Genomic DNA, 115,343 nt, shown 5'->3' with positions numbered 1-115,343 from the left:
CCTCGCGACGCCAGACGCCCCGCTTACCTTCGCGTCGGTGCCGTTCGCGCACCCGATCTGGGTCCTGTATTCGTCCGGCACCACGGGGTTGCCCAAAGCCATTACCCACAGCCACGGCGGGGTGCTGCTCGAACACCTGAAATACCTCGCCTTTCACAACGATTGTCGTCCTGGCGAGCGTTTTTTCTGGTACACCACTACGGGCTGGATGATGTGGAACTTTGTGCAGGCATCGCTGCTGGTGGGTGCCACGGCCGTGCTTTACGACGGCAGCCCCGCCTACCCTACCCTCGATACCCTCTGGCAACTGACCGAAGAGGCAGGCATCCACCATTTCGGCACAAGTGCGGGTTTTCTGATGGCTTGCCGCCAGGCCGGCCTGGCCCCCGGACAACAGTCCGATCTGGCAACGTTGCGCTCCATCGGCTCCACGGGTTCGCCCCTGCCGCCCGAAGGGTTCGACTGGGTGTACGAAGCGGTGAAGTCCGATGTCTGGCTCACGTCCATGAGCGGCGGGACCGACGTCTGCAGTGCCTTCGTGGGGGGATGCCCCCTGCGGCCCGTCTACGAAGGCGAAATCCAATGCCGGGCGTTGGGCTGCGCGCTGGACGCGTACGACGATCAGGGCCAACCGGTACGCGACATGATGGGCGAGATGGTTATCACCCAGCCCATGCCCTCGATGCCGATTTACTTCTGGAACGACCCGGAACGGGCGCGGTACCGCGACAGCTACTTCGAGATGTTTCCGGGCGTCTGGCGTCACGGCGACTGGATCGAAATCACCTCGCGCGATTCGCTGATCATTTACGGGCGCTCGGACGCGACCCTGAACCGAGGGGGTGTCCGCATCGGCACGAGCGAGGTGTATCGCGCGGTCGATCAGGTCCCGGCCGTAGCCGATAGCCTGGTGGTGTGCCTGGACCTGCCCGGCGGACAGCAGTACATGCCGCTGTTCGTAAAAATGCGGGCCGATCAGGCCCTGACCGACGACGTGATACAGCAACTCCGCCAGGCCCTCCGCCACAACTACTCGCCGCGCCACGTGCCCGATGCCGTCGTGGCGGTAGAAGACATTCCGTATACGCTGAGCGGAAAGAAGATGGAGGCGCCCGTAAAGCGCATTCTGATGGGGCAAGCGCCAGAACGGGCCGCCAATCGCGATTCCATGCGCAATCCCGAATCGCTCGCGTTTTTTGTGCGCTATGCTCAGGAAGCTCACCGGCGCTAAGGGCGAAGCCCCACAACGATGCCCCGACCATTCTCGTATGCCTGCCTGTACGCCACCCGTTACGGTCTATGAAAAAACGCGTAGAAATCGAGTATTGTACCCAATGCCGCTGGCTGTTGCGCGCGGCCTGGATCGCCCAGGAACTGCTCACCACCTTCGAGGCGGAGCTGGAAGAAGTCGCCCTCATTCCCGGTACGGGAGGGATTTTTGAAATCCGTTATCACGAACACGTCCTTTTTTCGCGGAAAGCCGCCGGGCGTTTTCCCGAAGCCAAAGAGGTAAAGCAACTGGTGCGCGATCAGATAGCGCCCGACAAGGACCTGGGCCACAGCGACCGACGGTAAGCCGCGTCTTTTCTTTGCCGCAGTGTATCCTTTCGCCGCACCGGGAAGTACAATAGGCTACACACCTGATTAGCTGCTTTTCCATGATCGAAGACCTCTGGTACAAAAACTCCATCATCTACAGCCTGGATTTAGAAACCTTCATGGACGCCAACGGCGACGGCGTGGGCGATTTTGAAGGCTTGATGCAACGGCTCGACTACCTGGATTCGCTCGGCGTGGACACCATCTGGCTGGCGCCGTTCCAACCGACTCCCAACCGTGACAACGGCTACGACATCTCCGACTATTACGGCGTCGACCCGCGGCACGGCTCCAGCGGTGCATTTGTGGAATTTATGCACCAGGCCCACAAACGGGGCATCAAGGTGATCATCGATCTGGTGGTAAACCACACGTCCGACCAACACCCCTGGTTTCAGGAAGCACGCAACCCGCAATCGCCCTACCACGACTGGTACGTCTGGCAGGAAAAACGCCCCTCCGACTGGAACGAAGGCATGGTGTTTCCGGGCGTTCAGGAGTCGACCTGGACCTACGACAAAAAAGCCAAACAGTACTACTTCCACCGCTTTTACGACTTCCAGCCCGACCTGAACATGGAGAATACGGACGTGCGCGCGGAAGTGCAACGGATCATGGGCTACTGGCTGCAACTGGGCGTGGCGGGGTTTCGTGTCGATGCCGTCCCGTTCATTCTGGAAACGCCGGCACCCGGCCAGAAAAAGCCACAACTTCGGTTCGAGTACCTTGCCGAATTGCGGCGCTTTTTGCAATGGCGACGGGGCGACGCCATTCTGCTGGGCGAAGCCAATGTGATGCCGGAAGAAACGAAAAACTATTTTGGTGAGCACGGTGAAGGCATCCACATGATGTTCAACTTTTACGTGAACCAGTACCTGTTCTACGCCCTGGCTACGGCCGATGTCGCTCCCCTGGCCGATGCCTTACGGGCTACCCAAGCCTTATTTCCGACGGCCCAATGGGCGCAGTTCCTGCGCAACCACGACGAACTGGACCTGGGCCGCCTGACCGAAGAGCAACGGCAGCGGGTGTTCGAACGGTTTGGCCCGGACCCGACCATGCAACTGTACGAACGGGGCATTCGCCGACGCCTTTCGCCCATGATCGGCAATCGCCCCCAGTCCGAACTGGCCTACAGTCTGCTGTTTTCCCTGCCCGGCACGCCCGTGATCCGCTACGGCGACGAAATTGGAATGGGCGACGACCTCAGTCTGAAAGAGCGCGACGCCGTGCGCACCCCCATGCAATGGTCCGACGACCGGCAGGCGGGTTTTTCGGTGGCCGACCACACCATCCATCCCCTGATCGACCAGGGCCCTTACCGCTATGCGCGCATCAACGTCGAAGCCCAACAGCGCGACAAAGATTCGTTGCTGGGCTGGATGACCCGCATGATCCGCCTCCGGAAACAGTGCCCCGAGATTGGCTGGGGCGAATGGCAACTGCTCGACACCAAGGTTCCCACTGTGCTGGCGATGCGCTACGAGTGGCGCGGCAACGCGCTGCTGCTGCTGCACAACTTCGACCAGCGCGCCCGTGAAGTGCGCCTTACGTTACCCGACGAAACCGGCGAAACGCTCGTCAACCTGCTGGAAGAAGAGACCTGTACGGCCGAAGCCGACGGCGCACACCTCATCATCCTGGAAGGATACGGCTACCGGTGGTTCCGCATCGGCGACCTGCGCCACGTGCTGCGGCGTTCTACCCACTAGTGCTCGAAAGTTTTTTAGAGAAGATTATTCGCAATCCGTCTTACGATAGGTGATATTTCACCTAACAGATTACGTATTTTATACTTGCATACACTTCTTTTTTTTGATTACTTGCCACTCCATCATCGGTTCATACATACATTTCTGTCTTAGTCCCGCTTTGCATGCCCAACTGCGCTCCGCCTGTGTTACGGTCTCACTCAGCCTGTTGTCCCTCATTTCCTGTTTTTAAAGTCGTAACCCTGCCGAACCCTTCGGGCGCTTGCCACGTACTTGCTCAGAAAGAAGCCATTTTTTATACTTCTGTCACCGAACAGTCTATTTTTATCGACAGCTATGCTGTCGCAGGCCCTGTCGTACTCTCGGACTTTCTTCTCAGCTCGCATGGATTTTAAATCCGCACCCCTCGACACCTTCTGCCAGATGTTCCGGGCGGTTTTTGACACGACACACCTCGGCATCCTGATCTACGAGTCCGTCGAAAAGCTTCTGTACGTCAACCCCGCCGGATGTGCGCTTCTGGAACAAGCGCACGAAACCTTAACCTCCCGCCCCCCGCGCGACGTGTTGTCCGCTTCGGCCTTTACGACCGTCGTAGCGTTTCTGGAGGCGGCCCAGGCCGGGCAGGAATACGTCAGCTCGTGGCGTAATTCTACGCTCACCCACACGCGCGATCTGCTGCTACGCGGCCGCAGGATTGCTGTGGGTGATCAGACGCTCTACTACGCTTCGCTTCAGGACGTTACCCGCGAAAAACGTACGCAACAGCAATGGCAGGACCTCCAGCGGCTGTTCGACATCTCGCCCGTTATGTTCTGCATCGCCGGCCCGGACGGTTACTTTAAAAAAATCAACCGTTCGTTTGTCCAGACGCTGGGCTATTCGGAGCAGGAACTGTGCAGCAAGCCTTTCGTTCGGTTTGTACACCCCGACGACGTCTACCCAACCCTGGCCGAATACCAGAAGCTGCTGGACGGCGGCCACACATCGGTCGAATTTGTCAACCGCTACCTGACCAAACGCGGCGATTACCTCTACCTGTCGTGGCACGCCGTGCCGTTCGGTGAGCAGTTTTACTGCTCCTGCCGCGACGTTACGGCCGAAAAACACGCTGAAGCCGAGCGGGCGCGCATTACACAGGCGTTGGAGATGCGGAACCGGGAGCTGGAACAGTTCAGCTACATCATCTCCCACAACCTCCGCTCGCCGGTCAATAACATCACGAGCCTGGGCTACCTGATTCAGGAGGCCGGTCCGAACGACCCCCAAATGCCCGTTTTTCTGGAAGGCATTACCAAGTCGACCGCCCGCCTGGCCTCGGTCATTCAGGATCTGAGCCTGATTCTGCAACTCAAGCAAAGCGCCTCCGACAAAAAAGAGCCGGTGCAGTTTTCCGAACTGTTCAATGCCGTGCAACTCAGCATTCAGTCGAGCATTGCCGAAGCCAAGGCCGACATCCAGACCGATTTTCGCGAAGTAGACGAGATGGTGACGCTTCGTGCGTACCTGTACAGCATCTTCTACAACCTGATTTCCAACGCCATCAAATACCGCCGGCCGGAGGTTCCCCTGCAACTTCTGATCAAAAGTCAGCGCATGGGCGAGCGGGTGGTGCGCCTTACGTTCAAGGACAACGGCAAAGGGATTGACCTGAAAAAAGCCGGTGAGCAGTTTTTTGGGTTGTACCAGCGCTTTCACAACCACGTCGACGGCAAAGGCATGGGCCTCTTTATGGTAAAGAATCAGGTAGAAGCGCTGGGCGGACGCATCTATGTGGAGAGCGAAGTGGACCAGGGCACCGAATTTACCATCGATTTTTTGAGCTGAGCTCCTCGTTCGCGCCCGTCGCCATGCGTCGGCTTTTTGCAAGGATTCGCCCGGCGACACCCCTAGTTTTGTAGCCACTTCCGTTTGTCCACGGAAGTTTCCCGCTATGGAACCCAAGAAAATCCTGTTCGCGACTTTCCCCGCCGATGGGCACTTCAACCCGCTTACCGGCCTGGCCATGTACCTGAAAAGCCAGGGGCACGACGTGCGCTGGTACACCGGGCAAGCCTACCGCCCCAAATTACAAACCCTGGGTATTCCTCATGTTCCGTTCCGCTACGCCCTGGACGTCAGCAGCGACACCCTGGACACCCTGTTTCCGGAGCGCGCCCGCCATACCCGCCAGCTCAGCAAGCTGAAGTTCGACCTGACGCACGTGTTTGTGAGTCGAACGGCCGAGTACTACGAAGATATTCTCGACCTCCGGCAGGAATTTCCCTTCGACGCCATGATCGCCGACATTGCCTTCACCGCCATTCCGCTCGTGCGGTTCCGGCTGAACGTGCCGGTACTGGCCATGGGCATCATGCCGCTGGGCGAAACTTCTCGCAACCTGCCGCCCAGCGGGTTGGGGCGCGTGCCCTCGTACACCCGCTGGGGGCAACAAAAACAGGCCGTGCTGCGCTGGCTTACCGACCGGTTTGTTTTCAAAGCGCCGACCGAACAATACCGTGACGTGCTCGATGCTTATGGAATCACGGTCCAGACCACCAACCTGTTCGACATGCTCTACCGCTCGGCCTCGTGGGTGCTTCAGAGTGGGGCGCCCGGTTTTGAATACAAGCGCAGCGACCTGGGCGCGAACATTCGCTTTGTGGGTGCTCTGTTGCCACACCGCCACCCTCGCCCGCAACGCTACTTTTTTCAGGATCGGGTCAAGGCGTTCGACAAGGTCATTCTGGTCACGCAGGGAACGGTAGAACAAGACGTCACCAAAATCATTGTGCCGACCCTGGAAGCCTTCAAGGAAACCCGCCACCTAGTGGTGGTCACCACGGGCGGCTCTCAAACCGAAGCGCTGCGCACCCAGTATCCTTACGCCAACGTGATCATCGAAGACTTTATTCCCTTCGAGGAGATTATGCCCTATACCGACGTATACGTCACGAACGGAGGGTACGGAGGCGTTATACTGGGCCTACAACACGGGCTGCCGCTGGTCGTAGCCGGCGTGCACGAAGGCAAAAATGAGATCAACGCCCGCATCGGGTACTTCAAGCTGGGCATCAACCTGCAAACGGAACGTCCTACGGCCGAGCAGGTGCAGGATGCCGTTCTGGAAGTGCTGCATGCTACCGTGTATCGCACAAATGTCAAAGCCCTGCAAGAAGAGCTGCGGCAGTACAACGCCCATCAGCTTTGCGAACAGTACCTCGCCGAGGCGCTGGCCGCACACGAACCTGCGTCCCAGGCGGGACTGGCCGCCTAAATGCAAACGCGTTTGATTCAGTAAAGAGGCCCGGGTAGACGCCCCTCGGACGTCGGCCTGGGTTTTATTCGTCTTTAACCCACGTTACACGGATGTACCGTAGTTGCATGCTCCTTGTGTTGGGCCTACTGATGGCCTGCGCCACGCCGCCCGACCCGCCCTTTCCCAGCACCGTAACGCTTCCGTCCGGCGAGCGCGTCACGATGGGCATGCCGCCGCCCGGTTCCGCCACCGGCCGCATTCGCACGTTCGAGTACCTGCACCTGCCCGACGGCGCAGAGCGCCTGGTGGTGGAAGTCGACTCGCTAAACCGTGCCGTTTTGTTCGAGTTCTACTACCCGGCCGGGACACAGTACCCTACGGTCGTGCACTACCACCTGGCGCGCCTGGGTTCCCCCGTACGGCGGTACGCACGACCCGCCGGCGAGTGTACTGTTTGGCAACACGGTGGCTACGATTTCGAAGTGTGCCGCAGCCGGGAGCCCACCGCACGGCCGGACGTCATCGCGCACGTGTGGCCCACACCCCGCTGAGGCGGTTGATTTCTACACGCCGCCTTCGCCTTTGTCGACCGGCGGAGTTTCGCGGTGGAAAACCCCATACGCCATCATACTGGTCAGCACCTGCCCGACAAAAAGGTGGAGTAATCGTGTGCCTCACCTGTGTGTCCCATGTACCTGCCGAACGAAAAAGGCTGCGCCCCCACTGGTCGGAAGGAAAACAGGCCATCTTTCTGGCGCCTTCGCACGTACCTACGCTATGACACCACGATTTTCCCGGCGCAAGGCACTGCAGCTGATGGGCGGTTTGAGCCTGGGGGCGTGGACTGCGCCGGTCGCGCTCCGGGCGTTCGCGGCTACACCGCCGGGGTCGTTTGAAGTAGAGGCAACCATGAACACACGTCTCATTCCCTCGTCCGGTGAACGCCTGCCCGTGGTCGGGTTAGGCTCCTGGATTCAGTTCGATGTCGGCACAGCCGAGGCCGAGCGCCAGCCCCTCCGCGAAGTACTGCAACGGATGGTCGACCAGGGCGGCACGGTCATCGACTCTTCGCCGATGTACGGAAAATCGGAAGCGGTGATCGGCGACCTGACAACGGAACTGGGGCGGGCGGACCGATTTTTCTACGCTACAAAAGTGTGGACGACGGGTCAACAGGCGGGCATCGCCCAGATGGAGGAATCGTTTCGGAAGATGCAGCGGCAGACAATGGACCTGATGCAGATCCACAACCTGGTCGACTGGCAGACGCACCTGAAAACGCTACGCGATTGGAAAGCGGCAGGAAAAATTCGCTACCTGGGCATTACGCACTACACCACGTCTGCCTTTCCGCAACTGGAACGCATCCTTACTTCGGAGTCCATCGACTTCGTGCAACTCCCCTACTCCATTCGGGTACGCGCGGCCGAACAGCGTCTGTTGTCTGCTGCAAAAGACCGGGGTGTGGCGGTGCTGGTCAACGAACCTTACGAAAGCGGCTCCCTGTTCCGCGCCGTGAAAGGCAAACCCCTACCCGACTGGGCGGGCGACTACGACATTGCCAGTTGGGGGCAGTTCTTCCTGAAATTTATCCTCTCTCACCCAGCCGTGACCTGCGTCATTCCGGGCACCTCCGATCCAGCGCACCTCGTCGACAACATGGGCGCGGGCTACGGCACCCTGCCCGACGAAGCGGGACACCACCGCATGGCGGCGTACGTCGCAAAGCTGTAATACAACTACACTGCTCTTCAGGCCACTTCGGAGGGCTTTCCCGACACGAAGCGGTAGAGGTACGGCGCCTTGTGGGCACCGCCGGTCCATTTTTTGGCGACCCGCTCCAGAATGCCCAGGCCGAGCATTTTCCGCTGAAAGCTGGGACGGTGCAACGACTGCCCCATCACGGTTTCGTAGAGGCGTTGCAGATCGCCCATCGTAAACGTATCGGGCAGGAGGTTGAAGCCTATCAGCTTGCGGTCCAGGTTCTCCCGCAGCGTTTCCAGCGCCTTCTCCACAATCTGCGTGTGGTCCTGCATCAGCGGCGGCAACTGCGCCAGGTCGTACCACTCGCACCGGTCCGAGAGGGCATCCGGGCGGGGCGTCACCTGCGTGAAGTCGACCAGCGCGTAGTAGCCCACCGAAACGAACCGCCGCAGCAGCCAATGGTTCTCTTCGGGCTCGGTGCCGTTGTTGCGCATGATGGTCCGCATGGCTTCGGCATCGTAGCGGTTTCGGTCCCCAAACGTATAGAACTGCTCCAGGTAAATGTCCTGCAGGCCGGTACGCTCCGAAAGCACACGCCGCGCGGCGTCGTTCAGGTTTTCGTCCTCCCGGACAAAGCCGCCCGGCAGTGCAAACAGGTTGGTGTTGCGGTATTCGAGCAGCAGGATCTTCAACTGGTCTTCGTGGAAACCCACAATTACGGTATCGATGGCCAGGCCCGGCAAAAAACCCGTCGCATCCGCATGAGCTTCAGGCGACACTGGATCAGACATAAGCGGTAATTTTTTAGCGCGTAGCGGTGCAAAACTAGGAGATCTAGCGTGAATCTAGTATTATTGTCTCACTTTGCGACAATAGTCCCGAAGTTTATTTCAACATCCTTTGTCATTCTGACTACTTGCTTTTCCCACTCTATCCTGTGTACTATGAAAACCCATCACGCACGCTGGCTGCCGTTCGTCCTCGCAGGCGGCCTTACGCTGGGCGGCCTGTCCCAACCGGCGCAGTCTCAATCGGCTATGAATCTCCAAGTTAAAACCGCCAACGGCATGCTCGAAGGCGTCGAAAACTCGGGCATCCGCGAGTTTAAAGGCGTACCCTTTGCCGCCCCGCCCGTCGGCGACCTGCGCTGGCGCGAACCCCAACCGGTCAAAAACTGGGAAGGCGTCCGCAAGGCCGATCACTTCGGGCCACGGGCCATGCAGCTGCCCATTTTCGGCGACATGAACTTCCGTTCCGATGGCGTCAGCGAAGACTGTCTCTACCTGAACATCTGGACACCCGCCCGCACCGGCAACGAAAAACTGCCCGTCCTGGTCTACTACTACGGCGGCGGCTTTATGGCGGGCGATGGCTCCGAACCGCGGTACGACGGCGAAAGCATGGCGCGCCACGGCATTGTGGCCGTGACGGTCAACTACCGCCTCGGCGTATTCGGGTTCATGGCGCATCCGGCCCTGACGAAAGAATCGCCCCACCAGGCATCGGGGAACTACGGCTACCTCGACCAGAGTGCCGCCCTGAACTGGGTGCACGAAAACATCGCGGCCTTCGGCGGTGATCCCGACAAAATCACCATCGCGGGCGAATCGGCCGGATCGGCGTCGGTCAGTGCGCAAATGGCGTCTCCCCTGTCGCGCGATCTGATCGCGGCAGCCATCGGCGAAAGCGGCTCCGTCTTAGGTACCTTGCCGGCCACTTCCCTGTCGGCCGGTGAAGAACAGGGCGTAGCCTTTGCGAAAACCCTCGGTGTGAAAAAGGCAAATGCCAAAGCCCTGGCCGAACTCCGCGCCATGCCGGCTCAGCAACTGCTGGAAGAATCGAGCAAGCCCGGGGTAGGTCGGTTCTCGTCGACCGTTGACGGCTACTTCTTCCCGAAAGCGCCCATCGACATTTACAAGGCGGGCGAACAGGCGCAGGTGCCGCTGCTGGTCGGCTGGAACTCGCAGGAAATGCCGTATCAGGTAGTACTCGGCCAGGAGGCCCCGACCCCCGCCAACTTCAAAGCCGCGGTCGAGAAACTTTATGCAGACAACGCTGCGGAAATTCTGAAGCGTTACGCAGCCAACGACGAAGAAAGCGTAAAATGGGCCGCCACCGACCTGGCCAGCGACCGTTTCATCGGGTTCAGCACCTGGAAGTGGAGCGACATGCAGGCGCAGGCCGGACAGCCCGTGTACCGCTACATGTACGCCCGCCCTCGCCCGGAAATGCGTCCCGAAATGGGCGATGCCGTAGCCGGACTGGCCGGGGGCGTGGTGCGTGGCGAAGAAGCGAAAAAGCAGAAGACGCCACCAGCCATGGGAGCTGTTCACTCGGCCGAGATCGAATACGCCATGGGCAACCTGCCGACCAACCGCGTGTACGACTGGCAACCGGAAGACTACAAAGTGTCGGAGATCATGCAGACGTTCTTCGTCAACTTCATCAAGACCGGCGACCCGAATGGCCTGGGCGTGCCGCAGTGGCCCGTTACGAAGAAAGGGGGCAACGCACAGGTGATGCACATCGACGTAGAAACCGGTGCCGCCGCAGAACAGCACCGCGACCGGTATCTGTTCCTCGACCAGTTCTACAACCAACCCGAGCCGGCAAAATAATTCTCTCTGTATGCTCAACTGTAAAAGCTCTTGCCTCCGGGCGAGGGCTTTTTTTGCATCAAGCCCAGCACGTAGTACGCTGACCGGCGTCGGCTTCTACGCGTATTCGGGATGATGCCGTATCTTCCCCCGAAAACCTGCGACGGAATGGACGAATTTATGCAAGCGGCTATCGAAGAAGCACAACAAGGGCTTCGCGAAGGCGGCATTCCTATCGGATCGGTGCTGGTGCACAAGGGAAAAATTTTAGGACGCGGCCACAACCGACGGGTGCAGGCGGGCAGTGTGGTGTTGCACGGCGAGATGGACGCGCTGGAACATGCCGGGCGGCAACCGGCGTCCGTCTACCGGGACTGCACCCTCTACACGACGCTTTCGCCCTGTCCGATGTGCTCGGGCGCCATTCTGCTCTACGGTATTCCGCGCGTGGTGATCGGCGAAAACCAGTCGTTTCTGGGAGAAGAAGCGTTACTGCGATTGCGGGGCGTGCAGGTAGAAGTTCTGCAAGACTCGACCTGCATCGCGTTGATGGCCCGCTTCATGGCCGACTCCCCCGAGCTGTGGAACGAGGACATCGGGGAGTAGTGAAACGCTTTTGTTTCTTTTGCTTTAATCCAGTAAAGTTGTTCTTCACTCGGTACCCATCGGCATGCCTTTTCGACTTACGTTCCGAAAAACAGGAAGAAAGATTAAAAACGCTATCACAAAGCGAATTGAAGAGCTGGGACACCGCCTAACAAATCGCAATTACGGCGTAGATGCTTTCATGGAAGATCGTAAAAAATTACGTTCGTACCTGCTTCGAAGTAGCGACCCTAGCTGGATGTCTCACCGTCGTAGCGATCACCCAACTCCTATATCCAGCGAAGAAAAAGAGCAGAGTGCTCAGCGATGTAAACGTCTTTTTGAAATTGAACAGGAGATAAACCGCTTAAAGCTCATTAAAACTCATCTTGACGATGACCAGCTCTTCGAACTCCCCTATGAGGATTTGACAGCTTATGGCTTTGACTCCACCCTTCAAAATTCCTGATAGGTAGCAAGTTCAGGCAATGCCCTTTCCCACCCGACGTCCCTCCCTGTTTGCGCTATTAGCCCCCGGCATTCTGGTGGCGGCGACCGGCGTCGGAGCGGGCGATCTGCTGACGGCCAGCCTCGGCGGGGCGCAGGTGGGTGTCGGGCTGTTGTGGGCGGCGGTGGTCGGGGCGGTGTTCAAGTGGGTGCTGAACGAAGGCATTGCCCGCTGGCAGATGGCGACCAACACCACGCTGCTCGAAGGCTGGTCGCGACGGTTGGGCGTGTGGGTGCGCTGGGTCTTTCTGGTCTATTTCCTGCTGTGGTCGTTCATGGTGGGCGGCGCGCTGATCTCGGCTTGTGGCGTAGCGGGCGACGGCCTCTGGCGACTGGGCGATCCCGGCACTTCGCGCCTCGTGTGGGGCGTTCTGCACTCGCTTGTGGGGGGCGTGATGGTCTGGTTCGGTGGCTTCCGGGTATTCGAGAAGGTAATGTCCGTTTGCATCGGGGCGATGTTTGTGTGCGTGCTGCTAACGGCCGTGCTGATGCAACCCGATTGGGGAGCGGTGTTGCAGGGCGTCGTTACGCCGCAACTTTCGCCGGAAAACTTGCCCTGGACGCTCGGCATCATGGGGGGCGTCGGCGGCACGGTGACGCTGCTGTCGTACGGCTACTGGATTCGGGAAGCGGGCCGCACCGGGCAGGAAGGGCTGCGCGCCAGTCGCCTCGACCTGGCGGTGGCCTACGCCGCGACGGCGCTGTTCGGCATGGCGATGATTCTGATCGGCTCGCGGCTGCAACTCGACCAACAGGGCGCGGCGGTGGCGCTCGAACTGGCCGCGCAACTCGGTGACGTCCTGGGACCGGCCGGCAAGTGGTTGTTTCTGGTGGGTTTCTGGGGAGCCGTGTTTTCCAGCCTGTTGGGCGTCTGGCAAAGCGCGCCGTACCTTTTCGCCGACTTCTATTACCTTGGCCCAGGTCGCACGAAACCGAAAGCGCTGGCCGACTCCGGCCCGTACCGGATTTTTCTGGTGGCCATTACCCTATTGCCCATGCTCCTGCTCTGGTTGTCGGTCCAGCAAATCCAACTGGCCTATGCCATGATGGGCGCGTTTTTCATGCCGCTGCTGGCGCTGACCCTGCTGCTGATGAACAACCGCACGGGCTGGGTAGGGCGCGACTTCCGGAACTCGTGGTGGCTCAACGTCCTGCTGCTCATTACCCTGCTGGCGTTCGTGTGGTTCGGCTGGCGCGGTGTGGGCGGCGGGTGATCCACTTCGGCTTTTCGTTCGCACCCACGCACCTGTTTCTTCTCTGCCTATCTTTCCAAGAAAATAGCACGCACGCCTTATGAGCACCGGCCGACTCGAAGCATTTAGCGATGGCGTCATCGCCATCATCATCACCATCATGGTGCTGGAAATGAAGGTACCTCACGAGGGCGCCGACCTGGCTTCGCTGCGCCCTCTGTTGCCGGTTTTTCTCAGTTACGTGCTCAGCTTCGTGTATCTGGGCATTTACTGGAACAACCACCACCACATGTTGCACGTCACCAAACGGGTGAGCGGTTCGGTACTGTGGGCAAACCTGCACCTGCTGTTCTGGCTATCGCTGGTGCCGTTTACGACCGCCTGGATGGGCGAAAACCACTTTGCCGCCGCGCCCATGGCCCTCTACGGCGTAGTGCTCCTGATGGCCGCCATTGCGTACTGGATTTTACAGCGGTCCATTTTGTGCAAGGAAGGGCCCGACTCGCTCCTGGCCGAAGCCGTGGGCAACGACCTGAAAGGAAAAATTTCGCCTGTGCTGTACCTGATCGCCATTCCCTGCGCCTTTGTCAGCCCGTGGATTTCCGGCGGCTTGTACATCCTGGTGGCACTGCTGTGGCTGATTCCGGACCAGCGCATTGAACGAACCATGCATGAGCACACTGAAACCACTCCTTAAAGTCCTTTTGGGGGCCGCATTGCTGACGACAGCCGCCTGCGCGAGCCGCCAACCGACCACCGCTCCGGACGGATGGCAGCTGGTCTGGTCCGATGAGTTCGACCAGGACGGACCGCCCGATCCGGCGAACTGGACCTTCGAAACGGGCTTCGTGCGCAACGAAGAGGCACAGTGGTACCAACCCCAAAACGCGCGTTGTGCGGACGGGCTGCTGCGCATTGAAGCCCGACGGGAAACGCTTCCCAATCCGCATTACGACCCCAAAGGCACCGACTGGCGCACGCGCCGCCCGCAAGCCGACTACACCTCGGCCTGTCTGACCACGCAGGGACTTCACCAGTGGCAGTACGGTCGGTTCGAGATGCGGGGACGGATCGATACCCGCGCCGGGCGCTGGCCCGCATTCTGGACGCTGGGCGTCGAGGGCGAGTGGCCGCGCAACGGCGAAATCGACATCATGGAATATTACCGGGGCATGCTGCTGGCCAACGTGGCCTGGGGCACGTCCGAACGCTGGCAGGCCCACTGGGACGATACCCACCTGCCGCTTGATTCGCTGGGCGACGCCGCCTGGTCCGACCGGTTTCACATATGGCGGATGGACTGGGACGCCGATCACATCCGACTTTATGTCGACGACCGACTGCTGAACGAAACCGATTTGCACACCACCCGCAACGAGGACGGCACCGGGAAAAACCCGTTTCACCAACCGCACTACCTGCTGCTGAACCTGGCCATCGGCGGCATGAACGGCGGTGACCCGACCCCAACGGAATTCCCCGCCCGCTTCGAAGTCGATTACGTGCGTGTGTACCAGCGTACAAACGGCCGACCGTGATGCGCCTTTGTGCCGAATTATTTTTTTGAGGTTCAGGAAGTTTTGTTTCTTGTAGCGTTCCGTTTCACAACCGATATGCGCAATTTCCTTTCCTCTCTGCTCCTGCCGACCGTGCTTGGACTCGGTACCGGCTGCACGTCTACCAACCCCACCTCCGAAGCCGCGTCTCCCCTGACCGGAACGCTGGTCGACCTGACCTATGCCTTCGACGACAGCACGATCTACTGGCCTACGGAAGAAGGGTTTGTGCTGGAACACGGGACGGCGGGCTACACTGACAAGGGCTATTACTACACCGCGAATAGCTTTCGCTCGGCCGAGCACGGCGGGACCCACCTCGACGCGCCGGTTCACTTTGCGGAAGGTAAACAGAGCATCGACGCCATTCCGCTGGAGCGCCTGATCGGTCCCGCCGTGGTGGTGGACGTCACCGAAAGCGCACTGGCTGATCCTGATTACCAGATTACAATCGCCGATTTTGAACGGTGGGAGGCGGCACACGGTCCCCTTCCGGACCAGACCATCGTCCTGCTGCGGACGGGCTACGGTCGCTACTGGCCCCAGCGGCAGCGTTACCTGGGCACCACCGCCACCGGACCGGAGGCCGTGGCGCACCTCCACTTTCCCGGCCTGCACCCGGAAGCGGCGCGCTGGCTCGTGACCGAGCGGCACGTCAAGGCCGTGGGACTCGATACCCCCAGCATCGATTACGGCCAGTCGACCCTATTTGAAACGCACCAGACCCTGTTTCAGGAAAACGTGCCCGCCTTCGAAAACGTGGCGCACCTCGACCAGCTTCCCGACCGGGGGTTCACCGTCGTGGCCCTGCCCATGAAAATCCGGGGCGGCAGTGGCGGCCCGCTGCGCATCATCGCGATTGTGCCCTGAAGGGGAAAATCGCCTGCCCAATCCCCGGTGTAACACCGGGCGTGTCTTTTACGTTTTTATCAGAATGCCATCCCCACGAAGTGCCGGGTCGCGCATCGGTACAGGCATCTGCCGAAGACCACGACCGCACGGAAAGGGAGGCTACTTTGCCCGGGAAGGACGCCTTTTGCACCCACCTACGTCTTTTCGCTCCTACCCGAGCCGTTGTTGTTGTGACACGTAACGTTCCCACCACTTATGCTGCTGATCGAACAATTACAACGCACCCAGGCCGAAACCCTCTCTTATTTCGAGGCCAGCGAACCGGAACTCCGCCGCAGCTACGGCCCTGGCAAATGGAACGTGCGCTACCTGCTGCACCACCTGGCCGATGCCGAATCGATGCTGCTTGAGCGCATCAAGCGCATCATCAGCGAGCCGCACCAGATTCTCTGGTCGTTCGACCAGGACGCCTGGGCCGAGCACCTGCACTACGCCCGACGGCCGCTCATCCTCTCCCGGAACCTGTACACAGCCTGCCGCAACCAGATGATTTACTACGCCCGGCTGCACTACGAAGCGAACGGTCACCTCCAGTTTGTCCACAGCGAAATGGGCATGCGTACCCTCAAAGAAGAGTTTGAAAAGGTAGCCGGCCACAACCAACACCACCTCGAACAGATCCGCGAGGCGCTGCTCATCCAGCCCCGCTTCATCCCGCTGCGCTGACCGGGTTGCACCGCTCGCGGAGAATGGGCATCTTGAGGGCATTTACTCAACGCTTCTTTCTACCGATGCGCAAGATTTTGGTGTGGCCACGACCGGTCTTTTTAACGAGCCTGGGGATTGGGGTGACCTACGGACTGATGGCCCGCCTGATTTTCGGGTTACGCCTGGTGCAAGACTATTTTGAGGTGATGAGCACCACGTTCATCTTTCTGGTTCCCGTTGTGGTCGGTTTCCTGGCCGTCTACCTGGCGCCTCCCGAAGACACCTCCCGCTTCCGCAGCTGGGTAACCCTGCCCTGGACCGCCTGTTTTCTGACCGTGTTTACGACTCTGCTCCTGGCGTGGGAAGGCATTATCTGCATCATTGTTTGGCTACCCGTCCTCATGTTGATGTCATCGCTGGGCGGCGTTGGCGCCGGTATGCTCAAACGCAAAACGGACCACACTCACACCCCGGGACTCATCCTGCCGGCGGTAGCGCTACTGCCCTTCGTGCTGGCGCCCCTCGAACAGCAACTTGCACCGCCCCTGATGTACCGTACTGCCCACACGTCGATTCTGATTCGCAGCACTCCCGACAAGATTTGGCCCTACATCAAAGAAGTTGCGCCCATCACTTCCGCAGAACAGGGGTTTTCCTGGGCTCACCTGATCGGCTTTCCCAAGCCCATCGAAGCGCGCCTGGAGGGAAACGGCGTGGGCGCTATCCGGTACGCTACGTTTGAAGGCGGTGTGTTGTTCATCGAAAGCGTAACAGCGTGGGAACCCGACCACTTCCTTTCGTTTACGATTCAGCCCGACCCGTACATTCCCCCGACGACGTTCGACGAACACGTGGTGGTGGGCGGGCCGTATTTCGATGTGCTGAGCGGTACGTACCGCATCGAAGACCGGGGCGATGGCACCTGCCGGTTGCACCTCTCCAGCCGCCAGCGCCTGTCGACGCGCTTCAACCCCTACACGCAACTCTGGACACGTTTTTTCATGAACGATATTCAGGACCACATCCTCCAGGTGATTCAACGGCGCTGCGAAACGGCGACCCGCTGACCTGTCGGTCGGTTCGTGTGTTTACGTGCCGGGCCGCTAACTTGCCCGTCATTTCTGTTGCGTATGTCTGCTTCGCTCCGCCCTCTTCTTCTGACCACGCTCGCCATGTTGGCTTTTGCGGCTAACTCGGTTCTGTGCCGGCAGGCATTGAAACTAACGAGCCTCGATGCCGCCACGTTTACGTCCGTGCGTCTGCTGTCCGGGGCGCTGGCCCTGCTGGCGATCCTGACCATCCGCGGTCGGGTGCAGCGGCAACGGCAGGGCAACTGGGGGTCGGCCCTGATGCTGTTTGTGTACGCCGCCGCTTTTTCGTTTGCTTACCTCTCGCTCGCGACCGGCACGGGTGCCTTGCTGCTGTTTGGGGCGGTGCAGATGACGATGGTCTTCGCGGGGTTACGCGCGGGCGAACGGCTGCAAGCCGGGCAGTGGGCCGGACTGGCGGGGGCGCTGGGCGGGTTGGTCTACCTGGTGCTGCCCGGACTGGAGGCCCCTTCGCCGCAGGGTGCCGCAGGCATGCTGATGGCGGGGGTGGCGTGGGGCCTCTATTCGTTGCGAGGACGCGCCACGACTGATCCGGTCGGTGCAACGGCGGGTAACTTTCTGCGGGCGACACCGATGGCGCTTTTGCTATCACTGTTCACGCTGTTCTGGTTTCGACCCGATCCGCACGGGATGCTCTACGCGGTGCTGTCCGGCGCGGTCACCTCCGGCGTGGGGTACGTGATCTGGTATGCGGCCCTGCCCCACCTGCGCGCTACACAAGCCGCCACGGTACAACTCAGTGTGCCGGTACTGGCGGCCCTGGGAGGCATTCTGCTGCTCGGTGAACCCCTGACAACCCGGCTGGTGCTGGCTTCTGTCGCCATCCTGGGCGGCATTGCGGCGGTCTTGTGGTTCCGTTCCGGCCGCCCCATCCGCTAAGGCATCGCTTCTACCACGCTTCGGTTTCGTGAATGCCGATCAGGCCCTATATTGCCCCTGTTAGCCCCGTTTCTATGTCTCTTGTTACGCGTCTCTTCTTACTCAGCTCGCTACCTGTCGTCTTGTTCGCCTGTTCTTCCGCCCGCGAAACCCAACCCGCGCCGGCCGAACTGGTGCTGCGCGATGCGGCTATCTACACGGTCGATTCCGCGCGTAGCTGGGCCGAAGCCATCGCCGTTGACCAGGGACGCATTGTGTACGTGGGCACGAACGAAGGCGTCAACGCGTGGACTGGTCCTCAGACCGAGGTGCATTCCCTGCAAGGGCGGATGATTCTGCCGGGCTTCCACGACGCCCACGTCCACCCGCTGATGGGCGGCATCGAACTGGGCGAGTGCGACCTCAACGGCCTCGACACGCCGGAAGCGATTCTCGATTCGGTGCAAGCCTACGCCACGGCGCACCCTGCCCTGGACTGGATTCGGGGTGGCGGCTGGGATCTGCCCATTTTTCCGCAAGCCCATCCGCGCAAAGAAATGCTCGACCGCATCGTGGCCGATCGACCGGTGTTTCTCACCGCTGCCGACGGCCATTCGGCCTGGGTAAACAGCCTGGCCCTGCAACGTGTCGGCATCACCCGGACCACGCCAGACCCGCCCAACGGGCGCATCGAACGCGATCCTCGTACGGGCGAGCCGACCGGTACCCTCCGGGAAGCCGCGGTGGAACTGGTCGCAAACCAGCTTCCCCCTTACACCGCCGCCGACTACGAAGCGGGGTTGCGCCGGGGCCTTGCCCTTGCCAACCGCCTGGGCATCACCTCGCTGCTGGAAGCCAGCGCCAACCAACCCATGCTGGAGGCGTACCGTGCCCTCGACCAACGGGGCGAACTGACGGCGCGGATGGTCGTGTCGATGAAGGCCGACCTGGCGCAGGGCGAAGCCCAACTTCCTCAATTGCAGGCGTGGCGCGACACGTACCAGGGAAAACGCCTGCGGACGTCTACGGTGAAGATTTTTGCGGACGGGGTGATTGAGGCGCGCACCGCCGCAATGCTGGAGCCGTATCTCGATACCGGCGACCGGGGTGCTCTCAACCTGGCGGCCGACTCCCTCACGCAATTCATCACCGCACTGGACCGGGAAGGCTTTCAGGTACACGTCCATGCCATCGGCGACCGCGCGATTCGTACGGCTCTCGACGGGTTTGAACGGGCACGAAACGAAAACGGGGTCCGCGACAGCCGGCACCACATCGCCCACCTGGAACTGATCGACTCCGCCGACATCCCACGATTCCGGACGTTGGGCGTCGTTGCGAATTTCCAGCCGCTCTGGGCCTTTGCTGATACGTACATCACCGACCTGACCGAACCGGCGCTGGGCCCAGCCCGGTCGCGTTGGCTCTACCCGATTAACAGTGTGGTGGCGACCGGGGCTACGACCGCCTTCGGCAGCGACTGGTCGGTGTCGTCCATGAATCCCCTCGACGGCATTCAGGTCGGGGTGACGCACCTCGATCCGGACGACAGCACCGGTACGCCCTGGCTGCCGCAGGAACGCGTCGATCTGCCTACCATGCTGGCGGGCTACACCCTGCAGGGGGCCTACGTTAGCTTTCAGGAACAGGAAACCGGCTCGATCGAAGTAGGCAAAGCCGCCGATCTGGTGGTGCTGGACCGAAACCTGTTTCAGATTCCGCCGCACGAAATTCACCGGGCAAAGGTGCTGATGACCTTCCTGGAAGGAGCGTTGATGTATCAGGCGGATCAGCCCTGAGGCAACGAATGTACCATTGTTGGTTCAGGTAGTTCGCGGTACAACCCCCGCCAGTTGATCGCGCTTGATGCGTTCGAGCTGCCGCCCGTGCCGCAGGAGGTGCACGATGGCGTGTTCGGTCAGCTGTTCAATGTCGTAGGTTTGTTTCCAGCCGGTTCTGATCTTTTGTGCCTCTTCTACCTGGCGCAGGGCATGATCGGGCAGCCCCTCGAATACCCGGACTGTATAGGCAAACATGTCGGTCAACTCTTCCTGATACGCCCGCAAAGTGGTGTGGCACGTTTTCTCGGGACGGCTCACGTGGGCGCCCCGCTGGTTGTGGATGCTGGTGGCGTAGCCGTAACCGGCGTGCACCACGTGGGCTAAAATGCGCTGGACCGACCGGCAATTTTCGTCGGTGGTGTGCGGATCGACGACGATGGTCAGGGCCTCGTCCGGAATCTCCCCGATTACCGCTCTGAAATCTTCGAGTGTCTGTTCGTATACGTCCAGCAACGCCCCGACGGCCCCTTTTCGATTGAGTTTGGTCATGTCCGTATTGTGATTTTCAACTGATTTTCAAGTGGTTGTGTGGCGTCCTACTTTCAGAATGAGCGTCCAGGTTGCTTCCCACGGAGTTGCCGGATCGTGCCATACGGCCGCCAGTTCCTGTGCCAGCGACGCAACCGGATCGAAGCCGCGTTGCGCTTTGAACCGTTGTACCGCCGACCAACTGGCGACCAAGCCGACCAGATCGGGCAGGGTCATCGTCCGGTGCATGCGGAACGAAGGGGGAGTCAGCATCTCGAACGGAAATGGCAACGTCGTGTAACCCTGCACGACCCATTTGTTTTCCGGTTGCCAGAACGGCCCCACGGTCTGGTCGTGGAACTGTTGCACGAGACGGTCGACCTCCGGCGACACGGCAGGCAATCCGTAGGTCCACACGGCTAGCACGCCCCCGGGTTTCAGGACGCGCTTCACTCCCGCATAAAATCGATCGAACGCAAACCAATGCAACGCCTGCGCTACGGTCACCAGATCGGCCGAGGCGGCAGCCAGCGACGTGTGTTCCGCCTTTTCCTCCCGGTAGGTAATGCGTTCGTGTGGTGTAGCCTGCCGGAGCTGTTGTGCACTCGGGTCGGTGGCGTAGACGTGCGCATACTGCGCAACCAGTCCCCGTGCGGCCTGTCCGTTGCCGGTGCCGCAGTCCCACGCCAGCTCGTGCGCATCGGTCAGCGAAGCCAGGTAGACAAACAACGCTGCCGGGTAGGTCGGCCGGTACTTCTGGTAAGTCGCCGACTGCTGCGAGAAAAAGTCTTTGAACGTGGCCATCGTCCTGTAAGGTACACATGGGCAGATCGTAAAAAAGTCAGCGCTACTCATTCGGGAAATCTCCGCTTCCGAGGCGGCATTCGCGATACGGCCTGATGAAAGTCATTTTTGAGCGGGGAGAAAGATCATCTTTTTCGCGCCGCACGCCTTCTACTTTTGTTCCGTGAACGCGTGCCGTCGCCTGCACCCGCTCCGAAAAAGCCTGCCCCTCCCACCCGTTCTGGTTTCACAACAGTTCCGCTAGCTACCATGCGTTTCAACCTCTTCAAAGTTTGTCTTCTTCTGGCCCTGACGGGCGCCATCGCCTACGCCGCCACACGCCGGTCGGTCCAGGCCCGGTACGCACGCCTGGTGTTTCTGGCGAAAGACCGGATCGCGCAACTCGGCCAGCCCGCCATTGTGCCGCTGGAAGCGGCCATCCGGGAGGGAGTCGCCTTCGAAAAAGTGCCGCTACCCGACACCCGCGACCGTTACTCGGGCGTGTGCCTGGGGCCGGACGGCAAGCTGTACGCGACCACGCTCGACGGACGCATCCGGCGGTTCACCATCGGGGAAGACGGCACTCTGCAAGCCCCAGAGGAACTTTTCGCTCTGCAAGACGCCTACGAAACACGCACGAACCGACTGACTATCGGGCTGGCGTTCGATCCGGCCGCTACGGCCGACAGTCTCGTGGCCTGGGTCACCCACCAGACCTACACGTTTTACAACGGCCCCGACTGGGACGGGACGGTGTCGCGGTTGTCGGGTCCCCAGCTGGAGCATGTCCAGCACGTGGTGATCCACCTGCCCCGGTCGGCGGGCGATCACCTGACCAACAGTGTGGCGTTCGGCCCCGATGGGGCGTTGTACATTGCGCAGGGCAGCAACACCGCAATGGGCAGCCCCGACGAAAGCTGGGCTTTTCGGGAAGAGCACCTGCTGTCGGCCGCCATACTGCGCCTCGACCCCACCCGACTGACCAACGTTTCACTGCCACTGGATGTAAAAACGTCGGAAGGCGGGACGTACGATCCCTATGCCGCCACGGCTCCGCTGACGATTTATGCCTCGGGCCTGCGCAATGCCTACGACCTGGTGTGGCACAGCAACGGCCACCTTTACGTACCGGTGAACGGCGCGGCAGCCGACGGCCACACCCCCGCTTCCGAGGCGGGTGCGCTCCGCATGGACGGACGCACGTACGAAGGCCCCGCCGTACCGGCGCTGTCGCACGTCATGCAGGTCCAGAACGATTACCTGGTTCGGGTGGATTCGGGAGGCTACTACGGGCACCCCAACCCCCGCCGGGGCGAGTTTGTGATGAATGGCGGCAATCCGACGGACGATCCCGATCCGGCCCAGGTCGATCAGTACCCGGTCGGGACGCAGCCCGACCCCAACTGGCGCGGGTTTGCGTTTCAGTTTCCAATTCATAATTCCCCGAACGGTCTTGTCGAGTACCGGAGCGGAGCGTTCCACGGGGCGCTGCAAGGCAAACTTCTGGTCACGCGGTTTGTCAACCAGGATCTGATGATTCTGGAGCCGGGCGGCTCCACGCTAGACATCGTGCGTGCTTCGGAAGGCGCCACGGTACCCGGCCTGACCGACTTCTCCCTGCCCATCGACGTCGCCGAAGACGTTACAACCGGCAACCTCTACGTTGCGGAATTCGGTGGCGATGGACAAATCACCCTGCTGCGTCCGCGGCCGGATGGAAATCCTGAGGCGGTGGTGCAACGGCAACGGTAAAATCGGTTAATATTACGTACCGACTTTTCCCACCACCCCATGCCCACCTCTGTACAAACCCCGGCCACACAAGAACCACCCCGCTCGTTCGGCGGCACCCTCCGCCAACTGGGTCCCGGCATCATCATTGCCGGTTCCATCGTCGGCTCCGGCGAACTGATCGCTACCACCACCATGGGCGCGGTGGCGGGTTTCTGGCTGCTGTGGCTCGTCGTGATCGGCTGCGTCATCAAGGTCTTCACCCAAATCGAATTCGGGCGACACACCCTCACCTGGAACGAAACGGCCCTGGAAGCCCTCAACAGCGTTCCCGGTCCCCGCTGGAAGGTGAACTGGATTGTCTGGGCCTGGGCCGTGATGACGCTGCTGGTCGTTTCGCAACAGGGCGGCATCATCGGTGGCGTGGGGCAAGCCCTGGCCATTAGCCAGCCCCTGACGGAAGAAGGCGTGGCGTACAACGCCGCCAAGGACGCCTGGATCGAGGCGCAGGTCGACGCCGCTTTGCAGTCCGATGCACAGCCGGTTGCTGCGTCGGAGGCCGGGGCCGCCCTGCCAGAACCCATCGACGCCTACCTGTGGGCCATCGGGATTGCCCTCCTGACCTCGGTGCTCATGTACATCGGTCGTTACGGCTTCATCCAGACCCTTTCGACCGTGCTGGTCGCTTCGTTTACGCTCATCACGCTGATTACATTGGCGCTGTTGCAGGGCACCGACTGGGCCGTACAAAGCGGGGAAGTGGCGACCGGCCTCCGCTTTCAGCTGCCGCCCCTCGTGGAGGGCCTTACCGAGAACCCTGCCGCCACGGCGCTGGCGACTTTCGGGCTGATCGGCATCGGGTCGGGTGAGCTGATCATGTACCCCTACTGGTGTCTGGAAAAAGGATATGCCCGCCACACCGGACCTCGGGAGCATAGCACCTCTTGGACCACCCGGGCGCGTGGCTGGCTGCGCGTGTTGCGCATCGATGCGTGGGTATCGATGGTGGTGTACACCTTTGCGACGGTGGCGTTCTACCTGCTCGGCGCAGCCGTGCTGGGGCGAACCGGGCTGCATCCGGCCGGACCGGACATGATCCGCACGCTGGCGCAGATGTACGTCCCGGTGTTTGGCTCCTGGGCGCAGGGCCTGTTTTTGTTCGGCGCGTTTGCCGTGCTCTATTCCACCTTTTTTGTGGTCTCGGCGGGCTACAGCCGTCTTGTGGCCGATGGCCTGGGCCTGTTCGGCTGGACCGACGGATCGCCCGAAGCGCGGGAACGCTGGTCGCGACGACTGAGCGTGGTCTGGCCGCTGGCGGCGTTGAGCATCTTTCTGTTCGTTAAAGCGCCCGTCACGCTGGTGCTGGCCGGCGGAATGGCGCAGGCCGTGATGCTGCCGTTGCTCGGGGTGGCCGCCCTGTATTTCCGCTACCGCCGCAGCGAGCCCACGTTGCGGTCAGGACTTTGGTGGGACGTTATGCTGTGGCTTTCGTTTCTGGGCTTTGTGCTGGTGGGCGGCTGGTCGGTATACAACGCGCTGGCGGGATAGAGAAGTGAATGAGTAGATGGGTTCTTTATCGAGCTGATCTTCTGCCGTTCGGCAAGATTTACACCCAATTCGCCGCTACGCAATGTGGTTGTCACTGCGTTCTTTTGCGGCATCGGTCTATCTTGTATCTTGGGTGCCATGATCCACACCCTTGACCAGCTTCGCGCCCTCTATCCTCCGCCCGGCGAGCGGGCCGTTCGCAAAGAACTAACGCACTTGGATGCACACTGTCGGCATTTCATTACCCTGTCGCCGTTTCTGGTGGTGGCCAGCAGCAATGCGCAGGGACAGCACGACGCGTCGCCACGCGGAGGTGCGCCAGGATTTGTGCAGGTGAGCGACGCCCACACCCTCTATGTGCCGGATGCTTCGGGGAACAACCGGCTCGACACCCTGACCAACCTCCTGGAGACGGGTCGGGTCGCGCTGCTGTTTCTGATTCCCGGGGTGGACGAAACGCTGCGGGTGAACGGGCGCGCCTGTTTGCGCGACGAACCCGAGGTGCTGAGCCGGTTTCAGGATGCTGCCCGGCCCCCGAAGGTGGTGATCGAGGTGCAAGTAGAACAAGCCTATCTTCACTGTGCCAAGGCCCTGATGCGCGCCGAGCTCTGGAATCCGGAATTGCAGCGTGAGCGCTCAGAACTGCCCACGCTGGGACAAATGTTGAAAGACCAGTTGCAGTTGTCGGAAGAACCCGAAAGCCAGGAGGCGATGGTGGCGCGCTACCGGGAAACGCTTTGATCGTTTGATATGACTGAACGCGAAAAAATGCTGGCGGGCGCCCTGTACGACCCGCACGACCCCGAACTGGTGCAAGGACGCGAACGGGCCCGCGACCTGTGCCAGCAACTCAACGCGACACGCGAAAGCCAGCAGGAGGAGCGTCGCCAGCTGTTGCAGGCGCTGTTCGGCGACGGAGGCGACTCGGTGTGGATGCAGCCCCCCTTTTTCTGTGATTACGGCAGCAACATCTACCTCGGCCAGAAATGCTTTTTCAACTTCAACTGCATTGTGCTGGACGTCTGTGAAGTACACATCGGCGATTTTACGTTGTTCGGACCGGCGGTCCAGATTTACACGGCCACGCATCCGCTCAACGCCAAGCTACGTCGCGAACAGGAAGCGGGCAAACCCATCGTGATCGGGTCGGATGTATGGGTCGGCGGCGGGGCCATTCTGAATCCGGGCATTACGATCGGCGCGCGCACCGTAATCGGGGCCGGAAGTGTGGTCACCCGCGACATTCCCGAGGGCGTCTTTGCGGCCGGAAATCCGTGTCGGGTCATCCGGGAAATCACCGAATAACGTAGCTCCGCCCCTTGCCCGGTTAACTTCCGCGACGCTTGGCTCGTATAGTCTGCTATGTTCGCACTTACGTACATCAGTCAGGCCACGCACCCCTTCAGCGAGTCCGATTTGTATGCGCTGGAATCGCAGGCGTGCGACAAGAACGAGCGACTGGCCGTCACCGGTTACCTCAACTACAAAAAAGGCAAGTTTCTGCAATACCTGGAAGGTGAACAGAACGTCGTGCTCGACCTGATGCATACGATCGAACAGGACCCGCGCCACACGGTATTGCGCGTCATGCACCTGCCGGAAATCAAAGAGCGGCGCTTCCACGATTGTTCGATGCGCTACTGGACCTACAACGAATTGCTCGAAATCCGGATGGACGACATGGTCGAAAATGTGCTGCTGAAAATGAGTGCCAAGGTGTACGGCGAAGACATACTACAGCAGATGGTGACCCGGCTCGTGACACGCATGGCCGAAATGCACCGTTTGCACCCGCCACTGCCCCATTAAGGTTCCCTCCTACTTCCTTCTCGAAATTGCGTGTGTTGTTGGCAACGTGCGGTTAATTTCTACCCGAAATCTTTATTTTACGGCTTTCCTTCTTATGCCCGTATGCAAGCGTTACGCTCTCCTGAACCCGCCCAAGCCGCGGACCGCGCCGGTCTGATTTCCTTACTGCAAACCGTTCAACTGCCGACCGAAGACCTGCCGCCGTCGCTCGAACACTTTCTGGTTGCCAAAGAAGGTGAATCGGTGGTAGGGTCCGTGGGATTGGAACGGTACGAACACATCGGCTTACTCCGCTCGCTGGCCGTGCATCCCGACCAGCAAGGTTCCGGCCTGGGTCAGGCACTCTACGAAGCGGCCTTGCGACACGCATCGGCACACGGCATCACCGACCTCTACCTGATTACCACCACCGCCGCGCCCTACTTCGCCCGACGGGGTTTTCGGGAAATCGCTCGCGATCAGGTCCCGATGGCCATTCGCCACACCGCACAGTTCACCGGCGTCTGCCCTTCTACCGCCACTGTGATGAGAAAAGAGTCTTAATGCACCAATTATGTATAACTTAACAGATAATCAGAAAGATGTCCTCAAATGGCTTATTTCACAGGTGCGCGAGGGAAATCTTGAGGAAGAGTTTTCTTTAGTATCCTTATATGGAGGCCTTGATTTTATCGGTCAGGTCAGATTCGATAGAGACAAAGCCCCTGTGATTACTAAAGGCACAATAGATGCCTTACATAATGACAAGCTGCTCCATTGCCAAATAAGCTACTCTAATAAAACAGGGGTAGAGAGTAGTAGACGCTGCACTCTCACCGGTAAAGCTTACGAAGCGATTGATTCAAACTTTGATGCGCCAGATAATTCCTTTGTAAAACATATTACCCCTTTAGCTGATATAACCCATTTCGATGCTGAATTAAAGTCACGCTGTCTACCAATTTTAGGAACCGGAGCTGCCAATGAGAAAGCATGGGACAATGCTGTTCGGAATGCTGGAGTTGTACTTGAAGAGCGTTTACGAGAGATAGGTGGTATTAGCGATAGTACCCTAGTTGGCCGTGATCTTGTAAACAAAGTATTTGGGCAGCATGGCACATTAGCTAACAAAATACCCCATAGCTCAGAACAAGTTGGCCATCGAGATTTATATGCAGGAATTGTTGGCGTTTTTCGCAATCCAAGTGCACACCGATTCATAGATTTCTCTCCCGAGGAAGGAGGTGCAATTCTAGTGTTTATGAATCTACTCTTAAAAAAACTTGAACAACTGAGGTAGTTACAGCGTGGTCGCTTATCAGACCTTCTAACTACAATTTTCGAATGCGCCAGCCCAGGACGCCGGTCACGAGTATGGCCACGGCGCCCACGTAAGGCAACGTCCCTTCCAGCGAAGTAATGCCCACGGCAGAAGCCACGGCTTTGGTCAGATTGTTCACTCCCAGAAGTGTGGAAACGCCCACCAGCAGTAGCATCAAGGCATTGAGAAGTGGACCATTTCGTGCGGAACGGGGCATCGCGGCGGGATGGTTCACGATCAGGAGAAGGAGGATCGTCATCAGCGGCAGGAGGATGCCGTTCAGGCCCTGCGCCAGGATGATGGCCGGGATGGGTTTCACATCGAGGAATCCGAACAACAGCCCGAAGCCCAGGACACCGCCCCACGTCAGCCGGTACGCCCACGATTGATTTGTCCAGTGGGGTCCGACCACACTTTGCAGGGTCAGCGCTGAGGCTAGCGGGGCCGTCACCGACGAGGTAAATCCCGCTGCGAACAGCCCGATGCCCAACCCCACACGCGCCCACGCACCAGTGCGTTCCTGCAAGGCCGTCGCCAGCGCCTCGAAACTAAACGCCCCCCGAATCTGCGTTCCGATCAGAAGGATGGCCGCGGAAATCAGTCCGCCGATCAATACCGCCGCAATGAGCCCACCGCGCATCTGCCGCAGGGTTTGCCCGTGGCTAATGCCGGACCCCAGAAAGAGATTGTAGGGCACCACCGTCGTGCCCAACAGCCCCAGGATCAGCAACCCGGCCCCGTCGGGAAAGCGCGGCACGACCGACGCCGCAGCAACCTCGCCCCACGCCAGCGGCAACGTGAAGACGATCAGCAGAAAGCCCAGTCCCATTATCCCCACCAGCGCGCCGAGGAAACGCGCGATGGCCTGGTCGCGCCCGAACCACAACACCGCTCCGCAAACCAACCCCACCCCCAGCGTCAGCACCGGAGCCGGCCACCCTACGATTAGTCGCAGGCCCGCCACCGCACCCAACAAGTTTCCTGCCTGATAGGCTGCACAACCGAACAGAATCGCCCCCGCCACGCCCCAGCGCGCCGCAGGATAGTGGTGTGCAAGGGCTTCGCCCAGCGTACGCCCCGAAGCGATGGTGATGCGTGCCGCCGCTTCCTGCAACAGGATGCACGCCCCGGTTGCGAAGGTCAACGCCCACAGCAGCGACACGTGGAACGAGGCCCCAGCGGCCGCGGCGGTCGTCACCGTACCTGGCCCGATAAACGCAGCGGAAATCACGAGCCAGAACAGGACCGGCAGAAAGCGGGAACGGAAAGAAGGCAGCATAGAGGTTAAAGGTAAATAGCAGGGGTCGTTAATTCGTAGCGACGAATTTAAATCCTTGGATTTCCGCTAAGCAACCGGCAATTTGTCGGCCAATTCAACCGATACACATCCTTACTCTCCGTATGTCCGACGAAAAATCCACCACCCGCCCCCTCCGCAGTCACGAATGGTTCGGCCGCCACGACAAAATGGGCTTCATCTACCGCAGCTGGATGCGTAACCAGGGCCTGCCCGATCACCTGTTCGACGGACGGCCCGTCATCGGCATCTGCAACACGTGGTCGGAGCTTACTCCGTGTAATTCTCACTTTCGTGAGCTGGCCGAGTACGTGAAACGCGGCGTCTACGAGGCGGGCGGCTTTCCGGTCGAATTTCCGGTGATGTCGCTGGGCGAAACGCTGCTCAAGCCGACGGCGATGCTCTTCCGCAACCTGGCGAGCATGGACACAGAAGAGTCGATCCGGGGGAATCCGATCGATGGCGTCGTGCTGCTGTGCGGCTGCGACAAAACCACGCCGTCGACGATGATGGGCGCGGCCAGCGTGGGTCTGCCGACGCTCGTGGTGTCGGGTGGACCGATGTTGAACGGGAAGTTCTGCGGACGCGACATCGGGTCGGGCACGGACGTCTGGCGCTTTACGGACGATCTGAAAACGGGGAAAATCACCGATACAGATTATTACTTCGCGGAAAGCTGCATGTCGCGCAGTCGGGGCCATTGCATGACGATGGGCACCGCCTCCACAATGGCCTGCATGGTCGAAGCCCTGGGCATGGGTCTGCCCGGCAACGCCGCCATTCCGGCCGTCGACGCCCGCCGCCGTTCCTTGTCGCACCACGCCGGACGCCGCATCGTCGAGATGGTGAAGGAAGACCTGACGATGGACAAAATCCTGACCCGCGAGGCCTTCGAAAACGCGATTCGCATCAACGCAGCCATCGGCGGCTCGACCAACGCCATTATCCACCTGTTAGCCCTGGCCGGGCGCATCGGTGTGAAACTGGACCTGGAAGATTTCGACAAAATCGGCAGCGAGATGCCGCTCCTCGTCAACCTGATGCCGTCGGGGCAGTTCCTGATGGAAGATTTTTACTACGCCGGAGGACTGCCCGCCGTGATCCGCGAGATGGGTGATTACCTCCACAAAGACGCCATCACGGTCAATGGCAAAACGATCTGGGAAAACAACCAGTCGGCTCCGTGTTACAACCGCGACGTGATCTCGCCGCAGGCCGAACCGCTCAAACCCCACGCAGGCATCGCCGTCCTCTACGGCAACCTTTGCGAAAACGGGGCGGTGATCAAACCTTCGGCAGCCACGAAAGAACTGATGCAGCACCGGGGCCGCGCCGTAGTGTTCGAAAACATTGAGGATTACCACGCCCGCGTGGACGATCCCGACCTCGACGTAGACGAGACCTGCGTACTGGTCTTGAAACTGGTCGGGCCGCGCGGCTATCCCGGCATGCCCGAAGTGGGCAACATGACCCTCCCGAAAAAGGTCCTCGACAAAGGGATTACTGACATGGTACGCATTTCGGACGGGCGAATGAGCGGCACGGCCTACGGCACGGTGGTCCTCCACGTCTCCCCCGAATCGGCCATCGGCGGAACACTGGCGCTGGTCGAAAACGGTGACATGATCGAACTGGACGTGCCCAACCGCCGCCTCCACCTCGACGTCTCCGACGAAGAACTGGCCCGCCGCCGCGCCGCCTGGCAACCGCCCGCCCCCCTCACGGAACGGGGCTACGTCTCGCTTTACGTCAACCACGTCCAACAGTCGCACCTCGGCGCTGACATGGACTTTCTGCGGGGCAGTTCCGGCAGCCAGGTCGCGCGCGATTCGCACTAGGGCGCGCTTCGCGTGCGGGATGTCCGGAAGGCTGGACACCGGAGTCCGGAGAATCAGTTCTGGGTTATGTCATCCTGCCAAGGATCTTCCGCCAAGCCAAGAAGCAACGCACTTCAATGCGTAGAAGATCCTTGACAGGATGACACTTGTCTATTTCTCTGTCATTTCGAACGTAGCGCAGCAAAGAGAGAAATCTAGTTGCAGAAGGGAGAAGTAGGATGATGAAGCGCGAGGCGGCGTTCCCGTGTTACTTTTTCCGTTGCTCAGAGTATAAGGCCCCGATGCCGGGTACTATAGGAATGATGCGAGGCCCGCGGAATGGCCGCGCTTTTTGCTGAACCTATGATGCCCCTTTCGATTCCCAACCTTTCCATTTCCTTTCCCGCCAAAGTTGTTTTTGGCAACGGTACGTTTGCGCAGTTGCCCGACGAGTTGCAACGCTTTTTGTGCCGCCGGGTGCTGTTCGTCACCATCGAGCCGCTGCTATCGCAAGTAGAGCCGTTGGTGCAGAAACTGGAACAACAAGGCATCGGCGCGGCGATAGATACCAGCATTGTGCAGGAGCCAACCTTTGCCGATTACGAAACAGTCTTGCAGGCGGCGCAGACGTTCGATCCGGACGTTGTGGTCGGCATCGGAGGCGGCAGTGTGCTGGACGTGGCCAAGCTGGTCGCGGCGCAACTCGATGGGGAACAGACCCTGCCCGAGATCGTGGGCATCGGTAATTTGGCGGGGCGACGGCGGAAATTGATCTGTCTACCCGCCACGGCGGGAACGGGCAGTGAAGTATCGCCCAACGCCATTCTGGTCGACGGCAGCGATCATCAGAAAAAAGGCATCATCAGTCCTTACCTCGTGCCGGATGTGGTCCTGGTCGATCCGCTACTCACCCGCAGTGTGCCGCCCGCGGTTACGGCGGCCACGGGGCTGGATGCGCTGACGCACTGCCTGGAAGCGTACACGAATAAATTCGCTCACCCCTTTGTGGACCTCTGGGCGCTGGACGGCGTTCGTCGGATCGCCGGACACCTGGTGCGGGCGGTGCAACGGGGCGACGACGAACAGGCCCGGTCGGAAGTAGCGATGGGCAGCATGCTCGGCGGCTTTTGCCTGGGACCGGTCAACACGGCCGGAGTACACGCCCTCTCCTACCCGCTGGGCAGTACCTTCCACATCGCACACGGGCTTTCCAACGCGCTGCTGTTGCCCCACGTGATGCACTTCAACCTCTCCGCTTCGCCGGAACGACACGCGGAAATCGCGGTGGCACTGGGCTGTGCGCGCGAAGCCGATCTGACCGCTACGGCCAAAAAGGGCATCGCCAAAGTATACGAACTGATGGCCGCCTGCGGGGTGCCGTCGCGGTTGCGTGATCTGGACATTCCAGAAGACGCGCTGCCCCAGATGGCGACCGACGCGATGAAAATCACCCGTTTGCTGAAAAACAATCCGCGGCACATCGGGTACGAAGATGCCGTAGCGATTTACGAAGCGGCGTATTGAGGAGAAAAGATAGTTGCAAGGACACCGAGCGGACACGAAGAGACACAGAGCAGTTGATTTCTAACAAAAGCGTATGAAGAAAACCAAGAAATACCAGGGCGTGGTGGTGCCGGTGGTGACCCCACTTACGGCCGACCTGGCGCTCGACGCCGAAGCGGTCGGGAAGATCTTCGAGCACCTGCGTCGCCACGCGTGTCTGCCCTTCATTCTGGGGACGACGGGCGAAGCGGCCTCGCTGCCCGCCTCTGTCAAACTTAATTATGTGAAACGGGCCGCCGCACTGAAACAATCGGGCGAAATGCTCTACGCCGGTATCGCCTCGAACAGCCCCGCCGAATCGGTCGAACTGGCGAAGGCCTATTTTGATGCCGGTATCGACGTGGCAGTGGCGCACCTGCCCTCTTACTACGCCCTGTCGGCGGACGGCATGCGCGCGTATTTCGAGTACCTGGCCGATCGCGTGCCGGGGCCGTTGATCATCTACAACATCACCGCCACCACGCACATGTCAATTCCGCTGGCGGTGCTTGACCAACTCAGCCAGCACGACACCATCGTCGGGGTAAAAGATTCAGAGCGCAGCGAAGAGCGGCTGCAAACCTCCCTCCGCTTGTGGGCGAACCGCGACGACTTCAGCTACTTTCTAGGGTGGGCGGCACAGTCGGCGCAGTCCCTGTTGTGGGGAAGCGACGGCATCGTGCCGAGTACGGGCAACCTCCATCCCGGTCTGTACCAGGCGATGGTGGAAGCGGTCGACGCGGACGATGCCGACCGTGCCTTCCAGCTGCAGAAGCTGTCCGACACGCTGGGCGCACTCTACCAGCAAGGGCGTCTGCTAGGCGAGTCGCTGGCGTCGCTCAAAGCCCTGATGGCGCAATGGGGTCTCTGCCAGCCGCACATGATGCCGCCCCTGCGGCCGGTGGCATCCTCAGAAGCCCTTTCGTTGCACCAACGCCTGCAAAGCCTGATTGCAGAAGAAGGCATTCAACTTAACCTGAACACGTCTCATGTCTGAAAAACCCCTTATCGCCGTCACCATGGGCGACCCGGCGAGCATCGGGCCGGAAATTGGCATCAAAGCCCTTCTGAACGAGAACATCCACGCGATCTGTCGGCCGCTGCTGGTGGGCGACGCGGGCGTCTTTCGCCACATCATCGAACGCCTCGGCCTTCCGGCAGAGGTACACGCGGTCAACCGCGTCGAAGAAGCTCAGTTTCAACTTGGGAAACCTGACGTGCTCGACCTCGCCAACGCCAACGTAGCCGAACTGCAATTCGGCGAGATTTCGGCAATGGCCGGAAACGCCGCGTTCGAGTCCATCAAAAAAGTGATTGATCTGGCCCTGGCCGGCGACGTGGATGCCACCGTGACCGGGCCGATCCACAAGAAGGCGATCAACGAAGCCGGGCACCACTTTGCGGGACATACCGAGATCTACGCCCATTACACCAACACGCGCAAGTACGCGATGCTGCTGGCGGAAGATAACCTGAAGGTGATCCATGTTTCGACGCACGTGTCGCTGCGGCAGGCGTGCGATCTGGTGAAGAAAGACCGGATTCTGGAAGTGACCGACCTGTTGCACCAGGGGTTGATCAGCCTGGGCGAGAAGAACCTGAAAATCGGCATCGCGGGGTTGAATCCGCACGCGGGTGATTCGGGGCTGTTCGGGACAGAAGACGACCAGGAGATCGTCCCGGCGGTGGAAGAAGCGCGCCGCCGCGGCTACGACGTGGAAGGCCCCGTTCCGCCCGACACGCTGTTTTCCAAAGCGGCCACGGGTTACTACGGCGGTGTGGTGGCGATGTACCACGACCAGGGACACATCCCGTTCAAAATTGCCGGGTTCCACTGGAACGCCGAAAAGCAGCAGATGGATAGCGTCAAGGGCGTCAACATCACGATGGGCCTGCCGATCATCCGTACGTCGGTCGACCACGGCACGGCCTTCGAAATTGCCGGAAAGGGCGTCGCCAGTCCGGATGCGCTGGTGCTGGCCATCGAATACGCCGTGCAACTCACGAAGCACCGCCAGCAGGAAGCAACCACAACTGCGAAGCGTGAGGGGTAGTCTTCCCTTGCCGTCACATTACATATGTCCTCTCGACCGAAGCCGCCGCGGCGCGGGGAGCCGGGTGGCCGGTGCCAGATCTTCTACCTTTTAGAACAAGATCTCTCCCGTTGGTCGAGATGACAATGAATAGAAACAGCCTTTAACACGTCTCCATGATCGCTGTCATTGCGGATGATTTTACCGGAGCCGCCGAACTGGGCGGATTGGGCCTGCGGCACGGTTTGCGGGTGGAAGTCAGTACCGAAGTGCCGACGGCAACGGAGGCGGAGCTGCTGGTCGTCGCGACGGATACGCGGTCGACGCATCAGGCGGCGGCGGTGCAGCGGATGCGGGACGTGACTGCGGCGCTGCAGGCCTTGCAACCGCACTGGATGTACAAGAAGGTCGATTCGGTGTTGCGGGGGCATGTGCTAGCCGAGCTGGCTGCGCACCTGGATGTACTGGGGCTGCAACGCGCCTTGCTGGTGCCTGCCAATCCGCACCTGGGGCGGACCATCCGGGACGGGCACTACTTCCTACACGGCACGCCCCTTCACCAGACTTCGTTTGCCCACGATCCGGAATTTGCCATTACGTCGTCGCGGGTGCTGGACCGGATCGGAACGCACGAAACACACCCGGTCCAGGTTGGTCGACCGACGGAACCGTTGCCCGCTTCCAGCATTACCCTCGGCGAGGCCGAACATCTTCAGGACCTGACCACCTGGGCACAACGGGCCGATCCTCATACCCTGACCGCCGGGGCGTCCGGTTTCTTTGCGGCGTTACTGAAACACCGTTCGCCATCCGTCTCTCTTTCCCTCCCCGAACCCCCGCCGTTTCAGCGCCCCGCGTTGTACGTCTGCGGCAGCACATTTCACCAGAGCCGCGAGCGGGTACGGCAGGAACGGGCACACGGCGGTCCGGTCAGCTACATGCCCGCCGCCGTAGTACGGCAGGAAGCGGATGCCCCCGAAGCGCTCCAAAGCTGGGCCGACGAGATTGTACGCCTGTTGCGCACGCACGACTACGCACTCGTAGCTATTGATCCACAGACGACTGAGGGCGTGACCGTCAAGGCCGCCGACCTGCGGGATCGGATGGCCCGCTCCCTGGCACACGTCGTGCAGCAGGTTCCGGTCCCGGAGCTTTTTCTGGAAGGCGGCTCGACCGCCTCAGCGCTGTTGCAGCGGCTGGGGCTCCGCCGTTTTCACCCCGTGCACGAACTGGCTCCCGGTGTCATCCGCATGCGCGCCGACGGGCCGCTCGCCCGCTACCTGACGCTAAAACCGGGCAGCTACGCGTGGCCCGACGCCGTCTGGCACGTTCCGAAACCGATTCACTAATTCACCTCTACCCTACCTACCACCATGCATTACGCCACCCTTCACTGGCTCGACTACGTCATCATCTTTCTTTCGCTGGTCGTTTCGCTCTGGATCGGCGCCCGGTTCGCGAAGAAGCAACAGTCCACCAAAGACTACTTCGCGGCCAGTGGGTCGCTGCCGTCGTGGGCCATCGGGATGTCGCTGCTGGCGACGCTGATCAGTAGCGTGACGTTTCTAGCCTATCCCGGCGAAGGGTTTTCCGACAACTGGATTCTGTTGGTGCAGGGGCTGATGGTACCGCTGATATTGGTCGGGATGATCTGGTTCATCGTGCCGCTGTTCCGGCGGGTCATCGGACTGAGCGCCTACGAATACTTCGAAAAACGCTTCGGCTTGTTCCCGCGCCTGTACGCCTCGCTGGCGTTTGTGCTCGCCCACTTCTCCAAGATGGGCACCGTCTTTTTCCTGCTGGCGCTGGCACTGGCCAACATGACCGGCGCCAACACGTTTGCCACCATCTGGGTGCTGGGCATCATCATCATCGTGCTGACGCTGATGGGCGGCATCGAGGCGGTGATCTGGCTGGACGTGATCCAAGGGTTTATGCTGATTGGCGGCGGGTTGATCTGCCTCGGGATCATCCTCTTTTCGGTGGAGGGCGGTCCGGCAGCCGTCTGGGAAATCGCCTCGGAAAGCGGCAAGACGGGCTTCGGACCGTACGACTGGGACTTCAAGCAACTGACGTTCTGGGTGATGGCGCTCAACGGCGTGTTCTACGCGATCCAGAAATACGGCACCGACCAGACCGTAGTGCAACGGTACCTCACCGCCCGCTCCGATAAGTCGGCCATTCGGGCTTCGCTGATGGGCGTGTTGTTGACCGTGCCGCTGTGGGCGCTGTTCATGTTTATCGGTACGGCGCTGTTTGTGTTTTACCAACAGCAACCGCTCCCCGAAGGGATGCGCCCGGACGCCGTGTTCCCGTACTTCATCACCACCCAACTGCCCCCCGGCGTCACCGGCCTCATTCTGGCGGCGCTCATCGCCGCGGCGGTGTCCAGCCTCGACTCCGACCTCAACTGCCTCGCGGCGGTGGGCGTGGAAGATTACTACAAGCGGCTGCGGCCGCACCAACAGGACCAGAACTACCTGAAAGTCGGGCGGTGGATCGTCGTGTTGTCCGGGCTGGGAGCCATCGGCGTGGCGTCGCTCTACCTGCAGGCGGGCGACGAGGGCGTGCTGGGCATCGTGTTTACGCTGTACGCCATCTTTTCGGGTGGCATCGCGGGTATTTTCCTGCTCGGCCTGTTCAGCCGACGCGCCAACCTGCCGGGCGTCACGATCGGCATCATCGCCTGCATTCTGTTCACGGCCTACTCCTTCCTCACCTCGACGCGCATCGGGATCGGTGCCAACAAACACCTGCTGCTCGATTTCGGGGCGTACAACTTCACCCAGCACAAGTACATGCTCGGCGTCTACAGCCACCTGATCGTGATCGGCGTGGGGTACGTCGCCAGCCTCTTCTATCCCAAACCCGACCTCGATCCCAAGCTGTTCTTTCACTGGCCGCAACGCCAGGCGCAACGGCCGCAGGTGGTCGAGTCGTAACGGGTCCGAGTGCCGTTTGGCGAAAGGCAGTCCGGACAGCCGCATCCGCCAGGCGTTCCGGGACAACGAGGGGTAGCCGAAAGGTCTGCGGGTAACTGGTCAACAAATTGTATTTTGCAGCACAACCACCTCGACTACCACCCGTGCTACTCCTCCTGCTTCTGCTCTGCGTCGCGTTCATCGTCGTCACCACCACCCGTCTGCAACTTCATCCGTTTCTGGCCCTGATCGGCGCTTCGCTGCTGTTCGGCCTGCTGTCGGGCATGCCCCCCGACCAGGTAGTGGCTGCCATCAACCAAGGCTTCGGCGACACGCTGGGCAAGATCGGCCTGATCATCATCGCCGGAACCATCATCGGGGTGTTCCTGGAGCGCTCGGGCGGGGCGTTCCGGCTGGCTGAGAAAATCCTGAACGGCATCGGGCACCGCCACGTGGCAACGGCCATGGCCCTGATCGGGTACGTGGTGGCCATTCCGGTTTTCTCCGATTCCGGCTTCGTGATCCTGGCCCCCCTCAACAAGGCCCTCTCGGCCCGGGCAAAAGTATCGCTGGCCGGCACGGCGGTCGCGCTGGGGCTCGGCCTTTCGACGGCCCACGCACTCATTCCCCCGACGCCCGGCCCGATTGCCGCCGCCGGCATTCTGGAAGCCGACCTGGGGCTCGTCATCCTGCTCTCGCTGCCGGTGAGTCTGGTGGCCCTTTGCTGCGGCTGGCTGTTCGCCACGCGCGTAGCGGCCCGGACCTACATCGACCCGAATCCTGACATGACCGAAGCGGAAATCGGAGAACGCCTGCAACACGCGCCCTCTTCCCTGAAGTCTCTCCTGCCGATTCTGGTGCCGCTGGTGCTCATCGTGGGCCGTTCCGTGGCGGCGCTGCCGTCCCAGCCGCTGGGCGCTTCTTCGTTCGTGGACGTCCTTCTGTTCGTCGGCGATCCGGTCGTGGCGCTGCTGATCGGGATGGCGCTGGCCTTTCTGCTTCCCCGGCGGCTGGAGAAAGCAATGCTCTCGCCCCAAGGGTGGGTCGGCCGGGGCCTGCTGGACGCGGCCCTGATTCTGCTCATCACCGGCGCGGGCGGAGCCTTCGGGCGGGTGCTGCAAAACTCCGGCATTGCCGACGTAATCGGCGGGGCGCTGTCGGGCATGAGCCTCGGCATCTGGCTGCCGTTTATCCTGGCGGCGGGCATCAAGTCCGCACAAGGGTCTTCTACGGTGTCCATCATCACGACGGCCTCCATCGTCGCGCCTCTGCTCGCCACGCTGGGCTACGATTCCGACGTGGCACGGGCGCTGGTGGTGCTGGCCATCGGGGCCGGGGCGCTGGTCGTTTCTCACGCCAACGACAGTTTCTTCTGGATCTTCACGCAGATGTCGAACATGACCGTGCGGCACGGCTTCCGCTTTCAGACCGTCGGCACCTTGATTCTGGGAGTCTCCGCCGCCCTGATCGTCTGGGTCCTGGCCGCGGTGATGGTGTGAGGAAGACCGATACCGTTCATAAAGACATCGATAAGACGCTGCTATCAGTTGATCGCTTCTGGTTTACCCGGCTATGCACGAGCTTCTCCATCGCTACTTTCAGGAAAAAACGGACGTGGACCCGGCGACATTCGAGACCATACGTGCTTACTTCGAACCGAAGAAAGTCCGCAGAAACGAGGTTTTGCTTTCGGCAGGTGACGTATGCCGGCACCATTATTTTGTGACCAAGGGATGTATCCGCATCTATACCCTGACGCCGGAAGGCCAGGAACTGACTCGCTACTTCACTTTTGAGGGAAAATTCGGGACAGCGCTAACCAGCCTGATCGAGCAACAGCCTTCGTTCGAGTTTTTGCAGGCTATCGAAAAGTCTGAAGTTTTAGTTATCGGCAGAGATGACTTTTTTCAGCTGGTCGACACCGTCCCGCAATTCAACCTGATCTACCGTGATATGCTGGAAATGGCCTACATCACCTCTCAGAAGCGGATCTATGGCTTGCAAGGCGAAAGCGCGCTGGAGCGGTTGCGGTGGCTCATGCGCTACCAGCCCAAAATCGTATCGCGCCTCTCCAACAAAGTCATTGCTTCTTATCTGGGCGTGACCCCCTATACGCTGAGTCGCCTGAAAACGGAGTTATAACGTCTGGGGATTGCGGCAAACATTGCGGTAGCGCAACGTTTGCCGCCGTGCCGGTCGCGAACTTTAGGAACAAAGTTTTCCATAAAGTTCACCGGCAACCTACCCCCTGTGCATTCAACCAAGACGCTTCTCCTGCTTGTATTGCTTCTCCTCGGTTTCGTTCCGCAGACGCTTCGGGCGCAAGCGCCGGAACCGCCCCTGCCCGTCGAGATGATGTTCAGCCCCCAACAGCTTTACTTTCAGATGGTGGTCAAGAAATCCTTTGCACCCCACAGCCGATTCGGCTTTTTCAGCGTAGCGACCTATACGACCGGCTACACTTCTGACTCCCCGGACCTGCGCATCATCATTCCTGTGCAGTTCAGCTATGCTTTCGGCAAAGGATTTGGCCTCATGGCGGGTACCGACATCAATACCCATGCGGGGTTTGCGCCGATTGTGGGGCCTCAGCACAGCTACGCTTCCCGCAAGATCTTAGCGGTCACCGTAGTTTCGTATACCCTCAACGCGAGCCACGACCTGAAGCTGTTCGGTCTGTACGAATACAAACCTGCGCTCGCCCCACAGTGGTCACTCTACACGCGGCTGCAGTTTTTCTACAACCACACCCTACAGGAAAACGCACATAACCGTAGCTACCTTTACCTCCGGGCGGGACTCAAACGAGGGCCCTGCATCGTTGGTATCGGCGCAAACCTGGACCGGTTCGGTCCCCACAAGGCGTTTCAGGATCATTATGGGCCTTTTCTCCGCTGGGAATTCTGACAACACGTGAGGAGAGCGTTTCCGGCTTTTTGTTCCACCTGAGTTTCTTTCTCCCGACAAAGGGCCAAAGTGACTTTTGAGCGTATGGCTGTCGGTGTCTCTATTTCGAAGCTCATAGGGCTAATGCCTTCTACCATTTGCTGAGTTTGTTGCGCTTCGTCTGCAACCTGAACGCTTTTTGTAATTTGCCTGCTGCAACCTATCTTTTTTGCTATGCAGCAACTCGACTTGTGGGACCGGCGCGGCTTTCTGAAAAAAAGTATGCTGGCGACGCTGGCCACCGCCCTGGGCACCGAATTGGCCTTTGCAGAATCGCTTCCGAAGTTTCACCTGCCGCTGGCCCTGGCGGCCTCCGATCCGTTTGACCTGAAAAGCAAGGTGCCGGAGATGAGGGTGCTGAGCGACCGGCCCTGGAACGTGGAGACGCCGGCACATCTGCTCGACGACGCCGTGACGCCCGCCGACCGGATGTTTGTGCGCAACAACGGCCTGACGCCGCAGATCGCCAACGTCGACGCGTGGACGCTGACCATCGACGGCGAATCGGTCCCGAACCCCAAAACGTTTTCGCTGGAAGACCTGAAAAAACGGTTTGCCCACCATACCTACCGCCTCACGATCGAATGCGGCGGCAACGGACGCTACGAATACAATCCGCCGGGGCACGGCAACCAGTGGCAGGTGGGCGCGGTGAGTTGCGCGGCATGGACGGGCGTGCGGCTGAAGGACGTGCTCCGCGAGGTCGGCTTCGGGCAGGATGCGGTCTACATCGGCTACTACGGGCGCGACGTCCACCTGAGCGGCGATCCGAACAAGGAGGTGATTTCGCGGGGCGTGCCGATGCACAAGGCGCTGGAAGACGAGACGCTGCTGGCCTGGCAGATGAACGGGCAGGACATTCCGCTGGTGCACGGCTACCCGCTGCGGCTGGTGATCGGCGGCTGGCCCGGCTCGGTGTCGGGCAAATGGCTCTACCGCATTGCGGTGCGCAACCAAGTACACGACGGACAGAAGATGACCGGCACCTCGTACCGTGTACCGGCCCATCCGGTCGCGCCGGGCACCGACGTTCCGGACGAAGACCTGAAGATTATCGAATCGATGCCGGTGAAATCACTCATCACCTATCCGAAAACGGGTGCGATGCTCTCAGAAAACCAGACACTGGCGGTTCGCGGGCATGCGTGGGCGGGCGACCACCGCGTACAAGCGATGCACACTTCGATCGACTACGGGGCCACCTGGCAGCCCTGCACGCTGCAATCCCCACCGAACCGGCTGGCGTGGCAGCAGTGGAACACCACGATTCGCTTCCCGCAACCGGGCTATTACGAAGTGTGGGCCCGCGCCACCGACGACCAGGGCGTGATGCAACCGATGGTGGTGCCGGCCTGGAATCCCGGCGGCTACGTCAACAACGCCTGTCACCGCATCGCCGTTAAAAAAGTATGATTCGTCCGCGCCCCCGCCGTCCGTTTCCGTTTTTGCTACTGGTGCTGCTGGTCCTCGTGGTGGGCATCGCCCTACTTTACCTGCCGGACTACGGCTCGCCCGATTCCACCACGCCCCCGGCCGATTCGCTCGCCACCGACACACCCGTGACTTCTGCCCTCGATTCCACGGCCGCCCTGCCCATCGACACGGCGACGGGCCTGGTCGTCGCCGAGCATTATCCGCTGGTCAAGGCGACCTGTACTGCCTGCCACGGGGGGCAGTTGGTGGCGCAAAACCGGGCGTCGCGGGAAGGCTGGTTGCAGATGATCCGCTGGATGCAGCGGACGCAGGGGCTGTGGGACCTCGGCCCGAACGAAGACGCCATCCTCGACTATCTGGCGACGCACTACGCACCACAGGAGGGCGGACGCCGCGCGCCCCTCACCGACATCGAATGGTACGAACTGAACGAGTAACACCATTAACCCTAACGCTACGGCCGTTGGCAGAGCGCCGTGATCGGCCACCGTTGAGCGATCCGGCGTCTGCGGGTGAGCCTATACCCCTCGGGGTGCGCCCCTCCATCCGAAACCATGGTTACAGATCTTCCCGCTTTCTGGCAAATGAGGTGATAATTGTTTAGAAAAGATCATTTGAATTATCGGCGGTTTGCGTTTCCTTTACGGCTTGGTAAAATCCCAATCGCATGTCGCATCGCTCCGTTGGTCTTTTCTACGCCACCCTCATGCTCACTTCTGCCTGTTCTGATTCTCCTGACAAAGGCACCGCGCAGACCCTGACGCCCCCCCGGGCCGAGAAGGTCGATACGGCGCTCACCATTCATGGCCATACGCGCCACGATCCCTACTACTGGCTCAACCAGCGCGAAAACCCGAAGGTGGTGCAGTACCTGGAGGCGGAAAACGCCTACACGAAAGAGATGCTGAAGGATACGGAGGAAATGCAGGAAGAACTGTACGAGGAGATGGTCGGGCGTATCAAACAGAACGATGCCTCGGTGCCTTATCCCGATCACGGCTACCTTTACTATTCGCGGTACGAAGAGGGCCGCGAGTACCCGATTTTCTGCCGGAAGAAAAGCGAAGACGCCGAAGAAGAAATTCTGCTGAACGTCAACGACCTGGCCCAGGGACACGATTATTATCAGGTGGTCGGCCTGCGGGTCAGTCCCGATAACCTGACGCTGGCGTATGGCGTCGATACGGTCAGCCGCCGCCGCTACACGATCCACTTCAAAAACCTGAATACGGGCGAAACGCTGCCCTACGCGCTGCCCAACACCACAGGGAGCATCGCCTGGGCCAACGACAGCCAGACGGTGTTCTGCACCGGCAAAGACAGCACGACCCTGCGCGCCGATCGCGTCATCCGCTACCGGCTGGGCGAACCGAGCGAGTCGGCAGAAGAAATTTACCGGGAAGACGACGAGACGTTTTCGTGCTACGCCGTTAAAACCAAGTCGGACAAATTCCTGCTGATCGGCTCGCACAGTACTCTGACGACCGAATTTCGCTACCTCGATGCCGACACGCCGCAGGAATCGTTCAAGGTGATGCAACCCCGCGAACGCGGCCTGGAGTATTATCCCGACCATTACCAGAACCATTTCTACATCCGCACGAACCTGGAGGCGCAGAACTTCCGGCTCATGGAAACGCCGCTCCACGCGACGGCGAAAGAAAACTGGAAAGAAGTGATTCCCCACCGGCCCGACGTGCTGCTCGAAGAGATCGACGTGTTTCGCAACTGGCTGGTGTTGCAGGAGAAAAAAGAGGGCCTGACGCAACTGCGTGTCCGCAACCAGCGCACCAGCGCGGAACATTACCTCGATTTCGGGGAAGAGACCTACGCGGCGAGCATCGGCACCAACCGCGAATTTGACACCGACTGGCTGCGCTACGAATACTCGTCGCTCACCACGCCCAACTCCACCTACGACTACCACATGCAGACGAAAGAAAGGCTGCTGCGCAAGCAGGAGGAAGTGCTGGGCAATTTCGATCCGAACAACTACCAGGCCGAGCGCCGCTTCGCCATCGCGCGCGACGGCACGCGCATCCCCGTCTCGATTGTTTACCGCAAAGGCACACCGCTCGACGGCTCGTCGCCGCTGCTGCTCTACGGCTACGGTTCCTACGGCTACGGCCTGTCTGACTCGTTCAGTTCCTCGCGCCTCAGCCTGCTGGACCGCGGCTTTGTCTACGCCATCGCCCACATCCGGGGCGGCGATGAGATGGGCCGCGCCTGGTACGAGAACGGCAAGCTGCTGCATAAGAAAAACACGTTTACCGACTTCATCGACTGCGGGGAGTTTCTGGTGCAGGAAAACTACGCGGACTCGACCCGCCTCTTTGCCGCGGGTGGCAGCGCCGGGGGCCTGCTGATGGGCGCGGTGGTCAACATGCGTCCCGATCTGTTCAAAGGCGTGATTGCTGACGTGCCGTTTGTCGACGTGGTGACGACCATGCTGGACGAGAGCATTCCGCTCACCACCAGCGAATACGACGAATGGGGCAACCCCAACGACAAGGCCTATTACGACTACATCCTCTCCTACTCGCCGTACGACAACGTAGCCGCGAAGGACTACCCCGCCCTGCTGGTGCTGACCGGCCTCCACGACTCGCAGGTGCAGTACTGGGAGCCGGCCAAGTGGGTCGCCAAATTGCGTGACCTGAAGACGGACCAGAACCCGCTGCTGCTCCACACCAACATGAGTGCGGGCCACGGCGGCGCGTCCGGACGCTTCGAGCGTTACCGGGAAACGGCGATGGAATACGCCTTCCTGATTTCTCTGGCCGACGCCGAGAAACGCAAGGACATTAAATTACAGTAGTCGGAGGACGGGAGGGCCGGTGACGGGAAGCCGGAAGAGGAAAGGTCGCAGAATCGACACCCACTGGACGATATAGACGTTTCTGCTGGCTGTCTCAAACTGACCTTCAGTTTGCCTCCGGCATCCATTCCAAGCAAGCTGTCCTCCAGAACTGGCTATTTCACTCCATCATTCATCCACGCAATCGTTCAATCACCTTATGAAATTACGGATCAAAGGAAACAGCATTCGGCTCCGGCTGACGCAATCGGAAGTAGATCAGGTGGCGAACGGCGCGACGGTGCGCGAGACGGTGCAGTTCGGACCTACGCGTTTGACCTACGCCCTTGTGCCGGGCACCGTGGCGGAACCGACCGCGGCGTTTGAGGATCATGAACTACGGGTGGAACTGCCGCAGGCTGACGCGACTACCTGGGCCTACTCCGACGAAGTAGGGATTCAGCACCGGCAGGACAACGGGACGGACGAGGCACTTTTTCTTTTGATCGAGAAGGATTTTCAGTGCCTGCACAAGCGACCGCTGGAAGACGAAACCGACCATTTTCCGAATCCGCAGGCTACACCCAAACGCCCGTAGGTTACGCCAGCGCCTTCTGCACCACACGACCCGCTTCTGCGGAGAGGGGCAATTTGAGGGCAGCCTGATGGCCCTTTTCCGACATTTTCTTCCAGGTTTTGGCGATGATCTCGACGACCTTTTCTTCGGGATGCTGCCGCATGAACTCGTCCAGGTAGTAGCGCAGAAACACCAGACAGGCCACATCTTCCAGTGTTTGCGCTTCGGGATCGACCTTGAACTTCCGCTTGTGCAGCAGATCGGTCACCCGCCCGATCTCCTCGGCCGAATAGCCTTCTGCCTCCAGAATGGCTGTAGCCTGTTCGCTGTGAAAATCTTGTAAATCTTTCCGCCAACGCAGGTAACCGGGGCGGTCCATCGGGTACGAGTCGCGGGGCACTTCCCACCGCCGGATGTGCTGACTCCGCACGGCCAGCTGCAGGGCCTCCGACGCCGAGGGCTCCAGCAACGCCAGTGTTTCGCTCATTCGGCGTCCGTACAACCACTCTTTCGGGGCAGATTTTCCTTCGAACGATTCCTGATGCGGATCGGCGGCGTTGGCGGCGTCGATGGCCTCCAGGGTGCGGGCAAGTCGGGTAGTGTCGGTCATGTCACTAACTTAATGCAGAAGCCGCAAAAAAATGCTTCTTCTTCAAAAAAGCCGGTAAAGTCTCATGCCCACCAGCGTACGGCACCATATATCAACAGGCCGAAGCCCAGTAGGAGGAGAACCAACAGAACCACATCTTTCCGGGGAATCGGGCCCCACTCAACGCGAGCCTCCTCTTCAAGCTGCATCATTTGCTCATACCGTCGTCGCTCCGTGTTGTAGTGTTCGTTCAGCGCTTGGGCTCGTCGTTGTAGCCAGAAGTAATGGAGCGGGGTCTGGAACAGAAAAAACAGGATACTCGACCACCCAAATCCGATCAGGAACATCAGTAGCCCTGTCTGCCAGGCTCCAGACAAAAGACTACTTGCTGCGCCGAAGGCAGCGATCGCATAATAGGCTTCGTTGTTTTTACTAACCAGCCGCAAGTACCGCCGTCCCTTCTTGCGCTGCACCGTTACTGTAAGGCGCAAGGTAGGCAGCGCAAACAAGGTGTTCGCCCGGTAACGACGTCCCCATTTTCTTTTTCCTTCCAATCGGTGTTCGGTCTGAGCCAGTCGATACCCTTCGAGTACGAGCCGCATTCGCATCAAATCCAATACCTCTGCATCGGTTAAGGTTTCTGCGCTGAGAGGGCGGCGTACTTTGATGACGAAAGGATAGACCATAGCCACCTCAAGGTACATGAATGCGCCGGTAAAATCCTGATTCCGCGCTCGGCTTGGTACCTCTGCCTCCCGGGAGTTGGTCTCTCCTGACTCCGAACGAAAACTTAGTGTTGGGGCTGGCGAACGATGGTGGGCAACTGCCGGATGATTTCTTCCACTGCCTGTTGAGTAGGCTGTTGCGTGTTGCGCACGACCGGGCCGACGATGATGATGGCCGGTGAGTCCAGTCCCTCCCGCGTCACAATGCCTTCGATGGTGCTGACGTTGCCCACCCCCATTTTCATATCGGGGCGGCTGCCGTTCTGGATGATGGCGACGGGTTCGTGCGGCCCGCGGTGGCGCTTGAATTCGCGGGTGATGAGCGGCAGTTGCTTCATGCCCATCAGGATGACGACCGTTGCCGACGAACGCGCGGCGTGAACCAGATCGTCGGCGAGGGAACCCTGGCGCGTGGTGCCGGTAACCACCCAGAAACTCCGCGCGAGGCCGCGTTCGGTCAGCGGAATGCCGTGCAGTGCGGGAACGGCCAGCGCGCTGCTGATGCCGGGTACGACTTCCACCGTCAGGCCGTGCAGTTCGGCGTAGTCTTTTTCTTCCTGCCCCCGCCCGAACACGAACGGATCGCCCCCTTTCAGGCGCACGACGTGTCCGTACCGACGGGCGTAGTCGACGATCATCTCGTTGATTTCCCGCTGCTGGGCCGAGTGCATTCCCGCCCGTTTGCCGACGAAAATACGTAGTGCCTCCGCCGGCGCGTAGTCGAGGAGCGCTTCCGCAGCCAAGGCGTCGTACAGCACCACATTCGCCGCCCGGAGCGCGCGAATGCCTTTCAGGGTAATCAGTTCGGGATCGCCGGGACCGGCACCTACCAGCGTGAGTTTCATCGGAGGGATCATTTACTTACGTAACAAACCAAAGGTAGAAAAATTTGCTTAATTTTTAAGTATTAATACGTAGTTATCATTTTTATTTCTTTACTTTGCATTCGTTATCACGCTAAACTCTTGCTGTATGAAACGAGTCGTTGTCGTCGGAAATGGAATGGTCGGTTACAAATTCTGCGAAAAATTGCGCAAAAAAGCCAGCCACGAAGCGTTTTCTGTTACCGTATTCGGCGAAGAGTGCCGTCCGGCCTACGACCGTGTACGATTAAGCGCTTGGTTTTCAGGCACTAGTGTTGATGAACTGACACTAGCGCCCGCCCAATGGTATGCCGAAAACCAAGTGGACCTGCGCTGCGGCGAACTGGTGACGCACATCGATCGGGAGCAACGCGTGCTACGTACGCACCGGGGAACCGAAGTTTCGTACGACTACTTAGTACTGGCGACCGGCTCGGCGGCCTTCGTCCCGCCGGTGCCCGGTGTCGAGAAGCGAGGGGTGTTTGTGTACCGCACTATCGAAGACCTGGAAGCCATCAGCGCTTTCGGGAAAGATTGCCGGCGCGCGGCCGTGATGGGCGGTGGCCTCCTCGGCCTCGAAGCCGCCAAAGCCGTGCTCGACATGGGACTGGAGCCGCACGTAGTGGAACTGGCCCCTCGCCTGATGCCCCGGCAACTGGACCAGGCCGGTTCCGATGCGTTGCAATCGCGGCTGGAGGCGCTGGGCATCCACATTCACCTCGGCAAGCAAACCAAAGAAATTACGGGCAACGGCCACCTCGACGCCCTGGTATTCGGCGACGGTACGCAACTGGACGTGGACATGCTGGTGATTTCGGCGGGCATCAAACCGCGCGACGAGCTGGCCCGTCAGTTCGGGTTGGCAGTCGGCCCGCGCGGCGGTGTGGTGGTCGACGACCACATGCGCACCTCCGATTCCCACATCTACGCCATCGGCGAAGTGGCCCTGCACGAAGGCATGATCTACGGTTTGGTGGCCCCCGGCTACGCCATGGCCGAAACGGTGGTAGATCATCTGCTGGGCGAATCGAAACCGTTCCAAAGCACCGACCTGTCGACCAAGCTGAAGCTAATCGGCGTGGACGTCGCCTCGTTCGGCGATGCGTTTGCCGAAACCGAACCCAGCACGCCCATCATCTTCCAGAACGCCCGCGAAGGACTGTACCAGCGCCTGAACCTGTCGGCCGACGGCAAGCGCCTGTTGGGTGGCATTCTGGTCGGCGACGCCGGGGCCTACGGACAATTATCGGCCCTGGCCAAATCGGGGGCGACGCTCCCCCCCCACCCCGAAGATCTGCTGCTCGGCCCCCGCGGCGGCGGCGAAGGTTCGGCCAGCCAAGGCGTGGAAAACCTACCCGATGACGTGACGGTCTGCTCGTGCGAAAACGTGACGAAGGGCATGCTCTGCAGCGCGGTGAAAGACGGCACCGCCCAAAGTGTGGGCGACCTGAAAAAATGCACGAAAGCGGGCACCGGCTGCGGCGGCTGCATGCCGATGGTGACCGACCTCTACCACACCACCCTCGCCTCGATGGGCAAGCGGGTCCGCAAAGTGATCTGCGAACACCTCGACTACACCCGCCAGGAACTGTTCGACCTCATCCATATTAAAGAAATTCGTTCGTACGACGACCTGCTGACACAGTACGGCAAAGGCGACGGCTGCGAGGTGTGCAAACCCGCCGTAGCTTCGATCCTGGCCAGCCTCTGGAACGATCCGATCCTGTTGCAGGACACGATTCAGGACTCGAACGATCGCTACCTGGCCAACATTCAGCGCGGCGGTACGTACTCGGTGGTGCCCCGGATTGCCGGCGGGGAGATTACGCCCGACAAACTGATCGTGATCGGGCAGGTGGCCAAAAAATACGGCCTCTATACCAAAATCACGGGGGGCCAGCGCATCGACCTGTTTGGCGCGCGCCTCGATCAGTTGCCCGACATCTGGGAAGAGTTGATTCACGCCGGATTCGAGAGCGGCCATGCCTACGGCAAATCCCTGCGGACGGTCAAAAGCTGCGTCGGCTCGACGTGGTGCCGCTACGGCCTGCACGATTCCGTGTCGTTCGCCATCGAAATCGAAAATCGTTACAAAGGGCTGCGCTCGCCCCACAAGCTGAAAAGTGCCGTTTCGGGCTGCATCCGCGAGTGCGCCGAAGCGCAGAGCAAAGACTTCGGCATCATCGCCACCGAAAAGGGCTGGAACCTGTTTGTAGGGGGCAACGGCGGCGCCAAACCGCAACACGCGCAGATCCTGGCCCGCGACGTCGACAAGGAAACGTGCATCCGGTACATCGACCGTTTCCTGATGTTCTACATCAAAACGGCCGAACCGCTGATGCGCACCGCCACCTGGCTCAACAAACTGGACGGCGGCCTGGAGTACCTGCGCGACGTGGTGGTAAACGACTGCCTCGGCATTGGCGAGGAGCTGGAACGGATGATGGCCCAGACGCTGGAAGTTTACAAGTGCGAATGGAAAGAGGTCGTCGAAAATCCGGAATTGCGCGCCCGGTTCACCCACTTTGTCAACGCCGACGAGCCCGACCCGACGCTGGCCTACGTACCGATGCGCGACCAGAAAATCCCCGCCAAAGGGGCTTGGTGATCCGTAAGCAAAAAGCTTAAAGGTTACGCTTACCCTATCAAAAGCCCGCTGAGCATTAAGCCTTCCACGTTAAACTCATTAGACATGATCCTGACCGAACACTACCAAACTGTGGCCCTCGAGGACGTGACCGTCTGGTTCAAAGCCGCGCCGGTGTCGGCTTTTCCGGAAAACGGAGGCGCCTGCATCAAATACAAAGGGCTGCAAATCGCCGTTTTCAACTTTACGCGCCGCCAGGAATGGTACGCCACGCAGAACCTCTGTCCGCACAAGCGCGAGATGGTACTGGCCCGCGGGATGATCGGCACGGCCGGCGCGGAACCCAAGGTGGCCTGCCCCTTTCATAAGAATACCTTCTCGCTGAAATCGGGCGAGAACCTGAACGGGTCGCAGTGTGCACTGGCCACGTATCCGGTCAAAATTGAGGACAATTACGTATACGTGGGCTTTCGAGACTAATCCATTGTTGTTAGTAAGGAAGGAGCTGCGCCCCAAAGGGTTGCGTCCTTCCTTTTTTCGTATACGCCCCTCACCTCCCGATCTGTCTTTTCGCTTCCCCATTCTATTTTTACGTAGCTTTGCCGGCTACTTATAAAAGGCGAAATGGCCACTTCAACCCGAAAAAAAAACCATTTCGAGCGGATTGGCTTGATGTACATCCTGGCGCTGTCCGGCATCGCCGGCATCATCGTCATCAGCCAGTTGTACGTGCAGCAATACCTGACGGGCCAGACCCACGACTCTCGGGTGATTAACCTGGCCGGGCGCCAGCGCATGCTGAGCCAGCGCATCAGCAAAGTGGCACTGCAACTGATCACGCCGCCGCCCACACCCCCGCGCGAAGCACTGCAAACGGAACTGGCCCAATCGCTCGACCTGTGGACGCAATCGCACAACGGTCTGTTGGCAGGAGATGCCAGCCTCGACGTGACGGGCGAAAACAGTGCGGTAATCCGGGAGATGTTCGCCACCCTGGCCCCCGACTACGACGCCATGGTGCGTAATGCTACCCAGCTCCTGACGCTTCTACGTGATGACCCGAATGCCCCGGCGACGCAATTGCGCCCTTACGTCGACGCCATCCTACAGCACGAATCGGGCTTTCTGGACAGCATGGACGCCATCGTATTCCAGTACGACGAGGAAGCCCGCGCCAAGGTGCTACTGCTGAAGCGTCTGGAAATCATCTTCCTGGCCATCTCGCTGACGATCATTCTCTTCGAACTGCTGTTCATTTTCCGGCCTACCGCCCGGCAGATCCGCAACACCATCAAAGACTTGATTCAGTCGGAAAAGCTGGCGCATGACATGGCACACCAGATCGGCGTGCTGCACAACTCGCTCGAACAGTCGTATCAGGAACTGGCCGAAGTCAACACCGCCTCGGCGCAACCCATTCCGCTGGCCCACACCGACTTGCAAGGAGATTTTACGGACGTGACGGAGCCGTTCCGGCACCTGATGGAAGGCGACATCCGCGAACGGCACCGCAACCTGTTCGACTGGCTGACCGAAGAAGGGTACGCCCCGGAAAATGTGCACCGCATCCGCCAGCTCAGCAGCGTGGGCGATCCCTGGACGGGCGAAGTGCAGGTGACGTCCGAAAGCGGCGATTTTGTCTGGCTCGACCTCTACGTAGTGCCGCTGTTGCACCGCAACGGCCAGACGCAGCAACTGCTGCTGGTCGGCACCAACCGTACCGACGAGAAAGAGGCCCGGGCGCGGTCGCAGGAAATTACGCGCGAGCGCATCGAAAAGAAATTGAAGGAACAACGCTTCCGCTCCATTCTGATTCTGGAAGGGCAAGAAGAGGAACGGCGACGGCTGGCCCGCGACCTCCACGACGGCATCGGCCAACTGCTGACCGCCCTGCGCTACCGGGTCGAGACCCTGGAAGATCCTCAAAAGAGCCGCTACCTGCCGCATAACGTCCAGGAAGTGAAGCACATCATGAATCAGGTCCTCCAAGAAATCCGGCGCATTTCGTTCAACCTGACGCCCAGTTCGCTCAGCGATTACGGCATTGTGCCGGTTACGAAGAAATACTGTGCGGAAATGAGCCGTCTTTCCGATAAAAACATCGTGTTCGAGAACAAGACCGGCTTTCTGAATCGTTTAGAAAAGAGCGTGGAGACCAATTTGTACCGGATGATTCAGGAGGCGGTGAACAACGCGATTAAGTACGCACAAGCCGACGAGATTCGGGTGGAGTTCAGCCACAACTTCGACGTGCTGAACGTCACGATCAGCGACAATGGCGTGGGGTTCGATCCGCAACAGTCGATCCGGGAGATTCACGACAACGGCACCGGACAAGGTATTTTCAACATGCAGGAACGCGCGCTGTTCATCAACGCCCAGCTCGACATCAACTCGACGCCGGGGCAGGGCACGCGCATCAACATCCACATTCCCATCCACCACAACAAAGTATATGAATCCTATTAATGTCATTTTAGCCGACGACCACAGCCTCGTACGAACGGGCATCCGCTCGCTGCTGGAAAGCGAAGGCGACATCAAAGTAGTGGCCGAAGCGGCCAACGGACAGCAGGCGCTGGAAATGGCCCGCGACTACCGGCCCGACCTTCTGATTGTCGACATCAGGATGCCGGAACTGAACGGCTTGGAGGCGACCCGCCGCCTGCCGGAATACTCACCCCGCACGCGGGTGCTGGTCCTTTCGATGCACGACGACGACGAGTACATTCTGCAATCGGTCGACAACGGCGCCCACGGCTACCTGCTAAAGGGCTCCAGCCGCGAAGAGTTCCTCAAGGCGGTCCGGACGGTCCACAGCGGAGGCAAGTATTTCAGCGGCGACATTTCGCGGGTGTTTGTGAACCGCTACCTGAATCACCGGCAGGACGGTCCGGCCGCGGCCGACACCGCACCGTCGTCACACACCGAGAGCACGCCGAGCGGCAACGACTATACGCTGACGAAACGCGAACGCGAAATTTTGCGGCTGATCACGGAAGGGTTGCCCAACAAGGAAATTGCCGCGCAGTTTGGCAAGAGCGTCCGCACCATCGAAACGCACCGCTTCAACATCATGAAAAAGCTGGAAGTCAGCAACGTTGTAGAACTGTTAAAGAAGATCGAAGAAGAGCCCAGTCTGCAACAAGCCCTGCACGCCTGACGTACCTACTACGTAATTTCCTCACTCACCCGACCCGGCGGTTCTCAGCGAACGGCCGGGTTATTTTTTTGCCTTCTCTCCGCCATAGCTTCCTTTTCGCTACGCTCTTGTGGCAAAAAAGCGGATAACAGCTTCTCCCTCACCTACGTACCCTTTCCGATGCGCAAAAAGATTACTGAAAATATTTTACGTATTAATACGTAATTAAATTTCTTTTCTTACCTTTGTTGCGTAAGGCTTCCCACCCACTTACGTAGATCTTCTCATTCTAACGCTCTCCACTTCTTAACTCTCCTTACGGACATGAAACAGTACTACTTACGCGTGCTCCTCCTCTCCGTACTGTCTTTTGCAGGTACCACAGAGACCTTCGCGCAGTTCACGCTACAGGGGGAAGTTCGCCCCCGGGCCGAATTCCGCAACGGCTTTAAATCCCCGAACACGCTGGCGACCGATCCGGCTTTTTTCGTAGAGCAGCGCTCCCGCCTGTACGCCGGCTACAAAGCCGAGAAAATGGCTTTCCGCCTTACCCTGCAAGACGTCCGCATCTGGGGTGGGGCCAACCAGATTTACAAAAACGACGACCCGGCGCTGTTCAACGTCTACGAAGCCTGGGGCGAGTACTTCTTCACACCGCAGTTTTCGGTACGCGCCGGACGGCAGGCCCTCGACTACGACAACGCCCGCTTTCTGGGCGACCTCGACTGGGCGCAACAGGGTCGCAGTCACGATGCCGCCCTGTTCCTCTACAAAGCGCCTTCGGGCTTTCAGGCCCACTTCGGGGCGGCCTACAACCAGTCGGTAGCGTTTGAGCCCGGCAAGCTATCGGGTACTTACTACGATCTGGCCAACGCCCGTGCCGGTGGCAACTACAAAACCATGCAGTACCTCTGGCTGCACCAGGAAAACGACGTGATGAAAGCATCGCTCCTGGTTCACAACGACGGCCGTCAGACCCTCGATACGTCGGGCGTAAACTTCCGGCAGACCTACGGCCTCTACGCCGAGCGCAAACTGGGGGGCCTCAATTTGACGGGCGAGCTCTATTACCAGGGTGGTAAAAACGCGGGTGGCCAGACCATCAGTGCCTACCTGGCGGCCTTCGACGCGACGTTCAAAACGGCCCTTACGCCCCTCACCGTCGGGGTCGACTACCTCTCGGGTACGGACGCCACCGACACGAAAGACCGCGCGTTTAACCCGCTCTACGGCACAAACCACAAGTTTTACGGCTTTATGGACTACTTCTACGTAGGCAACGGACACCAGAACAAAGGACTGGCCGACTTCTACGTCAAGACCAAATTCAAGCTGGGCAAAAAGGCCGTGCTGTTGGGGCAACTGCATCAGTTCAACGCGGCGGCCACCGTTACCCGCCCGGCGGGCGACGGCTCGCTGGAAGAACTCTCCAGCTCGCTCGGACAAGAAATCGACCTAGTGTTCAACCTGGCCCTGACCGAGGGCGTGTCCCTGCAAGGCGGCTATTCCCAACTCTTCTCCTCGGCTTCGATGGACGCCCTCAAAGGCACCACCAGCGCAGGCGGCAACCAGTGGGCGTGGCTCATGTTCACCATCAAACCCACGCTGTTCAGTTCAGCCCACTAATCACGCATCCCTTTACGAATCCAATTGTCTAACCTTAACCTTGTCAAGGCTATGAAATCGTCTTCCAAAGCCACTTCCATCAACCTTTTCAGCCTGAAAACGCCGCAGATGCGCGCCTTTCACCTGAGCTGGTTCGCCTTCTTCCTCTGTTTTTTCGGCTGGTTCGGTATTGCGCCGCTGATGGCCGTGGTCCGCGACGAACTGGGACTGACCAAAGGACAGATCGGTAACATCATCATCTCGTCGGTTGCCATTACGGTATTTGCACGGCTGGCCATCGGCTGGCTCTGCGACAAGATCGGCCCGCGGATTGCCTACACCTGGCTGCTGGCCCTCGGTTCCATTCCGGTCATTCTGATCGGCCTGAGCAACAGCTACGAGACGTTTCTTTTGTTTCGCCTGGCCATCGGGGCCATCGGGGCATCGTTCGTGATCACGCAGTACCACACGTCGGTGATGTTCGCGCCCAACGTGGTCGGGACGGCCAACGCCACCACTGCCGGCTGGGGGAACCTGGGCGGGGGCGTAACACAGATGGTCATGCCGTTGATTTTCGCCGGTTTCGTCGGCCTGGGCTTCATCGACACCACGGCCTGGCGGCTGGCGATGGTGGTGCCCGGGGTGGCGTTGCTCGTGTGTGCTTTCCTGTACTATCGCTTTACGACCGACCTGCCGCAGGGCAACGTGGCCGACCTGAAGCGGAACGATCCTGAGTTTGCCCTGAAAAGCAAAAACAGCGGCAGCAGCTTCCTGAAAGCCGCCTCGGACTACCGCGTGTGGGCGCTATTTCTGGTCTACGGAGCCTGCTTCGGCGTGGAACTGACGATCAACAACGTAGCGGCCATCTACTACCACGACTACTTTAACCTGGACGTAAAAACCGCCGGTCTGATCGCCGGGTTGTTCGGACTGATGAACCTGTTTGCCCGCTCGCTGGGCGGCGTCTTCGGCGACAAAGCCGGCATCAAATGGGGTCTGAAAGGGCGCGTGGGCTTTCTGGGAGTCGTGATCCTGATCGAAGGTCTGGCCCTGATCCTGTTCTCGAAAATGACGGTGCTGCCCATCGCCATCATCTCCATGATCGTCTTCAGCCTGTTCGTGCAGATGTCGGAAGGCGCTACGTATTCGGTGGTGCCGTTCGTAAACCGCAAAGCCCTGGGAGCCATTTCCGGCATCGTAGGGGCAGGTGGCAACGCCGGCGCGGTGGCCGCAGGTTTTCTGTTCAAGTCCGAGAGCCTGTCGTACCCGGAAGCCCTGACCATTCTGGGCATCTGCGTAGCGGTCACCTCCCTGTTCACCTTGCTGGTGCGCTTCTCGAAAGAAGACGAAGCACGGGCCCGCGAAGAAATGGACGCCCTCCTGGCCGAACAGAAGCCCGTCGAGGCGACCCTCGCTGCCTAATTTGATCAGTTTCCAGCCGGACGGAGCGCACGCGTTCTGTCCGGCTTCTTAACGCGTGATCCACGCGTCTGCTTCCACGCGGACGTTTACCTCTACCCGCTTGTTCTCATGGCCGTACCTCATTCGACTCACACCCATCGTTCTACCTGCTCCTACTGTGGCGTAGGTTGTGGTATTCTGGTACAACAGGATGCCCGGGGCAAACTGCACGTCAAGGGCGATCCGGACCATCCCGTAAACCGGGGCATGCTTTGCTCCAAAGGGATGAACCTGCACTACGTCGTGTCAGATCAGCAAGACCGGATGCTTTATCCGCAACTGCGCGCCAGCCGTCAGCACCCGCTCGAGCGGGTCAGCTGGGACACGGCCCTGACCCGGGCGGCGGCGGTGTTCAAGTCCCTGATCCGGCAGTACGGCCCCGACTCGGTTGGTTTCTACGTGTCGGGGCAATGCCTGACGGAAGAGTATTACCTGGTCAATAAACTGACGAAAGGGTTTCTGGGCACCAACAACATCGACACCAACTCGCGGCTCTGCATGAGCTCGGCCGTGGCGGGCTACGTCAAAGCGCTGGGTGAAGATTCGGTACCGATCAGCTATGAGGACATCGAACTGGCCGATTGCTTCTTCATTGCGGGCGCGAATCCGGCGTGGTGCCACCCCATTTTGTTCCGCCGCATTGAGCAACGGAAAGAACAGCATCCGGCTATGAAAATGATCGTGGTCGATCCGCGCCGGACGCAAACCTGCCAGATGGCCGACCTGCACCTGCAAATCCGGCCGGGTACCGACACGATCGTGTACCAGGCGATCGGCCGGGCGCTGATCGAGAACGGCGACATCGACCTCCACTTCATCCAGCACCACACCGACGGGTTCGAGACGTACCGCGACGAAGTGATGCAGACCACGCTGGAAGAAGCCGCTGCGCACTGCGACGTGCCCGTCGAAGACATCCGCCTAGCGGCCCGCTACATTGCCGAATCGAAAGGATTCATCACCATGTGGGCCATGGGCCTAAACCAGAGTGCGCAGGGTGTGAACAAAAACCTGGCCCTCCTGAACCTCAACCTGATTACGGGCCACATCGGCAAGCCCGGCTCCGGGCCGTTCTCGCTAACCGGCCAGCCCAACGCGATGGGCGGACGCGAAGTCGGGGGCATGTCGAGCCTGCTGGCAGCGCACCGCAACCTGTTGAACCCGGCGCACCGCGACGAAGTGGCGCGCTTCTGGGGCGTTGAGAAGATTTCGGAGAAACCCGGCCTGACGGCCACGCAAATGTTCGATGCCCTGCGCGACGGACGGATGAAGGCCGTCTGGATCGTCTGTACCAATCCGCTGGTCAGCCTTCCCGACGCCCGCCTGGCCGACGAAGCGCTGAAAAATGCCCGCTTTGTGGTGGTGCAGGACATTTCGAACCGTTCCGACACGGCCAAATACGCCGACCTGGTGCTGCCCGCTGCCGGCTGGCTGGAGAAAGAAGGCACCATGACCAACTCGGAGCGGCGCATCACCTACCTGCCCAAGGTGGTCGAGGCGCCCGGCGAAGCCCTGCCCGATGCGGAGATTTTCTGCCGCTTTGCCCGGAAAATGGGCTACTCGGGCTTCGACTTTCCCGATCAGGCGGCCGTGTACGCCGAGCACTGTGCCCTGACCCAAGGCACCAACATCGACATTTCGGGCCTGAGCTACGATGTGCTGAAAACGCAAGGATCGGTTCAATGGCCGGTTCCCTCGCCCGGCCACGGCGGCACGCCCCGGCTGTTTACAGATCGCCAGTTTTATACGCCGAACCAACGCGCTCAGATTTTGCCCAGCGGAGCCCAAAATGCTTCCGAACACGTCTCGCCCGACTTTCCGCTGGTGCTGACCACCGGCCGCGTCCGTGACCAGTGGCACACGATGACCCGCACGGGCAAAGTCCGCAAGCTGGGCCAACATCGCCCGACGCCATTCCTGGAGATTCATCCGGACGACGCCCGCCAACGCGACATCCAGCATGGGGACACGGTTGTGGTCCGCAACCTGCGCGGCGAGGTACGGGTCCATGCGCACATCAGCGGCGACATCAAGCGGGGCGTCGTATTTCTTCCCATGCACTGGGGCAAGATTCTGAACCGAGACTTTGGCCGTGCCAACAACCTGACAAACAACGTGGTCGATCCGGTTTCGAAAGAGCCCGACTTCAAGTTTTCGGCCGTCGAGGTGGAGCGCTACCGGCAGCCCCGCCAGAAGATCGTCATCGTTGGGGCGGGTGCGGCGGCGTACCGTTTCCTGCACACCTACCGCGAACTGAATCAGGAAGACGAACTGCACGTTTTTTCGAAAGAAGAACATCCGTTCTACAACCGGGTGCTCCTCCCCGACTACGTCAACAGCCACCTGCAATGGGAAGATCTGCTGAAGTTCAAGACCCAGGACGAATTTGAAGCCCTGAACGCCACGCTGCACGTAGCCAATCCGATTGTGCGGGTGAACCGCGACCGCAAAACCGTTACCGACTCGTACGGGAAAGAACATGCCTACGACCAGTTGATTCTGGCCACCGGCAGCCGCGCTTTTGTGCCGCCCGATGTCCCGATGCACCTCCCCGGCCTGTTCACCATGCGCAACCGCGACAACGCCGACCGCCTGAAGGCTTACCTGCCCGACAAGGGGCGGGTGCTGATTGTGGGCGGGGGACTGCTGGGGCTGGAACTGGCCGCATCGCTGACCGAAATCGAGGCCGACGTCACCATCGTGCAGCTTTCGTCGCGCCTGATGGAACGGCAGCTCGACACAATGGCCAGCACGCTGCTGCGCGAAAAAGTAGAATCCATGGGCGTCCGCGTGTTGGTGGACGACCAGGTCCAACTGGTGGAAACTCAGGGCGTGGGCCGGCCGATCCACACGCGTCTGAAAAGCGGCAAGCAGCTGGAATGCGACGCCGTGGTGTACGCCATCGGCACCCGCCCGAACATCGAACTGGCGCAGGGCGCGGCCCTTGCCTGCGGACGGGGCGTGAAGGTCAACGACTACCTCCAGACCAGCGACCCGCACATTTTTGCCCTGGGCGAGCTGGCCGAGCACCGCGAGCAACTGAACGGCACTACGGCCGCCGCCGAACAGATGGCCGACAACGCGGCTCGTTTCCTGGCCGGCGATCTGCTGAGCCTCTACGAAGGGTCCGTGCCCATGAACATCCTCAAGTTTTCCAACCTCGATCTGTGCTCCGTCGGGCTACCCGAAATTCCGCACCGCGACCGGGAAGCGTATGAAGAAATCGTGATGCTGGATCGCTCGCAGGGATATTACAAGAAGTGCATCATCCGCGACGACCGGCTGGTCGGGGCCATTCTGATGGGCGACAAAGCCGAGTTTGCGGAGTTCAAGGCGCTGATTGAACAACAGACCGAGCTGGCCGAAAAACGCAACAAACTGCTGCGCGGCGGGGGCGAAAGCCGTCCCGTGCTGGGCAAACTGGTCTGCTCGTGTGGCAACGTCGGCAGGGGCAACCTCGAAGCGGCCGTGGCGGCAGGGTGTACCGAATTCCGAAGCCTGTGCCAGCAGACCGGGGCCGGGCTAGGCTGCGGCAGTTGCAAGCCCGAAGTCAAAAGTATTCTCGACACTCAACTCGCTTCCCGGATTCCGGCCGAAGCGCCCGTTACCGCCTAATGATGGTTCAGACAGAAAATATCTACCTTACGGGTATGACTACTAGTGAGCAACTGGTGCGCGTGTTCGTAAAGGGAGGCATTCTTTCGCCCGGCGATTTCCGCAAAATTCTGGAAGTGGCCCAGCACCTCGGGTTCGATTATTTCCACCTCGGTTCGCGGCAGGACATCCTTTTTCCGGTACCCGACCCGGAAGCCGAAGGCGTAATCGACGCCCTGCGCGACCTACCCCTGGAATACGAACTCAACCAGAAAGTCAACCAGAACATCGTCAGCTCGTACGTCTCGCTCGACGTGATGCCTTCCACCAAGTGGCTGGCGTCGCACATCTACCATTACGTGCTCGACACGTTCGACTACCAGCCCCAGGAGAAAATCAACCTGGTGGACCCGATGCAGAGCATGGTGCCGCTGTTTACCGGCAACATCAACTTCATTGCCTCGCAGTTCGACAACTACTGGTACCTCTACATCCGCTACTCGGAACTCGATCCGCTTCCGTGGTGCGCCCCGGACCTGATCTACGGCTTCGACCTGGCGAAAGTGGCCCGGGCCATTGAGCAACTCAACCCGCGCAGCCGGACGCTTACCGCCCCGGAAATTTACCGTCGGGTGCAGGAGCAGGTGACGTTCAACACCCGCGAGATTCAGGCGCCGCTTACGTTTCCGGAGCCGACGTTCCCCTATTACGAGGGCATGAACCGCACGCAGGAAGGCAAGTACTGGCTGGGCCTGTACTGGCGGAACAACTGCTTTTATGTCGATTTTATGCGGGCGCTGTGCGATTTATGCCTGGAAACCAACGTGGGAAAGCTCAGCCTGACGCCCTGGAAGTCGTTCATTGTCAAGGGCATTGCCGAAAAAGACCGGGTGATCTGGGAGAAACTGCTGGGGAAAAACGGCATCAACGTACGCCACTCGTCCCTGGAACTGAACTGGCATTTGCCGGTGCTTAACCAGGAAGCGCTCGAACTGAAAAAATACTTCGTGCGGATGCTCGACCAGCAGGACATCAGCACGTACGGGCTGACATTCACGGTCAAAACGCAGGCACACAAAATTCTTTTTACCTCGGTGGTGATCGAGAAAAATCCCAAAGCGACACCCGACGATCCCGACGCGTTCAACGTGCTGTACGCGCGAGACTTCAACCCCAATACGTTCGAGTACTTTACCTACGCGCGCCGCGTGTCGAAAGAGATTGTGCCTTCGCTGCTCATCGAACTCAGCAAGCAGTATTATGACCAGCTCGACGCGCACAAAAAAGGGGCAGAAAAAGCCCCCACAGCGCAAAAATCGCTCAACAAGCGCTTCCGCTGTCGCCATTGCCTCAACATCTACGACGAGGCGTACGGCGATGCGCTGAACCACATCGCGCCCGAAACGCCGTTCGCCGACGTACCCGACACGTACCAATGTCCCGTTTGCGGCAGCCCGAAAGCCGATTATGAAGAAGTCCCGGTGAGTCAAGCCTCGCCTGCCAAAGAGTAAGGGTGCTTAAGCAACAACTCCCCTTCTACCCCACAGCGTGGTGAGGCAGAAAGGGAGTTGGATTCCTTAAACTTTCGGCGATCAGGAGTGCTCCACCTTCGGCGCAAACTCCGTGTACATCAGGCTCGGCTGCACGCCGTTGTTGTTGTGGTATTTTTTGCTGTTGTAGGCCGTGTAGGCCCCTTGCAGTTCCGAAAAATAGATTTGGCAGATTTCGACACCGGCGTAAATCCGCACGGGCTTGATGCAGGCAATTTCCAGCGTCCAGTAGCCATTGGCGCCGACGTGGCCCAGGCCCGCCGTGATGTGAATGAAAATGCCCAGCCGACCGACCGACGAGCGGCCTTCCAGCATCGGGACGTAACAATCGGCCCGGGTGGTTTCGATCGTCCGACCGAGGTACAATTCGCCGGGTTGCAGCACCAGCCCCTCTTCCGGAATCTGAATGCGCCGGTACGGATTGGGCTCCTTCATGTCGAGCACCTGATTTTCGTAGACCAGCAGCTCCTGGTGCAGCCGCAGGTTATAGCTGTTGGGATTGAGTTGCGCTTCGTTGAAGGGAGCAATGTGGATCTCCTTTCCCAGCTTCTTCTTAATTTCTTTTCCCGATAGAATCATAGCAAAATGGTTTGGCGTGGACTCGGGTACGGGCGAAGTGCTCCTTCGGCCCCGTGCGGGAGTTCCCTCGCGCTAAAGTGTGATTTTCAGTTGGTTACGAGCACACAAGTTCATACAAGAACGTATCTGCGTAAGAATTAAGCATTTTCCGTGCCGATACGGGAGATGATAAACGTGGCGAAAACATTTTAGTTTCTTCCATAACAAAAAACCACCAGCCGCGGTGCCGCAGGTGGTGGTAAGGAGGTTGCGCGTACTGTCTGCACGCCAGATTGGAGTCGGTTTACTGGTCGCCTACCGTCGGGCGGGCCGTGAGGCGTCCCTTGCTGAACCGCGTTTTGGCGGGTTGCTGCTGGCGGATTTTCTGCTGCTCTTCTTCGGGCAGGTGCGTCACCTCCTGGCAGGTATCGGAGCAACAACCTTCGTACTGGGCCGCACAGGCCTCGCACTGGATAAACAGTAGGTTGCAGGCGGTGTTGTCGCAGTTGGTGTGCGTATCGCACGGCGCGCCACACTGATGGCAGTGACTGATCACCTCGTGGCCGACACGCTCGCCCAGCCGCTCGTCGAACACAAAGTTTTTCCCCCGAAACTTGTTGGGCAGGCCTTTTTCCTGCACTTCGTGGGCGTATTTGATGATGCCGCCTTCCAGCTGAAAGACGTTTTTATAGCCTTTGTGCTTAAAATAGGCGCTTGCCTTTTCGCAGCGGATGCCGCCGGTGCAATACATCACCACGTTTTTCTCCTGCTGGCCTTCCAGCTCCCGCTCAGCCATCGGAAGGGCATCGCGGAACGAGTCGGCGTCGAGGCGGATGGCCCCTTCGAAATGCCCCACCTCAGCTTCGTAGTGGTTGCGCATATCGACGATGATCGTATTCGGATCTTCGGCGATGCGGTTAAACGCTTCGGCCGAGAGGTGCTGCCCTTTGTTGGTCACGTCGAACGTGGTGTCATTCAGGCCGTCGGCGACAATTTTGGGCCGCACTTTGATCGCCAGCTTGAAGAACGACTTGCCGTCGTCTTCGACAGCCACGTTCAGCCGGAGCTGCCCAAGGTACGGATGCTGGTAAATGGCGTCGCGGTACGCTTCGAAGTGTTCGGTCGGAACGCTCACCTGGGCGTTGATCCCTTCCTGGGCGACGTAGACGCGCCCCCACACCCGCCACTGCATCCACTGCGCGTACAGTTCGTCGCGCAGGGCGGCCGGGTCGTCGATGCGGACGTAGCGGTAAAACGACAGCGTGGTACGGGGTTCCTGGCTTTGCTGGAGTTTCTGCTTGAGTTCTTTGCCGTTGACGCGGTTATGAAGTAGCATGGAACAAGACAATAATACGAATGCAATTGAAAACACGGTGCGGGTGCGTTGCGGGCACCTGCCTACCGCAAAATTAACAGGACGAAGAAATATCTGCTTCTTTCTTTTTGGGAACAGGATCGTACCCATGTCCGCCCCACGGATGGCAACGGCTCATGCGCTTCAGGCCCATCCACCCCCCGCGGAAAGGTCCGTGGAGGCGAATCGCCTCCAGCATGTACTGCGAACACGTCGGCGTATACCGGCACGAGGGCGGAAACAGGGGCGAAATGGCCAGTTGGTAGAACCGCACCAGAAAGACGAAGAAGGAACTGATGAGTTTCAAAGTAGCAAATGACAAATGGCAGCGTGCTGCGTTTCTCGTTCGTTGGGCCTCGCTTCTCACGTCAGGATGTCCTGAAAGAAGCTTTCCCGGTTTTTCTCGTTGCGGCAATCCCAGAGGGTCCGTACGAAAAAAGCCACCGCTCAGAAGCAGTGGCTTTCTCTAGTACGTGAATCGACTCGTGTTTAGTTCCCCCAGAGGTTATCGGGGTACACACCTCCCTCGATCAGGGAGTTGAGCCGCCCGATCACGTCGGGCTTGTCTTCTTTGTAGGTTACGCCGAACCAGGAGTCGCGCGAAGTCAGCACTTTGACCGACACTTCGTTCTTGGCGATCAGTTCGTTCAGAATGTCGGGAATGGTCATTTCGGCCGACGGATCTTTGATGTTTTCGCGTACGAAGTTGCCGAAATACTCGTCGATATAGTCGAAGAAGGTGGGCGTAAAGCCGAACATGTTCATCGACACAATGGTGTCTTCGCCCAACGTACCGCGCTCGCCGTCCGGGTTGTGGAAGCGGATGGTGCCGGCCTCGTCGCGGCCCACTTTTTTACGCTCGACAATCTCGGTCAAGGAACGGTTTTCGTCCACCTTGCACACGCCACGCGATACGGTTCCGAACTCCGAAAGGGTTTTGGGCAATTCGTATCCTACCATCGAATAGTGGTTTCCGGCCGGTTGGTCGGAGAGGAATTTCACCAGCAGCTCGTAGGCTTCTTTGCCGTAGTAGTCGTCGGCGTTGATCACGGCGAAAGGCTCCTTCACCACGTCTTTGGCCGACAGCACGGCTTGCGCAGTCCCCCAGGGTTTGCTGCGTTCCACCGTTTCGGAGGTGTATTTGGAGACGTCGGGCTCCTGATAGACGTATTCTACCGGAATCTGCTTCGACAGTTTGTCGCCGAAGGCTTCTTTGAAGTCGGCTTCGATGTCGCGACGGATCACGAACACGACTTTGCCGAAGCCGGCCCGAATGGCGTCGAAGATCGAGTAGTCGATGATGACTTCACCGGAGGGGCCCATCGGGTCCATCTGTTTTAATCCTCCGTAACGGCTGCCCATCCCGGCGGCCAAAATCACAAGCGTTGGTTTCATAGTTTTGGTTTGGTGGCTATTCCTGCGGGCAAAGATGACACTCTCGGCCAAGGGAAGCAAAAGTTTTTAGATTTTACGGTTATTTCTCAGTACTTACCATATTCGGCAGCTTTTTCTTGCCGGTGGCGGCCCAGTAGAGCGCTCCGTACAGGTGCTGCAAAAATTCGGGCTTCTCGTAACAGTCGTCGCGGTGGCCCAGGCCGGTGTAAAACGCCCGGCCGCCGTCGAACTCGTGGTACCAGGCCATCGGGTGCATAGCGCCCATGTTGCCGCCCTCGTAGCTACTTTCGTCGACGGTGAGCAGCACCGTCAGGTCGCCCGCCTGGTCTTCCTTATAATTGTACCACTCGTCGGTCCACTCCCACGGATCGGGCAGATGCGCCGAAGCCGGGTGCTTAGCGTCTTCTACGTGTAACATCGCCGTCTGTTGCTTCGGATGCGAATCAAAGTAGTGCCCGACCAGTTGCCCGTACCAGGGCCAGTCGTATTCGGTGTCGGCGGCGGCGTGGATGCCGACGTAGCCCTTGCCGCTCTGGATGTACTTTTCGAACGCGGCCTGTTCGGCCTCGCCCAGCACGTTTTGCGTCGTGTTCAGAAACACCACCACGTCGTACTGCTTCAGCGTATTGTCATTGAACTGGAGCGAATCTTCCGTCGTGTCGACGTCAAAGTTGTACTGTGCGCCCAGTTGTTTCACGGTCGCGACGCCCGTTTCGATGGCCTCATGACGGTAGCCATTGGTTTTGGAAAACACCAGTACCCGAAAAGAAGTCTGCGCCTGGACCAGCGGGGCGATCAGCCACGCTGCCAGCAAAAAAAGAAGAGAAGGTTTCATGGGATAAAGTTGGTTTTGCTTAAAACTAGAGGGTTTCCGCAGAAAAATGAACCGTAGCCGGGAAAAAGAGCGACGAGGCAAACAGAAAAATCGCTACCGCGCTTTTTTCGGTCCCAAACACGTGTTTGTGGGCAACGCCACAGTAACTCCGGCGGCCGACGCTCTCTTGTTGGTAGCGGGGCACAACAACCCTTCTGCGTTTCGTTTGCGACAAATTTGTAATTTGTAATTTGCCCTCAGCAATCACCCATCACCTCTCCATACATCCATGATCCGCTACTCCACACCCTTCCTACTCGCCGCCCTGCTGTCTGCCTGCCAGTCGGGTCAGGATACGGCCGATACCTCCGCTTCTGCCCCCGACTCCTCAAACGTGACGCTGGCATCGCAGGAAATCAAGGTCAATCCGCAACTGGTCCACAAAACCGACGTCAAAACCCTGGAACTGGGCGCATCTGCCCCGGATTTCAAACTACCGGGCGTCGACGGCAAATACCACACCCTGGCCGAATACCAGGACGCGCCCGTGCTGGCGGTCATTTTTACCTGCAACCACTGCCCCACGGCACAGGCCTACGAAGAGCGCATCAAGCAGCTGGTCACCGACTACCAAAGCAAAGGCGTGCAGGTCATCGCCATTTCGCCCAACAGTCCGCTGGCGCTTCTGTACGACGAACTAGGGTACACCGACCTCGGCGATACGTACGAGGACATGAAAATGCGCGCGGAAGACGAAGACTTCAACTTCCCTTACCTCTACGATGGCGACCACCAGGCCGTCTCTATCGCCTACGGCCCCGTGGCGACGCCCCACGCGTTTGTGTTCGACAAAGACCGGAAGCTCCGCTATGTAGGGCGGCTCGATGCCTCGGAAAAGCCAGGAACGGCCCAGGCGGAAGACATCCGCGCGGCGCTGGACGACCTGCTGGCCGGGCGCGACGTGGCCAATCCGCAGACCAAAACCTTTGGGTGCAGCACGAAATGGGCCTGGAAGAACGACATGAAAGAGAAGGTTTACAACGAGTGGGACGCCCAGGAAGTAACGCTCGAAACCATCGACGAAGCGGGCATTCAGCAACTCCTGAAAAACGATACCGACAAGCTGCGGCTGATTAACGTCTGGGCCACCTGGTGCGGTCCCTGCGTGGTCGAGTACCCCGAGTTTGTGGTGATGGAGCGGATGTACAACGACCGCCCGTTCGAGTTCATTTCGATCAGCGCCGACAAGCCCGAGCAGAAGGACAAGGCGCTGAAGTTCCTGCAAAAAGAGCACTCGGCCGTCGAGAACTACATCTTTGACAAAGACGACAAATACGCACTGATGGAAGCCGTCGATCCCGACTGGGCCGGGGCCCTCCCCTACACCGTGCTGGTGGAGCCGGGCGGCAAACGGGTCTACAGCCAGCAAGGCTCCATCGATCCGCTCGAACTCCGCCGTCTGATCGTCAACCACCCGCTCATCGGCCGGTACTACTAATAGTTAATAGTTAGAAAAAGTTTCAGGGTCGTTCAGGCGATCCGTCAGGTCCGGTTCCGGGGTCAGCCGACTTCGGAACCGGACTTTTTTTCTAGAGACACGTGCCTGCGTCACCGTGTACCACTCAGACTAACCACAACTCCATGGCCGGGATCTACGAAGTTACTTTCCAAGTTAAGAATGGGTTGCCTTCCTGGGAGGCAATCAGCACCCGCTTTACGAACCTAACCGGCTTACACCTGCAGCTACAGGCGCGTGTGACGCTCCGGCAACTTACCGACTCCCCCCCAGCTCATGGCACAATTGCAACAGGATGCAGCTATACAATCCCGACACGTAGAAGGCATGCGAGCCCCATCCTCAACCAAGGGAGGCATGGGCAAAGCTGAAGCGGTGGGAAGAATACCCGTTAAACGACCGAAGAAGTAAGACCATACAGCCGCTCATTTTTTGTTGAAGATAGCTTGGCGTATCTTACCGATGCGCATCCCTCCCCCCGGCAACATGGCACGCATCCACCTGTTCGAATTTGAGGACCAGCAGGCTTTCCCGTCATTTTTGCGGAATTACATGACCGACTTCCTGCAATTCCTTTCCAACAAAACCCGCCTCTTCCACCCCATCCTTCCCTTGCTCGCCGAAGCCATCCGCCAGAGCGGCAGCCGGCAGCTGATCGACCTGGCGTCGGGCGGTGGCGGTGGGTTGCTGGGATTGCTGGACGAACTCCGGCAGAAGTTCCCGGAACTGCGCGTGCTTCAGACCGACTATTATCCGAACCGGGATGCCGCCGCTTACCTCCAACAGACCCGGCCAGATGTGGATTACCTCGACGTGCCGGTCGATGCCCGGCAGGTGCCGACTCATCTGAAAGGACTGCGCACCCTGTTTCTGGCGTTGCACCATTTCCGTCCCGCCGACGCCCGGGCCATCCTGCAAAACGCCATCGACGCCCGGAGTGGCATCGCGATTTTCGAAGGGCAGGAACACAGCCTGCCGAGCCTGCTGGCCATGTTCTTTTCGCCCGTGAGTGTGCTGCTTACCACTCCCTTCATCCGGCCGTTCCGCCTGGGTCGGCTGGTCTTCACCTACCTGATTCCGTTAGTCCCGCTGTGCGTCTGGTGGGACGGAATCGTCTCGTCACTCCGCACTTACTCGGTCGACGAGATGCGTGCGCTCATCCATTCGCTGGATCGCCACGACACGTTTTCGTGGCACATCGGGCGGATTAAATCGGGCCCGGCAGCGGTGCTTTACCTGATCGGCACCGCGCAGGAAAGCGCGACACAAATCCAACTTATCTGATATAACAACGGTTTCATCGATAGGAACAAGCGACTCAAAAGTATGGCGGGTCGTCTCAAAAACATCGAAGAGCACCTGAAACAGGGCAACCGCTAGCCCCGACAGGCGCGTGAATTATGCATGGGCTGTTCGGACATCCCGACACGATGCTGTAACTTGAACGCATCTGTTTTAAGCCACTCTGTATGGGTAAACGTTTTCTGCTGTTCTACAGCCTCCTGTCCCTCCTGCTGCTCCGTTGCCACCCCACTCCCGAGCAAACCGCTGCCCCCCTCGACCTGACCGAATTGACCGTCGCTGACATTCACGAGGCGTACCGGGCCGGGCGCTTTACGGCGCAGCAACTGGTGGCGGCTTACCTGGATCGCATTAAGGAGGTGGATACCCTGACCCACGCCATTTCGGTGGTGAATCCCGAAGCGCTGGCGGCGGCACAGGCCCTGGACGATGAATTTGCCCGCACGCAGCAGTTGCGACCGCTGCACGGCATTCCCGTCATTGTGAAAGACAACATCAATACCAGAGGACTGCCTACGACCGGGGGCGCGCTGGCGCTACAGGATTTTGTCCCGGACGCCGATGCCTTTATCATCCAACGTCTGGTGGATGCCGGCGCCATCGTCCTGGCGAAGTCGAACATGGCCGAGTGGGCGTTCAGTCCGATGCACACGGAAAGTTCGACCGTCGGCACCACGCACAATCCCTACCACCTCGACCACGTTCCGGCGGGGTCCAGCGGGGGGACGGCCGCGGCGGTCGCGGCGAATTTCGGCACCCTCGGCCTGGGTACCGACACCGGCAACTCGATCCGGGGGCCTTCGTCGCACAACGCGCTGGTCGGGTTCCGCACCACGCTTGGGCTGGTGAGCCGCAGCGCCATCATTCCCCTCTACCTGCGCAACGACGTGGTGGGGCCGATGTGCCGCACAGTGGAAGACGCCACCCGCGTGCTGGAAGTGACGGCCGGGTTTGACCCGGACGATCCGCTGACGCGCCAGGCCGAGGGCAAAATTCCGGACAACTACCAACAGTTTCTGCAAGCGGACGGCCTGCAAGGAGCGCGCATCGGGGTGTTACGCGCGCTGAGCGACCACGACCCGAATCCGGAGATCAAAGCGCTGTTCGAACAAGCGTTGGCTGACCTGCGCGCCCAGGGGGCAGATGTCGTCGATTCGGTGGCGGTGCCCGACTTCGCGGCGTTGCGCCAACACCAGTGGTGTGCCGAATTTCGGAAGGACGTGGAAGCGTACCTGGCGACGTACGTGCACCGCGACACGATGCAGACGCTGGAAGACATCATCCGCGTGGGCACCACGTCGGACTACGCCGCCGAAGGGCTGGCCTATCAGGCAGACCACATCGGCCGGGGCGGGCTCCCGGAGGTTCCCTGCGGGGACGCCTACACCGATCCGCGCCGCATTGCATTTCGCGAAGCCATCGAACACACGATGGACAGCCTCCGGCTCGACGCGCTCGTCTATCCGTCGTGGCTCCACCCGCCGGCCCTGATCGACTCGTTTCAGGTGCAGTACCGGGGCGACAACAGCCAGATTATCGCGCCGCACACCGGTCAACCGGCCTTTACGGTTCCGATGGGCTTTACGCGCGAAAACCTCCCGGCCGGCCTGCAGTTTCTGGGCCGCATGTACGCCGAGCCTACCCTGATCAAACTCACCTACGCCTACGAACAGGCCACGCACCACCGCGTCCCGCCAACGTTGGAAAAGTAGCGACCGCTCTCTATGGAACGTGACCTGTTACCGGTGGAGTCCATTCAGGAAAGGGACATTGACCTGCTTCTGCTGGAGGAGCTATCGACCGATGCTTCGTTTTGTGCGTGGTTTTTTCAAGAGTTGGCCCTGCCCCCGTTTTCAAACCTGCTGGGTGCGTGGAAAAGCATTTCCGAATTTGGGTTAGGCGAAACCGACATTTTGTGTGCCTACGAGTCGCAGGGGGCGCCCATTCTTCTGCTTCTTGAAAACAAGCTGGATGCCTCGTTTCAGGAAGATCAGTTCGCACGGTATCTGTTGCGTGCGCAGCAGTACAAAACAACGCAGGCCTACCAGGAAGCGTATTGCGTTCTGGTCGCGCCAGCGTCATTCTGCCAGGCACAACATGCGTTTGATCGCTTCATTACTTATGAAACCATCGCCCAATGGCTCCACCAATCAGGCACGCCGCGAGGACGTTTCAAAAGCAAGCTGCTGCAGATTGCGGTTCAGAAACAAAGAAGAGGCTACCAACCCATCAACTCTGTCTCTGTCCAACGTTTCTGGCAACTTTACTGGCACTACCGGGAAGAACACCATGCCCGTTTTCGCATGAAGAAACCAGACCTTGTGCCGCACAACAGCGACTGGCCCATCCTCCGAGACGAAGCCCTGCTGGGCATTCTGTTTTATCACAAACTAGCGCAGGGCCACGTGGACGCCACCTTTCGGAACTTCTCTGACGACCTTGTGCGGCAACTCAAAAACCTCCTTCCACCGCAGGCGGCCGTGGTTCAGCACAACACGTATTTTTCCATACGCCTCGCGACCCAACCCCTCGACCGCACCCAAGATTTTCATCAGCAGCTTGCCCAGGTAGCACAGGCGTTCGAGCGGCTGGAACGGCTCCGGGCGTGGCTTCACCGGCATCAGCACCTTTGGGGCGACTAACGCCAACGCCGCTTGTGCGCGCTGTTTCGGCAGCAACGGGCACGTCCGCAGGGCGGCATTTTCCCGAAAAATGCTGTTACCTCGCCGTTATCTCTGCGCCCGCGCTTCCCATTTCCTTGAAAAAGTGATTAAGTTGCCGCCACTCATCTGAAACTCAACTTTCTATGATTCTCTGGCGACCTGTTGGTATTCATGAACTGCGGCTGATTTACGAATCGGGGATGAAGGCGTTTCCGGCCCGGCTGGCCCAGCAACCCATCTTTTACCCCGTGTTGAACGAACCCTACGCCTGCCAGATTGCGAAAGAGTGGAATGCCGATTCGGACAAGGGGTGCGGCTACGTGTTGCGGTTCGAGGTGAAAGATGCGTACGCCACCCAGTTCAAGAAACAGAACGTAGGGACGTCGGAACACGAGGAACTGTGGGTCATTGCCGAAGTGCTACCCGAACTCAATGCCCAGATTCTCGGGATGATCGAGCTGACCCAGGCCTTTTTCCGGGAAGATTTCCAGGGCTACGAGCCCACCACGCGCGTTTTCGGCAACCTGCACGAGGGGCTGCATCAACCCGATCCGCTGTTGCAGTGGGAGGCGCTGGAGGCCCTCGATGCCGAAGGCCAACTGGAAGAAGCAGTGATCAATTACAACAAAATGCTGTTTCTGCACTTCCCCTACTGGTGCGCCATGGCCGAAACGGACGAGGACTTTGCCTTGCTCGGCAAACTACGCACCACCTGGGAGAAGCAGTTTTCGGCCCGCCTGTGTTCGCAGGCGACGCTGTATACCCCGACCAACACTGAAGAATAATTCCCCACGTTCCGCCCCTCTGCGGGCGTTAGCTCTGTTTTTGTGACGCACCTGCTCCACATCGATTGCCCCGACGAACCGGGTCTGGTTTTCCGCATCACCCAAGTGCTGTTTGAACACGGCTTCAACATCATCAGCAACCAAGAGTTTGTCGACCAAAGTACCCAGTACTTCTTTATGCGCACCGCATTTGCGGGCGACCGTCCTCCGCAGGTAGTGGTGGACCAGTTGCGCCAGCGCCTCTCGCCGGCCACGACGGTACGGCTGGCTACGGCGGGCAAACGCCCCATTGTGCTGATGGCCACCAAAGAGTCGCACTGCCTGGGCGACCTGCTGTTGCGCCACGCCGACGGCGAACTGAACGCGGACATCCAGGCGGTCATCAGCAACCACGCCGTGCTGGAACCGCTCGTGAACCGCTTCGACATTCCGTTTCATCATGTGCCGGCCACCCACGACCGCGCCGCGCACGAGCGGGGCGTATTGGCGCTGCTCGAACAGTACCGCCCCGATTACCTGGTGCTGGCGAAATACATGCGCATCCTCTCTCCCGAGTTTGTGGCCCGCTATCCGTTCCGCATCCTGAACATCCACCATTCGTTTCTGCCCGCCTTTGTCGGCGCGCGCCCCTACCATCAGGCGTTCGAGCGGGGGGTAAAAATCATCGGTGCCACGGCCCATGCCGTCACCAACGATCTGGATACCGGTCCGATCATCGCTCAGGACGTGCTGCCCGTTACGCACACGCACACGGCGGCCAGCATGGCGCAGGCGGGGCGCGACATCGAAAAACTGGTCCTGGCTCGCGCCTTGAAACTCCTGCTGGAAGAGCGCGTCTTCTTCCACCACAACCGCACCGTCGTGTTTGAATAGCGACCATGCAAAAGCGCCTGACCGGATCTCCGGCCAGGCGCTTGGTGATGTTAAGTAAGATATGCGAGTGCTAGCTTATCGCTTCACGACTTTGAGTTGGGTACGCTGCTCGTTGGCCTGCACTTCGACGATGTAGAGCCCGGCGGCACCCGGCAGCGGCACCTGCACCTCGGCGGTAGCGTCGGCCCGCATCACCGCTACGATCTGCCCCATGGTGTTGCGCACACGCACCTCAACCTGCCGGTAGGTTTGTCCCAGCGAGAGCGTCACGTCCCCCGCCGTCGGGTTAGGATAGGCTTTGCAGTGCGTCGCCAGCAGGCGATCGGCAACTCCCGTGACCACGACCGACAGGTGCGACGACGTATCGCTGCATTCGCCTTGGGTGACGATCACGGCGTAGGTGCCGCTGGCCTCCGGCGTGAACTGCTGCGCGGTGGCTCCCTCGATCGGCAGGTAGTTCTGCGCTACATCCACCCACTGGTAAGTAGCATTAGCGGCATTGCTGGTGAGCGTGCCGCCCTCGACGGTCACCGACGTATCCACTGTGGTGACGGTAAGTTTCAGGGTCATGGCACTATCGCAACCAGCCGCATTCGGAATGGCCGTTTGGTAGGTACCGCTCTCGGTGTAGGTCGTGCCCATCCAGTCGTACGCGCCGCAGGCGGCAATCGTCGCGGTGGAGGCGGTCGGTTGCGTGATGGTCAGCGTCAAGGTCATCACACTATCGCAGCCCGCTATATTCGGAATCGTGTCCCGATACGTGCCACTGGCTTCGTAAGTGGTGCCACGCCATTCATACGCCTCGCAGGTGGTTACGGTGGCGGCAGAAGTGGTCGGTTGATTCATGGTAAGCTCCAGCGTCATGACACTATCACACCCGGCCGCATTCGGAATGGTCGCCTGGTAGGTGCCGCTCTCGGTATAGGCGGTGCCTTGCCATTCGTAGCGTGTGCACGAAGTAATCTGCGTCGTGGAAGCGGTGGGTTGCAGAAGCGTCAGTTCCAACGTCATGATGCTGTCGCACCCGGCCCCGTTGGGAATGGTATCCCGGTAGGTGCCCCCCGAGGTATACACCTGGCCCTGCCATTCGTACTGCTCGCAAGCCGTAGCCTGGAACGTCGCCGCAGTCGGTTGCGTGATGGTCAGGTTCAGCGTCAGCACACTGTCGCAACCCGCTGCGTTCGGGATCGTATCCCGGTAGGTGCCGCTTTCCTCGTAGGTTTTCCCCCGCCACGCATAAGCGCCACACGCGGTCATGGCCAGTGTAGAAGCCGTCGGCTGGTGGATCGTAAGTTTCAGGGTCATGAGGCTGTCGCAGCCCGCCCGGTTCGGAATGGTCGTTTGGTAGGTACCGCTCTCGGTGTAGGTGGTGCCCATCCAGTCGTACGCACCGCAGGCAGCAATCGTCGTGGTGGAGGCGGTCGGTTGTGTGATGGTCAGATTCAGCGTCATCACACTATCGCAGCCCGCCGCATTCGGAATCGTGTCCCGGTACGTGCCGCTTTGCGTGTAGGTTTTGCCGCGCCAGACGTAACGCGAACAGGCAACTTCCGTGAACGTTGCCGCCGTAGGCTTCTTGATGGTCAGGCGGATGGTCAGCAGACTGTCGCATCCGGCCGCATTGGTCAGTTGGTCCTGGTAGGTACCGCTTTCGGTCCAGGTGTGTTTGCCACTGGGTGAAGTATAACGCTCGCAAGCGGTCGCCGTAATCTCGCCCGAGGTTGCCGTACACATTACCTTGTAGCCGTTCCAGCGCAGGGTAGCGTCGTCGAACACCCACAGGCGTCCGTTGGCAAAACCCAGGTTAAACAAGCTGACCGAAGGCGTATTTACCGGCAACTGAGAACTGCCTGCATACGCCCCGGTGGCTTTGTTTACATAGTAGAGCACTTTCTCCTGCTCGTTGTACAACCCTATTTCGTAGCCCGGCAGCCCGGTATAGGCAATGAATGCATTGTGAACGTCTTCGGTAGGCACCGGTAATCCCGTCACGCTCACGGTCCCTACCGGCTCGTGGGTAGCCCGCTTGTAGCGATAGATGTTACCTTCATAGTAGTGGATAATTTCATCGGCCATCCAGTCATACTGGGCAGAAGAAAAGAAATAAGGCCCCATTGTGTTGGGAATGTCGTTTCTTCCTGAGCTAAGCGGGTAAGCATTGGCATCCAGATTCTGTACCCAGATTCCTCCGAAAAACGATCCGTTTCCTTCCAGTTGGCGGGTGTTCGGGTTCCACCAGACGCCGGCGTAATCAAACCCGGCACTCACCTTTGCTTTTGAAACCCCCGCGGCATTGAACGTCTCGATCAGGTAGTTCGAGCTGTTGGGTGTCACGCTGTAGTACAGTTTCTGATCCGGATTGTACGCAACGCCGGAGCGAATGGTCTGCGCCGAATAGGTCGACTGCAACGTCAGGTCGAGCGCAGCGGTCGGTAGCGGCGTCTGCGCGTAAGCGGTCCCCAGGGAGAACAGCCACACACAGTAAAAAAGTAAACTCTTTTTCATGACATTTAATAAGAGTGGGGATTAGTTGGCGATTTTTGCTGTAACGGCTTCACCCGTGAGGCGGGTGGCTCCTCTGTCCATCTTCCGTTTCGCAGGCTCGGAAAGGTTGGGGAGGCTGATCCGGGAGGGGCAGCGACGCGGCTGAGGCGGCTCTGCTCCTGTGTTAAAAATCCGGAAAGTCACCCGGGGCCCGTCTGGTGCGCACCGTGGGGTATGGAGGCAGTTTGGAATACGCCCTCACGCGTCGCCAAAGCTAGTTTTTCGGCGCATACGGCCAGCAACGGGCGTTTGTAGGAGATGTATGTTTGCAGGTCAGCTGTTCGTATGAAAGGCGCTTCATACGGCAACTACGGCGCAAAGCTGCGCGGCGGCGCGCCTGCCCAAAGGCCATCCCGTTCGGCAGCGGCACAGGTCCAGCATCGCTTTGTCGGTGTCTTTGCACTGTCTATCGCTGCTGTAATTTTTCGTCCGTAAACCCACAAATCCTCCCAGGGCGCTTGGCTCTCCCGGCGAGGGGCAGGTGATCCACACGCTGTAGCCCTACGGCCGAAGCCGCTTATGCGCAGTTGGGCCCTTTCCTCCCTTTCTGCCTGACAGGTCGCCGGAATGTGTTAATTTTTGGCGCATTCTTTACCTTGCCTTTGTATCCATGCGCTACCTACTCAAACAAAAAATCTGGTCTTTTGCCGACACTTTCGTGATTCGTGATGCCGAACAGAACGACATGTTCCGCATCGAAGGGAAAGTGTTTTCGTGGGGCGACAAGCTGAGTTTTCAGGACCGGGACGGACTGGAACTGGCCTTCATTTCGCAAAAGCTGATGAGTTTAAAACCGCGGTACGAAATTTACCGCCAGGGCGACCTGTTTGCCGAAGTGGTCAAGGAGTTTTCCTGGTTCAAGAGTCACTTCACGCTCGATGTTCCCGGCCCGAACGATTACACCATTTCCGGCTCGTTCTTCAGCCACGAATACGTGTTTGAGCGCTCCGGTCGGGAGGTAGCCCGCGTTTCGAAAGACTATTTCGCCTGGAGCGATACCTACGGGGTGGACATCGTCGACGGCGAAGACGACGTCGCGATTCTGGCCACCTGCATTGTGATCGACCTGGTGAACCACGACGACAAAAACGGCTGATGAGCACGACACCCTCCAACCACGCCAACGTAAAATTTCCGCCGCCGCTGATGTACGTGGCGGTGTTTCTTCTCGGTTTCCTGATGCAGTGGCTCATTCCGCTGCCGGAGGTCTACCTGCTTCTGCGGTGGATCGGCGGTGGGTTGCTCGGCGCGGCGGGTAGTGTGCTGGTCGGGTGGGCCCTGTGGCTCTTCTGGCAGGACCGGACCAATCCCCTCCCCCATAAACCCTCGCGTGCGCTGGTGATCCGCGGCCCTTACCGCCTGACGCGCAACCCGATGTACGTCGGCATGCTGTTTCTGTACGTGGGGCTGGCCCTGCTGCTGGGCAACTGGTGGCCCGTCATTCTGGTGCCGCTCATCACCGAACTCATCAACCGGTTCGTGATCCAAAAAGAAGAAGCGTACCTCACCCAACGGTTCGGGGGCGACTATACCCGCTACCAGACCCGCGTAGGCCGCTGGCTGTAGCCCTGAAGGCAGGATGTTGGCAGAAAGGGACTTTGGCTTTCGTCATTCTCCTGATTGCCATTGCCCTCACCTTTGCTTAGATCTTCAAACGAGCCTTCGAGCCCGTCCACATGACGATGACGATTCCCCAGACACTGGGAGGCACGCTGATTTGCATTCGTGGGGCGATCAGGTCCGGTATTTTTACCAGCGCCCGAACAATCGTCTTCGTTACATCGGCGCAGGGATGTACCTACGCACTCGATGCACTGATGGGGATACCTCGCATGATGCATGTGACTCCTTCTTGACGATCGATCCGCATGCCCTGGCTGGCGGATCGTATGCTCAACTATGTGTATAGACAGTGGTGCAGGCCCCTGGCAGCACTGGTCAGGACGGCACAAGATCGGGCTGAGCCCACCCCAGTATCCCACGACCACTCATCCCGGCAGGGCGTACCTCATACCCCCGCTCGCCGCCTTGTGTAAAAAGTGTTTTCTGCGGCGGTTTCCCGCCTTTACTTGTCCGCAGCAAAGGGGCCTGGCCACAACGTCCCGCTCGCCGACACAGAGGCTTCAAGGCCCCATCCCTTTAGGTCAGTTCGATCTTCCTTCCAAACTACAATGCGTATGGACTCCCCCAACAAAACTGCCCGCCTTGCCGGTCTGCTGTACCTCCTGATGGGATTTGCCGGCATGTTTGGCCTGATGTACGTTCCCTCCCAACTGATAGTATCGGGCGACGCCGCGGCCACCACCGCCAACATCCTCCAGGCCGAAGGGCTTTACCGCGCGGGCATCGTGGCGAATCTGCTGTGTCAGACGCTCTTCATCTTCCTGGTGCTGGCCCTCTACCGCTTGCTCCGGCCGGTGCACGAATCATACGCCCGGCTAATGCTCGTGCTGGTGATCGTAGCGGTGCCCATTGCGTTTCTCAACCTGGTGAATCAACTGGCCGTCCTGGTGCTGCTGAGCGAAGTCGAATTTTTAGCGGCCTTCGACCCCGCGCAGTTGCAGGCATTGGCGATGGTGTTTCTGCGGCTCTACCACTACGGCATTGTGGTGGTCGAAGTGTTCTGGGGCCTTTGGCTCTTTCCGTTCGGGCTGCTGGTCTACCACTCCGGCTTTCTGCCGCGTCTGCTGGGCATCTTGCTGATGATTGCCTGTTTCGGGTACCTGGCCAACAGCGTGACCGAACTGCTCTTCCCCACCTTTCAGAAGTTTGTGTCGCCCATCACGTCGGTGACCGGAACGGTGGGCGAATTTTCGATCATCCTATGGCTTCTGATCAAAGGCGTTAACGAAAAAACACAATCCGTCGCGGCACAGGCCGCCTAAACGCAATATGAAAGCGATTGTTTACACGCAGTACGGCACCCCCGAAGTGCTTTCGCTCCGGGACCTCCCCGTTCCCTCGCCCCAGGGCGACGAGGTACTGGTGAAGGTTCACGCCGCTTCGATCAATTCGTGGGACTGGGACATGCTACGGGGAGAGCCCTTTTTCGTGCGGATGTGGGGACTGACCAAACCCAGATACCAAGTTCCCGGAGCCGACATAGCCGGTCGGGTCCAAGCCGTAGGCCCGCAGGTCACGCGGTTCCGGCCCGGCGACGAAGTGTTCGGCGATCTGTGCGAATCGGGCTGGGGTGGGTTTGCGGAGTACGCCTGTGCACCCGAAAAGGCGCTGGCGCTGAAATCCCCGCACATGTCGTTTGAAGAGGCGGTCGCGTTGCCGCAAGCGGGCATGATGGCGCTGCAAAGCCTGCGCGACATCCCGGTCCGGCCGGGCGAACGGGTGCTGTTGAACGGCGCGGGCGGCGGGGTCGGTACCCTGGCGTTGCAGATGGCCAAACATTTCGGGGCGGAAGTGACGGCCGTGGACCGCGCTGATAAACTGGACTTCCTGCGAGCGCTCGGAGCCGACCACGTGATCGACTATCAACAGGAGGATTTTACCGCACCCGCTTCGCTGGCAAAACGCGGGCGGGGCTACGACCGCATCATCGACGTGGTGGCAAACCGGTCGCTTTTCGACTACGCCCGCGCCCTGCAACCGGGCGGCAGGTTTCTGATGATCGGGGGTACGTCTTCGTCCATAGTGCAGGCCATGCTGCTGGGACCGCTTCTCTCGAAAATGAACGCCCGACAACTCGGCATTCTGGCCCTGGTCCCCAACCGCGACCTCACCGTGCTGAACGAACTCTACGAGGCCGGCCCCCTGCGCCCTGTCATTGACCGATCTTTTCCCCTGGCTGATACGGCCGCGGCCTTCCGGTATTACGGCACTGGGGACGTGAAGGGCAAAGTGATCGTCACGTCTGCCTAGTCGTTCTCCTTTTATGATTGGAGAAATCACGCAAGCGACCGCAGCGCGTCCCGAATTGACGATGATGTAATAATAAGCGTCCTGATGATCAGGATGTTATCTTTTGCCGTCACCCTTCCGATTCCCTGGAATACCCCGTACCTTTTGCGCCGCAACGCTTTCTCACTACTACTATGGCACAACTTCGATTCGCCGTCTGGAACGTGGAATGGATGAACGACCTGTTTACCGGCGATCCTCCCACTTTCAAAGACGACACTGCAAAAGTCAACGGTCCGCAACGGGAAAACACCGTGGCGCAACGTCGGACCGATGTGTCGGGGGTGATGGGCGACCTGGCGGCCGACGTGTGGGTTGTGGTAGAAGGACCCAACCGGACCGACGAGCTCCAACTGTTTTTCGATACGCACCTGGAGGGGCAGTGGCGCTGTGCCGTGCAGCCGTCGGGGGCACAGAGCGTCGGCCTTGCCGTGCGGACGGATACCGGGTTGTTTCAGGAAACCCCTTTCGTGCAGTTCGATTCCTCGTCATCGGCCGAAGCCCCGGTGCTGAAAGCTGCGACCGATCCGTTTCAGATGGACACCGACGGCGACAAACTGGAGGAATTGCACAAGTTTGAGCGCCGCCCGCTCTACGCAGAACTACGCCTTCGGGACGGCACCACGTTCCGCGTGCTGGGGCTGCACCTCAAGAGCAAGGGCGTGTTCGGGGCGTACGAATGGTCGAAGTGGTGGGCGCTGGCCGACGGCAACCGCAAGAAGATCATCGCGCAGTGCAACCGCCTCCGCGAACAGTTTTTCGAGCCTTACCTTTCGGACCCGGCTACGCAGGCGGTACCGCTGCTCGTGTGTGGTGACATCAACGACGGACCCGGGTTCGACACGAGCGAGATGCGTTTGCAGGCCAGCGGCGTAGAACGGCTGATGGGCTCAATCTGGAACGCCGACTTTACGCTCGGTAACGCCCTGTTCGATACCCTTACACCGCAAAAAAAGGCCCGACTCGACTTCGACGACCTTTACACGGCCAGTTTCAAAGACCCGATTTTCGACGGGGTTTACCAGCGGGTCTGGATCGACCACATCTTGTACACCCGCAACGTGCCATCCTGGATCGCAGGGGCGCAGATCCACGAAGAGATGCCCGACGGCCAGAAGATCTACCGAAAGTATCCCCATGCGTCCGACCATTTTCCGGTGACCTGTCAGGTCACGACCCACTCCACCTGAGGCATTTGACGGGCGGCGCGTACCTTTGGGCAAACCGTTGCCGCTATGTCGCTTTCTACTCCTTCGCTCAACATCAATCCGGCGCTTCTCCAGCAATGGCGTTACGACACGCCCGGCTGTACCGAACGCCTGCACCTCAACAACGCCGGGGCCAGCCTGATGACCCGTTCCGTGGTCGAGGCCGTGACACACTACCTGGAACGGGAGATGATGCTGGGCGGCTACGAACTCGCCGCACTGGCCGCCGACGAAATCGAAGGGACGTACCGCGCGCTGGCGCAACTGATCGGCGCATTGCCGGAACAGATCGCTCTGGTCGAGAACGCCACCGTTGCGGTGTCGCAGGCGCTGAGCGCGTTCGACTGGCAGGCGGGCGACGTGGTCCTTACCACCAACGTCGATTACTCGTCGAACCAGATCATGCTGCTCAGCCTCGCCCAGCGGCGGGGCGTTCGGGTGATCCGGGCCGAAGATCTCCCGGAGGGAGGGGTCGATCCGGCCTCTGTGCAAGCGCTGATCGCGCAACACCGTCCGAAACTCGTACTGATGACCTGGGTGCCGACCAATTCCGGGCTGGTGCAGGATGCGCAAGCGGTGGGACAGATCTGCCGGGAGGCGGACGTGCCGCTTATCCTGGATGCCTGCCAGGCGGTGGGGCAACTGCCCCTCGACGTACATGAACTGCACTGCGATTTTCTGGCCGCCACGTCGCGAAAGTTTCTGCGCGGGCCGCGCGGGCTGGGCTTTCTGTACGTATCGGAACGCGCCCTGAAACAGGGTTGGTATCCCCTCTACCTCGATACGCAGGGCGGTCTCTGGAGCGATCCGAATGCATTCGAGGTGCGCGACGATGCCAAGCGGTTCGAGAACTTCGAATTCTCGCAAGCCCTGATCGTGGGGCTGGGCGAAGCCGCCCGCTACGCCCTCCGCACCGGCGTGATCGGCTACCGACGGGCCGGTGCCCTGGCGGATTACACGCGTGACCGACTCGCTGATCTTGACGGTGTAGAAGTATTGGACCGGGGAACGAAACGCTGTGCTATCGTTACGGCCGCGGTCGCCGGACACGACGCCCGAACCCTGATGCAGCAACTGCGCGAGGCGAACATCAACCTCAGTGCCGCCGCCCGCAACCACGGCGTCATCGACATGGACGCTAAAGGCGCCACTACGGCCCTGCGCATTTCGCCGCACTACTACAACACCACGGAAGAAATCGATGCGCTGATCGATGCCCTGACCATACGTCTTTAACTCATTTTGCACAGGATTTTCCCGGGAAAGTGGCGTGAGCACTGGATTGTTTTCCGTCGCGTCTTAACTTTGTAGTAACCTTCCTTGCCTGCGCCATGTCACCCGAAATCCGACCCATTACCGCCGCCGAAACGCGTCTGTTGCGCCACCGTGTGTTGCGCCCGCGCCAGAAACCCAACACCCTCATCTTTACCGGCGACACGCATCCGCTGGCCCTCCACGCCGGCGCGTTTGTGCCCGATCCGGCCGAAGCCGAACGGCTGGTCGGCATCGCTTCGGTTACGCCTGAACCCTGCCCCGCTGCCCCCCGCGCCTTCGGCTGGCGACTCCGCGGCATGGCGACCCTCCCCGACGTCCAACGTAAGGGATTCGGTGCCGCGCTGGTGAACGCCTGCCTGGACCACATCCGCAAACACGGCGGCACGGTCGTCTGGTGCCAGGGACGCACCTCGGCGCTGCCTTTCTACCGCGCAATGGGCTTCGAGCCCTACGGCGAAGAATTCAACGTGCCCCTTTCCGGCCCCCACTTCCTACTCTGGCGCTCCCTTTCTTGAGAGGTTGAGCGGTTGGAACGTTGCAGGTTTAGAAAGTCGACAGTTGGTTCTTGGTGAATCAATGGATTGAGTTGTAAGTTGAAAAGTTCTGAGTTCAAAGTTGAAAAGTTAAGAGTTTAAAGAGCGGTTGCGGTGATGCATCACGCACTACTGCCCACCGAAGACTGCCCACTCTAAATTTTAAACTCATAACTCTACATTTCTTCCGCTCTGCCCACGCTGCGCTCCGTACCATTCACTCATTTCTTACGCTCTGCCCCGTGCGAACAAGCGCTCATTTTTCATTTTTACAAGTCCGTCTTCTTAGCCCTCACCTACCTACTCCACCCCTATGCTCTTTGCGCTTCGCTCGCTGTGCCTCGTGTTTTCCGCCACCCTCGCTCTCCTGCTGTCTTGCCTGATCACGCCTTCCTCTTTCGCCCAAACCACGCAACGACAGTACCTCTCCGGCACGGACAAAGACCACACGGTCGACTGGCGCTTTCGGGTATCGGGTGGGCGGCAGGCCGGACGCTGGGGCAAGATTCCGGTGCCCTCCAACTGGGAAATGCAGGGCTACGGCACCTACCACTATTACAAAGACTGGGAAGGTGACGACCTCGCGCCCGACAGCGTGGGCGACTACCAAGTCCGCTTCCGCGTGCCGCGCGACTGGCAGGGACAGGCCATCGACCTGGTGTTCGGCGGGGTGATGACCGACACAGAAGTAAAAATAAACGGGCAGGCGGTCGGGCCAATCCATCAGGGCGGCTTTTACCAGTTCCGGTATCCGGTTGCTTCGTTTCTGAAATACGGCCAGAATAACTTGTTGGAAGTCCGGGTGCGAAAGTTCTCCACCAATCGCTCGGTCAACAAGGCGGAGCGGGAAGCCGATTTCTGGCTCTTCGGAGGGATTTTTCGTCCCGTCTGGCTGGAAGCCCGCCCGCCGCAGCACCTGGTCCGCACCGCAATCGACGCGCGCCATACCGGGGCCTTCTCCATCGACGTCTTTCTCGACAGCATCACCTCGGCCCGGCGGGTCACGGCGCAACTCCAGCAACTCGACGGCACGCCCGTCGGCGAACCGTTTTCGGCGGCCATTCAAGCGGGACAGACCGAAGTAAGGCTGCAAACCCAGGTCCGTAACATCCAACCGTGGTCGGCGGAGTTTCCCTATCGGTACCGAGTGCTGGTGCAACTGCGCGCGAACGACCAGACGCTCCATCAAATTACCGAGACGTTCGGCTTCCGGACGGTGGAGGTACGTCCCCACGATGGCGTATACGTCAACGATCAGAAAATCCACCTGAAGGGTGTGAACCGCCACACGTTCTGGCCCGAAACCGGACGGACCACCTCCCCCGCCCTCAGTTTGCAGGACGCGCAACTGATCAAGGCGATGAACATGAACGCCGTGCGCATGAGTCACTACCCGCCCGACTCGCACTTCCTCGACGTGGCCGATTCGCTGGGGCTCTACGTGCTCGACGAACTGACCGGCTGGCAGGCGGCCTACGACACCACGGTGGGCGAAAAGCTGGTGCGCGAACTGGTGATCCGGGACGTGAACCACCCCTCGATTCTCTTCTGGGACAACGGCAACGAAGGCGGTTTCAACTTCGATCTGGTGGACGATTACGCGAAGTGGGACCCGCAGCGCCGCACTTTGCTCCACCCCTGGCTCAACACGAACGGCATCAACACCGCCCACTACGAAGCCTACGACTGTTGCCCCGGCACGTTCTTCCACGGATCGGATCTGTTTTTGCCGACTGAGTTCCTGCACGGCCTCTATGACGGTGGGCTGGGCGCGGGCCTCGACGACTGGTGGCAGGCGATGTGGCACAACCCCCTGGCGGTGGGCGGCTTCCTCTGGGCTTTTGCCGACGAAGGCATCGTCCGGGACGATCAGAGCGGGCGGATCGACGTGGCCGGGAACCGCGCACCGGACGGCATCGTAGGGCCGCACCGCGAAAAAGAAGGCAGTTTTTATGCGATCAGGGAAATCTGGTCGCCGATCTACTTCGAACAAAGCGGACAGGACCGGCTACCCGCCAGCTTCACCGGGGCTCTACGCGTGGAAAACCGCTACGACTTCACGAACTTGAAGCAGGTGCAATTCCAGTGGCAACTCGTCGACTTTCCCTCGCTGACCGACACCACCGCGCATGTTGCGGCACACGGACAGACGACCGGCCCCGACGTAGCGCCGCGTGCCTGGGGTACGCTCGCGCTCGATCTTCCGACCGACTGGTCACAGCACGACGCCCTCCGCCTCACCGCCACCGATCCGCACGGACAAGCAGTGTATACCTGGACCTGGATGATTCCCTCGCCCGCACAACTGGCCGAGCGCTTCGTCACCCCGGGGTCCGGCACGGTCTACGGTGCACAGGGTGACGGCATCGTGGGGATGCGCACGAACGGATTACAGGTGCAGATCGACGCCACGAACGGTACACTCCTGCATCTCAGCCGGAACGGCCAGCCGATTTCCTTCGAAATGGGGCCGCAACTGCTGGAGGGAACCACCACGCTTCCCAAGGTGACGTGGCAGCAGGACGGTTCCGATTACGTGGTGGAGGCGCAGTACGATCAGGAAAGCAACCTGAGGTACCTCGTCTGGCGACTCCTGCCCAGTGGCTGGCTCCGGCTCGACTACACGTACCACTACCGCGGCGGCGAAACGCATCCCTACCTCGGCGTCTCGTTTCACTACCCGGAAGATCAAGTGACCGGCGTGCGCTGGCTGGGCCGCGGGCCGTACCGCGTCTGGAAAAACCGCATGAAAGGCGTCGCGTTCGGTACGTGGCAGAAGGCATACAACGACGCCGTGACGGGCAACGTGTGGGACTACCCGGAGTTCAAGGGCTTCCACGCCGACCTCTACTGGGCCACGCTGGACACCCGGCAGGCCCCCATCACGATGGTCACTACGACCGACGACCTCTTCCTGCGCCTCTTCACGCCCACCGAAGCGGAAGATCCCCGCACCACACACGTCGACTTTCCGACGGGTGACATTTCCTTCCTCCACGGCATCGCACCGATCGGCACCAAGTTTCACCCCGCCTCCGACCACGGCCCGCAGGGCCAACCCAACGGGGTCGATCGCCTCGGCCGCGACTACCACGGCACAGTTTACTTTTACTTTGGGGAGGACGTCCCGACAGGACGATCAGCTACGGGAAATTGAGTGACTTCCCCTAATCAATCGCATTCCTGATTTTGTGTGTCATCTCGAACGTAGCCGCCGCGGAGCGATGAGAGATCTTGTTTCACAACTTAGAAGATTTCTCCCTGCGCGGCACCCGCTACGGTCGAAATGACAAGAAAGGGTGTAAATCAAAATATGATTGATGTAATGCACTATTGAGATTAGCCACTTTTCTGTCATCCTGAAAGGATCTTGCTTCTCTTCATCGGGAACTTAGCCTCTCTTTTGAAAAGAGATCCTTTTCAGGATGACATAGCGGGCGAAGTAGTTATCGATCGTATACATCCTTAGTGGGTGTTTCTGGACGAAACGGTAGCTTCGTGCCATGCTCTCCCTCTCTGACTTTATCGCCGATTTCGCTGCCCTGTTTCCCGCCCAAGCCCGCTGGTTGCCCTGGGAACTGACAGCCCAACTGCCTCATCTGATTCCCGACTGGATTGCTACCCTGGGTGACGATTATCACGTGCAAGATGGGGTGGCGATTCACCGGACGGCGCGGCTCGAACAGGGCGTGGTGTTGAAAGCGCCGATCCTCATTCATGCCGACTGCTTTGTGGGGGCGCATGCGTACCTGCGGGGCGGTGTGGTACTGAGCGAAGGTGTGTCGGTCGGGCCGGGCTGTGAGTTGAAAACGTCGCTCCTCTGTCCGCAGAGTGCGGTGGCGCATTTTAATTTCATCGGCGACAGCGTACTCGGGCGGCGGGTGAACTTCGAGGCGGGAGCCCTCACGGCGAACCACTTTAACGAACGGACCGACAAACGGATTCGGATTCAGTACCAGAGGGCGGTGCTCGACACGGGCGTTACCAAATTCGGCGCACTGGTGGGCGACGACAGCCGCATCGGAGCGAACGCGGTGCTGTCGCCGGGCTCGTTGCTACCGCCCCGGTCGGTCGTCGGACGGTTGGCGTTGGTCGATCAGTCCGTTCCGGCATCGTGATGCCCTCGCGCCCCGGTTGTACCTTTGTGCGCAAATTCCCTACCCATGTTTGAGTACGTCACCAAAGTCCAGGAACAGATTCAGCGCATCGCCACCTCGCAGAAACCGCAACTGGAAGAGGCGGCCCGCTGGATGGCCCGGGCGCTGGTCGAAGATCGGATCATCCACACGTTCGGCACCGGCCACTCGCACATGATCGGTCTGGAACTCTTCACGCGGGCGGGTGGCCTGGCCCCGGTCAACGCCGTGCTGGACGACCTGGTGCTGTCGACGAGCGGGGCGCGCCGGGGGGCGGAAGTGGAACGGATTTCCGGGCTGGCCGACGTGTTGTGGGACAAGTACGACATTCGGTCCGGCGATCTGATGCTCGTGATTTCCAACTCCGGCCGGAACGCGATGCCGCTGGAAATGGCCCTCCGTGCCCGGAAGGAAGGATTACAAGTCATCGCCATCACGTCGCTCGAACAATCCAAACAGTACCCGTCGCGCCACCCGAGTGGCCGGAAACTTTACGAAGTGGCCGACCTGGTGATCGACAACTGCGTGCCCTCCGGCGACGGGCTGATGCATGTGGACGGGAACCTGACCGGCCCCGCCTCTTCGATGTCCGGCATCCTGATCGTCAACACCATCGCCACCGAAGCGATGAAACTGGCGGCCGCGCAGGGCGTCAAACTCCCCATTTACCACAGCCAGAACATCGACGGTTACAGCAACGAGGAACTTTACCGGAAATACGAAAGTCGCATCAAGCATTTGTAAGGGGGGAATTGAGTGATTGAGTGATTGAGTGATTTGTAATCCGTAGGCATTTCATTGATAATTTTTGCATACGCTACGCTACCCTCCTATGCACTCCGCGCTCCCTTCTCGCCATTCCCGTCGACGTGCTCTGGGCACGGCCATCGGGGTTTGCTTCGTCCTGGCGTTGCTGGGTAACGTGTTTACGGGCGACGCGCTGGAGACGTGGTACCTTCCGCTGCAAAAGCCTGATTTTCTGATTCCGCTGTGGGCCTTCACCGCGATCGGTCTGCTGTATTACGTATTATTCGGAGTGGTGCTGTACCGCGTGCTGACCCGGATTCAGGAAGCCCGGGTCCGTCGGCAGGCACTGCTGCTTACGCTTGCGGTGCTGGTCGGCAACGAGGCATGGAATTTTGCTTTCCTGGGGATGCGCAGCACGTGGAACGGGTTTGTCGGCATCCTTCTTTTTCTGATTCCGGTGCTTTGGCTCGCCTGGACGCTGCGCCACCACGAACGGCTTTCGGGTTGGCTCGTCACGTGTTACGCCGTCTGGGTACTGTACGACGTGCTGTGGACCTACGCCCTCTGGCAACTCAACCCGTAATTCTCTTGTCTCCCGCCCCTCTCCTGACCATTTTTTTCGTTGGGCATTAAACGTTCGGGCCGCATGTTCCTCTAACGCCCGGATGTTCATACCGCACGCACCCGATCCGCATCGAGTCGGTTCGCTGTGTATCTTTGCGCGCTTCTTGGGACAACCCGATCCTCAAAACCATTTCTTTATCTCTGTCTTCATTTCATTTTGCTCAACATGGAAACCAAACCATCGACTTCGATGCTCATGCGGATTATTCACCGGTACCTCGGCTTTTTTCTGGCGGGCGTGATGGCCGTGTACGCGATCAGCGGCATCGTCATGATTTACCGCACCACCGATTTTCTGAAAGTAGAACAGCAGGTCGAACGTACCCTGGAACCCAACCTGGGGCCGGACGAACTGGGCCGGGCGTTGCGGATGCGGGAATTTAAAGTCACCCAAACCGAAGGGGACGTGCTCTATTTCGAAGCCGGCACGTATAACCGCGCCACCGGGGAAGCGCAGTATACGACCAAGGACCTGCCCTTCATCCTCGGCAAACTCACGCAACTCCACAAAGCCACCACTAACTCGCCGCTCTACTTCCTGAACATTTTCTTCGGGCTGTCCCTCCTCTTCTTCGTGATTTCCGCGTTCTGGATGTTCCGCCCGTCCACCAGCGTCTTCCGTAAGGGCCTGTATTTCACCCTCGGCGGGATCGCGCTGACGCTCCTGATGATTTTCGTGTAACTTCCCGACCATGTCGGCAGAAGCACATTACGCCCGGCATCTGGGGAATTTTTACGCCTGGATGCTGGGCGATTTTCAGGAAAAGCAACAGGAACAAGCCCGTCTGTTTCGGGAGAAAGGGTTACTGCCTGCGCTCACCCGCAAGGCGATTGATTTCGGGGCGGGAAACGGCCTCCAGACCGTTGCCTTGGCAGAACTGGGCTACGAGGTACGCGCCGTCGATTTCAACGATCAGCTCCTGGCCGAGCTACAGGAACGGACCCAGGACCTGCCCGTTACCGTCGAGAAAGGCGACCTCCGCGACGTCACACGGCATCAATCGTTTGCGCCGGAACTGGTCGTCTGCTGTGGCGATACGCTGCCACACCTCGCCTCCAAAGAGGAAATCCGCCAGTGGATCGACGACGTCTACACAATTCTCCCCGAAGGGGGTAAACTGCTTCTCACCTTCCGCGATTACAGTCAGGAGTTGACCGACACCCAACGCTTTCTACCCGTCAGACAGGACGACACGCGCATCCATACCTGCATCCTCGAGTACTTCCCGGAAAAAGTGCGGGTTACCGATCAGGTGTACGAACGCGAGGGCGACCGCTGGGTGCAGAAAATCAGCTCTTACGAAAAGGTGCGTGTCACCCGTGCCCGGATCATCGGCTACCTTCTCGATGCCGGCTTCACGATTCTGGAAGACGATACCATCCAACGCCTGGTGTGGGTAGTAGCGAAAAAATGAGTGAATGAGTGAGGTGGTGAATGAGTGAGTAGCGCAGAGATTAGCTTGTATGAGACATAATAAATTAATCGCCTTTACCTTATGGGGATTCATTACCCTTTTGCTTTTAACAGGGTGCGATCCCTCTCATGATCTACGCCTCGAAAATCGCACAAACGAACAGATAGAGGTCATTTATGCTCCCCATACGAACGATATCGAAGAGCTACCTAATAGGAAAATCAGTCGCATCAACGTAAACGGACGTGCGACGTACCGACTCGTTCTCAAATCGTCAGAGATGATTAAAATCGGGTTTGTGAGCGCTAGATATATTCCCAAACCCAGTGATGTTCATTTAGACTATTTAGAATTAAGATTAACGAATGACACACTGATGTTTAGTGGTAAGAACGCAATTTTTTCAGCAATCCAGGAAGTTGAAAATCTTGATTGGAGACTTATCATTCGCAAAGAATTTCCATAGAGGGTCCGAGCTAAATAGCACTACGCATTACGGTTACTAAGCTAGTTTTCCACAAATTACCAAGCGCCGCGCTCACTCAGTCGCCATTCCGTAGCCGCGTGATGCAGTTCATTAGCGCCCGGCCGTCGTGGTAGGCGGCTTTCCAGATGTGGGCTTTGTCGCCCATTTTCCGTTGGGGTTCCTTGTCCAACCCGCCTTCGTACCAGCCGCCGTGTTCGTGGTCGATCAAGTAGCGCCGGGTGTAGGCCCAGAGTTTCTGAAACTGTGCGTGGTAGCGCATCGGGTCGTTCGGGAACTGGTCGCCCATCAGGAGCAGCGTGTTGAGTCCTTCGGCCTGCGACCACCAGTTTTTCCCGTCCTGCACGATGGTGATGCCGGGGCGGTCTTTGTAGTAATAGCCGCCATCGTAAAAGCCGCCGACCGCTTGGTCCCAACCGTTTTTCAGGGCATGGTCTACCATCTTTTTCCCCGCCATTAATGTGATCGTGTCGTGTTCCAGGCCCAGCGCTTCGGAGGCTTCCAGCATCAGGTAAGCGGTTTCGACATCGTGGCCGAACGACACGTGATCGAGGTAAAAATTTGCCTGCTGCGCGGCGGCCGACGAGTCACGGTACGATACGGGTTGCCAGTCGGCGGTGGAGAAAAGCGTCAGGGTGCCGGGCTCGACCGTGATAGTATCGCGGATCAACACGAGCATCTCGTGCAGGCGGTCGCGTAGCGTTGGGTCAGGCCAGACGTGGTAGAGTTCGGTGAACGCTTCCAGCAGGTGAATCGACGAGTTCTGGTCTTTCGGGGGCGTATTTTTGTAGCCCGCTTTGAGGGGCGTGCCGTCGCGTTGCAGAAACTGAAAATAACCGCTGGATTCGGGATCGTGCGCGTGCTGATCCAGCCAGCGAAACGCTTCCTGTGCAAACTGCAGAGCCTCGGGGTCGTGCGATGCTTCGTAAAACGCCGCCAGCGCGTAGATGCCGAACGCATTGCCGTACGCCTGTTTGATCAACTCGCCTGTGGCCTCCGGAATGGGTTTCCCCTGCCGGGTGACCAGCCAGTAAAAACCTCCCTGTTCCGCATCCCACAGGTGCTCGCGCAAAAACCGCACGCCGTGCCGGGCTGCCGACAGCGCCAACGGATCGTTGGGGTAAAACTGCGCGATTTTCGCGTTGAGCCAGACGTGCCGGGCCTGCGTCACGATCATCTTTTCCTGATCGCCTTTGGGCTGCCACTGGTAATCGAACCGGCTCAGGAAACCACCCGCCTGCCGGTCGAGCGTACGGGGATACCACGCGGACAGCAATTCCTTTTTGAAGGAGCGCTCCATCTCATCGGCCAGCGCGTCCCGGTTCAGGGATGTAGACTGGGCGTAAGCGGCGAGCGCGCAGGTAATACTCAGGAATACAGAGAACAGCAGACGTACCATGAGGAGAATAGCGTTGAGGAGAATAGCGTTTAGCTGAAAAGTAAGTAATTCGGGCGGACCGCAGGTGCTCCGGGTTTAGCGGAGGTACCTTTGGTGGGCACATGCTCCCACAAAAAAGGTCAGATGCCACAGCACCTGACCTTTGGGTTTGATTAGCGTTATTGTGCTTACAACGCCCAGGCTTTTTCGCCTTTCTCGTACGGCACGCAACCGTCGTAGCGGCCGGGCACCGGCAGGTAACGCAGGGCTTTGGTCGCTCCCACTTCCGAGGTAAAATACCCCCACAACGTAAGCTGCTTGATCAGCGTGAAGTAATGCGGCGACTCGCCTTCCTTGGGCTGATATCCCTTTGCTTCCTTGTCCAGCGCAATCAGGAGTTCTTGCTTCTGATCGTCGCTCAGCGCCACGAATGCTTTTCCGTATTCCTTGTCGGCAGCTTTGTCGATCTCTTCGACGCCTTTGGCAAACGTCTTCTGGTCCTTTTCGTCGTAACAGTCAGTCACGATTACTTTCATGAAGTCGCCGATTTTGGCGGCTTTCGCACCGGGCGACGAGGCCGTGGTCGGCAGAATGGTTTCGCCTACTTCGTCGAGTAGCGCGACGGTGTCGGGCGTAAAGTCGAGGATGTTGGCGACCTGTTCGGGGCTATTGGTGCAGCCGGACAGAAACGCTTCGGCGCCTACCACGGTGCCGCCCATGATCAGGGCCACGCGCGCCAGGGCTTCTCTTCTGTTTATCATATCAATCGGAAGGTTGAGTCTACAGATTTTGTTTTTTCAGTTCGCTGACGGCGTGGTCGGCCGCCCGGGCCGTAAAGGCCATGTAGGTAAGCGAGGGGTTCTGGCAGGCCGCCGAGGTCATGAACGAGCCGTCGGTCACAAACACGTTGGGCGCGTCCCAGATCTGGTTCCACTTGTTGAGGACCGACGTTTTGGGGTCTTTGCCCATGCGCGCGGTGCCCATTTCGTGGATGCCACGCCCCGGTGTGCCGTCGCCATCCCAGCTGTGCACGTCTTTCACGCCGGCGGCGGTCAGCATTTCGGCGGCGTCGTTCTGCATGTCCTTGCGCATCTTCAGTTCGTTGTCTTTCAACTCACAGTCGATCGCCAGCACGTTCAGCCCCCACTTGTCTTTCTTGTCCTTGTCGAGCTTCACGTAGTTTTCGTGGTACGGCAAAATCTCCCCGAAACCTCCCATCCCGACGGTCCAGCGGCCGGGCTCGGTCAGGGCTTCTTTGAAGTCGGCTCCGATGGAATATTCGGCCACGTCGCGGCTCCACCCTTCGCGGCTGGCGCTACCCTGGTAGCCGAAGCCCCGGATGTAGTCGCGTTTTTCGCCGTTCAGGTTGCGGAAGCGCGGAATGTAGAAGCCGTTGGCCCGGCGGCCGTACACGTACTTGTCTTCGTAGCCTTCGACCCAACCGCCGGCGCCTACGCCCAGGTGGTGGTCCATCAGGTTATGGCCCAGTTCGCCGCTGCTGCTGCCCAGGCCGTCGGGCCATACGTCGGTCGCCGAGTTCATCAGAATCCAGGCGGAGTTTAGCGTCGAGGCGTTCAGGAAGATGATTTTGGCGTTGTAGACGTACGTCTGGTTGTTTTCGGCATCCAGAATTTCTACGCCCGTAGCGCGTTTTTTGTCTTTGTCGTACAACACCCGCGTCACGATGCTCCAGGGGCGCACGGTCAGGTTGCCGGTTTTCATGGCCGCCGGCAAGGTCGACGACTGGGTGCTGAAGTACCCGCCGAAGGGGCAGCCCAGCCAGCACTTGTCGCGGAACTGGCATTGCGTCCGGCCGGGGTGCGGGGCGGTGATGTGCGCCGTCCGCCCGATGATCATTGGGCGTACGCCCTGGTAGTGGTCTTTCAGGCGGGCGGCCACGTCTTTCTCCACGCAGTTCATCTCCATCGGCGGCAGAAACTGGCCGTCGGGCAGGTGGGCGATGCCGTCGCGGTTGCCGCTGATGCCGGCAAATTTCTCCACGTAGTCGTACCAGGGTTCCATCTCCTTGTAGCGCACGGGCCAGTCGACGGCGATGCCTTCTTTGGCGTTTGCTTCGAAATCCAGATCACCCCAGCGATAACTCTGCCGTCCCCACAGGAGCGAACGTCCGCCGACGTGGTACCCGCGGAACCAGTCGAACCGTTTGATTTCGGTGTAGGGGCAATCTTTGTCGCTCGCCCACCAGTCCAGGTTCATTTCGTTCAGCGGATAATCGCGCTTCAGCACGGGATACTCCTCGATCATCTGCTGGGTGCGACGCCCCCGGTGGGGAAAATCCCACGGATTTTTGTTGGCGTTGACGTAATCTTTGATGTGCTCGATGTTTTTGCCACGTTCGAGCATGATTACCTTCAAGCCTTTTTCGGTGAGTTCCTTGGCGGCCCAGCCTCCGCTGATCCCCGAACCCACGACGATGGCGTCATACGTATTCTCTGCCATTGATACTAATTATGTGTGTTTAGAATAGATTGCTTGGTTACTCCTGTTCGTTGCCCCACAGGTCGGTGGCGTTCCCCTTCGACTGCCGCCAGGCTTCGCGCCAGCGCATCACATCGACTGGCGTAATCTCCGGCCGAAACGCCCGCTCGGCCTTCGGCGGAATGGCAGGAACGGCGGTGGCTTCCGACAAATACCAGTAGGCTACGCTCCGCAGATCCATCACCAGCACGTTGTTGTGTCCGTGCTCAATCGTAAACTTAAGCGATTGCTCGAAATAGAGCGGATCTACAATATGAAAACGGTACATGTGCGTGCGCCCTCCCCAGCCGGCTGCAAAACCGGCATCCTGTGTATTAACGCGCGGATAGCCGAAATAAGGTGTCTGAAAGGAAGTTTTCGGGCTCCACGACGTGTTGAAATAATCTTCGGTGCCGGTGCCGTTTAGCGTGGGTCGAGTGCTGCCGTTCCGTGCGCTGCCGTCGATAAAAATCATATCGTCTCCTTCGCCGTACCAGATGGGCGTAGGCGTGTGAATGTAGTAATTCACGCCGACAAACTGCCCCTTTCCCCGAATATCGGCAAACAAATAGTTGCGTTCCCCGCGTGGGTTTTCGCGCTGTGGCCCCAGCACGCCCCATTCGTTCTCGCCTTCCTGCGCGTCGGTTTGTGTCAACTGCTGGTTGTACCAGGCGTGGAACCGCCCCGTACTGGCGGGCAGCTTGTCCATTTCCAGGTAGTCGACATAGTAATAAAAGGCATCGACGTCGCGGTCCGACTGGTTTTCCAGTTCGATGCGCGCGCCCTTGGCAAACGGCATCACAAAATAGCTGGTCAGCGCCCGGCCCTGTAGTGGCGTGGCCGTCAGCGGCTGCGAATACAAGGGATAACTTTCGTTCCAACCCTGCCCGAAAAACGAGCCGAGCGGGCTTTCGACCGATGGCGACGGGTTGCCGTCCCAGTACATGCGGAGCACCAGGTCGTCGCGGTTCAGCACTTCGGGCGGCGGCGCTATGGTGATCCAGATGTGGTTGATCATGCCCGCGCCCTGCACCTGAAACAGCGTACGCTTTTCGCCGGGGCGGATGTGTTCGATCCGGTCGTTGTTGTTGCCGGTGGTGTCGAACGAACTGATGCGCTTCGACCGGATGCCCTTCTGAAGGCGGGTGATGGCGTACAGATCGCCGCCCGGCGGTTGGGCGTGGAGCGCGAGCGGCAGCAGCAGGCCGAGCAAGCACAGAACAAAGCAGGGTTTCATGGGGTGGTGGGGATAGGTTGGGATGGACAAAAGACGCCTCGCCTCAGAGAGACGTGGCCGTGTATTCGAAGACGTAGTGGCCGGAGCCAACCTCCAGCACCACATCGTCGCCGGTTTGGCGGGCCGGTTGCAGGTCTTTGGCCGCGGTCAGGGGCTTACCGCCTTCGCGAACGGCCTCTACCGTGGTGCCGGGCAGGACGAGGGTTGCCGTCGTGTTCGCCGGGATGTCGACCGTGATGCGCAGGGTTTCGCCCTGCCGTTCCCAGCCCGACCCAATTGTGCCATAGCTGCTTTGGAACGTGGCACGGGCGTAGTCGAGTTTCGGGGTGGGATGCGGCTGGATGCGGCTTTTACGGTAACCGGGCGCGTCGATTTCGATGCCGGCCACCACACGGTACATCCAGTCGCCCACCGCGCCGTAGGCATAGTGGTTGAACGAGTTCATGCCCACATCCTGAAAGGTGCTGTCGGTTTTCTGCCCGTCCCAGCGTTCCCAGATGGTGGTAGCCCCCATTTTGACCGGGTAGAGCCATGACGGAAAGGTTTCCTGCAACAGTAGGTCGTAGGCCACGTCGGTGTGGCCGTTGTCCGACAGGACGTGGCACAGGTACGGCGTGCCCAGAAAGCCGGTCGAGAGGTGGTTGTTGCGGCGCTGGATGTCGGCCACGAGGTAGTCGGCGGCTTTGGGGCGCATGTCCTCAGACAGAAGGTCGAACATCAGCGCCAGTACGTACGACGTCTGCGAATCGGAGGCGATGCGTCCCGAACCGGTCACGTACTCGCGGTTAAAGGCGGCTTTCACCTTGCCGAACAGCGCTTCGTATTCCCTGGCATCGGCCGTGTTGCCAAGCACCGCGGCGGCCTGCGCCACCAGCCGGGCCGAGTAGGCAAAAAACATCGTCGCGATCATGTCGGGGTTGGTGTAGCCGTCGGGTTCGGTGTGGCTTTCCATGCGCGGCTTGTAAAACAGCCAGTCGCCGAAGACGCTGCCGCCTTTCCAGAGGTAGTTATCGCCTGCTTTCTGGCGGATGTAATCGACGTATTGCTTCATGGACGGGTACTGCGTTTCCAGCAAGCGCCGGTCGCCGTACACTTGGTACATCGTCCAGGGACCGATGGTGGCGATGTCGCCCCACCCGGCCGAGGTGCCCTCGCCCAGCACGTTGGGAATGACAAACGGCACGGCACCGTTGTCCAGTTGGTCGGCGCTGACGTCTTTCAGCCACTTGGTGAAGAAGGCAGCCACGTCGTAGTTGAACGCTGCCGTCCGGCAGAAGGCCTGGGCATCGCCCGTCCAGCCGAGGCGTTCGTCGCGCTGCGGGCAATCGGTCGGGACGTCGAGGAAGTTGCCCTTCTGGCCCCACTGAATGTTGTGTTGCAGTTGGTTCAGCAGTTCGTTCGAGCTGGTGAAGGTGCCGGTCGGCTCCATGTCCGAATGGATGACTACGCCCGTCAGGTGCTCGGGCGTCAGCTCACCGGGAAAGCCTTCGACCGCCACGTAGCGGAAGCCCATAAAGGTAAAGCGCGGTTCGTAGGTTTCGGTCCCGTTCCCGTTCAGCACATAGCGCAACGTGGCGTCGGCGGCCCGCAGGTTGTCGGTATAAAACTCGCCCGTTTTGTCGAGGACTTCGGCGTGGCGGAGGGTCACGGTGTCGCCCGCAGTGCCGCGGACGGTCAGGCGCATCCATCCTACCATGTTCTGGCCCATGTCGGCCACCAGCGTACCCTGCGGCGTGCGCCAGATTTTTACGGGCTTGCGCTCTTCGATTTTACGGACGGGCACGGTCTGCATGCCGATCAGCCCCGTGGTGGAAGCCCCGCTTTCGCGCACCGCCTGCCAGGCGGCATCGTCGAAGCCCGGGGTGCTCCAGCCGGAAATTTCGCGTCGGGCATCGTACGTCTCTCCGTTGTAGATCGAATTCAACCGAATCGGTCCGTCGGCAGTGCCTTTCCAGGTGCCGTCGGTCCCGATGATCGCCCGAGTACCATCTTCGTATTCAATCTGAAGCTGACACAGCAGCCCGATCTTCTTTCCCCAAATGCCCCAGTTGTCGTTCCAGGCCAATAGGCCGCGGTACCAGCCGTCGCCCAGCATGGCGCCAACTGCATTCGCTCCGGGCTGCAGCAGGTTGGTAACGTCGTACATCTGGTATTGCAACCGGTGGTCGTAACTGGTCCAGCCGGGGGTAAACACCTGGTCGCCGACCTTCTGCCCATTGAGGTACAACTCGTAGAGGCCGTGGGCGGTGACAAACGCGCGGGCGCGGACCACACGTTTCGGGAGTGAAAACGCCTTGCGCACCAGCAGAGCGGGGCCGTCATGCGCTTCTTCCTGTACGGGTTCGATCCACTGTGCCTGCCAGTCGGTGGGTTGCAGGAGCCCCATCTCCCAGAAAGCGACCGGACTCCACGCCGAAGCTTTTCCGCGCTGGTCCCAGACACGCACCTGCCAGTAGTAGCGCTGCCCGGCGTGGAGGGCGGGGCCGGCGTAGGGTTGGAGCACGGATTCGCCGGACGCCACTTTGCCACTCTCCCAGACCTGGCTGCCCTTCGCAAACCGGGGGGACGTGGCCACACGCAGTTCGTACGCGCTCTGGAGCACCCCACGCGCGGCACTTTGCAATTTCCAACTCAGCCGGGGTTGTGCCACGTCGAGGCCCATCGGGTCAATTTTGTGTTCGGTGGTGAGGTCGGTAACGGAAAGTTTCTGGGCAGCGAGCGGATCGTGAAAGAAGAGCGTGAGCATCAGGGTAGGCAAAAGCCAGGAGAGCAGCTTCATAAGTGGGGAGAAATGGTGGAAGGTTTGGATTAGCGCCGAAAAGCTAAGCTTTTTTAGTCTTTTTTCCACAGCCACCCGCGTCTTCGCTCAATCGCGGGCATGGGTAACCCGAACTGCCGGTCGCGACGTACTCTTTGTTGTGTGCGGGCAGGCGCCGTTGCGTTTGGACGCGGGGTTCCGCCTTTTGTCATTCTACTCACGAGTACCATGTTCATGCAACTCCTGTGTGCCTTCGCCGGACTTGGCCTGCTTTTGCTGGCGCTGAGCGACTTTGCCGTTACGGCCTTCGTACCGACCGGCGAAGGACGACTCACCGCCCTGGTGGGGCGCGGTGTTTACAAATTGCTGCTGTGGCTTTCGGGCTACAACGGCTACAACCGCCGCCTCAACTACATCGGCCTGGTGGCCATCGTGGCCATCAGCACGGTGTGGATTTCGCTTCTGTGGTTGGGGTTCACGCTGATCTACCTGTCGGACGTCAACTCGATTCTGGTTGGCACTTCCAAGACGCCAGCCGATTTTTTCGAGAAACTGTACCACGTCGGCTACACCATTTCGACGCTGGGCATCGGCGACTACGTGCCGGGCAACGACTTCTGGCGGGTCGTCACGTCGCTCGTCTCGTTTGTGGGGCTGGTGACCATCACCATGTCGATCACCTACCTGATTCCGGTCATCTCCAACGCCATTCACAAACGGTCGCTCAGTTTACAGATCAGCAGCCTGGGCCAAACGCCGGAAGACATCGTGCTGAACAGCTACGACGGCCACGACTTCCGGAGCATCGAAAGTACGCTGACGAGCCTTTCGTCCGAGATTTTCCTGTACACGCAGAACAACGTCGCCTATCCCATTCTCCACTACATGCACAGCTGCAACCCCAGCGAAAACATTGTGCTGCGACTGGCCGCCCTCGACGAAGCGCTGACGCTGTTTCTGTTCCACGTTCCCGACGAGCTGCGTCCCAGTTTGCTGTCCCTGCAATCGGCCCGCCGTGCCATCACGGCCTACCTGCAAACCATCCTCTATCTGGAGCTTCCCGACGAAGCGCCCCCCTATCCCCGCTTTGCGCTGCTCGAGCGCCGCACGGGCCTGGCGTTTGTCGGGACCGAAGGTGCAGCGCAACGCCAGATCTACCAGTCGCTGGACAAACGGCGCAAGCTGCTGCTGGCCAACGTGCAGAAAGACGGCTGGCAGTGGCAGGACCTGGACGGCCCCAAGTACCAGACCGACCTCGATGCCCCCTTCGCGGACCAACGGCAGCCGTCCGATGCGCGACGCTAACAGGCCGCTCGAGCATGTAAGAAAAACGGCGAAAGAGAGTTGTCCTGGCCAGCGCCCCTGAACATCTTTGAGGCATTCTCTGTCTCAGCTACTGGTCCATCCTTAATGAAAAAAATCTTTTTTGTGCTACTCCTTTGTAGCCTATTTCACTTTTCTGCATCAGCTCAGGACGATGTTTCTACTTATGCTGCACAACTCAATACAGGCTCACTTTTTACCGGCCGAACAACCGACGTAGTGCCCATTGAAAGCTCCGATCAAGCGTTTCTGTCGTTAGGTGTTGCTGACGTAGATAGAGTTATTAGCCTCGTTTACGATACCAGTTATAGGATCATTTACGAAATGGAAGCGATTCGTCCCGCTACCGGTGCGTTTAAGTCTGTTCTTGGAGGTGTTGGCAAAGGAGTATTGTTCACCTATTACTTCAGCAATAACAGGAATACAAACTTTGCCAGCATTACATTCGACCATCGTCTCAGAACATCGCGGGTTCAACTGTACGATCTCCCTTTAGAAAAGCAGACCTATCTGGCTTGTTTCGCTACCGAAGAGAAGTTCTATGTGTTGACCATTGCCAACCATAGCTCAAGGCTGCATCTTTATCCGTTAGAAGAATATGGGCTAGGGCAAGCACAAACATTTTCCTTTGACGAGGTAACTTTTGAGAGGCCACAACTCAACCTGTACCATAAGCTCGTACTGAATGAGAACAAGCAGCGCCTTTCGGTGAATCCGCTTGTCAAGATCACAGATGAGGTTTATAACAGTTTCCCTTTAACTCAATCCCTCTATAAACTGTATTACGAAGACCGTAAAATCATTATTACCCTAGATGATGTCTCCCATCATACGTATGTATTAATGCTCGATCCTGCCACGGGTGACAAAAAGTTTTTTACCACCACACAACCCCTGAAAGATCATCCGGCTGGCAAATTTCCCCGTACGAACTCTTTCTTGTACGGGCAAAAGATATTTCAATTCGCGGCAACCACGCAAGAAGGCGCATTGACCATACGCGATCTTTATTCTCAAGAACTTGTTCAGGAATACAAGTTTACCAGAACCGAATCCAGTATTCCATTTGCCAATACACCCCTCTACCGCGAAACACCTACGCAGACCAGTTCAGCCCAAACCAAGGAACCTTCCATCAAACAACTTCTGTCGCGGATGTACAATTCGAGAGTAGCACTGGCAGTAAATGCTGACTCTTCCGATCGGCTCGTGATCTCTATAGGTTCCTATCAAAAAGTGAATACTACAGGAGGAGGTTATATGGGGGGCTACACGCCTGGAGGCACCCTAAACTCGCCATATGGCCCTGTTAGTCTCCCTGGATACTTCAGTTCCATGTATAGCTGGCAGCAGGGTACTAGCAATTATAAAACTACTTACTTCGAAGGCCTCCTCAATGATCAAACACTCGCACACGAAACCGGGGAATTGTCTACCCCTGTGTTGAAGAAAATTGACAAATACGCTAAAAAGCTGAAGAACGCCTCGGCCGAGACGGTTTTCAACTGGAATAACAAATACTATTACGGCTATTACGAGCCCACAAGCAAGCAATACCATCTGGTGAAATTCTGACGATCGGTTCAGGGTCTTGATTCCCGGAGTTGCGGGCGATCCGATCTAGCGGAGTACCCACACGGGCGCGCGATGAAACGGCATCTGGCAAATCCGCTAAACTTGTAGCGGATTGCCTCTTCTACCTTTAAACGCCCTCCCTCATGAACGACTGGTTCCTGGCTCCTCTGCCCCATGTGTTGTGGATTGCGCTTTCGTGCGTCGTATACTATGTCTTTACCATCCTGACCACCCGCCTGGTGGGCCTGCGCAGTTTTACCACCTTTTCGAGCTTCGACTTTCTGATTACCCTGGCGATGGGCGCATTGCTGGCATCGACCGTGGTGAGTCAAGACGTTGCCCTTGTGGAAGGATTTACGGCCTTGCTGGCCCTTTACGCACTGCAAATTAGTGTGGCGCTGGTGCGTACCCGCTGGCCTTATGTGCGCAAATGGGTAGACAACCCACCCACCTTGCTGATGGAAAACGGGCAGGTACTGCACCGCAACCTGCGCGCCGTCCGCATTACGGAAGACGAACTGCGCGCCAAGTTGCGGGCACACAACGTGCACAATTACACCCAGGTGAAAGCCGTGGTGCTGGAATCGTCCGGCGAGGTATCTGTGCTCTACGATGCCCACGCCACGCTCCCGTTTCAGCCAACCTTGCTGGAAGGCGTGATCCGCGAACTATAACATTACCGTTTGTAAGCAAACGACGCGGCTGGTTCCTGCCGGATGGATGTTCCGTCTGGTAAAATAGAGGCTACCGGCCCTGTTTCAACTTTGCCATGAGCGGGAGAAGGGCATTCAGCGTCCGTTGGGTGACGCCGGGGCGGGGATCGGTGTCCCAGCGGTCGTAATCGGCGCTGCCGCCCACAAAAATGCCGTCGGGCCGGGACACCAGCGCCCCTTCGGGCGTATCGATTTTGAAATAAGCGGTCGGATGGGCCGGGTACTTGGCCAGTTGCCCGGCGATGGGCTGCAGGGTCTTGTCCCCGAACAGCGCCTTTGCCCCCAAGCCGGTACAGTTCACCAGACACGGCTCGGGCAGTTGGGTCAGCTCGGCGGGGCTGTGAAACTCCCGAGGCTGCACCACACCCCCTGCCGCCCGGAAATCGCTCAGCAGCTTCTGAAAATGAGCGGGAATGTCAAACACAAACGTTTTGGAGTGCAACACGTCTTCGTCGAACGGATGCCGGTCGGCCGGGAACGGCTGCGCCTCCTCGAACGTGGCGATCAGGGGCAATTGCCGCTCCAGCGGATAGAGTTCCCACGGTCCCCCGAAACGAAAATTGTCGACTTCGTGCACGGCACTGACGCCCGCGGCCAACGTGCGGTACTGTTGAAACGAAAAGACGGCGGCGCGCTCCCACCAGGCACCGAACTGCGGCGTTACCCGGTCGGGGCTACACACCCGCGAGGCCGGCGACCAGTTGCCTGCTGCTTTGCTGGACGTGACGCCGGGCGGGGTATCCCTGGCGTAGATCGTGACCCGGTAGCCACGCTGCTGCAAGACGCGCGCGGTGGTCAGGCCGATGGCGCCGCAACCAATCACGGCTACGCTGCTGACCTCCAGCGTTTTGACCAGTTCGGCGGCGGCCTGTGCCGAGCCCCACGACAACGACCAGCCACTGCCGCCGTGTCCATAATGATGTACCAGTTTTTTCGCCCCCAGCGACTCGATTTCCAGCCGGGGCCCGGCGGCGCGGAAGGGCCGCAGGCCGACGGTTTCGGTCAGGATGCGTTCGGGGGCAAGGTCAACGTACGGGAAGGGCGAGGAGAGCGAGACAACAGACACAGCGAAGACAGAAAATAAGGTGATGAATACGCACTTTTTGCGGCAAAATGGCCAGAAAAGTAAAGTCGGCGAACCGAAGCGCGACAGGCAAGGTAATTTAATTCTACCTTTTTTACCAAATACCTAATTTTGTTTGTTTTTTATTATCAATCTCATTGCAAAAATTTGGATAAGGCCGTATTATTACCGACAAATTACATCCGTAAGAATACTGCTTCGCCTGAAGTCGTCTTCTTCTCCTGACCACCACCTCGAAAGCTCCCACCCGCTTTCCGTAGCTATTCATCTTTTCGCGGTACTACCTACTCGTTTGTCGAAGCTCGCTTTCGTAAACGCGTGATGCTTTTTTCTTTTTCCTAAATCCCAATTTTTGATCGCCCCATGAACACTTCTATCAATCGTCGGAAATGGCTTAAGTCAGGAGCCCTACTTGCCTCAGGTCTGGTGGCTGCCCCCTGGAAATGGGCCACTGCGGCGTCTCGGCCAGCCGCCACTACGGCCGAACTTCCATCCCAGTACCTGAACCGGACGCTCCGCGAGCGCCCCGAGCTGCAAGCGCGTCTGCTGGCCAACGAAAACCCGTTCGGCCCGGCTCCCAGCGCCAAAAAAGCCTTCGCAGCGGCCGTAGACGATGGATTTAAATACGCTTTCGCCGAAAAACGGCAGCTCCAGGAGGCCATTGCCGCCAAAGAAGGGGTTACACCCGACCACATTATGCTGGGGGCCGGCTCGACCGAGCTGCTGATGGCTGCAGCCCTGTACTACGGCCTGAAAGAGGGACACATTCTGTCGGCCGATCCGAGCTATACTTCGCTCATGCGCATGGCCGACCGGATCGGCAGCGAGTGGGTGAAAGTGCCGCTGACCTCGGATTACAAGCACGACCTGAACGCGATGGACACACGGACGGTCGGTGCCACCAAACTGGTCTACATCTGTAACCCCAACAACCCGACGGGTACCACGCTCGATCCGGCCAAGCTGGAAGATTTCTGTAAGTCGGTATCGAAAAAAGCGCCGATCTTTATTGATGAGGCCTACATCGACTACGTAGCCAATCCGGATGTCACGTCGATGATCAAATGCGTTCGCGACGGCCACAACGTGATGATCGCCCGCACTTTCTCAAAAGTACATGCCTTTGCGGGCCTGCGCGCCGGGTACCTCATCGCCCAGCCGGAAGTGATCAAAGAGCTGGATGCCTTCTCGACAGGCGGGGGCACGCTGTCGGGCCCCACGGCGCTGGCCGCGCTGGCTTCGTACCAGGACGCCGACTTCATTAAATACAGCGTGAAGATGAACAAGGAGTCGAAAGACTTCGTCTACAAAACGCTGAAAGCGATGGATTACGAATACGTGCCGTCGGATACCAATTTCGTGCTGTTTCCGCTCCGTATGCACGGCGACCAGTTCCGCAACGCCATGATGGACAAGGGGGTGGGCATCCGCACATGGGAGTTTAACCGCCAGCACTGGTGCCGCGTCAGCATGGGCAAGATGGACGACATGAAACTGTTCGCCCAGGCGTTCAATCAGGTAGTAAGCTAAGCGGTGCTCCGCCTCCGTCACCCTCAAAACTACCGACGCGGTATCTACGAAAACGTGTACTATCTTTAGTGAATCTTTCGTGAGCAGGTAAGTTCCGGTCGGGACTTACCTCTCCTTTTTATCTACTTCGTTGCGGATGACAAACTTCTCCTCTTCTCAAAAACCTTCTTTTTCCGGCCTGAGTCGCCGGCAGTTTATCGAGCGATTTTCCCTGTTGACGGGCGGTGGCTACGCCGCCATGATGGGTCTCGGCTTTATTCAGGAAGCCCCGGCCAAGCCCCTGCGGGCCGAACGAACCGGACGGGAAAAAGGACGCAAAGTCATTATTCTGGGTGCCGGCATGGCCGGCATGGCCGCCGCCTACGAACTGGGCAAACTCGGCTACGACTGCACCATTCTGGAAGCCCGCAACCGCCCCGGCGGACGGGTCTGGACCGTGCGCGGCGGCACGCAGGAAACCGAAATCGACGGCCCCACACAAACGTGTCAGTTCGACGAAGGCCACTACCTGAACGGGGGCGCGGCCCGCATCCCCCACAACCACGACATTTCGCTGCACTATTGCCGCGAGTTCAACATTCCCCTCGAAATTTTCATGAACATGAACGAGGGGGCCTACTACTACAGCGAGGGCAAAGGTCCGCTCGCCAACAAACCGGTTCGCATCCGCGAAATTCACGCCGACCTGCGTGGCCACACCAACGAACTGCTGGCAAAGGCCATCAACCAGGACGCCCTGGACCTACCCATGTCGCCCGCCGACGTGGAAAAACTCCTGGACTACCTCCGCAGTGAAGGCAGCCTGACGGCCGATCTCCTCTACAAAGGCACGGAACGACGCGGCTACCGCGAACGCCCGGCCGGTGGAGTGCACAGCGGCATGATCGACGACCCATATCCGCTCCGCAACATCCTTTATTCGGGCTTTACCCACCCTGCCTTCTCGAACGAAGGCGAGTACACATTTTACCAGCAGCCCACCATGTTGCAACCCATCGGTGGCATGGACGCCCTGCCGCGGGCCTTTGCGGGGGCGCTGGGCGACAAAATTGTGTACCAGGCGGTGGTGAGCGAAATCCGCAAGGAAGCCAACGGCAAAGCCCGGGTCGTTTACAAAGAAAAGGGCGGCAAAGCGCGGGAACTGAAGGCTGACTTCTGCATCTGCACCATTCCGCTGCCCGTCCTGAAAGACATTCCTTCCGATTTTTCACCTCACGTACAGACTGCCATTTCGTCGATCCACTACATGTCGACCGGTAAAATCGGCATCCAGTTCAAGCGGCGTTTCTGGGAAGAAGACGACCTGATCTACGGCGGCATCAGCAAAACCAACCAGGACATCACTCAGATCTTCTATCCGTCGTACGCCTTCATGGCGAAAAAGGGCGTCCTGAAAGGCTACTACAACTTCCACCAGCGCGCCGAAATTCTGGGTAACTTGTCTCCGGCCGACCGCCTTAAGGCCGCGATGGAACAGGGCGGACGCATCCACCCGCAGTACCACGAAGAGTTCGAAAACGCCTTTTCGCTCTACTGGCCCAAAATCGCGTACAGCAAAGGCGGCTGGGCGCACTACACGGACGAAAACCGCAAAGAGCACTACCCGGCTCTCCTGGAACCCGACGGCCCCTACTACTTTGCCGGAGAACACGTCTCGTACCTGACGGCCTGGATGGCCGGTGCACTCACGTCCGCCCGCGACGTGGTCGAAGCGCTGCACCAGCGGATTGCCAGCAATTGAAATGAGTGAATGGCGCAAAGCGGGCAGCATGCAGTACCGTACAACAGGCGGAGTGCATCGCCTCAAACGCACTTTTAACTCATAACGCTGAACTCAAAACTTTCTATTCTGAATCGGATACCCGAATCAACTCCTTAACTGTTAACCAATTCCATATCCATGAAATCCAAGTTTGCACTTTTTCTGTTTTTTGCCTTACTGGCGGTCGGTGTACGCGCGCAGGAAGCCACGGCGGGAATGACCCCGGACGACTACAAAGCGCTGAAAACGCTGACGATGAAGAACATCGAAAAGGACACGTACGTGAAGTTCGACGAAGGGTACGTGCTGGATCGTTACGAGATGAAGCCGCCATTTGTGTTCAAATTCAGCGACGGCATCGAGCGGAAAGTGTACCTGTACCGTGTTTACGAAACGAAAAACATGGCGGACATCGGCATGATGGCACTGTATACCAACTCCAAAACGCCCGAGGTGCTGAACCTGCCGATGCCTAACAACAAGGGCGCCAAGGACGTGTGGGGGCTGTACATCGACGACATCAAGGAATACGACAAAGCCGCCGATGGTTTTGCCGCCTGCCTGTCGTTCTCGCTGACCAAGGAAATGATGAACCTGATGGGCGGCGCCGGTAGTGGCGACCAGGCCTCGACCGACGAGGAGTACGAGTATTGCTTCACGCCGGAAGCGCTAGTGACGCTGGCCGACGGTGCACAACTGCCCATTGCCCAGGTGCAAGTCGGGATGGACGTGCTGGCGTTCGATCCGGCCACGCAAACGCAGGCGGTGACCACAGTAGAGGAGGTCCAGGTGCACGCCGGACGTGCCTTCGACCTGATGCAACTGACCGCTTCGCCGGTCGAAGTGGTAACGGCGGGTCTTGCGCCTACCGCGGCCGACTACACGCTGACTGCCACGGGCAACCACCCGATCCTGACGCCACAGGGCAAAAAAGCGCTGGCCGACCTGCATGCCGGTGACCAAGTGTACTACTTCGATGCGGGCCTCAACGGGTTCCGCCTCGGGCAAGTCCGGCAAGTCGCCACCGCTCCGACCCAGGCGCACACCGTGTACAACTTAGTTACCAAAGCTGGCAACTACCTGATTGAAGGAACGGTAGTTGCTGACAAACGATAGGGTCATTCCTGTAGTAGACCGGGTCGCTCCCAGCGGGGCGGCCCTTTTTTTGTGCCTTTTAACTCTCTCTCTACGGCTCTCCCTCTGGCTAGTGCTTTTGCGGACCATCCGCTGTATCCGATGGGTGATCACGTTAATCCCGGAAGTAAGGCAAATCTTTGCTTTCAGTGCGGTACGCTCCGCGGGACCATCCGTTTTTTAGGACCTAGTGGGGCGCGGCCCAACACCCGCCCGGCAAACGTAGTTCCGTTCCCGTCAGCAACGATCCCGGCATTTTTCTGTAATCTTGCTTACCGATCAGGAGACCGCCCCGGCAGGCGGATCGGCCCCGATTCGGTGATGACCAGCCGACCGCTGGTCGCTTGTGTATCACTAGACCTGTTCTTTCCTTGGCACGTACGGCGCTCCTCCTTCTGCTGACCCTTTTCCTGGGGTATTCTTCCCTCGCCCAACCTTCGTTCGATCTGCAGCAACTCGCGGTTTCCTGGGAACTGACAGAGAACCAGCACCAGGGAAAATCGCAGTTTCAGTCGGCGTTTACGTTGCGAAATACCAGCCAGCAAAACCTCCCCACCACCGGCTGGTCCCTCTACTTCAACCTGCCCCGGCTGATCGACTCGGCGTCGGTGACGAAGGGCTTTCGGATCGAGCACCTGAACGGCGACCTGTTTCGCCTCGTGTCCGGCCCGGCGTTTCCGGGACTTCCGGCCGGACAATCGGTGGAGGTGACGTTTGTCGCCAGCGACTGGTCCATCAACCGGACCGATGCCCCGCTGGGCCTGTACTGGGTCTGGGACGATGCTTCCACGCAACCCCAACCGGTAGCGCATTACGAGATCATTCCTTCGACGCAGCCGAAACAGTTTGCCCGCACGCCCGACGACCGGGTCGACGCGATGACCTCCGAAATGGTGTTTGATCAGAACCAAGGCATCCGTGACCTTCCGGCCGAGGAGTTGCCCTTGATTTTCCCGACGCCCGTTTCGTACCAGAAAAAAGAAGGCACATTTGTGCTGAATCGCGATGTGGTGCTGGTCGCTGATAAAGCTTTCGCCGGAGAAGCGGCCTATTGGCAGGGCGAAATGGCCACGCTCCTGGGCAGGCCCCTTCCGGAGCGCGCTGCGGCCACCGGCAAAGCCCTCGTCCTGCAACGCCGCGAAGGCGCCCCGGAGGCCTATCACCTGTCGGTAACGCCGGACCGCATCACCCTGGCTGCCGCCGACGGAGCCGGAATGTTCTACGGCCTTCAGTCGCTCAAGTCCCTCCTGCCCCCCACCGCCTGGAAGAGGTCCCAACGCGCCCTGGCCATCCCGGCGGTCGATGTAGAAGACGCGCCCCGGTTCGGGTTCCGTGCGTTTCTGCTGGACGTGGGGCGGCACTTTCAGACGAAAGAACAGCTCCTGAAGACCCTCGACCTGATGGCGCTCTACAAGCTGAACGTGTTCCACTTCCATTTCAGCGAAGACGAAGGATGGCGGCTCGAAATCCCCGGCCTGCCCGAACTGACCGACGTGGGGGCACACCGCAGCCATCCCGACGGGAACGACCACCTGCCTCCCTCCTACGGCTCAGGACCGGCGGCTACGCTGTACGGTTCCGGCTACTACACGCGGACCGATTTTCTGGAAATTCTTCGTTATGCCCACACGCGCCACATCCGGGTGATTCCGGAAATCGAGTCGCCGGGACACGCCCGCGCCGCGGTGCAGGCGATGGAAGCGCGCTACCGGAAACTTCACGCCGCCGGCGAGGAGGAAGCCGCCAACCGCTACCGCCTGGCCGATCCGAACGATACGTCGCGCTACCGGTCGGTGCAACTCTGGAACGACAACGTGATGAACGTGGCGCTGCCGTCGACCTACCGCTTTCTGGAAAAAGTGATCGACGAAATCCAGGCGATGTACCGGGAGGCCGACGTGCCGCTGGAGACGATTCACCTGGGTGGCGACGAGGTGCCCGCGGGGGTATGGGAAGGCTCTCCGGCCTGCCAGCAACTGATCGCTACCGACCCGACCGTCCGCCACACGAACGACCTCTGGTATTACTACTACGGCAAGGTGAAAGCGCTGCTGGAAAGCCGGGGGTTGTACCTCTACGGCTGGGAAGAAGTGGCCCTGCGGAAAACCAAACTCGACGGACAACCGATCATGATTCCCAACCCCGACTGGGCGGGCGAAGGCGTCCGGGTCGACGTGTGGAACAACGTGCTGGGCTGGGGGGCGGAAGATTTGGCCTACCAGCTGGCCAACGCGGGGTACGACGTGGTCCTTTCGCCGGTGAGCAACCTGTACTTCGACATGGCCTACCAGAAGGCCTTCGACGAACCGGGCTATTACTGGGGGGCCTTTCTCGACCTCGACAAGCCCTTTTCGTTCATTCCCTACGATTACTTCAAGAACGTCACGACCGACAAACTGGGCAATCCGCTCTCGCCGACTTCGTTTCTCGGGAAAACGCGTCTCACCGACTACGGCAAAGAACACATCGTGGGCATCCAGGGATTGTTGTGGAGCGAGACCATCCAGGGTCCGGAAGCGATGGAATACCGGCTGTTGCCCAAACTTCTCGGCATGGCCGAACGCGCCTGGGCCCCCGCCCCTGCCTGGGCTACAGAACCCGATTCGGCTCGGAGCGCCGCCTTGTATCAGGACGCCTGGTCGGAGTTTGTCAACGTCGTCGGCAAACGCGAACTCCCCCGCCTCGACCATTACGCCGGTGGGTTTCACTACCGCATTCCTACACCCGGTGCCCGGAGCATCGACGGTCGGGTGGAAGCCAACCAGCAACTGCCCGGGCTGACCCTCCGCTACACCACAAACGGCCGAACGCCTACCGCCAAAAGTCCGGTCTATTCCGGCCCCATTCCGGCCCAGGGACTGATCAAGCTACGGTTGTTCACCTCTACCGGGCGCGGCGGGCGCACCGTCACGCTGGGCCAACGGGTAGAAAACGGCACCATTCGCTACCGTTAACTGCACAGCCTTCCTCCGACGTCTTGCCGTTGTGCTGTACGCATCTTGTACCGCAAATAGGTGGGGGTAGCGTTTAGGATTAACTGCTAGCGCAACTGGATCAAGGGCTGCCCTTTCCCTACGTCGCCATTTTCTTGATGGCTTCCACGAGGAGATCGAGGTCGCGGAGCGAGGTGTAGACGTGGGGGGTCACGCGCACGCCGTGGATCTGCTCCCAGTTGACCGTTGTCGTGTGGATCTTGTACTCGTTGAACAGGCGGTTGCCGAACTCGTTCGGGTCAAGACCGTCGATGGTGACGTTGGCCAGGGCACACGAAAAATCGGGGTGCAGCGGCGTGTTGAAGCGCACGCGGGGCAAGTCTTTCACCTGTTCGGCCCAGTAGTCTTTCAGATAGCGGAGGCGCTGCTCTTTCAGCTCCCCGCCGATGGCCAGGTGGAAATCCAGCGCCTGCGCAATGGCCTGTTCGTTGGCAAACGAGCGGGTGCCCAGCGACTCAAACTTCCGGATGTCGTCGCTTTTCGGATCGTTTGTCCCGAAGAGCGGCCACAGGTCGTTGATCTTGTCTTTCTTCACGTAGAGCAACCCGGTGCCGAACGGCGCACACATCCACTTGTGCAGCGACGTACCGAAATAATCGGGTTTCAGGTCGGGAATGCGGTAGTCGATGTGGGCGAAGGTATGGGCGCCGTCCACCACCGACAGGATGCCCCGTTGCCGGGCCTCTTCGCAAATGCGTGCGGCCGGCAGCACCTGCCCGGTCCAGTTGATCATGTGCGTGACATGCACCACCTTCGTTTTGTTCGTGAAGGCGTCGGTATAGCTCTTCGCCAGCGCCGCTTCATTGTCGCTCGGCAACGCCAGGTTGATCCACACCAGTTTGATGCCGTCGCGCAGCTCACGCTGCTTCCAGGCGTTGATCATGTTCGGATAATCCTGTTTGGTCAGCACCACCTCGTCGCCTTTCTTCAGCGGAATCCCGAAAATGGCCGTCGCCAGGGCTTCGGTCGTGTTGCGGTGAATGGCCAGCTCGTCCGGTGAACAGCCCGCAAAGTCGGCCAACTGGCGGCGCAGGGGTTCGCGTCCCATGTCCAGCACCCGCCACATGTAATACGACGGCGCTTCGTTCGAGTAGCGGTAGAAGCGGTCGACGGCATCTTGCACCACCAGCGGCTGCGGACTTACCCCGCCGTTGTTGAGGTTGATCACCGTTCGCGATACCGTATAGGCCTGCCGCACACGGTTCCAGGCTTCTTCGTCGCGTACGGCATCGAGCGGGGGCTGATCCCGCAGGCGGGCGAGGCCTTCGTGCAGGTTACGCGCCTGTAGCACGCTGGTCATACCACCGGTGGTCAAAAGTCCGGCCGTTCCGGCCAGTCGGGTCAGGAAATTACGTCGTTGCATAAGGAAAGGCGTGGATAAAGAAGCGAGGTGGGCGTGGTGGCGAAACCCGATGACTAATATTCGGAAATATACCCCGAAAATGAAATATAATTCCGAATAAGCGCCCTAAAAATGCGATTTCATTTTGATTTTCAATCACCCTTTGCTTTCATCGCTGTCTCTGTGCAATGGCGCAACCCTAACATCACTCTTTTCTGTCTTCCTATTTATCTGATATACATAACCTTATTTCTTTATAGCACTATTTTCTACACTTCTACGCCTCAGGGAGGGCACAGGCCATAATCAGCAACCTTTCGGTGGCCGCTCGTCTTGTCTTCCCAACCGCTCAACCTTATTTTACATACAAATGGAGAGGTAATCGGAATTTTTCATACATTCGGAGCATAACTACCGGATGCATGAAAGGAACACACCTCGGCGAATTTGAAGAACTGGTGCTACTCACCATCGCGGCGCTGGTGCAGGAGGCCTACAGTGTGGCGATTTGCGACGAACTGGAAAAACACACGGGCCGCGCACCCAAACTTGGCGTGGTCCATTCCGTATTGAACCGCCTGGAAAAGAAGGGATTGGTGAAGAGCGAACTCGGCGAGGCCACGCAGGTGCGGGGCGGCAAACGCAAGCGCTTTTATACGGTAACGCACGCCGGGAAAGTGGCCCTGGTCCGTACCAAAGAGGTCCGCGACGGGCTGTGGCGCATCATTCCCGAATTTTCGCTGAAAGGCTCGCTATGAATACCCCCCGACCTCCCCGCTGGGCGCAGCGCTTCCTGGCCTGGTACTGCCGCCCCGAACTGCTCGAAGACCTGCAAGGCGACCTGAACGAATATTTCGACCGCCACCTGCGCCAGTACGGCCCCCGCCGCGCCCGGTGGATTTACGTGCTCGACGTGCTCAAATTCCTCCGGCTCTACACCGTCCGTCCACCCGATTTCCTCCACCTTTCCCTCCATTCGATCATGCTTCGCAGCTACCTTAAAACGTCCGGACGCAGCCTCGTGCGTAATCCACTGTTTTCCGCCATCAACGTCATTGGGCTGGCCATTAGCCTGTCGGTCGGTCTGCTGGTGCTTTCGATGCTCGCCGACTTGTTCGCCTACGATGATTTTCTGCCGAACAAAGCACAGGTCTACCGCATCGTCACCTCCTTGCAACGTCAGGAAGGCCCCGGCATGGAATTGGCCAGTACGTCGCTCAAAGCCGGGAAAGCGATTCGGGAGAACGTTCCGGGACTGGGCGCGGTGACGATCCTGCGCAACGGCTTCGGAGGAGATGCCCAGGTCGGCGACCGAACGCTTCCGCTGTCGGGGCGTTGGGCTGATGGCCACCTGTTCCAGGTCCTTCCCTACCCGCTTCGGCAGGGCAATCCGGCCACGGCCCTGCAGGAACCGTACTCGCTCGTGCTGACGGAAACCACCGCCGAGCGGCTGTTCGGCACGGCCGACGCGCTGGGTCAGACCGTGCGGCTCGACACCCTCGACTACACCGTGACGGGTGTGGTGCGCGACCTGCCCAAGTTTTCGCACCTGCGCTTTGACGTGCTGGCCTCGCTGGCTACGCTCGAAAACCAAATGGCGGCGGCCGACGGGCAGGACAGCGACGGCGATTTCCTGAGCTGGGAAAATGTCTACATGAATTACGTCTACCTGACGCTGCCCCAGGCCGACGCGGTGCAGGACGTGGAGGCGCGTCTGGCCCAGCTCTGCGCCCGCGAAAACGCGCAACTTCCGGCCTCCGCCCACCTCAGCGTTACGCTGGAACTACAGCCGCTGCACGACATTGTGCTGGGAAGGACGCTCTCCAACCCGATTGGCCCTACCATGATTCCGCTGGCCCTCTGGATTCTGAGCGGGCTGGCGCTGGTCGTCATCCTCTCGGCCTGTTTCAACTACACCAACTTGTCCATTGCCCGGTCGCTGCGCCGTTCGCGCGAAGTCGGGGTGCGGAAGGTGATCGGGGCCCTGCGCAGCCAGGTGCTGGGTCAGTTCCTCATCGAATCGGTCTTTATTTCCCTGCTGGCGCTGGGGTTCGCCGTGGTGCTGTTCGCCGTGCTGCGCACGCAATTCCTGGGCCTGAGTAGCTACCTGTCGGACGTGTTCACCCTGCAACTTTCCTTCCGTCTGGTGGCCTGGTTTGTGGTCCTGGCGGTGGTGGTCGGGTTGGTGGCCGGCGTTCTACCGGCCCTGTTTTTCTCGCGCCTGCCCGCTTTGCAGGTGATGAAAAACATGTCGGCGTTGCCGTTGTTTCGCCGCATTACGTTGCGCAAGGCGCTGATCGTGGTGCAGTACACGTTTTCGTTGATGTTCATCACCACCACGCTGATCGGCTACCAGCAGTACAAAAGCTTTGTGTCGTTCGACCTGGGCTATTCGACCCAGAACATCCTGAACGTCAAGCTCCAGGGCAACCCGACGGCACCGGTCAAACAGGCGCTGGCGGCCCTTCCGGGCGTGGGCGACATCAGTGTCTCGCGCATGGTGACCAGTCTGGGCAGCTACTACGGCAGCACGGTGAAGTACCAGGACCCGCAGGATTCGACCAACGTCTGGCTCAATGCCGTCGACGAGCATTACCTGCCCCTTCACCAACACCAGTTTCTGGCCGGACGCAATTTTCACCCCAAGGCAGAAGGCGAAACCGAAAGCGAGGTGATCGTGAACGAACAGGTGCTGAAGCGGTTCAACATTGCCAACCAGGACCCGCAACAGGCCCTCGGCGAGGTGCTCAAGACCGACCGCAAGGAGCTGACCATCGTCGGAGTATTGAAAGATTTCCACTACGGCACGGTCGAAAGTAAAATCGATCCGGTGCTGTTCCGGTATTCGGCCAACGAGCCCGGCGGGTACCTGAACCTCCAGATCGTCTCGCGCGATTTGCCCACCACGCGGGCGCAAATCGAAGCGGCTTGGAAACAGCTGGACCCGGTGCATCCACTCGAAGCCCGCTTCTACGACGACCAGATCGAGGAAGCGTACAATCAGTTTTCGGTGATGATCAAGGTGATCGGGTTTCTGGCCTTTCTGGCGATCTGCATCGCGTCGATGGGGCTGTTCGGCATGGTGGTCTTCACTACGGAAACCCGCCTGAAAGAAGTCAGCATTCGCAAAGTGCTGGGGGCCGACGAAGCCCGGCTGATCTACCTGTTGAGTCGGGGTTTTCTGATGTTGCTGGGGCTGGCCGCGGCCGTGGCACTCCCGGTGACCTACCTCTTTTTCGAGCGGGTGATCCTGCCCAATTTCGCCTACCACCCGCCCATCGGCTGGGGCGCGCTGGTGCTGGGAACGGTCGCGGTGGGCAGCATCGCCGCGCTAATGATCGGTTCTCAGACCTGGAAAGTGGCGCGCACCAACCCCGCCGACGTGCTGAAAAGCGAGTGAGCCTCGAAGTCAGCCTCCACCCGCTAGGCTCCACTTCTTCCTGTCACTGAAGTGACTCAAAGTTTTTCACGTTTCACAAATGCTTCTGTGCAAGAATGAGGTGCGGGGGCCTGGAAATTTAGCGGGGGCGCACGGTGGCCCTGCGTGAGGAAGCTTTGAATTTTCTAGACTTTTTTGGTTACTTTTTGTGGCAATGACAAAAAGTAACAAGGATCATTTCTAGTGCTGATAGGTTGGATGTTTGACAGAAAACTTTGAACGGGTTCACTTAAAATGCTCATCCAGAAATTGAAACACCACCTCGAAATGTTCCTTCGTATCGTGATGCTTGCCTTCAAAAGAGATATGTTGGTAGTAGTAGGGAAATTGATGCGCTTTTAATCGTGCCACTACTCGATCCGACATGTATGCAGAAGGCCAGAGTTCGTCGTATCTGGCGGATAACAACAACAGGGGACCCCTTATCTTTTCCACGTCGATTTCCGCTTGTTTCGAATAGGTTTCGTTTTCCAGGATCACGCGCAGCCCACCCTGAGGATCGCCTTTCAGCAAACGCCAAATGGCCGGGAAGGGTCGTTTGAAAGTAGGTATTTCCTGATTGTGCACCATCCAGGACGAGGTGCTTCCCGAAGCCGTGAGGGCTGGAAAGGTCACATGTGAAGGGACCAGTGCCACCACCGCATCGAACTCCTCGTAGCGGCTCGCCAGATTCAGCACCAGTTCTCCGCCCTTTGAGCTGCCCAGAAGGGCTATCTTGTCCTGATTGATGCCTGGCCGATGGCTTATGCTCATGATCATGTCATAGATGGCATCCAGCGAAATGCGGTCCAGGGTTTCAGGGGTGTTGGTAGTATTGAAATAACCAATCGCCAGAACCGCGTAACCTTGCTGCAACAATCGGTTTCTCATCCCTGCCCAGTACACTTCCGCCCATGTATTCCCCCCCTGGCTGCCCCCAAACGCAACAATCAAAGGTTGATGGTCAGCCTCCCCCATAAACAACTGAGCGTCTACCTGACCGTATTTTTCAGACAAGGGCGGTTGATACACATATAAGAAAAGGTATAGACCCGCCACCAACACGGCAACTACAGAAATTGTAATCAGGGCTATTCGCTTTAGGAAGGTCATGAGTAGAAGCGCTGGTGATCATTCGATACGGATCTGTCTTTCGAAAGTAGGAGGCGTATTGGCAACAACTTAGTAAATGATACGGAGAATGAAACCTATGGTGGTCCCCAATGTTAGGACAGCGTTCGTTAGAATTTAAGTTGGTTCAAGCGGCTAGGTTGTAGATAGTTTCGGGCGTCTTATACCCAA

At 59.2% G+C, this 115,343-nt stretch carries 96 protein-coding genes (1 of these 96 running past the window's edge); 75 read left to right on the top strand and 21 right to left on the bottom strand.

Features of this window, described 5'->3' with window-relative positions:
• The 7 genes from BLR44_RS23110 to BLR44_RS23080 all read left to right on the top strand — a co-directional run.
• A protein-coding gene (locus BLR44_RS23110) for an acetoacetate--CoA ligase (protein ID WP_089686627.1) crosses the window boundary here: on the top strand, positions 1 to 1,231 show its 3' portion. 737 nt of this gene lie to the left of the window's left edge; only the last 1,231 of its 1,968 coding nucleotides appear in the window; its start codon lies off the left edge, out of view; its stop codon occupies positions 1,229 to 1,231.
• 68 nt (positions 1,232 to 1,299) lie between these two features.
• Positions 1,300 to 1,575, top strand: coding sequence for an Rdx family protein (locus BLR44_RS23105; RefSeq protein ID WP_089686624.1), 276 nt, complete (start codon positions 1,300 to 1,302; stop codon positions 1,573 to 1,575).
• A gap of 83 nt (positions 1,576 to 1,658) precedes the next feature.
• The gene (locus BLR44_RS23100) at positions 1,659 to 3,311 is read left to right on the top strand and encodes an alpha-amylase family protein (protein WP_089686622.1); all 1,653 of its coding nucleotides are present in this window, start codon (positions 1,659 to 1,661) and stop codon (positions 3,309 to 3,311) included.
• A gap of 384 nt (positions 3,312 to 3,695) precedes the next feature.
• Entirely contained in the window at positions 3,696 to 5,138 is a 1,443-nt protein-coding gene (locus BLR44_RS23095; protein WP_176956177.1) for a sensor histidine kinase, read from the top strand.
• 106 nt (positions 5,139 to 5,244) lie between these two features.
• Entirely contained in the window at positions 5,245 to 6,567 is a 1,323-nt protein-coding gene (locus BLR44_RS23090; RefSeq protein ID WP_089686618.1) for a glycosyltransferase, read from the top strand.
• Positions 6,568 to 6,674: 107 nt separating this feature from the next.
• Positions 6,675 to 7,100 (top strand): hypothetical protein, encoded by a 426-nt coding sequence (locus tag BLR44_RS23085; RefSeq protein ID WP_089686616.1) that lies wholly within the window; start codon positions 6,675 to 6,677, stop codon positions 7,098 to 7,100.
• 226 nt (positions 7,101 to 7,326) lie between these two features.
• Positions 7,327 to 8,283, top strand: coding sequence for an aldo/keto reductase (locus BLR44_RS23080; RefSeq protein ID WP_089686614.1), 957 nt, complete (start codon positions 7,327 to 7,329; stop codon positions 8,281 to 8,283).
• Between the two features lie 17 nt (positions 8,284 to 8,300).
• On the opposite strand, the gene BLR44_RS23075 is transcribed toward BLR44_RS23080, so the two are convergent.
• Complete coding sequence (locus BLR44_RS23075; RefSeq protein WP_089686612.1) at positions 8,301 to 9,044, bottom strand: NUDIX hydrolase; 744 nt, start codon at positions 9,042 to 9,044, stop codon at positions 8,301 to 8,303.
• Positions 9,045 to 9,197: 153 nt separating this feature from the next.
• Between BLR44_RS23075 and BLR44_RS23070 the strand changes: the two genes are divergently transcribed.
• The 11 genes from BLR44_RS23070 to BLR44_RS23020 all read left to right on the top strand — a co-directional run bounded on the left by BLR44_RS23070 (position 9,198) and on the right by BLR44_RS23020 (position 20,017).
• On the top strand, positions 9,198 to 10,871 hold the full coding sequence (locus BLR44_RS23070) for a carboxylesterase/lipase family protein (protein WP_089686610.1): 1,674 nt from the start codon (positions 9,198 to 9,200) through the stop codon (positions 10,869 to 10,871).
• 147 nt (positions 10,872 to 11,018) lie between these two features.
• Positions 11,019 to 11,456: a nucleoside deaminase gene (locus tag BLR44_RS23065; protein WP_089686608.1), complete on the top strand. Its 438-nt coding sequence runs from the start codon at positions 11,019 to 11,021 to the stop codon at positions 11,454 to 11,456.
• A gap of 64 nt (positions 11,457 to 11,520) precedes the next feature.
• A complete protein-coding gene (locus tag BLR44_RS23060) occupies positions 11,521 to 11,904 on the top strand; it encodes a hypothetical protein (RefSeq protein ID WP_089686606.1) in 384 nt (127 codons plus the stop codon).
• A 19-nt stretch (positions 11,905 to 11,923) separates the two neighbouring features.
• Complete coding sequence (locus BLR44_RS23055) at positions 11,924 to 13,156, top strand: Nramp family divalent metal transporter (protein WP_218127163.1); 1,233 nt, start codon at positions 11,924 to 11,926, stop codon at positions 13,154 to 13,156.
• A gap of 79 nt (positions 13,157 to 13,235) precedes the next feature.
• Positions 13,236 to 13,832 carry a TMEM175 family protein gene (locus BLR44_RS23050; protein WP_089686604.1) on the top strand — a complete coding sequence of 199 codons (597 nt, stop codon included), beginning with the start codon at positions 13,236 to 13,238 and terminating at the stop codon, positions 13,830 to 13,832.
• The gene (locus tag BLR44_RS23045) at positions 13,807 to 14,673 is read left to right on the top strand and encodes a glycoside hydrolase family 16 protein (protein WP_089686601.1); all 867 of its coding nucleotides are present in this window, start codon (positions 13,807 to 13,809) and stop codon (positions 14,671 to 14,673) included. The genes BLR44_RS23050 and BLR44_RS23045 overlap by 26 nt, the downstream gene beginning before the upstream one ends.
• 75 nt (positions 14,674 to 14,748) lie before the next feature.
• On the top strand, positions 14,749 to 15,561 hold the full coding sequence (locus BLR44_RS23040) for a cyclase family protein (protein WP_089686947.1): 813 nt from the start codon (positions 14,749 to 14,751) through the stop codon (positions 15,559 to 15,561).
• A gap of 237 nt (positions 15,562 to 15,798) precedes the next feature.
• Entirely contained in the window at positions 15,799 to 16,269 is a 471-nt protein-coding gene (locus BLR44_RS23035; RefSeq protein WP_089686599.1) for a DinB family protein, read from the top strand.
• A 65-nt stretch (positions 16,270 to 16,334) separates the two neighbouring features.
• Entirely contained in the window at positions 16,335 to 17,318 is a 984-nt protein-coding gene (locus BLR44_RS23030) for an SRPBCC family protein (protein ID WP_218127162.1), read from the top strand.
• Between the two features lie 63 nt (positions 17,319 to 17,381).
• Positions 17,382 to 18,239 carry a DMT family transporter gene (locus BLR44_RS23025; RefSeq protein WP_089686597.1) on the top strand — a complete coding sequence of 286 codons (858 nt, stop codon included), beginning with the start codon at positions 17,382 to 17,384 and terminating at the stop codon, positions 18,237 to 18,239.
• Positions 18,240 to 18,313: 74 nt separating this feature from the next.
• Entirely contained in the window at positions 18,314 to 20,017 is a 1,704-nt protein-coding gene (locus BLR44_RS23020) for an amidohydrolase (RefSeq protein ID WP_176956176.1), read from the top strand.
• A 24-nt stretch (positions 20,018 to 20,041) separates the two neighbouring features.
• Here the strand turns inward: BLR44_RS23020 and BLR44_RS23015 are convergent, their stop codons facing one another.
• Both BLR44_RS23015 and BLR44_RS23010 read right to left on the bottom strand, forming a co-directional pair.
• Entirely contained in the window at positions 20,042 to 20,548 is a 507-nt protein-coding gene (locus BLR44_RS23015) for a DinB family protein (protein WP_089686593.1), read from the bottom strand.
• A 27-nt stretch (positions 20,549 to 20,575) separates the two neighbouring features.
• Positions 20,576 to 21,331: a class I SAM-dependent methyltransferase gene (locus BLR44_RS23010; RefSeq protein ID WP_089686591.1), complete on the bottom strand. Its 756-nt coding sequence runs from the start codon at positions 21,329 to 21,331 to the stop codon at positions 20,576 to 20,578.
• Between the two features lie 249 nt (positions 21,332 to 21,580).
• Between BLR44_RS23010 and BLR44_RS23005 the strand changes: the two genes are divergently transcribed.
• The 7 genes from BLR44_RS23005 to BLR44_RS22975 all read left to right on the top strand — a co-directional run bounded on the left by BLR44_RS23005 (position 21,581) and on the right by BLR44_RS22975 (position 27,677).
• Entirely contained in the window at positions 21,581 to 23,062 is a 1,482-nt protein-coding gene (locus tag BLR44_RS23005) for a PQQ-dependent sugar dehydrogenase (protein ID WP_089686589.1), read from the top strand.
• A gap of 39 nt (positions 23,063 to 23,101) precedes the next feature.
• Positions 23,102 to 24,589 carry an Nramp family divalent metal transporter gene (locus BLR44_RS23000; RefSeq protein WP_218127161.1) on the top strand — a complete coding sequence of 496 codons (1,488 nt, stop codon included), beginning with the start codon at positions 23,102 to 23,104 and terminating at the stop codon, positions 24,587 to 24,589.
• A 138-nt stretch (positions 24,590 to 24,727) separates the two neighbouring features.
• Positions 24,728 to 25,330: a pyridoxamine 5'-phosphate oxidase family protein gene (locus tag BLR44_RS22995; RefSeq protein WP_089686587.1), complete on the top strand. Its 603-nt coding sequence runs from the start codon at positions 24,728 to 24,730 to the stop codon at positions 25,328 to 25,330.
• Positions 25,331 to 25,339: 9 nt separating this feature from the next.
• Positions 25,340 to 25,894, top strand: coding sequence for a sugar O-acetyltransferase (locus BLR44_RS22990; protein ID WP_089686585.1), 555 nt, complete (start codon positions 25,340 to 25,342; stop codon positions 25,892 to 25,894).
• 57 nt (positions 25,895 to 25,951) lie between these two features.
• A complete protein-coding gene (locus BLR44_RS22985; protein ID WP_089686583.1) occupies positions 25,952 to 26,398 on the top strand; it encodes a BLUF domain-containing protein in 447 nt (148 codons plus the stop codon).
• A gap of 102 nt (positions 26,399 to 26,500) precedes the next feature.
• Positions 26,501 to 26,941 carry an arsenic resistance N-acetyltransferase ArsN2 gene (gene arsN2 / locus BLR44_RS22980; RefSeq protein WP_089686582.1) on the top strand — a complete coding sequence of 147 codons (441 nt, stop codon included), beginning with the start codon at positions 26,501 to 26,503 and terminating at the stop codon, positions 26,939 to 26,941.
• A 10-nt stretch (positions 26,942 to 26,951) separates the two neighbouring features.
• Entirely contained in the window at positions 26,952 to 27,677 is a 726-nt protein-coding gene (locus BLR44_RS22975) for a TIGR02391 family protein (protein ID WP_089686580.1), read from the top strand.
• A 31-nt stretch (positions 27,678 to 27,708) separates the two neighbouring features.
• Here the strand turns inward: BLR44_RS22975 and BLR44_RS22970 are convergent, their stop codons facing one another.
• Positions 27,709 to 28,977 carry an NRAMP family divalent metal transporter gene (locus BLR44_RS22970; protein ID WP_089686578.1) on the bottom strand — a complete coding sequence of 423 codons (1,269 nt, stop codon included), beginning with the start codon at positions 28,975 to 28,977 and terminating at the stop codon, positions 27,709 to 27,711.
• A 122-nt stretch (positions 28,978 to 29,099) separates the two neighbouring features.
• Here BLR44_RS22970 and BLR44_RS22965 point away from each other — a divergent pair, with 122 nt between their 5' ends.
• The 13 genes from BLR44_RS22965 to BLR44_RS22905 all read left to right on the top strand — a co-directional run bounded on the left by BLR44_RS22965 (position 29,100) and on the right by BLR44_RS22905 (position 45,083).
• A complete protein-coding gene (locus BLR44_RS22965) occupies positions 29,100 to 30,833 on the top strand; it encodes an IlvD/Edd family dehydratase (protein ID WP_089686575.1) in 1,734 nt (577 codons plus the stop codon).
• Positions 30,834 to 31,175: 342 nt separating this feature from the next.
• Positions 31,176 to 32,336, top strand: a complete 1,161-nt coding sequence (locus BLR44_RS22960; RefSeq protein ID WP_218127160.1) for an iron-containing alcohol dehydrogenase — start codon at positions 31,176 to 31,178, stop codon at positions 32,334 to 32,336.
• A gap of 73 nt (positions 32,337 to 32,409) precedes the next feature.
• Positions 32,410 to 33,351 (top strand): dihydrodipicolinate synthase family protein, encoded by a 942-nt coding sequence (locus BLR44_RS22955; protein WP_089686571.1) that lies wholly within the window; start codon positions 32,410 to 32,412, stop codon positions 33,349 to 33,351.
• On the top strand, positions 33,344 to 34,408 hold the full coding sequence (gene pdxA / locus BLR44_RS22950) for a 4-hydroxythreonine-4-phosphate dehydrogenase PdxA (RefSeq protein WP_089686569.1): 1,065 nt from the start codon (positions 33,344 to 33,346) through the stop codon (positions 34,406 to 34,408). The genes BLR44_RS22955 and pdxA overlap by 8 nt, the downstream gene beginning before the upstream one ends.
• Before the next feature lie 155 nt (positions 34,409 to 34,563).
• Positions 34,564 to 35,736, top strand: coding sequence for a four-carbon acid sugar kinase family protein (locus BLR44_RS22945; protein WP_089686568.1), 1,173 nt, complete (start codon positions 34,564 to 34,566; stop codon positions 35,734 to 35,736).
• Positions 35,737 to 35,760: 24 nt separating this feature from the next.
• The gene (locus BLR44_RS22940) at positions 35,761 to 37,329 is read left to right on the top strand and encodes a sodium:solute symporter family protein (RefSeq protein ID WP_089686566.1); all 1,569 of its coding nucleotides are present in this window, start codon (positions 35,761 to 35,763) and stop codon (positions 37,327 to 37,329) included.
• Positions 37,330 to 37,472: 143 nt separating this feature from the next.
• Positions 37,473 to 38,807 (top strand): GntP family permease, encoded by a 1,335-nt coding sequence (locus BLR44_RS22935; RefSeq protein ID WP_218127159.1) that lies wholly within the window; start codon positions 37,473 to 37,475, stop codon positions 38,805 to 38,807.
• Between the two features lie 73 nt (positions 38,808 to 38,880).
• A complete protein-coding gene (locus BLR44_RS22930; RefSeq protein WP_089686564.1) occupies positions 38,881 to 39,450 on the top strand; it encodes a Crp/Fnr family transcriptional regulator in 570 nt (189 codons plus the stop codon).
• 108 nt (positions 39,451 to 39,558) lie between these two features.
• Positions 39,559 to 40,215, top strand: a complete 657-nt coding sequence (locus BLR44_RS22925) for a hypothetical protein (protein WP_089686562.1) — start codon at positions 39,559 to 39,561, stop codon at positions 40,213 to 40,215.
• A gap of 213 nt (positions 40,216 to 40,428) precedes the next feature.
• Positions 40,429 to 41,667: a sulfite oxidase gene (locus BLR44_RS22920; RefSeq protein WP_089686559.1), complete on the top strand. Its 1,239-nt coding sequence runs from the start codon at positions 40,429 to 40,431 to the stop codon at positions 41,665 to 41,667.
• Complete coding sequence (locus tag BLR44_RS22915; protein WP_089686557.1) at positions 41,664 to 42,125, top strand: hypothetical protein; 462 nt, start codon at positions 41,664 to 41,666, stop codon at positions 42,123 to 42,125. Before BLR44_RS22920 ends, BLR44_RS22915 begins: the two co-directional genes overlap by 4 nt.
• A gap of 230 nt (positions 42,126 to 42,355) precedes the next feature.
• A complete protein-coding gene (locus BLR44_RS22910) occupies positions 42,356 to 44,506 on the top strand; it encodes a S9 family peptidase (RefSeq protein ID WP_089686555.1) in 2,151 nt (716 codons plus the stop codon).
• Positions 44,507 to 44,705: 199 nt separating this feature from the next.
• Positions 44,706 to 45,083, top strand: coding sequence for a DUF7009 family protein (locus BLR44_RS22905; RefSeq protein ID WP_089686552.1), 378 nt, complete (start codon positions 44,706 to 44,708; stop codon positions 45,081 to 45,083).
• Position 45,084: 1 nt separating this feature from the next.
• Here BLR44_RS22905 and BLR44_RS22900 read toward each other — a convergent pair whose 3' ends face one another.
• From BLR44_RS22900 to cobA, 3 genes are all read right to left on the bottom strand, one after another.
• The gene (locus tag BLR44_RS22900; RefSeq protein WP_089686551.1) at positions 45,085 to 45,672 is read right to left on the bottom strand and encodes a DUF4202 domain-containing protein; all 588 of its coding nucleotides are present in this window, start codon (positions 45,670 to 45,672) and stop codon (positions 45,085 to 45,087) included.
• 62 nt (positions 45,673 to 45,734) lie between these two features.
• Complete coding sequence (locus tag BLR44_RS22895; RefSeq protein WP_218127158.1) at positions 45,735 to 46,337, bottom strand: hypothetical protein; 603 nt, start codon at positions 46,335 to 46,337, stop codon at positions 45,735 to 45,737.
• 104 nt (positions 46,338 to 46,441) lie between these two features.
• On the bottom strand, positions 46,442 to 47,221 hold the full coding sequence (gene cobA / locus BLR44_RS22890) for a uroporphyrinogen-III C-methyltransferase (protein WP_089686547.1): 780 nt from the start codon (positions 47,219 to 47,221) through the stop codon (positions 46,442 to 46,444).
• 127 nt (positions 47,222 to 47,348) lie between these two features.
• Between cobA and nirB the strand changes: the two genes are divergently transcribed.
• The 8 genes from nirB (at position 47,349) to BLR44_RS22850 (ending at position 61,139) form a co-directional block, all read left to right on the top strand.
• Positions 47,349 to 49,847: a nitrite reductase large subunit NirB gene (gene nirB, locus BLR44_RS22885; protein ID WP_089686545.1), complete on the top strand. Its 2,499-nt coding sequence runs from the start codon at positions 47,349 to 47,351 to the stop codon at positions 49,845 to 49,847.
• An 84-nt stretch (positions 49,848 to 49,931) separates the two neighbouring features.
• Positions 49,932 to 50,306: a nitrite reductase small subunit NirD gene (nirD, locus tag BLR44_RS22880; protein ID WP_089686543.1), complete on the top strand. Its 375-nt coding sequence runs from the start codon at positions 49,932 to 49,934 to the stop codon at positions 50,304 to 50,306.
• Positions 50,307 to 50,450: 144 nt separating this feature from the next.
• Positions 50,451 to 52,295, top strand: coding sequence for a sensor histidine kinase (locus tag BLR44_RS22875; protein WP_089686541.1), 1,845 nt, complete (start codon positions 50,451 to 50,453; stop codon positions 52,293 to 52,295).
• Complete coding sequence (locus BLR44_RS22870; protein WP_089686539.1) at positions 52,282 to 52,989, top strand: response regulator transcription factor; 708 nt, start codon at positions 52,282 to 52,284, stop codon at positions 52,987 to 52,989. The genes BLR44_RS22875 and BLR44_RS22870 overlap by 14 nt, the downstream gene beginning before the upstream one ends.
• A 303-nt stretch (positions 52,990 to 53,292) precedes the next feature.
• On the top strand, positions 53,293 to 54,594 hold the full coding sequence (locus BLR44_RS22865; RefSeq protein WP_089686537.1) for an alginate export family protein: 1,302 nt from the start codon (positions 53,293 to 53,295) through the stop codon (positions 54,592 to 54,594).
• 51 nt (positions 54,595 to 54,645) lie between these two features.
• Complete coding sequence (locus BLR44_RS22860; RefSeq protein WP_176956175.1) at positions 54,646 to 55,995, top strand: MFS transporter; 1,350 nt, start codon at positions 54,646 to 54,648, stop codon at positions 55,993 to 55,995.
• 108 nt (positions 55,996 to 56,103) lie between these two features.
• A complete protein-coding gene (locus tag BLR44_RS22855) occupies positions 56,104 to 59,649 on the top strand; it encodes a nitrate reductase (protein WP_089686536.1) in 3,546 nt (1,181 codons plus the stop codon).
• Between the two features lie 35 nt (positions 59,650 to 59,684).
• Positions 59,685 to 61,139 carry a rubredoxin gene (locus tag BLR44_RS22850; protein WP_089686939.1) on the top strand — a complete coding sequence of 485 codons (1,455 nt, stop codon included), beginning with the start codon at positions 59,685 to 59,687 and terminating at the stop codon, positions 61,137 to 61,139.
• 81 nt (positions 61,140 to 61,220) lie between these two features.
• On the opposite strand, the gene dcd is transcribed toward BLR44_RS22850, so the two are convergent.
• From dcd to BLR44_RS22825, 5 genes are all read right to left on the bottom strand, one after another.
• On the bottom strand, positions 61,221 to 61,757 hold the full coding sequence (dcd, locus tag BLR44_RS22845; RefSeq protein ID WP_089686534.1) for a dCTP deaminase: 537 nt from the start codon (positions 61,755 to 61,757) through the stop codon (positions 61,221 to 61,223).
• Between the two features lie 283 nt (positions 61,758 to 62,040).
• On the bottom strand, positions 62,041 to 63,072 hold the full coding sequence (locus BLR44_RS22840) for an oxygen-dependent tRNA uridine(34) hydroxylase TrhO (protein ID WP_089686532.1): 1,032 nt from the start codon (positions 63,070 to 63,072) through the stop codon (positions 62,041 to 62,043).
• A 73-nt stretch (positions 63,073 to 63,145) separates the two neighbouring features.
• Positions 63,146 to 63,397 carry a membrane protein insertion efficiency factor YidD gene (gene yidD, locus BLR44_RS22835; protein ID WP_089686530.1) on the bottom strand — a complete coding sequence of 84 codons (252 nt, stop codon included), beginning with the start codon at positions 63,395 to 63,397 and terminating at the stop codon, positions 63,146 to 63,148.
• Between the two features lie 182 nt (positions 63,398 to 63,579).
• Complete coding sequence (locus tag BLR44_RS22830; RefSeq protein ID WP_089686528.1) at positions 63,580 to 64,485, bottom strand: nucleotidyltransferase family protein; 906 nt, start codon at positions 64,483 to 64,485, stop codon at positions 63,580 to 63,582.
• A gap of 79 nt (positions 64,486 to 64,564) precedes the next feature.
• Entirely contained in the window at positions 64,565 to 65,320 is a 756-nt protein-coding gene (locus tag BLR44_RS22825; RefSeq protein WP_089686527.1) for a ThuA domain-containing protein, read from the bottom strand.
• A gap of 268 nt (positions 65,321 to 65,588) precedes the next feature.
• Between BLR44_RS22825 and BLR44_RS22820 the strand changes: the two genes are divergently transcribed.
• From BLR44_RS22820 to purU, 6 genes are all read left to right on the top strand, one after another.
• Positions 65,589 to 66,797 (top strand): redoxin domain-containing protein, encoded by a 1,209-nt coding sequence (locus BLR44_RS22820; protein ID WP_089686524.1) that lies wholly within the window; start codon positions 65,589 to 65,591, stop codon positions 66,795 to 66,797.
• Between the two features lie 480 nt (positions 66,798 to 67,277).
• Positions 67,278 to 68,099 (top strand): hypothetical protein, encoded by an 822-nt coding sequence (locus BLR44_RS22815; RefSeq protein ID WP_245706150.1) that lies wholly within the window; start codon positions 67,278 to 67,280, stop codon positions 68,097 to 68,099.
• Between the two features lie 185 nt (positions 68,100 to 68,284).
• Positions 68,285 to 69,829: an amidase gene (locus tag BLR44_RS22810; RefSeq protein ID WP_089686522.1), complete on the top strand. Its 1,545-nt coding sequence runs from the start codon at positions 68,285 to 68,287 to the stop codon at positions 69,827 to 69,829.
• 12 nt (positions 69,830 to 69,841) lie between these two features.
• On the top strand, positions 69,842 to 70,759 hold the full coding sequence (locus tag BLR44_RS22805; protein WP_089686520.1) for a PD-(D/E)XK nuclease family protein: 918 nt from the start codon (positions 69,842 to 69,844) through the stop codon (positions 70,757 to 70,759).
• Positions 70,760 to 70,923: 164 nt separating this feature from the next.
• Positions 70,924 to 71,565 carry a hypothetical protein gene (locus BLR44_RS28950; RefSeq protein WP_176956174.1) on the top strand — a complete coding sequence of 214 codons (642 nt, stop codon included), beginning with the start codon at positions 70,924 to 70,926 and terminating at the stop codon, positions 71,563 to 71,565.
• 42 nt (positions 71,566 to 71,607) lie between these two features.
• Positions 71,608 to 72,438 carry a formyltetrahydrofolate deformylase gene (purU, locus tag BLR44_RS22795; protein WP_245706149.1) on the top strand — a complete coding sequence of 277 codons (831 nt, stop codon included), beginning with the start codon at positions 71,608 to 71,610 and terminating at the stop codon, positions 72,436 to 72,438.
• Positions 72,439 to 72,513: 75 nt separating this feature from the next.
• Here purU and BLR44_RS22790 read toward each other — a convergent pair whose 3' ends face one another.
• On the bottom strand, positions 72,514 to 74,943 hold the full coding sequence (locus BLR44_RS22790) for a T9SS type A sorting domain-containing protein (protein ID WP_089686517.1): 2,430 nt from the start codon (positions 74,941 to 74,943) through the stop codon (positions 72,514 to 72,516).
• Between the two features lie 649 nt (positions 74,944 to 75,592).
• On the opposite strand from BLR44_RS22790, the gene BLR44_RS22785 reads away from it, so the two are divergent.
• The 14 genes from BLR44_RS22785 to BLR44_RS22720 all read left to right on the top strand — a co-directional run bounded on the left by BLR44_RS22785 (position 75,593) and on the right by BLR44_RS22720 (position 89,298).
• The gene (locus tag BLR44_RS22785; RefSeq protein ID WP_089686515.1) at positions 75,593 to 76,078 is read left to right on the top strand and encodes an LURP-one-related/scramblase family protein; all 486 of its coding nucleotides are present in this window, start codon (positions 75,593 to 75,595) and stop codon (positions 76,076 to 76,078) included.
• Positions 76,078 to 76,548 carry a methyltransferase family protein gene (locus tag BLR44_RS22780; protein ID WP_089686513.1) on the top strand — a complete coding sequence of 157 codons (471 nt, stop codon included), beginning with the start codon at positions 76,078 to 76,080 and terminating at the stop codon, positions 76,546 to 76,548. Before BLR44_RS22785 ends, BLR44_RS22780 begins: the two co-directional genes overlap by 1 nt.
• A 611-nt stretch (positions 76,549 to 77,159) precedes the next feature.
• Entirely contained in the window at positions 77,160 to 77,867 is a 708-nt protein-coding gene (locus tag BLR44_RS22775) for a DUF4386 domain-containing protein (protein WP_176956172.1), read from the top strand.
• Positions 77,868 to 77,874: 7 nt separating this feature from the next.
• Positions 77,875 to 78,855: an NAD(P)-dependent alcohol dehydrogenase gene (locus BLR44_RS22770; protein ID WP_089686509.1), complete on the top strand. Its 981-nt coding sequence runs from the start codon at positions 77,875 to 77,877 to the stop codon at positions 78,853 to 78,855.
• Between the two features lie 173 nt (positions 78,856 to 79,028).
• Positions 79,029 to 80,084, top strand: a complete 1,056-nt coding sequence (locus tag BLR44_RS22765; RefSeq protein WP_089686507.1) for an endonuclease/exonuclease/phosphatase family protein — start codon at positions 79,029 to 79,031, stop codon at positions 80,082 to 80,084.
• A 45-nt stretch (positions 80,085 to 80,129) separates the two neighbouring features.
• On the top strand, positions 80,130 to 81,338 hold the full coding sequence (locus BLR44_RS22760; RefSeq protein ID WP_089686505.1) for an aminotransferase class V-fold PLP-dependent enzyme: 1,209 nt from the start codon (positions 80,130 to 80,132) through the stop codon (positions 81,336 to 81,338).
• A 95-nt stretch (positions 81,339 to 81,433) separates the two neighbouring features.
• The gene (locus BLR44_RS22755; protein ID WP_089686502.1) at positions 81,434 to 81,892 is read left to right on the top strand and encodes a GNAT family N-acetyltransferase; all 459 of its coding nucleotides are present in this window, start codon (positions 81,434 to 81,436) and stop codon (positions 81,890 to 81,892) included.
• 331 nt (positions 81,893 to 82,223) lie between these two features.
• Positions 82,224 to 85,067, top strand: a complete 2,844-nt coding sequence (locus BLR44_RS22750) for a glycoside hydrolase family 2 TIM barrel-domain containing protein (RefSeq protein WP_089686501.1) — start codon at positions 82,224 to 82,226, stop codon at positions 85,065 to 85,067.
• Between the two features lie 346 nt (positions 85,068 to 85,413).
• The gene (locus BLR44_RS22745; protein WP_089686499.1) at positions 85,414 to 86,028 is read left to right on the top strand and encodes a DapH/DapD/GlmU-related protein; all 615 of its coding nucleotides are present in this window, start codon (positions 85,414 to 85,416) and stop codon (positions 86,026 to 86,028) included.
• A gap of 45 nt (positions 86,029 to 86,073) precedes the next feature.
• Positions 86,074 to 86,790 (top strand): sugar isomerase domain-containing protein, encoded by a 717-nt coding sequence (locus BLR44_RS22740; protein WP_089686496.1) that lies wholly within the window; start codon positions 86,074 to 86,076, stop codon positions 86,788 to 86,790.
• Between the two features lie 88 nt (positions 86,791 to 86,878).
• Positions 86,879 to 87,376 (top strand): TspO/MBR family protein, encoded by a 498-nt coding sequence (locus BLR44_RS22735; RefSeq protein WP_089686494.1) that lies wholly within the window; start codon positions 86,879 to 86,881, stop codon positions 87,374 to 87,376.
• Positions 87,377 to 87,583: 207 nt separating this feature from the next.
• Positions 87,584 to 88,099, top strand: coding sequence for a PepSY domain-containing protein (locus BLR44_RS22730; RefSeq protein WP_176956171.1), 516 nt, complete (start codon positions 87,584 to 87,586; stop codon positions 88,097 to 88,099).
• A 10-nt stretch (positions 88,100 to 88,109) separates the two neighbouring features.
• Positions 88,110 to 88,832, top strand: coding sequence for a class I SAM-dependent methyltransferase (locus BLR44_RS22725; RefSeq protein WP_089686491.1), 723 nt, complete (start codon positions 88,110 to 88,112; stop codon positions 88,830 to 88,832).
• A 49-nt stretch (positions 88,833 to 88,881) separates the two neighbouring features.
• Positions 88,882 to 89,298 carry a hypothetical protein gene (locus tag BLR44_RS22720; RefSeq protein WP_089686489.1) on the top strand — a complete coding sequence of 139 codons (417 nt, stop codon included), beginning with the start codon at positions 88,882 to 88,884 and terminating at the stop codon, positions 89,296 to 89,298.
• Between the two features lie 76 nt (positions 89,299 to 89,374).
• Here the strand turns inward: BLR44_RS22720 and BLR44_RS22715 are convergent, their stop codons facing one another.
• From BLR44_RS22715 to BLR44_RS22695, 5 genes are all read right to left on the bottom strand, one after another.
• A complete protein-coding gene (locus BLR44_RS22715; protein ID WP_089686488.1) occupies positions 89,375 to 90,715 on the bottom strand; it encodes an AGE family epimerase/isomerase in 1,341 nt (446 codons plus the stop codon).
• 167 nt (positions 90,716 to 90,882) lie between these two features.
• A complete protein-coding gene (locus tag BLR44_RS22710; RefSeq protein WP_245706148.1) occupies positions 90,883 to 91,455 on the bottom strand; it encodes a gluconate 2-dehydrogenase subunit 3 family protein in 573 nt (190 codons plus the stop codon).
• A 19-nt stretch (positions 91,456 to 91,474) separates the two neighbouring features.
• A complete protein-coding gene (locus tag BLR44_RS22705) occupies positions 91,475 to 93,154 on the bottom strand; it encodes a GMC oxidoreductase (RefSeq protein WP_089686486.1) in 1,680 nt (559 codons plus the stop codon).
• Positions 93,155 to 93,191: 37 nt separating this feature from the next.
• Positions 93,192 to 94,409 carry a glycoside hydrolase family 172 protein gene (locus BLR44_RS22700; RefSeq protein ID WP_089686484.1) on the bottom strand — a complete coding sequence of 406 codons (1,218 nt, stop codon included), beginning with the start codon at positions 94,407 to 94,409 and terminating at the stop codon, positions 93,192 to 93,194.
• 43 nt (positions 94,410 to 94,452) lie between these two features.
• Positions 94,453 to 97,188, bottom strand: coding sequence for a glycoside hydrolase family 78 protein (locus BLR44_RS22695; RefSeq protein WP_089686482.1), 2,736 nt, complete (start codon positions 97,186 to 97,188; stop codon positions 94,453 to 94,455).
• A 207-nt stretch (positions 97,189 to 97,395) separates the two neighbouring features.
• On the opposite strand from BLR44_RS22695, the gene BLR44_RS22690 reads away from it, so the two are divergent.
• From BLR44_RS22690 to BLR44_RS22680, 3 genes are all read left to right on the top strand, one after another.
• Positions 97,396 to 98,472, top strand: coding sequence for a potassium channel family protein (locus tag BLR44_RS22690; protein WP_176956170.1), 1,077 nt, complete (start codon positions 97,396 to 97,398; stop codon positions 98,470 to 98,472).
• 105 nt (positions 98,473 to 98,577) lie between these two features.
• The gene (locus BLR44_RS22685) at positions 98,578 to 100,065 is read left to right on the top strand and encodes a hypothetical protein (RefSeq protein ID WP_143017427.1); all 1,488 of its coding nucleotides are present in this window, start codon (positions 98,578 to 98,580) and stop codon (positions 100,063 to 100,065) included.
• 143 nt (positions 100,066 to 100,208) lie between these two features.
• A complete protein-coding gene (locus tag BLR44_RS22680; RefSeq protein WP_089686476.1) occupies positions 100,209 to 100,739 on the top strand; it encodes a DUF421 domain-containing protein in 531 nt (176 codons plus the stop codon).
• Between the two features lie 70 nt (positions 100,740 to 100,809).
• Here BLR44_RS22680 and BLR44_RS22675 read toward each other — a convergent pair whose 3' ends face one another.
• Positions 100,810 to 101,844, bottom strand: coding sequence for an FAD-dependent oxidoreductase (locus BLR44_RS22675; protein ID WP_176956169.1), 1,035 nt, complete (start codon positions 101,842 to 101,844; stop codon positions 100,810 to 100,812).
• A gap of 381 nt (positions 101,845 to 102,225) precedes the next feature.
• On the opposite strand from BLR44_RS22675, the gene BLR44_RS22670 reads away from it, so the two are divergent.
• The 4 genes from BLR44_RS22670 (at position 102,226) to BLR44_RS22655 (ending at position 109,242) form a co-directional block, all read left to right on the top strand.
• On the top strand, positions 102,226 to 103,392 hold the full coding sequence (locus BLR44_RS22670) for a pyridoxal phosphate-dependent aminotransferase (protein ID WP_089686472.1): 1,167 nt from the start codon (positions 102,226 to 102,228) through the stop codon (positions 103,390 to 103,392).
• Positions 103,393 to 103,528: 136 nt separating this feature from the next.
• A complete protein-coding gene (locus BLR44_RS22665; protein ID WP_089686470.1) occupies positions 103,529 to 105,133 on the top strand; it encodes a flavin monoamine oxidase family protein in 1,605 nt (534 codons plus the stop codon).
• Positions 105,134 to 105,292: 159 nt separating this feature from the next.
• Positions 105,293 to 106,270, top strand: coding sequence for a Hint domain-containing protein (locus BLR44_RS22660; protein ID WP_089686468.1), 978 nt, complete (start codon positions 105,293 to 105,295; stop codon positions 106,268 to 106,270).
• 389 nt (positions 106,271 to 106,659) lie between these two features.
• A complete protein-coding gene (locus BLR44_RS22655) occupies positions 106,660 to 109,242 on the top strand; it encodes a family 20 glycosylhydrolase (RefSeq protein ID WP_089686466.1) in 2,583 nt (860 codons plus the stop codon).
• Positions 109,243 to 109,360: 118 nt separating this feature from the next.
• On the opposite strand, the gene BLR44_RS22650 is transcribed toward BLR44_RS22655, so the two are convergent.
• Positions 109,361 to 110,644: an aminotransferase class V-fold PLP-dependent enzyme gene (locus BLR44_RS22650; RefSeq protein WP_089686464.1), complete on the bottom strand. Its 1,284-nt coding sequence runs from the start codon at positions 110,642 to 110,644 to the stop codon at positions 109,361 to 109,363.
• A 401-nt stretch (positions 110,645 to 111,045) separates the two neighbouring features.
• Here BLR44_RS22650 and BLR44_RS22645 point away from each other — a divergent pair, with 401 nt between their 5' ends.
• Positions 111,046 to 111,381 (top strand): PadR family transcriptional regulator, encoded by a 336-nt coding sequence (locus tag BLR44_RS22645; RefSeq protein ID WP_089686462.1) that lies wholly within the window; start codon positions 111,046 to 111,048, stop codon positions 111,379 to 111,381.
• On the top strand, positions 111,378 to 114,023 hold the full coding sequence (locus tag BLR44_RS22640) for an ABC transporter permease (RefSeq protein WP_089686460.1): 2,646 nt from the start codon (positions 111,378 to 111,380) through the stop codon (positions 114,021 to 114,023). Before BLR44_RS22645 ends, BLR44_RS22640 begins: the two co-directional genes overlap by 4 nt.
• A gap of 264 nt (positions 114,024 to 114,287) precedes the next feature.
• Here the strand turns inward: BLR44_RS22640 and BLR44_RS22635 are convergent, their stop codons facing one another.
• The gene (locus BLR44_RS22635) at positions 114,288 to 115,154 is read right to left on the bottom strand and encodes an acyl-CoA thioester hydrolase/BAAT C-terminal domain-containing protein (RefSeq protein ID WP_089686458.1); all 867 of its coding nucleotides are present in this window, start codon (positions 115,152 to 115,154) and stop codon (positions 114,288 to 114,290) included.
• Positions 115,155 to 115,343 lie beyond the last annotated feature (189 nt).

It is taken from the genome of Catalinimonas alkaloidigena (assembly GCF_900100765.1).
GTDB classification, from domain to species: Bacteria; Bacteroidota; Bacteroidia; order Cytophagales; family Flexibacteraceae; genus Mooreia; species Mooreia alkaloidigena.
The sequence above is the reverse complement of the archived record's forward strand: the minus strand, read 5'-3'. Positions and strand labels throughout refer to the sequence as shown.

What these genes read in the sequence shown, in the direction of transcription:
- BLR44_RS23105 (WP_089686624.1), top strand. Translation starts at nt 1,300, where the DNA reads ATGAAAAAACGCGTAGAAATCGAGTATTGTACCCAATGCCGCTGGCTG.
- BLR44_RS23100 (WP_089686622.1), top strand. Translation starts at nt 1,659, where the DNA reads ATGATCGAAGACCTCTGGTACAAAAACTCCATCATCTACAGCCTGGAT.
- BLR44_RS23095 (WP_176956177.1), top strand. Translation starts at nt 3,696, where the DNA reads ATGGATTTTAAATCCGCACCCCTCGACACCTTCTGCCAGATGTTCCGG.
- BLR44_RS23090 (WP_089686618.1), top strand. Translation starts at nt 5,245, where the DNA reads ATGGAACCCAAGAAAATCCTGTTCGCGACTTTCCCCGCCGATGGGCAC.
- BLR44_RS23085 (WP_089686616.1), top strand. Translation starts at nt 6,675, where the DNA reads ATGCTCCTTGTGTTGGGCCTACTGATGGCCTGCGCCACGCCGCCCGAC.
- BLR44_RS23080 (WP_089686614.1), top strand. Translation starts at nt 7,327, where the DNA reads ATGACACCACGATTTTCCCGGCGCAAGGCACTGCAGCTGATGGGCGGT.
- BLR44_RS23075 (WP_089686612.1), bottom strand. Translation starts at nt 9,044, where the DNA reads ATGTCTGATCCAGTGTCGCCTGAAGCTCATGCGGATGCGACGGGTTTT.
- BLR44_RS23070 (WP_089686610.1), top strand. Translation starts at nt 9,198, where the DNA reads ATGAAAACCCATCACGCACGCTGGCTGCCGTTCGTCCTCGCAGGCGGC.
- BLR44_RS23065 (WP_089686608.1), top strand. Translation starts at nt 11,019, where the DNA reads ATGGACGAATTTATGCAAGCGGCTATCGAAGAAGCACAACAAGGGCTT.
- BLR44_RS23060 (WP_089686606.1), top strand. Translation starts at nt 11,521, where the DNA reads ATGCCTTTTCGACTTACGTTCCGAAAAACAGGAAGAAAGATTAAAAAC.
- BLR44_RS23055 (WP_218127163.1), top strand. Translation starts at nt 11,924, where the DNA reads ATGCCCTTTCCCACCCGACGTCCCTCCCTGTTTGCGCTATTAGCCCCC.
- BLR44_RS23050 (WP_089686604.1), top strand. Translation starts at nt 13,236, where the DNA reads ATGAGCACCGGCCGACTCGAAGCATTTAGCGATGGCGTCATCGCCATC.
- BLR44_RS23045 (WP_089686601.1), top strand. Translation starts at nt 13,807, where the DNA reads ATGAGCACACTGAAACCACTCCTTAAAGTCCTTTTGGGGGCCGCATTG.
- BLR44_RS23040 (WP_089686947.1), top strand. Translation starts at nt 14,749, where the DNA reads ATGCGCAATTTCCTTTCCTCTCTGCTCCTGCCGACCGTGCTTGGACTC.
- BLR44_RS23035 (WP_089686599.1), top strand. Translation starts at nt 15,799, where the DNA reads ATGCTGCTGATCGAACAATTACAACGCACCCAGGCCGAAACCCTCTCT.
- BLR44_RS23030 (WP_218127162.1), top strand. Translation starts at nt 16,335, where the DNA reads ATGCGCAAGATTTTGGTGTGGCCACGACCGGTCTTTTTAACGAGCCTG.
- BLR44_RS23025 (WP_089686597.1), top strand. Translation starts at nt 17,382, where the DNA reads ATGTCTGCTTCGCTCCGCCCTCTTCTTCTGACCACGCTCGCCATGTTG.
- BLR44_RS23020 (WP_176956176.1), top strand. Translation starts at nt 18,314, where the DNA reads ATGTCTCTTGTTACGCGTCTCTTCTTACTCAGCTCGCTACCTGTCGTC.
- BLR44_RS23015 (WP_089686593.1), bottom strand. Translation starts at nt 20,548, where the DNA reads ATGACCAAACTCAATCGAAAAGGGGCCGTCGGGGCGTTGCTGGACGTA.
- BLR44_RS23010 (WP_089686591.1), bottom strand. Translation starts at nt 21,331, where the DNA reads ATGGCCACGTTCAAAGACTTTTTCTCGCAGCAGTCGGCGACTTACCAG.
- BLR44_RS23005 (WP_089686589.1), top strand. Translation starts at nt 21,581, where the DNA reads ATGCGTTTCAACCTCTTCAAAGTTTGTCTTCTTCTGGCCCTGACGGGC.
- BLR44_RS23000 (WP_218127161.1), top strand. Translation starts at nt 23,102, where the DNA reads ATGCCCACCTCTGTACAAACCCCGGCCACACAAGAACCACCCCGCTCG.
- BLR44_RS22995 (WP_089686587.1), top strand. Translation starts at nt 24,728, where the DNA reads ATGATCCACACCCTTGACCAGCTTCGCGCCCTCTATCCTCCGCCCGGC.
- BLR44_RS22990 (WP_089686585.1), top strand. Translation starts at nt 25,340, where the DNA reads ATGACTGAACGCGAAAAAATGCTGGCGGGCGCCCTGTACGACCCGCAC.
- BLR44_RS22985 (WP_089686583.1), top strand. Translation starts at nt 25,952, where the DNA reads ATGTTCGCACTTACGTACATCAGTCAGGCCACGCACCCCTTCAGCGAG.
- arsN2 (WP_089686582.1), top strand. Translation starts at nt 26,501, where the DNA reads ATGCAAGCGTTACGCTCTCCTGAACCCGCCCAAGCCGCGGACCGCGCC.
- BLR44_RS22975 (WP_089686580.1), top strand. Translation starts at nt 26,952, where the DNA reads ATGTATAACTTAACAGATAATCAGAAAGATGTCCTCAAATGGCTTATT.
- BLR44_RS22970 (WP_089686578.1), bottom strand. Translation starts at nt 28,977, where the DNA reads ATGCTGCCTTCTTTCCGTTCCCGCTTTCTGCCGGTCCTGTTCTGGCTC.
- BLR44_RS22965 (WP_089686575.1), top strand. Translation starts at nt 29,100, where the DNA reads ATGTCCGACGAAAAATCCACCACCCGCCCCCTCCGCAGTCACGAATGG.
- BLR44_RS22960 (WP_218127160.1), top strand. Translation starts at nt 31,176, where the DNA reads ATGATGCCCCTTTCGATTCCCAACCTTTCCATTTCCTTTCCCGCCAAA.
- BLR44_RS22955 (WP_089686571.1), top strand. Translation starts at nt 32,410, where the DNA reads ATGAAGAAAACCAAGAAATACCAGGGCGTGGTGGTGCCGGTGGTGACC.
- pdxA (WP_089686569.1), top strand. Translation starts at nt 33,344, where the DNA reads ATGTCTGAAAAACCCCTTATCGCCGTCACCATGGGCGACCCGGCGAGC.
- BLR44_RS22945 (WP_089686568.1), top strand. Translation starts at nt 34,564, where the DNA reads ATGATCGCTGTCATTGCGGATGATTTTACCGGAGCCGCCGAACTGGGC.
- BLR44_RS22940 (WP_089686566.1), top strand. Translation starts at nt 35,761, where the DNA reads ATGCATTACGCCACCCTTCACTGGCTCGACTACGTCATCATCTTTCTT.
- BLR44_RS22930 (WP_089686564.1), top strand. Translation starts at nt 38,881, where the DNA reads ATGCACGAGCTTCTCCATCGCTACTTTCAGGAAAAAACGGACGTGGAC.
- BLR44_RS22920 (WP_089686559.1), top strand. Translation starts at nt 40,429, where the DNA reads ATGCAGCAACTCGACTTGTGGGACCGGCGCGGCTTTCTGAAAAAAAGT.
- BLR44_RS22915 (WP_089686557.1), top strand. Translation starts at nt 41,664, where the DNA reads ATGATTCGTCCGCGCCCCCGCCGTCCGTTTCCGTTTTTGCTACTGGTG.
- BLR44_RS22910 (WP_089686555.1), top strand. Translation starts at nt 42,356, where the DNA reads ATGTCGCATCGCTCCGTTGGTCTTTTCTACGCCACCCTCATGCTCACT.
- BLR44_RS22905 (WP_089686552.1), top strand. Translation starts at nt 44,706, where the DNA reads ATGAAATTACGGATCAAAGGAAACAGCATTCGGCTCCGGCTGACGCAA.
- BLR44_RS22900 (WP_089686551.1), bottom strand. Translation starts at nt 45,672, where the DNA reads ATGACCGACACTACCCGACTTGCCCGCACCCTGGAGGCCATCGACGCC.
- BLR44_RS22895 (WP_218127158.1), bottom strand. Translation starts at nt 46,337, where the DNA reads ATGGTCTATCCTTTCGTCATCAAAGTACGCCGCCCTCTCAGCGCAGAA.
- cobA (WP_089686547.1), bottom strand. Translation starts at nt 47,221, where the DNA reads ATGAAACTCACGCTGGTAGGTGCCGGTCCCGGCGATCCCGAACTGATT.
- nirB (WP_089686545.1), top strand. Translation starts at nt 47,349, where the DNA reads ATGAAACGAGTCGTTGTCGTCGGAAATGGAATGGTCGGTTACAAATTC.
- nirD (WP_089686543.1), top strand. Translation starts at nt 49,932, where the DNA reads ATGATCCTGACCGAACACTACCAAACTGTGGCCCTCGAGGACGTGACC.
- BLR44_RS22875 (WP_089686541.1), top strand. Translation starts at nt 50,451, where the DNA reads ATGGCCACTTCAACCCGAAAAAAAAACCATTTCGAGCGGATTGGCTTG.
- BLR44_RS22870 (WP_089686539.1), top strand. Translation starts at nt 52,282, where the DNA reads ATGAATCCTATTAATGTCATTTTAGCCGACGACCACAGCCTCGTACGA.
- BLR44_RS22865 (WP_089686537.1), top strand. Translation starts at nt 53,293, where the DNA reads ATGAAACAGTACTACTTACGCGTGCTCCTCCTCTCCGTACTGTCTTTT.
- BLR44_RS22860 (WP_176956175.1), top strand. Translation starts at nt 54,646, where the DNA reads ATGAAATCGTCTTCCAAAGCCACTTCCATCAACCTTTTCAGCCTGAAA.
- BLR44_RS22855 (WP_089686536.1), top strand. Translation starts at nt 56,104, where the DNA reads ATGGCCGTACCTCATTCGACTCACACCCATCGTTCTACCTGCTCCTAC.
- BLR44_RS22850 (WP_089686939.1), top strand. Translation starts at nt 59,685, where the DNA reads ATGACTACTAGTGAGCAACTGGTGCGCGTGTTCGTAAAGGGAGGCATT.
- dcd (WP_089686534.1), bottom strand. Translation starts at nt 61,757, where the DNA reads ATGATTCTATCGGGAAAAGAAATTAAGAAGAAGCTGGGAAAGGAGATC.
- BLR44_RS22840 (WP_089686532.1), bottom strand. Translation starts at nt 63,072, where the DNA reads ATGCTACTTCATAACCGCGTCAACGGCAAAGAACTCAAGCAGAAACTC.
- BLR44_RS22830 (WP_089686528.1), bottom strand. Translation starts at nt 64,485, where the DNA reads ATGAAACCAACGCTTGTGATTTTGGCCGCCGGGATGGGCAGCCGTTAC.
- BLR44_RS22825 (WP_089686527.1), bottom strand. Translation starts at nt 65,320, where the DNA reads ATGAAACCTTCTCTTCTTTTTTTGCTGGCAGCGTGGCTGATCGCCCCG.
- BLR44_RS22820 (WP_089686524.1), top strand. Translation starts at nt 65,589, where the DNA reads ATGATCCGCTACTCCACACCCTTCCTACTCGCCGCCCTGCTGTCTGCC.
- BLR44_RS22815 (WP_245706150.1), top strand. Translation starts at nt 67,278, where the DNA reads ATGCGCATCCCTCCCCCCGGCAACATGGCACGCATCCACCTGTTCGAA.
- BLR44_RS22810 (WP_089686522.1), top strand. Translation starts at nt 68,285, where the DNA reads ATGGGTAAACGTTTTCTGCTGTTCTACAGCCTCCTGTCCCTCCTGCTG.
- BLR44_RS22805 (WP_089686520.1), top strand. Translation starts at nt 69,842, where the DNA reads ATGGAACGTGACCTGTTACCGGTGGAGTCCATTCAGGAAAGGGACATT.
- BLR44_RS28950 (WP_176956174.1), top strand. Translation starts at nt 70,924, where the DNA reads ATGATTCTCTGGCGACCTGTTGGTATTCATGAACTGCGGCTGATTTAC.
- BLR44_RS22790 (WP_089686517.1), bottom strand. Translation starts at nt 74,943, where the DNA reads ATGAAAAAGAGTTTACTTTTTTACTGTGTGTGGCTGTTCTCCCTGGGG.
- BLR44_RS22785 (WP_089686515.1), top strand. Translation starts at nt 75,593, where the DNA reads ATGCGCTACCTACTCAAACAAAAAATCTGGTCTTTTGCCGACACTTTC.
- BLR44_RS22780 (WP_089686513.1), top strand. Translation starts at nt 76,078, where the DNA reads ATGAGCACGACACCCTCCAACCACGCCAACGTAAAATTTCCGCCGCCG.
- BLR44_RS22775 (WP_176956172.1), top strand. Translation starts at nt 77,160, where the DNA reads ATGGACTCCCCCAACAAAACTGCCCGCCTTGCCGGTCTGCTGTACCTC.
- BLR44_RS22770 (WP_089686509.1), top strand. Translation starts at nt 77,875, where the DNA reads ATGAAAGCGATTGTTTACACGCAGTACGGCACCCCCGAAGTGCTTTCG.
- BLR44_RS22765 (WP_089686507.1), top strand. Translation starts at nt 79,029, where the DNA reads ATGGCACAACTTCGATTCGCCGTCTGGAACGTGGAATGGATGAACGAC.
- BLR44_RS22760 (WP_089686505.1), top strand. Translation starts at nt 80,130, where the DNA reads ATGTCGCTTTCTACTCCTTCGCTCAACATCAATCCGGCGCTTCTCCAG.
- BLR44_RS22755 (WP_089686502.1), top strand. Translation starts at nt 81,434, where the DNA reads ATGTCACCCGAAATCCGACCCATTACCGCCGCCGAAACGCGTCTGTTG.
- BLR44_RS22750 (WP_089686501.1), top strand. Translation starts at nt 82,224, where the DNA reads ATGCTCTTTGCGCTTCGCTCGCTGTGCCTCGTGTTTTCCGCCACCCTC.
- BLR44_RS22745 (WP_089686499.1), top strand. Translation starts at nt 85,414, where the DNA reads ATGCTCTCCCTCTCTGACTTTATCGCCGATTTCGCTGCCCTGTTTCCC.
- BLR44_RS22740 (WP_089686496.1), top strand. Translation starts at nt 86,074, where the DNA reads ATGTTTGAGTACGTCACCAAAGTCCAGGAACAGATTCAGCGCATCGCC.
- BLR44_RS22735 (WP_089686494.1), top strand. Translation starts at nt 86,879, where the DNA reads ATGCACTCCGCGCTCCCTTCTCGCCATTCCCGTCGACGTGCTCTGGGC.
- BLR44_RS22730 (WP_176956171.1), top strand. Translation starts at nt 87,584, where the DNA reads ATGGAAACCAAACCATCGACTTCGATGCTCATGCGGATTATTCACCGG.
- BLR44_RS22725 (WP_089686491.1), top strand. Translation starts at nt 88,110, where the DNA reads ATGTCGGCAGAAGCACATTACGCCCGGCATCTGGGGAATTTTTACGCC.
- BLR44_RS22720 (WP_089686489.1), top strand. Translation starts at nt 88,882, where the DNA reads ATGAGACATAATAAATTAATCGCCTTTACCTTATGGGGATTCATTACC.
- BLR44_RS22715 (WP_089686488.1), bottom strand. Translation starts at nt 90,715, where the DNA reads ATGGTACGTCTGCTGTTCTCTGTATTCCTGAGTATTACCTGCGCGCTC.
- BLR44_RS22710 (WP_245706148.1), bottom strand. Translation starts at nt 91,455, where the DNA reads ATGATAAACAGAAGAGAAGCCCTGGCGCGCGTGGCCCTGATCATGGGC.
- BLR44_RS22705 (WP_089686486.1), bottom strand. Translation starts at nt 93,154, where the DNA reads ATGGCAGAGAATACGTATGACGCCATCGTCGTGGGTTCGGGGATCAGC.
- BLR44_RS22700 (WP_089686484.1), bottom strand. Translation starts at nt 94,409, where the DNA reads ATGAAACCCTGCTTTGTTCTGTGCTTGCTCGGCCTGCTGCTGCCGCTC.
- BLR44_RS22695 (WP_089686482.1), bottom strand. Translation starts at nt 97,188, where the DNA reads ATGAAGCTGCTCTCCTGGCTTTTGCCTACCCTGATGCTCACGCTCTTC.
- BLR44_RS22690 (WP_176956170.1), top strand. Translation starts at nt 97,396, where the DNA reads ATGTTCATGCAACTCCTGTGTGCCTTCGCCGGACTTGGCCTGCTTTTG.
- BLR44_RS22685 (WP_143017427.1), top strand. Translation starts at nt 98,578, where the DNA reads ATGAAAAAAATCTTTTTTGTGCTACTCCTTTGTAGCCTATTTCACTTT.
- BLR44_RS22680 (WP_089686476.1), top strand. Translation starts at nt 100,209, where the DNA reads ATGAACGACTGGTTCCTGGCTCCTCTGCCCCATGTGTTGTGGATTGCG.
- BLR44_RS22670 (WP_089686472.1), top strand. Translation starts at nt 102,226, where the DNA reads ATGAACACTTCTATCAATCGTCGGAAATGGCTTAAGTCAGGAGCCCTA.
- BLR44_RS22665 (WP_089686470.1), top strand. Translation starts at nt 103,529, where the DNA reads ATGACAAACTTCTCCTCTTCTCAAAAACCTTCTTTTTCCGGCCTGAGT.
- BLR44_RS22660 (WP_089686468.1), top strand. Translation starts at nt 105,293, where the DNA reads ATGAAATCCAAGTTTGCACTTTTTCTGTTTTTTGCCTTACTGGCGGTC.
- BLR44_RS22650 (WP_089686464.1), bottom strand. Translation starts at nt 110,644, where the DNA reads ATGCAACGACGTAATTTCCTGACCCGACTGGCCGGAACGGCCGGACTT.
- BLR44_RS22645 (WP_089686462.1), top strand. Translation starts at nt 111,046, where the DNA reads ATGAAAGGAACACACCTCGGCGAATTTGAAGAACTGGTGCTACTCACC.
- BLR44_RS22640 (WP_089686460.1), top strand. Translation starts at nt 111,378, where the DNA reads ATGAATACCCCCCGACCTCCCCGCTGGGCGCAGCGCTTCCTGGCCTGG.
- BLR44_RS22635 (WP_089686458.1), bottom strand. Translation starts at nt 115,154, where the DNA reads ATGACCTTCCTAAAGCGAATAGCCCTGATTACAATTTCTGTAGTTGCC.